Source organism: Dactylosporangium sp. CA-092794 (assembly GCF_050948465.1).
In the GTDB taxonomy this organism is placed as follows: Bacteria; Actinomycetota; Actinomycetes; order Mycobacteriales; family Micromonosporaceae; genus Dactylosporangium.
On sequence record NZ_CP192044.1, the window covers coordinates 10,678,564 to 10,791,885 of the forward strand.

Consider the following 113,322-nt stretch of genomic DNA (forward strand, 5'->3'; position numbering starts at 1 on the left):
GCTGGATGTCGAAGGGGTACCGCACCTCGCCCCCTTCCCGGGTGACGACGATCCGCGCCTGGGCGAGCCGGTCGTCGTGGTTGAACAGCGCCTTCCACCACTTGGTCCGGGGCGCCTCGACGACCACCTCGACCCCGTGGCCGTGCTCGCCGGGGTCCTTGGCCGCGGCGACCTGCCGCACGAGCTCGACCACCCGCTCGGGCCGCGACCGGCGGAACGCCACCCACTTTTCCACGGCGCCATCTTCGCAGCCTTTTCACAAATAGGCCGAGACCGGACCGAGGGTCAGCACGCCGCTACCCGCCGCGTGCTCGGTCGCGGCCGGGCGCAGCTCTTCGGCGATGCGGGCGGCGGTCTCCCGGTCGCCGAGCGTGCGGGCGGCCTTGGCGGCCAGGCACAGTCTCGCCTCCAGCAGCAGGTCGCGCGGGGAGGGCGGCAGCGCGCGCAGCGCCGCGGCGGCCTCCGGGCGGCGGTCCGCGCGGAGCAGCAGCAGGGGGCGCGCCCACGGCTCGTACGGACCCAGGTCGTCGCCCGGGGTGTACCGGTCGACGGAGAGCAGCGCGAGGCCGAGCAGGCCCTCCCGCACGCCGGGCATGGCGGCGGTGGCCAGGCGGGCGTCGGCGGCGCGGTAGGCGGACTCCGCGGCGTCGTGGCGGCCGTCGGCGGCGAGGCGCAGCGCGGAGTACCACTGCGTGAAGACGCCGACCATCGGCAGGGCGAAGCGCTCGGCCAGGCGGTCCGCGGCCTCGGCGTGGGCGTCGGCGGCCGGGCGGTCGTCGAGGGCGCACGCGGCCTGCAGGCCGATCAGGTGGCCCAGGACCTCGAACGTGACCAGGTCGTGCCGGGCGGCGAGGTCGACCAGCTCGGCGCCGAGCGCGGCCCGTCGCGGTGCCAGCCCGGCGCGCTCGAACGCGTGCAGGAACCGGGCGTTGAGGGCCAGGGCCAGCAGCGCCGGGTCCGCCTCGGCCCGGGCCAGGCGCTCGGCCTCGGCGGCGGCCCGCGCACCGCGGTCGTCCCGGGCGCCGCGCTGCTCCAGCGCGAGCACGGCCAGCAGCCGGGCGCGCAGGGCTGGCGGGGCACCGGGCAGGCGGTCCAGGGTGCGGGTCGCGGCGGCGGCGAGTTCGGCGGAGAGGCGCTCGTCGTCGTTTTTCGGCCAGATTGCGGGTACGTCGAACGCGCCCAGCACCTCCGCAACACTCTCCACGTCGCCGAGCCGCTCGGCGGCGGCCAGGCCTTGGGCGCGCAGTTCGCGGGCCTCGTCGAGCTTGCCGACCACGGCCAGCGCGCGGCCCAGCCCGATCATCGCCGCCAGTCGCTCCTGCGGCCTGTCGCCGCCTCGCGCGGCGGGACCGCGGACCGCGGCGCGGGTGAGAGCGGCGTTGGCCGCGCGGGTGGGGCTGGTGTTGGCGGTGGCGGTTGGGCTGGTGTTGGCGGCGCGGTCGAGGGCGGACAGGGCCTGGCGCCACAGCCGGGCGGCCTCGTGGGGGTTGGCGCGGCGCTCCGCGCGCTCGGCGGCGACGGCGGAGTAGTGGGCGGCCCGCGGCGCGGTGGCGCGGGTGGCGGCGGCGGTGAAGTGGTGGGCCAGGGCGTCGGCGTCGTCGGGCGACAGGCGTTGCAGCGCCTCGCCGGCCGCGGCGTGCCAGGCGGAGCGGCGCGGGGCGGAGAGGTCGCCGTACACCGTGTCGCGCACCAGCACGTGCGCGAACCTCCGCCCGTCCGGCAGGAAACCGGCGGCGATGGCCTCGTCGAGCTCTTCGAGGACCGGGCCGCCGTGCAGCTCCGCCAGCAGCTCCGGGTCGACGTCCCGGCCGAGGACCGACGCCCGGCGCAGCACGTCCCGCGCGGGCGCGGAGAGGCGGTCGAGGCGGTGCCGGATCACGTCGCGGACGCCGGGCGGGACGCTGCTCAGCGCCTCCTCCCCCTCGGCGGCGACCAGGCGGGCCAGCTCGCGGGTGAAGAACGGGTTGCCGCCGCCCCGGCGGTGGAGCGTCGCGAGCGCGGCCGGCCCGAGGTCGCGGCCGGCGGCGGCGCGGGCGAGTTCGGCGGTCGCCGTTTCGTTCAAGCCGCGGAGGTACACCCGGATCGGCTCCATCCGGGCCAGTCGCGCGAGCGCGGCGGTGAGCTGGGGAGTTGACTCGACGTCGCGGGCCGTGCCGAGCAGCAGCACCGGCCCGGCGACGGCCGAGACCACGTACGTCAGCAGCTCCAGCGTGTCCTCGTCGGCCCAGTGCAGGTCATCGGCGACGAGGGCGACCGGGCCCTGCGCGGCGACTTCGGCGACGAGCCGGGCGGCGGCGTGGTGCAGCCCGAACCGTCCGGCGGGCTCGACACCGCCCCGCAGCGCGGTGGCCATCTGCGTCCAGGGCCAGGCTCCCTCGTGTTCGGCGGCGCGTCCCCACGCCACGGTCCAGCCGGCCGCGCCCAGCTCGGCGGCGAGCGCCTCGGCCAGCGCCGTCTTCCCGGCCCCCGCCTCCCCCGTGACGAGCGCGACCACCGGCCGCCCCGATCGCCGCGCGCCGGCGGCCGCCCCGCGCAGCGCCGCCAGCTCGTCCTCCCGCCCGAACAACGCCGGCCGCTCCGCCCCGCCCGTCCATCCCTGCCCAGCCCCCCGCACCGCCTTCGCCGAGCCCGACATTTCCGACATTTCTGATATGTCGGAAATGTCGGCCAAACTGGCGATCGACGAGGGCGTCAGCGGTGAGCGGCCCGGCACGGGCGCCTCGGGGCCGCTGTCGGGCGAAGACGCGGACGACCGCGGGGAACGGGGCGGCGAGGCGCCGGGTCGGGGCACGGGCGCCTGGGCGGCGTCGAGCCGGGCGGCCTGGGTCAGGATGTCGGACTCCAGGGTGCGCAGGGTCGGGCTGAGGTCGAGGCCGAGTTCGGCGGCGAGCGTCGCGCGGGCCTCGCGGAGGGCGGCGAGGGCGTCGGCCTGGCGGTCGGCGCGGTACAGGGCCAGGGCGAGCAGGCGCCAGGCCGACTCCCGCAGCGGGTGCTCGGTCGCGTGGGCGCGCAGATCGGCGGCGGCCTCGGCGGCGCGGTCCAGGTCCAGCAGGGCCGCGGCACGGCGTTCGATCGTGAGGATGCGCAGGTCCTCCAGGCGGTCGATCTCGGATCGGGCCCAGCCCTCGTCGGTCCACTCCGCGTAGGCGGGGCCGCGCCACATGGCCAGCGCGGTCTCCATGGCGGCGAGGGACGGGGCGGCGGACGGAGTGGCGAGGGACTCGAAGCGCCACGCGTCGACCGCGGACGGGGTGGCCGCCAGGGCGTAGCCGGGCGGGGTGGTGATCAGGAGGCGGGACGGGGTGCGGGGCGGGCGGCCGGGCTCCAGGGCGCGGCGCAGGTCGGCGACGAACGTGCGGAGGGCGGCCACGGCGCCGGGCGGGGGTGCGCCCGACCACACGTCGTCGGCGAGCACGTCGATCGGGACGACGCGGCCGCGGGCGATCAGGAGGCGGGCGAGGACGGTGCGGTGGCGGGGGCCTCGTAGCGGTACCGGATCGGCATCTCGGAAAGCCTCCAGAGGGCCCAGGACGCCGAAGGAGGTCACCCGCCCGATTATTCGCCGCTGATCGGATGCTGATCGGGCGGGAGCAGGGTCCGCGGCATGGAAATCACGATTCCCGGGTTCGCTTATGACCGTGTCGGCGTCGCGGAGGGGGTCGCGCTCAGCGTGGCGGTCGGCGGGTCCGGGCCGCCGGTCGTGTTGCTGCACGGCTTTCCGCAGACGCATCTCATGTGGCGGCACGTCGCCGTCGAGCTGGCGAGCGACCACACGGTGATCTGCCCCGACCTGCGCGGCTACGGGGCGAGCGACAAGCCCGCCGACCCGGACGGTACCGCCTACGCCAAACGGACCATGGCGGCCGACGTCGTGGCGCTGGGGCGGGCGCTGGGCCACGAGCGGTTCGCGCTGGTGGGGCATGATCGCGGGGCGTTGGTGGCGATCCGGGCCGGGCTCGAGCACCCGGCGCGCATCACGCACCTGGCCTCGCTCGACGTGCTGCCGACGCTGGACTCGTGGGAGGTGCTGCGGGGCACGGCCGGCGTTGCCGGCTTCCACCTGTACCTCATGGCCGCCCCTCCCCCGCTGCCGGAAACGCTCATCGCCGGCGCGCCGGACGCGTTCTTCGGGCACTTCCTCGACGCCTGGGCCGGCGACCCGGCGGTGATTCCGGCGGAGGTCCGGGCCGAGTACCTGCGCGCGTCCCGGGCGGCGATCCCGAGCATCGTCGCGGACTACCGGGCCAGCGCCTTCGTCGACGTCGAGCACGACCGGGCCGACCGCGCCGCCGGCCGCCGGCTGTCGATGCCCGTCACGGTGCTGCAGCAGGACTGGGGCGCCGCCCTGGGCTTCGACGCGGCCGCGCGGTGGCGCGCCTGGGCGGACGACCTGGACCATCACACGGTCGCGATGGGTCACTTCATGGCCGAAGCAGAGCCCGCGGAAGTTGTACGTCACATTCGCGCCCTCCTCGGCCGCCCGATCAGCTGAAGCGGGCCCCCTCGTCGCGGCGGAAGGCCCACGCGGCCAGGACGGCCATGACCACGGTCCAGGCGGCGAGCGAGATCATCGAGGTCGGGGAGACGCGGAAGTCGCCGACCGCGGCCCAGACCAGCTCCACCGCGCCGCGGGTCGGCAGGTAGGGGGCGATGGTCTCGACGAATGACGGGGCCTGGTCGGGGGCGGAGAGCAGGCCGCCCCCGAAGGCCATCGGGAAGAAGATGATCTGGGCCACGGCCAGGGCCGCCTTCATCGGCAGGGCGTAGCCGATGGTCAGGCCCATGAACGTGAACGGCAGCGCGCCGGCCACCACGGCGACCAGGGCGAGCAGCAGGCCGAGCGGCGTGACGGTCGCCGCGGTGAAGAGCCAGCCGATGATCACCACCGGGAGCAGGGAGAGGGCCATGAAGGTCAGGCCGCACAGGATGCGGCCGGCGAACGCCGCGCCCGGGCCGGCCGGGAGGGTGCGGGTGTAGGGGTCCCAGGGCTGGGAGCGGTCCTCGGCCACGCCGACGCCGTAGGTGAACAGGGAGCTGGTCATGACCGCGAACATGACCATCGACGCGGTCGCGTAGGTGGCGCCGGCCGGGTCGTGGCCGGCGAACGGTACGACGAAGAAGAGCATCGACGCGGCCGGGAAGAAGGCGCCGCCGACCACGGCGATCGGGATGCGGACGGTCTCCAGGATTCTGAAGCGGGCGTGGGTCAGGGCCAGGGCGGGCATCGCGTCTACCGTCCCGTCAGGGTGAGGAATGCTTCTTCGAGCGTGGTGGGGCTGACCTGCAGACCCTGGAACGGGACTTCGGCCCGCACGAGGTCGCGCACCAGCTGGTCGGCGTCGGGGGTGAGCAGGGAGGTGCGGCCGTCGAGCTGCTCGATGCCGACGACGCCGGGCAGGTCGGGCAGGTCGGGGGCGGTCAGGGTGACCCGGTGGATGCCGACCATGGCGCGGATCGCCGCGACCGTGTCGTCGGCCAGGATGCGCCCGGCGCCGAGCACCACGACCCGGTCGGCGAGGGCCTCGATCTCCTCCAGGTAGTGGCTGGTCAGCACCACCGTGCCGCCCTCGGCGGCGAAGACGCGCACCGCGTCCCACAGGGCGCGGCGGGCCTCCACGTCGAGGCCGGTGGTCGGCTCGTCGAGGAAGACCAGGCGCGGGCGGCCGGCGAAGGCGAGGGCCACGGCGAGGCGGCGCTTCTGGCCCCCGGACAGGCCGCCGGTCTGGCGGCGGGCCACCTCGGTCAGGCCGAAGCGGTCGAGGAGTTCGGCCGGCGGTACCGGATCCGGGAAGTGCGCGGCGACGAACTCCAGGCACTCGCGCACGCGCAGGGTCGACGGCAGGCCCGTCTCCTGCGGCGTGACGCCGATCTGCCGGCGGCGGGCCGGGTCGCGGGGGTCGCCGCCGAAGAGCTCGACGGCGCCGCTCGTCGGGCGGCGCAGGCCGACGAGCAGGTTGAGCAGCGTGGACTTGCCGGCGCCGTTGGGGCCGAGCAGGCCGAGCACGCCGCCGGGCGGGATGTCGAGGGAGACGCGGTCCAGGGCGAGGGTGTCGCCGTAGCGGCGGGTGACCTCGACGGTGCGAGCCAGCATCAGGACTCCTTCGGGGGGTCGAGCAGGGCGCGGAGGGCGGCGGTGTAGTCGTCGAACGCGACCCGGCCGCGATGGGTCAGGCTGGCGGAGGTGGTCGGGGTGCGGCCGCGGAAGGACTTGGCCACCTCGACGTACCCGGCCTGCTCGAGCTTGGTGAGGTGCACCGAGAGGTTGCCGGCGGTCATGCCGAGCAGTTCCTGCAGCTTGGGAAAGGTCATCCGGTCACCGTCGCCGAGGCTCGACAGCGCGGCCATGATGCGCAGGCGGGCCTGGGCGTGGATCACCGGGTCGAGTTCGGTCATCTGCGGGTGCGCACCTGCAGGACGATGCCGAGCAGGCACAGCCCGCCGCCCCCGCCGAGCGAGATGAACAGCGAGTGCCAGCCGGGCCCGGCCAGCACCCCGGCGATGTTGATGACCGTCAGCAGGGCGCCGAAGATGAACATGTCCCGGGACAGCCAGATGGCGGCGCCGGCCATGTACATCGCGCCGACCAGCCCGACCGAGGCGCTCGCCCACAGCAGGCCGCGCTCGGGCTCGGGCAGCAGCCCGGCGAAGCGGTTGGTCGTGGTGCCGACGCCGGCGAACGCGAAGAACCAGGTGAAGCCGTAGGCGGTGCCCTGCCACGACGAGCGGCCCTCCAGGCCCCGCCCGCGCACCGCGGAGACCACCGCCGTGCTCGCCATGGCGACCGCCATCAGCAGGAAGAGGCTGGTCAGCGGCAGCCAGGCGGGCAGGTCGACCAGCACCCGCCCGCCGGGGCCGAACCGCAGGAACAGCAGCCCGAAGCCGATCAGCCAGGCGCCGCCCCAGGGCACGTAGTAGAGCAGCGGGTTGAGCGCGATCGTGCGCGCCGCGGCCGCCTGCTCCTTGCGGATGAGCTCGAGCGACTCGGCGGCCGAGGCCGGTGGGGCATCGTCATCGACGGGGGTCATGACAAACAACTTTACGCGACAAACCTCTTTGCCCGCCATTAGGGCGCGGCGCCGGCTCGGCTGTCATGCGGCGAGTGGTCGGCGTAGTCGACCGGCGGCCACCGTGTTCCGCCAGTTCGGCGTGACCGGCCGGCGCGCACCATGCTCCGCCTGCGCCGTGGGAGGCGGCACTGCCAGCCCGGGCGGCCGGTGCCCCTGTCGCGGCGCCGGCCAAGGACTCGGCCGCTATGCCAGGCCCGGCCTGCGCGGCCACGATCCGGGATCACGTTCCGCATGGCGGGCTCGGCCGTCGCCGCGACCGGAAGTCTCCGTGATCACGCGAAACCGGCGCGGACACCAACGGTTTTTCGTGATCGCGGAGTGCTGAGGTACGCCTGTGTACCGCAAGTCTCCGGGATCATGGCAAACCCGGACAACCGCCACCGCGAGCATCATGATCACGGAGACTTTCGGCGTAACTATTCAGGTTGGGGTGGGAGCCAGGCGTTGCCGGTGAGGGCGTCGCGCAGGGCGGTGAGGACGTGCAGGCCGTTTTTGCGCACGGTGGAGACGTAGCTGCGCACGGTCAGCCAGTGCTGGGCGCCGTGGGGGGTGCGCCAGCCGCCGGAGATCTTCTGCTGGATTTTGACCATGCGGATGTCGCGTTCGGCTTGGTTGTTGTCGAACGGGACGGTGAAGGTGTGGGCGAAGCGCCAGATCTCGCGCCGGAATCCGTGCATCCGGTCGATCAGCGCGAGGATCTTGCCGCGGCCGCCGCTGGTGGGGGTGGGTTGGCGGCGTAGCCGGCCTGGACGGCCTGGTCCCAGCGGTGCAGCAGATCGGTCAGGACGGTCTGGTCGAGACGGTCCCGGCCGGCGGCGACGGCCTGGTTGACCTGGTGTTTGCCCTCGCGGAGCAGCCCGGCCAGGGTCCCGGCCCAGGTGTGGGCCGGGTCGTGTTCGGCCCAGCCGTCCAGTTCCCGCAGGTGGTGAGCGTTGCACAAGGCATGCCCGGCGGTGTCGTAGGCGGGGTGCAGGTACGACTTGAAGCCGTCGTGGACCGCGGTCTGGCCCGCGCCCAGCGCGGTGAGCACACCGATGACGTCGATGGCGTCCCGGCCGCGTTTGTCGTCCAGGTGGTAGAAGGTGCCCAGCGGGGTGCAGGCCACGTGCAGCCACCGCAGCCGGCCGGCCACCCGCAGCCCGGTCTCGTCGAAATGCACCACCGCCGCGGTGCGCAGGACCTGCCGCAGCCGTTGCGTGAAGCCGGTCAGCCGGGTCGCGGCGCGCCCGGTCAGCCCGGCGATCCACCCCGCCGACGGCGCCGCACCGAACAGATCAGCCAGGATCTGCGCGGTACGGTCCACCGGCGTGTGATGGCCGACCAGCAGATAGACCGTCAGGGCCGCGATCGACGGCCCGTACTGCGCCGGCGCGTCCACCCCCACCGGCGCCGCGGCTGTGGTGTGCGTCCCGCACGCGCAGGCGCACCGCCACAGCCGGTGCTCGGTCACCGCCAAGCGCATCGGCGGCAGGTCGAACACCTGCCGCGCCTCGAACCCGACCGGCGCGACACCGGCCAGGACCTCACCGCACCCGGCGCACGCCACCGGCCGGTGATCCACCACCGCATCCGGCTCATCCACCTGTGTCAACGCCGCACCCGGCGCGCCGGGCTGCTTGCCCGCCCGGCGGCCCGCCGCCCGCCGCTGCGACCGCGGCGCCGGCTTCCCCAGCCCATCCGAGGACGGCGGCTTCGACGAGTTGTGCGAGTCCAGCCCCAACCGCCGCTCCAACTCCGCCACCCGCGCCCGCAACACCGCGATCTGCTCAGCCTGGACCACCACCAACGCCGCCAACTCGTCATAGCTGGGACGCGGACCGGCACTCACAACGGACACCGTGCCCTAAACCACCCAGACGATCAAGTCCCTGCCGCCAACCACCTGAATAGTTACCTTTCGGCCGCCCCGGGCCGCGCCGACAAGATGGGTGCGGCCAGCGGGTGCGACATGACGAGGCGGCCGCCCGGGTGGGCGGCCGCCTCGTGGTAGGCGATGGTTACAGGGATGGAGCGGGCGCCAGCGGGTCGACGCGGTGGCGGCCGTCGGGCTCGCCGCCGTCCGGCTCCGGGGCGGTCAGCGACGAGGCGTGCTTGCCCTCGCGGCGCTGCCGGCGGCGCTCCTTCGTGGTCTCGACCATCGAGTACAGGGTCGGGACCAGCACCAGGGTCAGCAGCGTCGAGGTGACCAGGCCGCCGATGACCACGATCGCGAGCGGCTGCGAGATGAAGCCGCCCTCGCCGGTGAGGCCGACCGCCATGGGCAGCAGGGCGCAGATCGTCGCCACGGCGGTCATGAGGATCGGGCGTAGCCGGCGCCGGCCGCCCTCGACGACCGCCTCGCGCACGCTCATGCCGCGCTCGCGATATTGGTTGATGAGGTCCATCAGGACGATCGCGTTGGTGACCACGATGCCGATGAGCATCAGCACGCCGATCATGGCCGGCAGGCCGAGGGGCGTGTTGGTGGCCAGCAGCAGGATGATCGCGCCGGTGGCCGCGAACGGGATGGAGACCAGCAGGATCAGCGGCTGGGCCAGGCTGCGGAACGTCGCCACCATGATGATGAAGACGATCGCGATCGCGGCCAGCATCGCCAGGCCCAGCTGGCCGAAGGCCTCCGACTGCTGCTGGCTGACGCCGCCGAGGGAGACCGACGCGCCGGCCGGGAGGCTGAGCGCGTCGAGCTGCTGCTGCAGCTTGGTGGAGACCGCGCCGAGGTTGTCGCCGGTCGCCCGGCCGGTGACCGAGGCGCTGCGGTTGCCGTCGATGCGCGTGATGCTCACCGGGCCGGCGCCCTGCGCGACGTCGGCGACCTGGTCGAGGCGCACGAACGGCGGGTTGCCCGGCACCGGGATCGGCAGTGCCTTGAGCTGGTCCAGCGAGGCGGGCGCCGGGCCGGAGCGCAGCACCAGGTCGCGCTGGGCGCCGTCGACGTTGAGCTGGGTGAGCGTCTGGCCGCGGTACGCCGCGGAGACGATCTGGCCCACCGCCGCGTCGGACAGCCCGTACTTCGCCGCCACGTCCCGCTTGACGTGCACGTCGATGCGCGGGTTGCTGGCCGCGAGGTTGCTCTCCACGTCGGCGACGCCGTCGATGCCCTTCATCGCGGCCTCGACCTGGCCGGAGGCCTTGCTGAGGTCGTCGGTGTTGTTGGCCTTGACGATGACCTCGAGCTGGTCGCTGGAGCCGCCGCCACCGCCACCGCCCGCGGTGACCTTCACCGTGCCGAGGCTCGAACCGGCCGCGGAGATCTGCGTGCGCAGCTCGTCGATGACCGTGTCGATCTTCGCGTCGTCCTTGGCGGTCACGGAGAAGTTCGCCGTGTTGACCGACTGGGCGCCGGCGAAGCCGAAGCCGGCCGACGCGCCGATGGTGGCCTGGAAGGTCTCGATGTCGCCGCGCGCGCCGAGCAGGTCCTCGATCTTCTTGGCCGCGGCGTCGGTCGTGGCCAGGCTGGAGCCGACCGGCAGCTCCTGGGAGATGGTGAACTCCTTCTGCCCCGACTGGTCGATGAAGCTGGTCTTCAGCGCGCTGGTCAGGCCCATCGTGACGACGAAGATGACGAGGCCGACCGCGATCGTGATCCAGCGGTGCCCGCGGCTGCCGGTCACCCACTTGATGATCGGCACGTAGGCGCGCTGCAGCGGGCTGCGCCGCTCCTTCTCCAGGGCGCGGGCCTCGATCGCGGCGCGCGCCTCGGCGCTGACCGCCTTCGGCGGGCGCAGGAACCAGTACGCCAGCACCGGCACGACGGTGAGCGCGACGAACAGCGAGGCGACCAGCGCGACGGCGATGGTGATCGCGAACGGGCGGAACAGCTCGCCGGCGAGCCCGCCGACCAGGCCGATGGGCAGGAACACGGCGACGGTGGTCAGCGTCGAGGCGACGACCGCGCCGGTCACCTCCTTCACGCCGGTGAGGATGGCGTCGACCTTGGCCTCGCCGTACTCCAGATGTCGCTTGATGTTCTCGAGCACCACGATCGAGTCGTCCACGACGCGGCCGACGGCGATGGTGAGGGCGCCCAGGGTGAGCAGGTTGAGCGAGTAGTCGCCGACCCACAGGCCGATCAGCGCGACGACCACCGACAGCGGGATCGACACCGCGGTGACCAGCGTCGAGCGCAGCGACACCAGGAACACGAGGATCACGATGACGGCGAAGAGCAGGCCCAGGCCGCCCTCGGTGGACAGGCCCTTGATGGACTTCTCCACCTCCGGCGCCTGGTCGAAGACCGGGGTGAGCTTGGTGTCGCCGCCGAGCTGCGACTGCAGGTCGGTGAGCTTGTCGCGGACCGCGTGGCTGATCTTCACGGCGTTGCCGTCGGGGGACGCGGTGACCGAGATGCCGAGGCTGGGCTTGCCGTCGGTGCGGGTGATCGAGGTGGCGTCGGCGGTCTTGAGCTCGACCGTCGCCACGTCACCGAGCTTGGCGGCCGGCGTGACGTTGAGATTCTTCAGATCGTCGATCGTGGCGAGGGTACCGCCGACCTGCACCGCCAGCGACTTGTCGCCCTCGGTCAGGGTGCCGGCCGGGAAGGACACGCCGTTGGACTTGAGCGCGGCGGTCAGCGTCTGCGCGTTGACCCCGGCCGGGCCGGCCTTGGCCGGGTTGAGGGTGATGAGCACGTTCTGCGTCTCGGCGCCGGTCACCTGGACCTGGCGCACGCCCTCGATGCCCTGCAGCGCCGGCACCACGATCGAGTTGAGCTGCTGCGCGAACGCGATCTGGTCGCCGGAGCGGGACGCGGCCAGCTGCACGGCGGGCAGGTCGTCAGTGGAGCCGGCGATGACCTGCGGCTCGACGCTCGACGGCAACTGCGTGCGGATGCGGGTGATGGCCGTGTTCATCTTGTTGGTGATGTCGTCGATCGAGGAGCCGAACTCGAACGAGACCTGCACCGTCGCCATGCCCTCGCGGCTGGTGGAGGTGATGTCGGTCAGGCCGGGCACACCCTGCAGCGCGCCCTCGATCGGCTTGGTCACCTGCTCCTCGACGATGTCCGGCGAGACGCCCGGGTAGGACGCGACCACGAATGCGGCCGGAAAGTCGATCGACGGGATCAGCTGTTGTTTCAGGGACGGGATGGCGACGGCGCCGAAGCCCAGCACGACGATCGCAATGATCGCGACGAGCCCCCGGTTCGCCAAACTGAGCCGGGCGAGAAACGACATGTCTGGAGTCTTCTTCCGGTCGGCTAAGACAGACGTTAGTTAGCGTGATGCTAACCGTTAGGGTCGCGCAAAATTTGTCCAGGCGGTAAAACCATGCTGTGAAGACTCACAGGGAAGCGCTCCTGGACCGCGTCACGACCGCCGGCGAGCGGATGCGCGCCCTGCTCGCCTACGACCACACCAACCCGATCTTCTCAGTAAACCTCACAATGCAGCAGCTCAAGGTGCTAATGCTGCTCTCCCGGCACGACGGGCTGTCGTCGCAGGAGCTGACCCGGCACCTCGGTGTGACACTGGCCACGCTGTCCGGGATCATCGATCGGATGGTCGCGCAGGGTCATGTCACGCGCACGGAGGACCCGCACGACCGCCGCGTGCGCCGCATCCACCTCTCCCCCGCCGGGCGGGAGTTGCTCGAGGAGATCACCGACAACGGCGCCCGCGCGCAGCGGCGCATGCTCAACCGCCTCGACGACGAGACGCTCGGCATGCTCGCCGTCGTGCTGGAGCGCATGACCGAGGCGGCCATCGCCGAGGCCGCCGAGCAGGGGGTCGACGTGACGGCCATCGACGCCCCGGCGGGCGGCGAGCGCCCCGCTCCCCGCTCCCCGCCCCCTGCCACTGCCGTAGCCGTCGCCGGCCCGCCGGTTCACCCCCGCCGCCGGGTACACCCGCCCGCCCCCGGGTAGCCGCCGCTGCCATGAGGAGCGTGCTGGCCCTGCTCGTAGCCGCCCTGGTCGCCGTCGCGGCCGCCGTCACCGCTCCCCCGGCGCCCGCGCGGGCCGCCGCGCCGGACAACGCGATCCGGGTGCGCGACGGCCGCCTGGTCGAGGCCAACGGCAGCGACCTGGTGCTGCGCGGGGTGAACCACGACGTCATCTGGTACCCGGACAAGAACGGCTCGTTCGCCGCGATCAAGTCGGCCGGGGCCAACGCCGTGCGGGTGCCGCTGGGCATGGGCCACCTGTTCCGCCGTACCACATCGGCAGAGGTGCGCACCATCGTGACGCTGTGCCGGCAGAACCGGCTCGTGTGCATCCTCGACGCGCACGACACCACCGGCTGGGGCCAGGACAAGAAAGCCCTCACCATCGCCGAGGCGGTGAAGTTCTGGATCGGGCTGCGCCCGGAGCTGGCCGGCCAGGAGGACCACATCATCATCAACGTGGCCAACGAGCCGTTCGGCGTCGGCCCGGACTGGCCGTGGGTGCAGCAGACCAGCGACGCGGTGCGCGCGCTGCGGGCCGCCGGCTTCCGGCACGCGCTCATGGTCGACGCGCCCGGCTGGGGCCAGGACGAGGCGTTCGTGATGCGGGACAACGCCGCGAAGGTCCAGGCCGCCGACCCGACCGGCAACACGCTCTTCGACATCCACATGTACGGCGAGTTCGACACCGCCGCCAAGGTGAACTCGTACCTGAGCTCGTTCACCCGCCGCCACCTGCCGATCCTCATCGGCGAGTTCTCCGGCCAGCACGAGTGGGGCGACCCGGACGAGGACGCCATCATGGCCTACGCCGAGGCGCACGACGTCGGCTACTTCGGCTGGTCGTGGAGCGGCAACGAGAAGGAGTACAGCTACCTCGACCTCGTGCAGAACTTCGACCCCACCAGCCGCACGGCCTGGGGCAACCGGTTCCTGACCGGCCCCAACGGCATCTCGACCGACACCCGCGAGGCAACGGTCTTCCGCAACGACACCGCCGCGACGACGGTCACCGGCCGGGGCACGCCGCAGCAGGTCCGGGTCACCGACGTCACGTCCGACAGCGCGCGGCTGACCTGGAAGCGCGGCGCCAGCGGCACGACCTACGTGGTGGTGGCGGTCAACGGCGCGAGCGAGACCCGGCTGCTGACCACCGCCCGCGGGGACGTGACGCTGCGCGGGCTGCACGGCTCCACGGAGTACACCTTCGCGGTCTACTCCCGCGGCCTGCTGGGCACCCGGTCGCCGCGCTCGGCGCCCGTCTACGCGGTGACCCCGCCCGCCGCCTGACCCCGCAGGCCCCCGGTGCTCAGCTGGTCTTCGCCTTCTCGTCGCTGAGCGCCTTTTCCACGGCCGCCCGCACGCGCTCCGCCTCGCGCGCCTTGCCCCGGGCGCGCAGCCGGCGCAGCAGCAGCACGCCGACGACGACCAGCGCGATCACCACGACCACGAGCAGCAGCCACAGCCACGGCAGGGCCCAGACGCTCGCCTCGGCCCGCACCTCCTTGAGCGACGTGGTGGAGCCGGACTCGTCGGTGAGCTTCGGGGTGATCGTCGTGGTCGCGGTGAGCCGGCCCGCGCTGTCGACGCCGTGCACCGGCACGGTGACCTTCCAGCGCTCGCCGGGCAGCAGCTCCGGCGGGGTCGGCACCTGGGCGGCGTCGGCGCGCAGCCAGCCGAACGGCCCGGCGATCGACACCTGCTGATCGCCCGAGAGGATCGCGTTTCCCGTGTTGTGGATGGTGTACGTCACGGTCGCGTCGCTGCCGGCGTGGTCCAGGTGGAGATCCTCGATCGCCAGGGCCGGCTTGAGGTCGCCGCCGACCCGCAGCTTGATCTTGATGCCGAGGCGCCGCTCGACGTTGATCGTCTGCGTCGCGTCGGGCGCGGTCAGCGAGGTGACGATGCCGCCGGCGTAGTCGCCGGGCGTCGCGTTCTTGGGCACGTCGAGGGTGAACGGGACGTCGACGGTCTGCCCGGGCGGCACCGCGACCGTCGCGTTCTCCGCGTGCAGCCAGGCGCCGATGCCGACCGACTTCTTGTCCTTGGTGAGCAGGTCGAGCTGGCCGGTGCCGGTGGTGTAGCCGTCGCCGGCGTAAACGGCCAGGGTGAGCGGGTCCTTGCCGCGGTTGGCGACGACCATCGCGTCCTTGATCTGGCCGCCGGGGTTGACGGCGTAGCTGTAGCTCGAGCGGTCGGCGCCGTAGCTGTTCGAGGCCGTCCGGACCGTCCAGGTCACCTCGCCCTCGTATGCCAGGGCCCGGCCGGCGCCCGGGCCGGCGACCGCGACGGCCGCGGCCAGCGCCACGACGGCGGAGTGGACGAATGTCTTCCGGAGCTGCATCTGGAGTCCTCTGATTGTCTGCGCGGAACGCCGGCGGGGCCGGGGCCCGAAGGCCCCCGCCCCGCCGGATGGAGCGGGTTCGATCAGCTGCTCAACGCGGTGATCGTAAGGGTGGCGCGGTAACCGCCCTTGGCGACGTCGCCCGGAATCTTCAGCTCCAGGTCGGCGCCGAGCCGGGCGTTGCCCTTCGGGTGACCCTGCTCGGCGAAGCCGAGACCGCGGGACACCGACAGGCCCTGACCCTGGTCGTCGTAGCCGGACGGCACCGCCGGGCTCGCCTCGGCACCGGCACCGTCCTGCAGGACGCGCGGCGTCCAGCCCAGGTAGCTCCCCGAGAACGTCTTGTCGGCGTCCTTGAAGTCGCTCACGCTGGCCGAGATCGCCCACGGCGCGCGGGAACGGCGGCTGTCCGCCACGACGATCGGGTTGATGCGCCCGCTCGCCTGGAAGTAGTCGCCGTTGTGGTCCTCGGCGGTGCCGAGGTCCACCAGGCCGTTGTAGCCGTCGATGGTCCAGCCGAACTCACCCGGGGCCGGCGTCGGCACACTGACCTGGAGGGCCTGGCCGGTGCCGTTGTACGGGTGGATCGTCACCTTGTCGACGATGGAGCCGACCGGCTGGTCCTGCGTGGTGTTGTTGCACCACGCGACCCGGCCGAGCTCGACCGCCGCGTTCGGCGCCGCGCAGGTGCCGCTGCGCACGTTCTGCACGACAAGCTTGTCGCTGCGCACCTGCACCTTGACGTAGGAGCGCACGTGCTCCTGGTTCTGGACCGAGTTGTACCAGTAGTTGCTCGGGTTCAGCGGGTCGGCGCCGTTGCCGGCACCACTGGTACCGCTGTTGTCCGGAGCGGTGATGTCGTAGTACTTCGAGCCCGAGGCGGAGTTGCCCGTCACGTAGATGACGCCGCCGGGACCCGGGAACACGTCGGCGGCGCCGGGCTGCTCGTCCGGGTTCGCCTTCTGGCCGTTCTTGATCTCGTAGCTGCGGGAGTAGCTGTGGTCGTGGCCCTGCAGCACCACGTCGACGCCCAGGTTGGAGAAGGTCGTCGGGAAGTCCACCCGGCGAACCTTGTTGTCCCCGTCCTTGGCGTGGTCGGCCGGCGAGTAGATCGAGTGGTGGTAGACGAGCACCGTCCACTTGGCCTCGGCGCCGTGCTGGTTGATGACGTCGGTGACGTAGGCGATGTGCGCCGGGTCGCCGCCGCCACCCGAGGTGGTGGTGTAGCTGTTGCTGTTCAGGTCGATGAACAGGACATCCTTGTAGATGTACCAGTAGTCACCGCCCGAGGTGTTGGACGCCGGCTGGCCGTTGGCGTAGAGCGGGGCCGACCGGTCCGTGTTCGGGGTGAACAGGTGCTGCTCGTAGGCCTTGCCGCCGACGTCGTGGTTACCGATCGTCGCCGCCCACGGGTACTGCCGGAGCTTGTCCGGGGCGAGGAACGCGGTCCACTGGGCCTCGGTGTTGGCCGTCTCGACCTGGTCGCCGCCCGACACCAGCAGCTCGGCGTTGGGGTTGGCCGCGAGCGAGACGTCGAGGGTGTCCTGCCAGCCGGCCTGGTCCTTGGCGACGTCGCCGGACGAACCGATCTGCGGGTCGCCGTAGAACAGGAAGTCGTAGTCTCCCTCGAAGGACTGGGTCTTGAAGGAGTACGCCGGCGACCAGTTCCCGTCGGTGCCGACCCGGTAGGAGTAGGTGGTCTGCTCCTGCAGGCCGGTCAGAGTCGCGTGGCGGTTGAACCCGCCACTGGTGGCGATGTTCGCCCCGCCGATGGCCGCGAAGGTGGCCGCCGACGCCGGAAAGTCGCCGTTGACCAACGCGGCGGTGGGGGCGAGCTGGACCTTCTGGGCGGTGTCGGCCGACGAGTACCAGGTCACGATGCGCTGGGTCTCGTTCGCGCCGACGCCGAGGATGATGCCCGAGAGCGTGGCCGGGTCCTCGGCGGCGGCCGGGGTGGCCAGCCCACTACCGAGGGCCACGGCCAGGCCCACGAACGCCGCGGTGGCCGCTGCGGCCACGCGGGAGGTGCGGAGATTCATCGGCTTTTTCCTTTTTCCGATGGAGTTACTTGTGAAGCTCGATCACGCTTTCGCCGCTCGGTGACGCAAGCGTGAATTCGGCCTGTCGGCCAGTTGCACTCTCAGGACCCGGTGATCCTTTGCACGAACCAGATCAGCCCCATTACGGACACTCCGGCCGCAAGCGTTCCGGTGGTCCACAGCCCGGCCCGCGGCGAGCGGCGGCGCAGCAGGATCAGCAGCGGGAAAACGATGGCGATAATCGTCAGCTGAACGATCTCGATACCGACGTTGAACACCAAAAGGGACCACAGCAGCGTCCACGACCAGGCGGCCTCGATGCCGAGCGCACCGGCGAAACCCAGCCCGTGCACGAGGCCGAAGCAGAACACGACGCCCAGCCGCACCCAGCCGGCGCGGTCCAGTCCTTCGGTTTTGAGCTCGCCGGCACCCGCGCCGCTGCGCCAGATCCGCCACAGGTGCCAGGCGGCCACCACCGCGATCGACAGCGCGATGATCGGCTCCACCACCCGCGCCGGCACGTCGACCAGCCCCAGCGCGGCCAGCATGAACGTCACCGAATGGGCCAGCGTGAAGCTGGTCGCGGCGAGCACGATCTCGCGCACGCGGCGCGACCCGGCGATCAGCGCGAGCAAAAAGAGAATATGGTCGATGCCGGTCAGCAAATGCTCCGCGCCGAGCCGGAAGAACTCCCAGAACCGGTCGTACCACGCCTGGGAAGTGGTGAACGACGGGTGCTGGTCGTCGAGCGCGGCGCTGCCCTGCCGGCCGTCGATGTCATACGTGACGATCGTCTTGGTGCCTTTGATGTACCCCTCACTCGCGGGGAACAGCCCGGCCCGCACCTCGTGGGCGTCGGCCTCGCCCGGGCAGGCCCAGTCCAGCAGCAGCGTCGTGTACGGCACGCCCTCCCGCTCGCCCATCGTGAAGCCGCCCACCCGGCTCGGCGCGCAGGCCCGGCCGTCGGCGGCGACCGTGAACCGCTCGGTGACGTAGCGCACCGCCGTCTCCGCGTGCGCGTCGAGCGCCGCCGCCTCCGCGCCGGCGTCGCGGTCGTCGAACGCCGTGGTGCCGGCCTGGAACAGCGGGTCGTCGTGCCCGGCGTCGGCCGCCGAGACGACGAAGAGGTCGTACTCCAGCTCGAGCTTCGTCCGCACACCACCGCCGTCACTCTTGGTGACGTCGATGTACACGGTGGAGGTGAACCCGTGGGCGGACGCCGCCCGCGGAACCAGCAGGAGGCCGAGCACCGCGGCCGCGACCGCGGTGATGGTGACGGCGATGGTCCGCGACATGCTGCTCCTTCGTTCGGCCCCAGCACGTTGCACGGCATTGGTGAACGCGAGCCGCCCCGCCGACGAACCGCTCAAGAACAACTTTCCGTTGCGGTACCCGGGGCGGCGTTCGCGGGCGCAAGATGCAATGCCGGTACCCCCTGTGAGAGGACGATCGCCTTGCGCTCCACGCTTCGGGCCGTCTTGGCGCTGGCCACGGCGGCCGCGCTGGCCAGCGGCTGCGGCCCCGCCGGCGACGACTGGTCACAGCCGCGCCCGGCGCCCACCGCGATGGGGAGCGTCGGCCCCGGCTTCGTCGACCCCGGGTCCTCCCCGACCCCGGAGGGGACGATCACGCCGGCGCCCGGCTCGTGGAACGGCGTGCATCCCGGCTCCGGCTACCGGGTGGTGCTGCTCACCGCGGGCACCGACGACCCGACCAGGGCCTTGGTCAAGGCGGTCCAGGACTGGGCCGCGGCGGAGCGGGTGGACCTGCGGACGGTGACCGCCCCCGCAAACGATCTGGTCTCCGGGATCACCGAGGCCATCGACCTGCACCCGGACCTGATCGTGAGCGCCGGCAACACCTTGGTCGACCCGCTAGCCGTGGTGACGGCCAGCCATCTGTCGCAGCAGTTCCTGGTGGTCGGCGCCGAACTGGCCGAACCCACCGCGAACGTCACGGCGGCCGACTGGTCCGGCGCCTCGTACCGCGGCGAGGGCCTGGGCATGTCCTCGACCTACGACGCCGCGTCCTTCACCCCGCAACGCTGCGAGGCCGCCATCCGCGCCGGCGCCGCCGCCGTGCTGACCGGCTGGACCGGCATCGTCCTCTGGCTCGACAAGGTGTAACCACGCGACTGGTGCTGCGGTATCGCAAGGCCGCCACCTACGGCTTCCACGTGCTGCTCGGTGCGCTCGAGGAGCACGACACGGCCACGTCGTACGAGGTGGTCTTCACGGAAACGGCCGAGGCGACGATCGCCGAGATCCAGGCCGGGCTGCGCCGGTCTCGTCGCGTGCTGGTGCTGTGGTCGTTCTACTCCCCGACGCCGAGGCCCTCGCCACGGAACTGGCGACAATCAAGGCGGTCGGAACCTTCGACGGGGAAGTATCCTCGGACGCCGGGCTATGGCGCGCGGTGACGGTAGCGCGACGGCTGCCCCGCCGGGGGCAGGTGGACAGGGCTCAAGATCGGGGTCGTGCCCGCTGGCAGCGACTGCTGCGTGGGTGCGACATGGGTGGCATACAGCCCGGCCAGGTCGATAGGGCCTGGCATGTCGGAGCGGGCGTGATGACGGTCCCACTGTCGGGGAAACTAGCTACAGGTTGCCCATGGGTGTGTAGAATTCCCTCCGTGGAGGCTCGGCGTGATTCTCGAAGCGAAATGATCCTCCTCGCGCTTCCCTCCACGTTCACGTACTCGGAGGCGCGCCGTAGCGGGTTGTCCGAGTACCGGCTGTATCGGCTGAGGGACGAGGGTGTCATCGAGGTCATCGGTCGTGGGCTGTTCCGTCGTACGGATGCGGACGCTCCTGTCGATATTGATCTGTTGACCGTCGCGCGGCGGGCGCCCATGGCCACGCTGTGCCTGACCAGCGCGTTGGCCCGTCATGGACTGACCGACGAGATTCCCACGACGATCGACGTGGCTCTTCCGCGAGGCGCGCACCGCCCAACCGTTCCTGCGCCCGTGACCTGGCATCTCTTTGATCCCGACACGTTCGGGATCGGACGGACCACCGTACCACTGGATGAACAGACATCTATAGGTCTCTATGATGCGCAGCGGAGCATCATCGACGCGGCCCGGCTGCGTCACCGTGAGGGCTCCGAGCTGGTCTACGGTGCGCTACGACGCTGGCTGCGGCGGCATGGGTCGTCGCCGTCGGAGTTGCTCGCGATGGCCCGCCAGTTCCCGCAGGCCGAACGGACGCTGCGTGAGGCATTGGAAATCTTGCTGTGAGTGATCGGCCAACCCGTGATACCGCCACCGCAGAGATCATCCGTGATCAGGACGAGTACAGCGGCGTCCGAGTCACGCTCACCGGTCGGCTGGCGGCGGCACAGCTGACGTTCCACGTCGACATCAACGTCGGAGATCCGATCTGGCCGGCACCCCAGCCGGTGACGCTGCCTCGCCTGCTTGACGGGACCATCCGGGTCGTCGGCTATCCGCTCGCCATGGTGCACGCCGAGAAACTGGTCACCGCGGTCCAACGCGGCGCGGCGCACACGCGTTGGCGCGACTTCGTGGACATCTACACCCTTTCGCGCCGTCACGACGTCGACGGGGACGAACTGACATCCGCGACAACGCAGGTTGCCGAACACCGCGGAGCGCGACTGACCCCACTGGGGGAGGCGCTGGGCGACTACGCGACGCAGTCCCAGCGGCGCTGGGCGACATGGCTTCGTAAGCAGCGTCTTGAGGACCAGTTCCCGCAGGAGTTCGACCTGCTCCTCACAGCGATCCGCGGGTTTGCTGATCCAGTGCTCCTGGGGGAAGCAACCGGTCGGACCTGGGACGCAGCGTGCCTCGGATGGGTACCGGCACCACCGCCTGCCGTCGCTGGTGCTCGTGGGTGAAGCCGTCACTGGCAAGATTGCGGATGAGCAGTCCCGACCTGGTCCTGATCCTGCGGACCTATGGCTTCCACGTGCTGCTCGCCGCGCTGGAGGAGCACGAGTCCTCGACGGCGTACGAGGCGATCTTCGCGGAGTCGGCGGCGGCCACGGTCGAGGCGATCCGCGCGGCCGAGGCGGCGAAGGTGTTGGTCCTGTGGTCGTTCTATTCGCCGGACGCGGCCGCGCTCGCCGGCATCAAGCAGGCCGCCCCAGGCGCGGCCCACGTTGCCGGCGTCGACCCCTGAATGATCGACTGGTTGCTCTCCGCATGGTTGTTAGCCAGACCGTCGTCGCCAGTCGCCCTCTGCCGTAGCCATGCCCCTGTGCTCTTATCCCGAAGTTGGGCGGATCGGCAATAGCGTCTTGCTTCGTCCGGGCCGCGGGTAAGCCTCCGCGGCGGCGGCGAGCCGGGCTGCGTGTTCGCGTTGGCGCTGCCAGTGCCCGTACAGGGCACCCTGCCGGGACAGGCGGTCCACCGCTCGGATGGTCTCCGGGTCGACATCGCCGGGTGGGGCGTCGCGCCACGGGGTGCCGGGCAGCGGCATGAAGGTGTGGGCGTGGATGCGGGCGCCAAGCTCGGCCAGCTCGCGAGCGAGGCTGAGGGACGCGTCGACGTCGGCCTGGTCTTCGCCGGGCATGCCGAAGATCATGTCGACGTTAATCCGGAAACCCTCCTCGACGCCGAGGCGGACGGCCCGCTTGACCTCCTCGACGCCGTGGCCGCGCTTGGCCGCCTCGAGGACGCGGTCCGAGCCGGACTGGGCGCCGACGATGATGTTGTTGTTCGAGCAGTACTGCTTGACGAGCCTCAGGGCCTCCCGGCTGACGTGCTCAGGCCGGATCTCGCTGGGGAACGAGCCGAAGAAGACCCGGCCGTCCGGCCCGATGCCCTCCTTGCACGTGGCCAGCAGTTCCTCGACGGCCTCCAGGTTCGGCGACTCGTCCTGGCTGCCGTACGACAACGCGGTCGGCGTGATGAAGCGGACGTCCCGCAGCCCGCGCTCGCGCATCTGGTCGACGTGCCAGCGGACGTTCTCCACGCTCCGGTGCCGGAACCGGGCCGAGAACATGAAGGGGGTTTGGCAGAATCTGCACGAAAACGCACATCCCCGCGTGATTTCGAGGGCGTTGAACCGGTGCCAGCGCAGCGAGAACCCGCGGAACGTGTCGAGCGGCAGGCGCTCCGGCCGCCCCGTCTTGACCACCTTGCCGGCCGCGTCGCGGTACGCCAGGCCGGTCACACCGGTCGGGTCGCCGCCGGCGTCGACCAGGTTGAGTAGCGTCGTCTCACCTTCGCCGATGGCCGCGACATCCCAGCCGGCGTCAAGCGTCTGCACCGGTTCTGCGGTGGCGTGCACACCACCTGCGACGTGCAGCGCGCCGGGGGCCGCCGCTTTGATGGTCGCCAACTCGACGGCGAGCGCCTCAGCGTCGGGGGAATAGAACGACCACAACACCAGCACCCGCTTTGCACGGCTCAGCCCGGCCTCGATCTCGGTGATGGTCGCCTCGGGCGTCTCGGCGAAGACCACCTCGTACGAGGTACCGGTGTCGTGCTCTTCGAGCGCGCCGAGCAACACGTGGAAGCCGTAGGTGACGGCCTTGCGGTAGCGCAGCACCAGGACGAGGTCGGGGTTACTCACAACGACATCCTGCCAGGACAACAGTTGGCCGACGGTCCGACGTCGGCCGGGTCAAGCTGCCCGCCCGGCCACGAACACGCCATCCGCGCCGTCGACCGCCTGTCCCGGCAGGGCGCCCTATATGGCCACTGGCAGCGCCAACGCGAACTGCCGCTGCGCCCGACCTCGGAATGACTCATCCGGATTGATTCGGTGGAGGGGCCGTTCGGGCGTACCCGGGCGGAAACGTCGTCGCTACTGTGCGGCAGATGTACGCCGTTGTCGATGTCGAGACGACCGGGCTTCGGACCGGTTGGCACGACCGGGTGGTCGAAATCGCAATTGTGCACGTCGATGCGGCCGGGCGCATCGAATCGGAATGGTGCACGCTGGTGAATCCGGAGCGGGATCTCGGGCCGCAGCACATCCACGGCATCACGGCCGCGGAGGCGCGGCGGGCGCCGCGGTTCGAGCAATTGGCGGGCCTGGTGGCCGGGCGGCTGCGCGGACGGATTCCGGCGGCGCACAACTGGGCCTTCGACGGGCAGTTTCTCGCCGCGGAGTTCGAGCGGCTCGGCGTCAAGGCGCCGGTCCAATACGAGGCCGGGCTCTGCACGATGCGGCTCGCCGGCCAGTTCTTCCCGGCCACGTCGCGCGGTCTCGCCGATTGCTGTGCGGCCGCGGGCATTCGTCTGACGCACGCCCACTCGGCGCTGCACGACGCCCGGGCGGCGGCGCAGCTGCTCTCGCACTTCCTGCGGGTGGCCGGCCAGCCGCCGCCGTGGGCACACCGATTCGCCGTGGATTCGGCGGCTTGGCCAGTGCTGCCGCGAACCGAGGCCGTCCTCGTCAACCGCCGGGCCGACGGTCAGGTGGACGAGCACTTCCTGTCCCGGCTTGTCGACCAGCTGCCGAGGTCTCATCGGCCCGACGCCGACGCCTACCTCGACGTGCTCGACCGTGCCCTGCTCGATCGTCACGTCTCCGCGACGGAGGCCGACGCGCTGATCGCGGTGGCGGCTCAACTGGGACTGGGCCGAGCGGAGGTCGTCGAGCTGCACCAGCATTACCTGCAGGCGCTCGCCGCAGTCGCCGCGGCGGACGGCGTCGTGACCCCGGATGAGCAGCGCGACCTGGAGACCGTCGCGGCGCTGCTCGGTCTCGACGGCGGACGGGTCGACCAGATGCTCCGCATGGCCCGCCATGCGGCCAGCTTGGTGGGCGTCCGCGCCGCCGGGACGGCCCGTCGGTTCTGCCTGGACCCGGGCGACATCGTCGTCTTCACCGGCGACATGGGCGAGCCACGCGACGTGTGGACGGCGCGGGCCGGCGACGCGGGGCTGGTGGTCGGGGACAACGTCACCCGGAAGACCCGCCTCCTGGTGGCGGCCGACCCGGACACGATGTCGGGCAAGGCTCAGAAGGCCGCCAGGTACGGCATCCCGGTCGTACACCCGGCGGCATTCCTGCAAATGCTCACCGGCTGAGCCGGCGTGCCTGGGACAACAAGACGTCGGCATGGTCCCGGCCGGCCGGAATGCGCTCCAGTTCGCCTCGCGCGATCATGCCGTCCAGAGGCGAGCGCAGCAGGGGCAGGAGCCGAGACCTAGCTTGCACATCCTGCGTATTACCTTGCATCAGGTGCAAGGAGCGCGGTGACGGCGAGGAGGCGCGCACCGCTCGCGTATCTGATCAACACCGTCGGTGTTGCAGAGCGGGCCGAGGATACGGCGCTGGCTCGCGGTTCGCGGGTCCCCCGCCCGCGATGCACGGCGCAGCGGCCGGAAGTCTCCGTGATCATGCGCTACCCGGCATCGACACCAACGGTTTTTCATGATCACGGAGTGGCGATGTACCCCCGTGTACCGCAAGTCTCCGGGATCATGGCAAACCCGTGGTGCGGCCACGGCGGGCAGCATGATCACGGAGACATACGGTGCGGCGGGCGGCAACGGGCGGGGGCGGAGGCGCCACGCGCGGGCGACGCCTCCGCCATTCGGTCGGCGCGGGAGGTGCGCCAGCCGTCGAGGTCAAGATCAGCTAGGCGTTGTTCCGTGGGTGGGTGACCGGGACGATGAGCCTCGTGGTCGACAGGTCGATTGTTCGACGTGACGGCTGCATGCCGGTTGAGGTGGCTGGGTCGTCGGGTGTTCCCAGGTTGCGTTCCCAGCGGGGATGCGATCCGCCGGCGATGATCAGCCGGATTCGGTTGCCCGGCGCGAAGCAGTGGGCAACGCCGTCGAGTTCCAGGCGGACCACGCCCGGGGGTTGTGCAGGGTCGAGGCGGACGAAGCCGTCGCTGATGTTGCGGGAGTGGCCGTTCGCGTCGACTTCCGAGAGGCGGGCGAACAGGTCGGCGAAGGGGTTGTCGGAGGCGTGTCCTACCTCCACGACCGGGCGGCCGATGACCTCGAGCCGGGTGGTCAACGGGTCCGACGTGAATGCCAGCACGTCGGAACGCGTGGCGAGCGGGCTGTCGTCCGTGTAGCCGGCGGTGATGCCCGGGGAAATCTGTGAGACGAAGGCGCCGCCGTAGGTGGGGGTCGGGTTCGCCGGGTCGTAGGTGAAGGTGCCGGCTTCGCCCGGGTCGGCCGGTAGCGCGGCCAGGGTCTTGCCGGAGCGTGGATAGAAGATCTGCTCCGCCGACGCCGGTGGCCAGGTCGGCAGGTCGCGCCAGCCCTCGTCGGGGCCGCTGACGAAGACCTTGACCGGCGTGGGGCGGCGCCCGGCGCTTGAGCCGGCCAGGTGCTGGTCGAACCAGGCCAGGGCTTCGGGCAGCAGGACGCGGGTGCCGACGGCGCCGCCCTGAGCGTGGGTCCATGGGCCGACGGTGAGTCCGGCCTCGACGCCGCGGTCGGCCAGCCGCGTGTAGCTGGCCAGGATCGGGCGGAGAAAGCCGTCCTGCCAGCCGCCCTGCAGCAGCACGGGGACGCGCACCCGTTCCAGCGCGTCGGTCAGATCGGCGCCCTTCCACCATGGGTCGCCCAGGTCCCGCCGGGTGACCCATTCGTGGTACCAGGGTGCCTTCCCGTCCATCAGCTGCTCGGCGGCGCCGGTCAGCGGCAGGGACGCCATGGCATTGCGGACCCGGGCCCGGGAAGACAGAACCCCGGCGATGCGAGGCAGGAGGGACTCCTCCTGCTTGGTCGTGACGAAGGACCATTCGACCATCGTGCTGAGCAGGAACGCCCCGCCGGTGTAGACAGACGTGCCCCAGTTGTACGGCGAGCACGCGATGACCGCGGTCACCAGCTCCGGAGGCGGATCCATCAGCAACGCCCACTGGGTGAAGCCGCAATACGAGTAGCCGTACGTGGCGAAGCGCCCGTCGAACCACGGCTGCTCACGCATCCAGGCGACGATGTCGGCCGCGTCGTCGGCCTCGCCCATGAACGGTTCGAAGGTTCCCCCCGACCCGAACGTCCCGCGGCACCGGACCAGCACGACCCGATAACCATGGCAGAAGAACACCCCTCCCGTCATCGCCGTGCCGATCAAGTTGTAGCCGTACGGCGACGTCACGAGAATCGTTCCCGACACCGGTCCCTTCGGCTCGTAGACATCGGCGAGCAGCTCGACGCCGTCCCGCATCGGGATCCGCACGTCTCGGGTCGCGGTGTAGCTGTTCGTCGGAGCAGGGAGCCGAACGTACTTCGACCACTGCTGGTCGGCGAGCCGTTGCCAGAACGTCCGATCTTTAGCTCGCTGGTTCATCGCTCCTCCAGGCGGGATGAACTTTCAGTGATTACTGAAAGTTCATGCTACAGGAGTAGGCTCGTAGGGACAGCCGAGGGGAGCTCCGTGCGCGCAGACGAGATCGATGAGATCGGCAGCTTCGTCGAACGGTTCGCCTCCACGCTCGCTGATGCCGGCTTTCCACGGCTCGCCGCCCGGGTGTTCGCGACCCTCCTGGTCAGCGAGACCGGGCGCATGACCGCGGCCGAGCTCGCGGAGCGGTTGCACGCCAGCACCGGCGGGGTCTCGGGCGCCGTCCGCTATCTGGTCCAGGTCCGGCTCATCCGCACCGAGCGGGATCCCGGAACCCGCCGGCACGCCTACGTCGTCGACGGTTCCTGGTATGAGGCCACCGTCACCGCGAACCCGTTCCTCGAACGGGGCGAGGCCGACCTCCGCGAGGGCATCGCCATCCTCGGCGACTCACCGGCGGCCGACCGGCTGCACGAGACGCTCGAGCTCATCCACTTCCTCAGGGACGAGACCCGCGCGATGATGCGCCGCTGGCACGAGCGCAAGGCGGAGCTGCGAGCTCGGCAAACGGCGCATCAGGCCTGACGAGCGGCGAGTTGCGGACCGGAACTGTCCGCCTGGCGTGACAGGGTGGCCCTATGAGTCGTCACTTCCAGGTCACGTTCGACGCCCACGACCCGCGGGCGCTGTCCTCCTTCTGGCGCGACGCGCTGGGCTACGTCCATCCGGGGCCGCCGGGCGTCGACGTGCCCGCGGGCGCCGATCCGCTCGCCGCGTGGGACGACTTCCTCGCGCGGGTCGGCGTGCCGCCGGAGCAGCGCAACACCCGATCGGCGATCGAGGACCCGGACGGGCCCGGGCCGCGGCTCTTCTTCCAGCGGGTACCGGAGGACAAGGTCGCCAAGAACCGCGTGCACCTCGACGTCCGGGCGGCGCCCGGACTGCAGGGCGAGGAACGCATGGCGGCGCTGGAGGCGGAGTGCGACCGGCTGGTCGGGCTGGGGGCGAAGCGAATCCGCCGCCACGAGCCCGCGCCCCCGATGAGCGCCGGCTTCATCGTGATGGCCGACCCCGAGGGCAACGAGTTCTGCCTCGACTGACCTACCGGCTCAGCGCCAGGCTGTCCAGCCGGCGGCCGACGAAAGCCTCGACGATGGCCGTGACGGCCGCGGTCTTCGTCGCCCTCCCCGGCACGGCCACGCCGAGCGCCTTGGCCAGCTCCCTCAGCTGCGGCAAGGTCAGGCGCAGGTCGTTGAGGTACTGCTCGGCGGCCGGCCGGGTGCCGAGCTGCCGCAGCGTGTCCTGGATCTCGTCCACCGGACGGGAGAGCGCGGCCGGAGCGGCCTTCGCCGGACGGCCGCCCTTGGGGACCAGCTCCAGCTTCGCGGCGCCGGAGGCGAGGTCGGCGAGCTGGTCGGCCGGGAGGGCCTTCACGAACGCGGCCACGCGCTGGAGCACCTCGTAGGCAAGGTCGGCCGGGTCGGACATCGGCAGGTCTCCTCAGATTCGGGTACGCGCCAGGAACTCGCTCGTCAGCTGCTGCAGCTCGTATCGTAGGGTCTCGACCGCGGGACTGCCCGGGGGTGCCAGCACGGCGGGGATCGCGCGCTGGCCGGCCTCGGTGATCGCCGACTTGTTGTCGCGGATCGTCTGGCGGAACACCGGCATCTCGATCTCGCTCGTCGTCTCGACCGAGGTGCGCTGGGTCAGCAGGGGCCCGGTCGAGGTGTACTGCACCATCGTGTAGACGACGCCGATGATCTCCGGGTTGATCGGCTGCTCCGCGACCGAGTTGTATTCGTCCACCAGGGTCGACAGGCGCGTGCGCAGCAGGTCGATGCCGAGCGTGGACAGGTAGTCGGGGCGGGCCGGGACGATCACGTGGTCGCTCGCGACCAGGGCGGTGCGGGTCACCAGGTTGAAGTTCGGGGCGCAGTCGATGAGCACCGCGTCGTAGCCGTTGAAGACCTGGTCTGTGAGGGCCTCGGCGAGCAGGCGATACACCCGCAGGTAGCGCGGGCTGTTGCGCTGGAAGCGCGAACCGCCGAGACCCGCGGCCAGGTCCAGGTCGACGTCGACCAGGCCCAGTTGGGAGGCGATCAGGTGGAGCTGGCCGCCGAGCGGCTGGACGATCCCGTTCACCGCGAGCGGGGCCAGGACGTACTTCCCCAGCGGCTCCGGCGCGTCGGCGGCGACGAAGGCCTCGAACCAGGAGCGGATCGTCGGCTGCTCGGTGAAGTCGGCCGGGCGGTAGAACGAGTACGTCAGGCTCGCCTGCGGGTCCAGGTCGATGAGCAGCACCTTGCGGCCGCGGGCGGCCAGGTCGGCGCCGAGGTTCGCGGTCACGGTGGTCTTGCCGACGCCGCCCTTGTAGTTGATCACGGAGACGACGCTCATGCGCAGCAGCATGCCATTCGGTGCCACCGTTTGTCGCGAGGCCGTACCCCCACTAGGGTGAATTTCCCATCGTGTCGATAGGGAAGGGGTACTCCGGGATGCTGCCCGACTTCCTGGTCGCCGGCGTGCCGAAGGCCGGCACGTCGGCGTTGCACGCCGCGCTGGTGCGCCATCCGCAGCTCTTCCTGCCCACGGTGAAGGAGCCGAAGTTCTTCCTCACCGACGGGCCGCCGCCGCGCGTCGGCGGGCCGGGCGACCGGCAGACCTACCAGGAGCACGTGTGGCGGCGGGAGGACTACGAGGCGCTGTTCGCGCCGGCCCCGCCCGGCGCGCTGCTCGGCGAGGCGACCCCGTTCTACCTGCACGACCTGGCCGCGCACGCGCGGATCGCGAAGCTGATCCCGCAGGTCAAACTGATCCTGCTGCTGCGCGACCCGGTCGACCGGGCCCACTCCAACTGGTCCCACCTGTGGGGCGCGGGCCTGGAGTCCGAGGCGGATTTCCTGCGCGCGGTCGAGCTGGAGCCGGTGCGCAAGGCCAAGGGCTGGGCGGCGTTCTGGCATTACACCGATCTTGGGCGGTACGGCAGCCAGCTGCGCCACCTGCTGGAGTACTTCCCGCGCGAGCGGATCCTGCTGCTGCGCTATCGCGATCTGCGCGACGATCCCCGGGGTACCGTCGACCGGGTTTGCGGGTTTTTAGGGGTTTCCACCGGGCACGTCGGCGAGATCCCGCCGGAGAACGTGCGGCACTATGTGGCCGACACGCCGGTGAACGCGGTGCTGCGGCTGCTGCTGCGCTCCGGTGGCAGGATCGGGCATCGGTTCCCCGTCCCGGCGCGCCGGGTCTTCAGCCGCCCGCTGCTGGCGCTGCTGCACCGCGAGCCCGGGCGGCGACCGAGAGTCACCCCGGAACAGCGGGCCGCGCTGCTGCCCCGGTTCGTCGAGGAGATCGAGCTGTTGCAGGAGCTTTCCGGGGAGTCGTACTCCGACTGGCTGAGCCTGCACCACGCGAGCAACTACCAATAGGAGGAAACGCGTTGCTGACGCTGCCGCGCTGGGATGACGCCCGCGTCGTCGTCGAACCGCCCGCCACCGGCCCCGGCACCTGGGCCGGCGCCCCGAGCGCGCTGCGCGCCGGCGACGAGGTCTACCTGGCGTACCGCCTCCGCAGACCGATCGGCGAGGGCCGCGGCTATGCCAACGTGGTGGCGCGCTCCCGCGACGGCGTCTCGTTCACCCCGGTCACCGAGGTCGGCAAGGAGCGCTTCGGCGGCGCCTCGCTGGAGCGTCCCGCGCTCGCCGTCACCCCGGACGGCCGCTGGCGGCTGTACGTCAGCGTCGCCACCCCCGGCACCAAGCACTGGCGGGTCGACGTGCTGGAGGCCGACGAGCCGGAGAAGCTCGGCGCCGCCCCGGCCCTGACCGTCCTGCCCGGCGACGCGACGGTGGGCGTCAAGGACCCGGTGCTGCACTTCGACGGCCGCGGCTGGCACCTGTGGGCCTCGGTGCATCCGCTCGAGTCCGCCGAGCACGCCGACCGGATGAGCACGTGGTACGCCACCAGTCCCGACGGCCTCGACTGGACCTGGCGCGGCGTGGCCCTGGCGCCGACCCCCGGCACCTGGGACGCCCGCGGGGTGCGGGTCAGCGCCGTCTTCCCGGCCGGCGACGGCCTGGTCGCCACCTACGACGGCCGCGCCACGGCGGAGGAGAACTGGGAGGAGCGCACCGGCACGGCCCGCGCCGAACTGCTCCCCGACGGCACGTTCGGCCCCTTCACCGCCTCCGCCGCCCCGCCGGCCCAGTCGCCGCACGCCCCGCACGGGCTGCGCTACCTGACGGCGGTGCCGGGCCGCATCTACTACGAGGCCACCCGCCCCGACGGCGCCCACGAGCTGCGCACGGAGCAGGCATGAGCGAGGTCATCACCGCGGTGTACGAGATCACCGCGGACGACCCGGCCGCCCGCGCGGCGCTGGTCGCGGTCGAGCAGAGCCACGAGCTGCCCACCGAGCTCGCCCCGGACAACGCCGTCCGCGACTCGCTGGCCCGCGTCCGCACCGTCGAGGCGCGGCCGGGCCGGCCGGCGCTGGTCACCGTGGACTACCCGGCCGACCTGGCCGGGGCCGAGCTCGGCCAGCTGCTGGTGCTGCTGCTCGGCAATGTCTCGCTCCAAGATGGGGTACGCCTGGTCGACCTCGAACTGCCGGCCGACCTCGCCGCGGCGCTGCCCGGCCCGCGGCTCGGCGTGGCCGGCGTCCGGGCGCTGGTCGGCGAGCCCGAGCGCGCCCTGCTCGCCACCGCCCTCAAGCCGGTGGGCATGACGATCGAGCAATTCGCCGCCCTCGCCTACGACCTCGCGGCCGGCGGCCTGCACGTGCTCAAGGAGGACCAGGGCGTGGCCGACCAGCGCTGGGCGCCGTTCGCCGAGCGGGTGCCGAGGATCGCCGAGGCGGTACGCCGGGCGAACGAGGACACCGGCGGCCGCGGCGTCTACCTGCCGGCCGTCAACGGCGCCGCCGCCCGCTTCGACGAGCAGGTCCGCTTCGCCCGCGACCACGGCGCGCACGGCGTCCTGGTGATGCCCGGCATCGCGGGCTTCGCCGCCCTGGCCCGCGCCGCCGAGTGCTTCCCCGGCGGCGTCGTGCTCGCCCACCCCTCGTTCCTGGGCGGCTTCACCGCTTCGGCGAGCCACGGCATCGCTCCCGACGTGCTCTTCGGCACTCTGCTGCGGCTGGCCGGCGCGGACGTGTCGGTCTTCCCGAGCTGGGGCGGCCGGTTCAGCCTCTCCCGCGACCAGTGCCTGGCCATCGCCGAGGCGGCCCGCCGCCCGCTGCACGCCCTGCCGCCGATGCTGCCGGCGCCCGGCGGCGGCATGTCGATCGACCGCGCCCCCGAGCTCCTGGCCGCCTACGGCCCCGACACCGTGTTCCTCATCGGCGCCGACCTGCAGCGCGGCGGCAACCCCCGGCGCGCCGCCGAACGCCTGCTCGCGGTCACACGCGGATGAACGCCGCGATCGCCGGATCGCGGCGCAGCTCCCCGAGGTCCTCCTCGGTGGGCAGCACCGGCCGGTCCCGCTCGACGGTGACCGCGCACAGGAACCCGAGCGGCTCGTCGTCGGCCGCCCGGAACTGGTGCCACCCCCAGCTCGGCACGAACACCACGTCGTGCAGCGCCAGCGGCACGATCCGGTCCACGACCAGCGCGCTGCCCCGCCCCCGGATGGGCACGACCACGTGCGTGTGCTCGTGGTGCTCGAGCGTCGTGTGCCCGCCGGGCCCGACCTCGAAGTACCGCAGCGATGTGCCCTGCCCGTGCTCGGCGTCGCTCAGCACCTGCCGGGTGACCGACCGGAACGTGCCGTCACTCTCCTTGTAGGCGAGCACCTCACCGCCCTCCCACACGAACGGCTCACGCTGCCCGCGATGCATCGGCACGCTCACGACCGGCTCCTCACGCAGTCTCGGGATCGGGTCCACGTCTATTGTGTTGGAACTTCGCGCTTCCGCAGTGCGGCTCCCAGAACGATGAAGCCGATCAGGAACGGGTAGATGACGCCGCGTTCGAAGAAGCCGATGAGGACGCCGGCGGCCGACCCGAGAACGGCCATGAAGGCCACCAGCGAGACGAAGCCGAGGATCCCGAGCACCACCAGGGCCCTGCCCAGCCCGCGGGAGACGCCGAGGAGCCGGTGCGCCCGGCCGATGAGGATCGCGAGCACGTTGCCGCCGATGAACGCCGTGAAAGCGCCCAGCCCGTGGTAGGCGGCCGTGCCGTTGTCGAACGCTTCGCCGGAGCCCGGGAACAGCGCCACCAGGATGCTGCCGACCGCCAGCAGCGCGGCCGTCGTGACCAGCGCCCAGCGACGTCCCCTCGGCAGTCCCCGCAGCATGAGAACGCCGGCCAGCACGGCGAGCCCGAACAGGAAGAATCCGGTGTTCATCACCCATGCGAGCGGCGAGTACATGAACTGCTCGAACGCGGTTGAGGGGCCGTGCACCCCGAGATCGCTGATGAAGTGGTACGTGTAGCTGTAGGGCGGATCCGTCCACGCCGCCGCGGCGATGAACTCGGCGACGAAGTAGACGACCCCGCTGGCGATGAGCGCCGCCCCGGCCGCGCGGCGCTGCGGGACCGAGGACCGTTCAAGCGGCTTGATGTCGTTCAAGGTCTCCTCCTGTGCTTCGAATCGTCTGGGGGGGGTTCGGCAGGCAAAGACTGCGGCGGGTCGCTGGCACGCGGCAGACACGGCGCTGACACGGCCGCCCTGATGTGGGGGCTCGTGGCTGAGCGCGCGAAAATCGGGGAATGGATGGGCGTGCACGGCTTCGCGTCACGCTGCTCGGCGCGTTGCGGGTGGCTCGCGGTGACGCCGTCCTGCCCGTTGCGGGCGCGCGGTTGCAGGGCCTGCTCGTCCGGCTGGCGCTGGCCGGTGGCCGCGCGGTCGAGCCGGGCGTGCTGGTCGAGGCGATCTGGGCGGAGGAGCCGCCGGCCGGCCCCGCCTCCGCCCTGCACGCCCTCGTCTCCCGGCTGCGCCGCGCCCTCGGCCCGGCCGGCCCGGTGCCTGACGTGGTCGCGCAGGTCGCGGGCGGCTACCGGCTGGCGGTGGACGCGGCCGACGTGGACGCGCTGCGCTTCGAGCGGCTCGCCGCCGCCGGCCGGGAGCGGCTGCGGGCGGGTGACCCGGCGGCCGCGGGCGCCGCGCTCGCCGAGGCCGTGGCGCTGTGGGGTGATCATCCCGGCGCCGAGCCCGCGGTCATCGCCGCGGTCGCGCCCACGGTCGCGACCCGGTTGGCGCAGGTGTCGATCGACGCGGTCGCCGACCTCGCCGACGCCGAGTTGTCGCTCGGGCGGCCCGACGCGGCCGCGGCCCGGCTGACCGGGTTGCTGGCCGGGTTGCCGGGCGGGCAGACGGTCCACGAGCGCGCGGCCGCGCTGCTGATGGACGCGCTCGCCGCGCAGGGGCATCAGGCCGAGGCGCTGGCCGTCTACGAGCGGGTCCGCGAGACCCTGGCCGACGTCCTCGGCGCCGACCCGGGCACCGCCCTGCGGGAACGCCACCTGCGCCTGCTGCGCCCCGACCCGCCCGTCCTGGCGCCGGACGCCTCGGCCGGAGGCGCCCGGACCAACCTGCCCGCGCCGCTGACCAGCTTCATCGGCCGCGACGACGAGCTGGCCCGGATCGGCACCCTGCTCACCGCCGGACGCCTGGTCACCGTCCTCGGCCCCGGCGGCGCCGGGAAGACCCGGCTCGCGCTGGAGGCCGCCCGCCGCCACCGCGACGAATACCGCGACGGCGCCTGGCTCATCGACCTCGCGTCCGTCACCGAGCCGGCGAAGATCGCCACGGCCGTGCTCGCCGGGATCGGGCTGCGCGGCCGCGCGATGCTCGACGCCCGCAAGCGGGTCGAGGGCGACGAGCTGGACGTCCTCGTCGGCGAGCTCGGCGGCCGGGAGAGCCTGCTGCTGGTCGACAACTGCGAGCACCTGATCGACGCCGTGGCCCACCTGGTCGCGGCGCTGCTGCCCCGCTGCCCCGGGCTGCGCGTGCTCGCCACCAGCCGCGAACCCCTCGCGGTCGACGGCGAGGCGCTCGTGCCGCTGGCCCCGCTCGCGCTGCCCGGCCCGGACGACGGCGTCGAACAGGCCCGAAGGGCGGCCTCGGTGCGGCTGTTCACCGAGCGGGCCGCCGCCGTGCGACCCGGTTTCGACGTCGATGGGACCACGCTGCCCGACATCGTGCGCGTGGTGCGCGGCCTGGACGGCATGCCGCTGGCCCTGGAGCTGGCCGCCGCCCGGCTGCGGACCCTGTCACTGCCCGACCTGGCCGACGGGCTCTCCGACCGGTTCCGGCTGCTCACCACCGGCAGCCGCACCGCACCGCCCCGGCATCGCACCCTGAGCGCGGTCATCGCCTGGAGCTGGGAGCTGCTCAACGAGCACGAACGCACCGTCGCGGAACGGATCTCCATCCTCCCCGGCGGCGTCACCCCCGCCTCGGCCGCGGCCGTCTGCGCCGGCACCGCCGTGCCCGCCGCCGAGGTCCCCGAGCTGCTCGCCGCCCTCGTCGACCGGTCGCTGCTGCAGCTCGCGGCCGGCACCGGCCGCTACCGCATGCTCGAAACCATCCGTGAGTACGGCACCGACCGCCTGACCGGCACCGGCGACCTCGGCACGGCCCGCGACCTGGCCGCGGCCCACTTCACCGAGCTGATGGCCCGCCACGACCCCCGGCTGCGCGGGCCCGGCCAGCTGTCCGCGATGAAGGTCATCGGCGCCGAGTACGACAACACGCTCGCCGCCCTGCGCCACCGGTGCGCCACCCACGACTCCCCCGGCGCGATCGCGCTCGCCCTGAGCCTGACCTGGTACTGGCAGATGTCCGGCCGCCAGCCCGACGGTGCCTACTGGCTGGGCGAGGCCCTGGCGGTGCCCGGCGGCGGGCCGACGCCCGAGCGCGACTGCGCCCGCGCCGTCTACCTGCTCAACCGGGCGGACATCCGGTCGGGGATCACCGCCGGGGAAGCCGCGGACGACCGGGCGGAGATGCGCGAGCTGGCCGGCCGGCTGCTCGATCATCCGGAGCTGCCGAGCCACTACCGCGTGTTCGGCCCGGTCCTGCTCTTCCTGCTGGAGCCCGACGCCGCGCTCACGACCTTCCGGCGGCTGGCCGACGGCGACGACGTGTGGCTGTCCGGGCTGGCCCACATGTTCCAGGCCGAGATCGCCGAGAACGCCGGCGCCCTCGACCGGATGCGGGTCCACGTGGAGGCGTCCCTGGCCCGCTTCCGGCAGGCCGGGGACCGCTGGGGCCAGGCCGCCACGCTGCCGATGCGTGCCCAGCTGCGGCGGTACGACGACCTCGACGGCGCGCTGGCCGACCTGCGCGAGGCCCGGGCGCTGGCCGGCGAGTTCGGCGCGCTCAGCCTCGGCGACCAGCTCTACAGCGACCTGCGCTGGATCGACGTGTACCTGCGGCGCGGCGACACCGAGCGGGCGGCGGCGATGATCGACTCCGCCCGGGAGCGGGCGCTGCACGCGTCCGCGGCGGACATGCTGGTCCTGATCGACGCGCGGGAGGCCGGCTTCCGGGTGCGGGCCGGCGACCTGGACCGGGCGGCCGGCCTGCTCGACGACGCCGAACGGGGCCTGCTCGGCGACACCGCGTTCCCCGCGGACCAGGCCCGGACGCTGGTCGGCAGCGCACGGGCCGCGCTCTGCCTGGCGCTGGGCGACCTGCCCGGCGCGGACAAGGCGCTGCGGGAGGCGTACTCGGCCGCGCTGGCCACCCGGGAACTGCCGATCCTGTCCCTGGTGACGGTGCACGCGGCCGCGCTCGCCGAGCGACGCGGACGGCAGCACGAGTCGGCCGTGCTGCTCGGGGCCGCCGCCCGGCTGCGGGGCGCGCACGACCGCACCGATCCGCAGGTGCGCGAGCTCACCCGCCGGGGTCAGGCCGCGCTGGGCCCCGAGGAGTTCGCCGCGGCGTACGCGGAAGGCTGGGAGCTGGACCCGGAGACGGCCGTGACCGCGGCCACCGTCGAGTGGTAGCCGATCAGCCGGGGCGGGCCTCGCCGTGGATCCAGTCCTCGCCGTCGCGGTGGATGGCGCAGGTCCAGCCCAGGCGCTGCAGTCGCGACCGCAGCTCGGCCGGGTCGACGAAGTTCTTGACCACGCGGAACGTGGTGCCGTCGCGCAAGGTGCGTTCGACGACGTCGTCGCGGCCCGCCAGGTACGACTCCTTGGCGCGGACGTCGACGTGCTCGTCGAGGAACAGCACCCGGCCGTGCTCGCTCAGGCGGTCGCGCAGCGCGTGCCAGAACTCGGCGAAGCGGCTCGCCGGCACGTGGGAGAGCCAGGCGGAGAAGAAGATCACGTCGAAGCGGGCGGCCGGGAGGCCGGTGAAGGCGTCGGCGACCTCGAACGTGACGTTTGCCGCGGGTACCCGATGGCGGGCAATGGCTATCGTCTCGGGAGCCGCGTCGGTCGCCGTCAGCGTGTCGGCGAACGGGGCGAGGGCCTCCGTCCACAGGCCGGTGCCGCAGGCGATCTCCAGGACGCGGCCGGTCGGGTGCATCCGCGCGACCAGGCGGGCGATGCGGGCCCGGGCGGCCGTGACGTCGCCGTACGCCGTCTCGTCGTACTCGGCGGCGCGGCGGCGGTAGTAGTCGAGTTGGCCCGCCAGCAGCTCGTCGGTCATCCCACGATCATCACACGGCATAGAGGCACCGCCACGGGGTAGCTGCGCGCCATGACGGCGCAGTTGGAGCGCAGCGCGCAGCGGGTGGTCGAGGTCGTCGGGGCCGAGGGTGTGCCGTACATCTTCGGGGTGCCCGGCGCCAAGATCGACGCGGTGTACGACGCCCTGCTCGACGAGGGCCCGCGGCTGGTGGTCTGCCGCCACGAGCAGAACGCCGCGTTCATGGCCGCCGCGGTCGGGCGGCTGACCGGGATCCCCGGCGTCGTGCTGGTGACCTCGGGGCCGGGCACCGCCAACCTCGCGACCGGCCTGCTGACCGCCACGACGGAGCAGGACCCGGTGGTCGCTCTATGTGGCGCGGTACCGCGGGAAGACCGGCTGAAGCGCACGCACCAGTCGATGGACGCCACCGCACTGCTGCGCGGCGTCACCAAGGCGAGCGGCGAGGTCAGCGACCCGGCCAACGCGCAGGAGGCGGTCGCGGCGGCCTTCCGCACCGCGATGACCGAGCCGCGCGGCGCGGCCGCCGTCGTGCTGCCGACCGACGTGCTCGCCGCGCCGGCCGTCGCCGCGTTCACCCGCGTGCCGCCCGTGACACGGCTCGGCCCGGCGCCGGCCGACGGCATCCGCGCGGCGGTGGAGGCCATCCGCGCGGCCCAGCGCCCGGCGCTGCTGGTCGGGGTCCGCGGCGCGGGCGAGCAGGCCTGCGCCGCGCTGCGCGGGCTGCTCGCCGGCACCGAACTGCCGGTGGTCGAGACGTTCCAGGGCGCCGGGGTCGTCTCCCGGGCGCTGGAGGAGCACTACGTGGGCCGGGTCGGGCTGTTTCGCAACCAGCCCGGCGACACCGTGCTGGCCGGCGCCGACCTGGTCCTGACCGTCGGGTACGACCCGGTCGAATACGACCCGGCGCTGTGGAACGGCGGCGGGTCGCGCCGGATCGTGCACGTCGACGCGATCCCGGCCACCCTCGACCGGCACTACCAGCCCGCGCTCGAGCTGCGCGGCGACGTGGCCGCGACCCTCGCCGCGCTGGCCGGCCCGCTGTCGGGCCTGCGCCTGGCCGAGCCCTTCCGGTCCGAGATCGACCGGCAGCGGCGCCGGCTGCGGGAGCTCGACGAGCGGGCGATGAGCACCCCGCACACGGCGGCCGGCCTCAACCCGGCGGTCGTGGTGCTCACGCTGCGGGAGCTGCTCACCGACGACGCCACCGTCGCCTGCGACGTCGGCTCGATGTACATCTACATGGCCCGGCACTTCCGCACCTACGAGCCGCGCCATCTGCTCTTCTCCGACGGCCAGCAGACCCTCGGGGTGGGCCTGCCGTGGGCGATGGCCGCCTGCCTGGTCCGCCCGGGCCGCCCGGTGGTGTCCGTCTCCGGCGACGGCGGTTTCCTCTACTCCGCGCAGGAGCTGGAGACCGCGACCCGGCTGGGCCTGACCTTCACGCACGTCATCCTGCGCGACAACAGTTACGACATGGTCGGCTTCCAGGAGCTGCTGAAGTACGGCCGGAAGTCCGGCGTGGAGCTCGGCGACTACGACATCGTCAAGTACGCCGAGGCATTCGGCGCCCACGGTTACCGGGTGTCGACGGAGGAGGAGTACGTCGCCGCGCTGCGCCAGGCGCTCGCCGAGCCGGGCCCGTCCGTCGTGGACGTGCCGGTCGACTACAGCCACAACGTCGACCTGGCCGCCCAGCTGCACCAGGACGCGTTCGTATGACCGACCCGGCGGCGGAGCGGATCGGCCGGTTCGCCCGCGAGGTCTACCAGTCCTCGACGATGGGCGCGCTGCTCGGCGGCGTCTACGACGGCATCGTGACGATCGACGAGCTGCTGCGGCACGGCGACTTCGGCCTCGGCACCTTCAACCGCCTGGACGGCGAGATGGTCATCCTCGACGGCATCTGCCACCACCTGCGCGCCGACGGCAGCGCGGCCATCGCCGACGGCGACGACCGGACACCGTTCGCGGCGGTGACCCGCTTCCGCCCCGACCTCGCCTTCGCGGCCCCGGCCCGCGCCGACCGAGCCGCCCTTACCGGCGCCATCGACGCGCGGCTGCCCACCGAGAACCTGATCTACGCGATCCGGGTCGACGGGGTGTTCGACGCCGTGCACACGCGGACGGTGGCGGCGCAGACTCCGCCGTACCCCCCGCTGGTCGAAGCGACCAGGCGACAGGCGGAGGCGACCCTGACCGGCGTCGCGGGCACGCTTGCCGGGTTCCGGATGCCGCGGTACGAGCAGGGCATCTCGGTCGCCGGCTACCACCTGCACTTCCTCGCCGCCGACCGCAGGCACGGCGGCCACGCCCTGGACTTCCGCCTGTCCCACGGCGACGTCCAGGTCAGCGAGTCGACCGACCTGCACCTGAGCCTGCAGGCCTCGCCGGAGTTCCTGCGGGCCGACCTCTCCCCCGCCGGCATGGCCGAACAAATCCGCACCGCCGAAGGCTCCTGACCGCACGGCAACCAGCACCACCGAGCGCCGAGCGCCGAGCGCCGAGCGCCGAACGCCGAACGCCGAACGCCGAACGCCGAACGCCGAGCGCCGAACGGCGCGCGGCGCGCGGCGCGCGGCGGACCGATTTGCACGAAAAATCCAGCCGCTTCGCGACCGGATTTTTCGGATTTATACCCTGACGGCGTAAATAACCGAAGCCACGTTGCCAACCCTGCCACCGCGTCCAGCGGACCCAGCGAACCGAGCAGCTCGGACCGACCGAAAGTCTCCGTGATCATGCAGTGCGCGCTGCGGTATGGCCGGTTTGCCATGATCACGGAGACTTATGGTACCTATGGGTACATTCTTACTCCGCGATCATGGAAAAGGCTTGGTGTGCACGGCGGATCGAGCATGATCGCGGAGACTTCTTGTCGCGAAGAGGTCGGAAGCGGCGCGGGTCGGCTTAGAATCCGGCGTATCGGATTTATGCCCCGTCAGGCGAAAAATCCGATAAGTCGTGGCGCGGAGCGCCCGACTTATCGGAGCGCGGCGGGCGGGGCGGGGCTCCCGCGTGCCGCGGGCTGGGCTTATCCGCCGGGTGGGGTGGGCGTGAGGGGACGGGGCGGAGTCAGGAGCGGTGGTGGCGGCCTGTGGGGCGGTCGCGGCCTGAGCGCTCGTCGAGCAGGGCCGCGGTGCGCTGCAGGACCTCGTCCCAGACCGCGGGCGGGGCGCTGCCGGCGATCATCGCGGTCAGGTTCTCGGCCAGGCGGTCCAGCAGGGACAGCTCGACGGTCGGGTCCGGGTCGGGCTCGATCACCGCGCGCTGGCGGGGGATGCGGTCGGTGACGTCGCGCGCGGGCTCCAGCGGGAGCGTGTCGCCGCAGCTGACGATGTCCAGGTAGCGGATCGTGCGGGTCAGGGCCACGAACAGCAGGCGGTGGCCGCGTGGGTCCTCGGCGACGATCTCCTCGGGCTCGACCACGATGACCGCGTCGAACTCCAGGCCCTTGGCCTCCTGCGGGGAGACCAGGTTGAGGGAGCGCTCGATCTCGCCCTGGTCGACGCGGCCCCACGGCAGGTCGTTGGCGTGCAGGGCGAACTCGAGCTCGGCCCGGCAGGCGGCGGGGCACACGATGCCGACGAAGCGCTGGGCCTCCAGGTGGTCGCGGGCGATCTGGGCGACCCGGCCGGCCCGCTCCCCCGGCTCCACGACGTGGACGCCGGGGTCGGCGGGGCCGTCGCGGACGACCCGGGTGGGCTCGATGCCGGGGGCGGCGATCGGGAGCAGCTCGGCGGCGAGCTCGTAGACCTGGCGCGGCACGCGGTAGCCGTACCGCAGCCTGGCCACCGCGCGGGTGAAGGTCTGCGGCAGGTGCTGCGTGACCTCGTCCCAGTGGTCGCGGGCCCAGGCTCCGGTGGACTGGGCCAGGTCGCCGACCACGGTGAGTGAGCCGGTCGCCGAGCGGCGGGCGATCGCGCGCAGCTGCATCGGCGAGAGGTCCTGGGCCTCGTCGACGACGATGTGGCGGTACCGCCCCTGGGTGCCGTTGAGCAGGTCGTCGATCTCGTCGAGCAGCGGCACGTCGGCGGCGCTCCAGACCTGCTCGGAGAGCCGGTCGGCGCCCCGGCGGTACAACCGGGAAAGCTCCTCGTCGGTGAACTCGCCGGCGGCCGCCGCGCTCAGGCGGGGGCGGGAGCCGAACAGGGCGCGCAGGAACGCCGCGGCGCTCTGCAGGGGCCACAGCCGCTCCAGGAGGTTCTCCACCGGGCCGAGGCGCTCGGCCTCGATCGGGCCGCCGCGCTCGCGGACCAGGTCGGCGAGGCGGGCGCGCAGCCGCTGGCGGCGCACGGCGTAGGGGCCGGGGGTCTGGCGGGCTTCCTCGACGGCGGTGGTGATCTCGGGGGCGGCCAAGGTGATGAAGCGGCCGTCGAAGAGCATCCGCTCGGCGGGCTCGGGGCTGCCGATGCGGGCCTCGAGGGCGCGGGCGAGCAAGGCGGCCATCCGGGCCTCGCCCTTGAGCCGGTGGGTGGCGGGCTCCTCGGGGCGGCCGCGCTGCACCGGCGGGCCGAGCTGGTCGATGTCGACCTGCTCGACCTCGCTGTCGCCCAGGCTCGGCAGCACCGAGCGGATGTAGCGGGTGAAGGCGGGGTGGGGGCCGACGACGAGCACGTCGCGCGGGCGCAGCCGGTCGCGGTGGTTGTAGAGCAGCCAGGAGACCCGGTGCAGGGCGACCGCGGTCTTGCCGGTGCCGGGGCCGCCCTCGATGATCAGCAGCTGGTCGAGCGGGGCGCGGATGAGCTCGTGCTGGGCGGCCTGGATGGTGGCGACGATGTCCTGCATGGCGCCGGTGCGGCCGCGGTCGAGCTCGGCCAGCAGCGCCGAGTCGGGGCCTTCCAGCTCCGCGATCGCCTCGGCGAGCTGGGCGAAGACCACGTCCTCGAAGTCGAGGATCTGGTTGCCCTCGCAGCTGAACGTGCGCTTGCGGGACAGCCCGCGCGGGTCGTCGGGGGTGGCCTGGTAATACAGGTCGCCGACCGGGGTCTGCCAGTTGACGACGAGCACCTGGTGCTGGTCGTCGACGATCATCTGGCGGCCGATGTAGAAACGCTCGTTGCCCTCGGCGTCGATGCGGCCGAAGGCGACCTCCTGCTCCGGCGGGGCGAGGGCGTCCTTGCGGTTGCGGCGGAAGCCGGCCAGCCAGCGGCCGGCGCCGGGGTTGGCGGCGGCGTCGGGATGCTCGCCGAGCTCCGCGCGCAGCCGCTCGCGGTGCTTGCGGGCGTGGTCGAAGTGCTGTTGCTCCGCGGCGATCTCGGCTGCCTTCGACTCCACGGTCCTCCCCTCCAGCCGGCACGCTGGACTCGAACCACGCTACCTTGCGGGCCGAAGCGTGGTCGATCCCGGCACGGCCGAATCACCCTCGGACAACGGGTGAATGGCGGGGGCACGGGTAGCGGCTCACCCGTGGTCAAACGGACGGTCGTCAGGATGGCGTTTCCGGCGTTGCTGCTGTCGTTGCTCGGTGCGGCGTACGTCTCACCGGCGCGGGCGGGCGGGACGGAGGGCATCCGGGTGGCGGACGGCCGGCTGGTCGAGTCCGACGGCGAGCCGCTGGTGCTGCGCGGGGTCAATCACGGGTACGCCTTCGGTCACGGACCGGCGTCGGTCTTCGACGACATCCAGGCCGGCGGGGCGAACGCGGTGCGGGTGGCGCTGTCCAGCGGGCACGAGTGGCCGGCCACCCGGCCGTCGGAGGTCGCCTCGATCGTGGCGCGGTGCAAGGCGGCCCGGCTGATCTGCGTGCTCGACGTGCACGACACGATGGGGTACGGCACGCAGCCCGGCGCCGCCACGATCGGCGAGGCGGTCGACTACTGGCTCACGCTGCGCGACGTGCTGCGCCACCAGGAGGCCTACGTGGTGATCGACATCGCCAACGAGCCGTCCGGGCACGCGGTCGACGCCGACTGGCTGGGCACCACGAAGGCGGCGATCGCCCGGCTGCGCGCGGCCGGCTTCCCGCACGCGCTCATGGTCGACGCGCCGAACTGGGGCAACGACGCGTTCCGGGTGATGTACGACCACGCCGCCGAGGTCTTCGCGAGCGACCCGCAGCGCGACGTGGTGTTCGACGTACACATGTACGGGCCGTTCGACACCGCGGAGAAGGTGGCCGGCTATCTGGGCCGCTTCGTGCGCCAGCGGCTGCCGATCGTGGTCGGCGAATTTTCCTCGCTGCACGAGTACGGCGACCCGGACGAGGACGCGATCATGGCCTACTGCCAGGAGTACGGCCTGGGCTATCTGGGCTGGTCGTGGAGCGGCAACAGCCCGGAGTACCACTATCTGGACGTAGTCTCCGGTTACCGTCCGGGGCGGTTGACGCCCTGGGGACGGCGGCTGGTCGACGGGCCCGACGGGCTGCGGGCGACGGCGCGGCCGGCGAGCGTGTACGGACGGCTGTGGCTGGCGGCAGCCCGGTGACGGAAAGCATGAAAAGCTGTAGGTGTGACTGCGGCGGACTTCGACCGGTTCCCGGAGCTACTGGCGGGCGCGGAGCAGCCCCCGGCGGCGCCGGTCTCGCTGGAGGCGAGCGTGCGCTCGATCGAGCGGGCGGCCGGCGCGCTGGCCACCGCCAGCGTCGCGCGTATGGACGAGACGCTGCCGTGGTTCCGGGAGCTGCCGGCCGACCAGCGGGCGTGGGTCATGCTGGTCGCCCAGGCCGGCGTGCGCTCGCTGGTGGAGTGGCTGCGCAAGCGCGAGAAGGACGGCCCGGCGCCGCCGGACAACTCCGACGAGTTCTTCGACGCGGCCCCGCGCGCCCTGGCCCGCTCGATCAACCTCGGCCAGACGGTCCAGCTGATCCGGGTCACCATCGAGGTCGTCGAGGAGCAGCTGCCGCTGCTCGCCGCGCCCGGCGAGGAGACCGGCATCCGGGAGGCGGTGCTGTATTACAGCCGGGAGGTCGCCTTCGGCGCGGCGCGGGTGTACGCCCGGGCGGCCGAGACCCGCGGCGCGTGGGACGCCCGGCTGCAGGCCCTGCTGGTCGACGCGCTGCTGCGCGGGGACTCCTCCGACGTGCTGGCCAGCCGGGCGGCCGCGCTGGGCTGGGCCGACGCGCCGCCGGTGGCGGTGGCGGTGGGCCGCTCGCCGGGCGGGGAGGCCGCGGCCGTGCTGCACACCGTCTACCGGGCGGCGCGGCGTATCGGGGTGGAGATCCTCGGCGGGGTGCACGGCGACCGGCTGGTGGTGGTGCTCGGCGGGGCGGCGGACCCGATGGCCGCGACCGAGCGGCTGCTGGTCGGCTTCGGCGACGGCCCGGTGGTGGTCGGTCCGGCGGTACCGTCGCTGGACGAGGCGACCGAGTCGGCCCGCGCCGCCCTGGCCGGGTTTCGGGCCGCGCCCGCCTGGCCGGCCGCGCCCCGCCCGGTGGCCGCCGCCGACTTGCTGCCGGAGCGGGCCCTCGCCGGCGACGCGGAGGCGCGGCGGATCCTGCGGCAGGAGGTGTACGGCGCGCTGGTGCGGGCGGGCGGGGAGCTGCTGGAGACGCTGGACGCGTTCTTCGCCGGCGGCGGGGTGCTGGAGAGCGCCGCCCGGGGACTCTTCGTGCATCCCAACACGGTGCGGTACCGTCTGCGCCGCATCGGCGAAGTGACCGGCTTCGCGCCGCTGGTGCCGCGGGACGGGTTCGCGCTGCGGATCGCGCTCACCATCGGCCGGCTGGACCCGTTCGCGCCGGCCACGCCCCCGGCGCCGCTCGGCTGATTTCCCATTTCCGCCGCTTTGCTCCGTTTGGGCGATTATTCTGCTTGCGCCACCCCGCGTGAACAACGGTCCTCGGCGCATAACAGACTGGATCTGTTGGCACAACACCACGCGATCTTTTGTAGGGTTTCTACAAACGAGGTGGTTCACTTTGGTGTGTCGCGCTACCCGCGTGACAGTCGGGAATCCGGAAACTCATAGACGTGCTCGCCGTTCTCGCTCCTGGCCAAGGCTCACAGAAGCCCGGCTTCCTGACGCCATGGCTCGCGCTGCCCGGCGCCGAGGCCCGTCTGCGCTGGTGGTCGGCCCTGTCTGGGGTTGACCTGGTGCACCTGGGCACCGCGGCCGGCGCCGAAGAGATCAAGGACACCGCCAAGACCCAGCCGCTGCTCGTGGCGGCGGCGCTGCTGACCGCCGAGCACCTGCCGATGCACGACGCCACCGTCGTCGCCGGCCACAGCGTCGGCGAGCTGGCCGCGGCCGCCCTGGCCGGCGTGCTCAGCCCCGAGGCCGCGATCACCCTCGCCGGGGTGCGCGGCCGGGAGATGGCCGCCGCCTGCGCGATCGAGCCGACCGGCATGAGCGCGGTGCTCGGCGGCGACCAGGACGAGGTGCTCGCCGCGCTCGATGCCACCGGGCTGTACCCGGCCAACCGCAACGGTGCCGGCCAGATCGTTGCCGCGGGCTCGCTCGCCGGGCTGGAGAAGCTGGCCGCCGCGCCGCCGGCCAGGTCCCGGATCATCGGGCTGAAGGTGGCCGGAGCGTTCCACACCCCCTACATGACCCCCGCCGAGGAGGCGCTGGGCCGGATCGCGGCCGGCATCACCCCCGGCCGCGCCGCGAAGATCCTGCTCTCCAACCTTGACGGCACCGCGGTCGATCACGGCCACACGATGCTGCTGCGCCTGGTCCGCCAGGTCACCGCCCCGGTGCGCTGGGACCTGTGCATGGAAACCCTCGCCGGCCTCGGCGTCACCGCGATCGTCGAGCTGGCCCCGGCCGGCACGCTGGCCGGGCTGGCCAAGCGCACCTTCAAGGGCGTCGAGATCGTGACCGTCAACACACCCGCAGACCTGCCCGCCGCCCGCGACGCGATCGCCCGCCACGGCACCGCACCCACCCACGAGCCGCACCCCGAGTTCCGCGTCGTGGTCGCCGCCACCGCCGGCACGTTCACGCCCGCCGACCTGACCGAGGGCGACCGGATCAGCACCGGTCAGGCGATCGGGGCCATCCAGACCCGGCAGGGCCCGGTCGAGGTGGCCGCGCACGCCGCGGGGGTGCTCACCGAGTGGCTCGCCCACCCAGACGACCCGGTCGCCCCGGGCCAGCCGCTCGCCCGCATAGGAGGCCAGATATGAGCCCGGCTGCAGGATCGAGGATCCTCGCGTTCGGCCACTACCAGCCGTCGCAGGTCATCACCAACGACGACCTGTCGAAGGTCATCGACACCAACGACGCGTGGATCCGCGACCGGGTCGGCATCGCCGAGCGGCGCGTGGCCGTCACCGAGACGGTCGCCGACATGGCGATCGCCGCGGCCGGCAAGGCGCTGGCCGCCTCCGGGCTGACCGCCGCCGACATCGACACGGTGGTCGTGGCCACCTGCAGCTCCGTCGACCGGTGCCCGAACGTGTCCACCCGGGTGGCGGCGAAGCTCGGCATCAACGCGCCGGCCGCCTACGACCTCAACACCGCCTGTTCCGGCTTCTGCTACGGCCTGGCCAGCGCCGACCACGCGATCCGCGCCGGGGCGGCGCGCAACGCGCTGGTGATCGGCGCCGAGAAGCTCTCCGACCTCACCGACTGGACCGACCGCTCCACCGCCGTGCTCTTCGGCGACGGCGCGGGCGCGGCCGTGGTGACCGGCGTCGCCGAGGGCGAGCAGCCCGGCATCGGCCCGGTCGTCTGGGGCTCGGCGCCCGAGCGGGGCGACGTGCTCAAGATCGAGGGGTGGCGGCCGTACATCCGGCAGGAAGGCCAGGCGGTGTTCCGCTGGGCCACCACCGCGATCGCCCCCTACGCGCAGGCCGCCCTGGACCGGGCGGGCGTGGCGGGCAAGGACATCGCCGCCTTCGTCGCCCACCAGGCCAACGCCCGGATCATCGACGGGGTGGTCAAGCGCCTCGACCTGCCCAACGCGATCATCGTCAAGGACCTGGTCGAGTCCGGCAACACCTCGGCGGCGAGCATCCCGCTGGCCCTGTCCAAGGCGATCGAGCGGCGCGAGATCCCCTCCGGTGCGCCCGTGCTGCTCTTCGGCTTCGGTGGCGGCCTCACGTACGCGGGCCAGGTCATCCACTGCCCGTAGCGGTCTCTGTTCATCCTGTATCGACGTGCGTCAACCGTAGGAAGGAAAGCTCTATGTCCACCCGTGAAGAGATCGCCGGAGGCCTCGCCGAGATCCTCGAAGAGGTCGCCGGAGTCAACCCGGGCGACGTCTCCGAGGAGAAGTCGTTCACCGACGATCTGGACGTCGACTCGCTGTCCATGGTCGAGGTCGTCGTGGCGGCCGAGGAGAAGTTCGGCGTGAAGATTCCGGATGACGAGGTCCCCAACCTCAAGACCGTTGGCGACGCCGTTTCGTACATCGAGAAGTCGCAGGCCTGAAGTCCGCCAACGGGGTCCTGGGCAGGCACGGCCACCCCGCGAAGCGGCCCAGGACCCCGCCGCTAGGTCCGCCATGAGGAGTGTTGTGCAGTGAGTGTTGAGGTTGTCGTCACCGGCATGGGTGCAACCACCCCGCTCGGCGGGGATGCTATGTCCACCTGGGAGGCCATGCTCGCCGGCAAGTCCGGGGTATCGGCGCTGACCCAGGAGTGGGCCGCACAGCTCACCGTGCGGATCGCCGCGCAGCTCGCCGTCGAGCCGACGGAGAAGATCGACCGGATCCAGGCGCGCCGCCTGGACCGCAGCGAGATGACCGCCATCCTGGCCGCCCGCGAGGCCTGGGCCGACGCCGGCACGCCCGACGTGGACAAGGACCGCCTCGCCGTGAGCATCGGCACCGGCATCGGCGGCGCGACCACCCTGCTCAACCAGGACGACATCCTGGAGGCCAGCGGCCCCCGCAAGGTCTCCCCGCACACCGTGCCGATGCTCATGCCCAACGGCCCGGCCGCCTGGGTCGGCCTCGAGGTCGGCGCGCGCGCCGGCGTGCACTGCGTGGCCAGCGCCTGCGCCACCGGCGCCGAGGCGATCGCGCACGCTCTCGACCTGATCCGGCTCGGCCGCGCCGACGTCGTGCTGGCCGGCGGTACCGAGGCGGTCGTCCACCCGCTGCCGATCGCCGGCTTCGCCTCGATGCGCGCCATGTCCGTGCGCAACGACGACCCGGAGCGCGCCTCGCGCCCCTGGGACAAGGGCCGCGACGGCTTCGTCCTCGGCGAGGGCGCCGGCGTCATCGTCCTGGAGCGGGCCGACCACGCCCGAGCCCGCGGCGCGCGCATCTACGCCCGGATCGCCGGCGCCGGCATCAGCTCCGACGGGTACGACATCGTCCAGCCCCACCCCGAGGGCAACGGCGCGGTGCGGGCCATCGAGCTCGCGCTCCGCGACGCGGGCGTGGCCAAAGCCGACATCCTGCACGTCAACGCGCACGCCACCTCGACACCGGTCGGCGACCTGGCCGAGATCAAGGCGCTGCACCGGGCGCTGGGCGAGCACGCCGTGATCACCTCGACCAAGTCGATGACCGGGCACCTGCTCGGCGCGGCCGGCGCGGTGGAGTCGATCGCGACGATCCTCGCCGTGCACCACGGCGTCGTACCGCCCACCATCAACCTCGACGACCCCGACGACGAGCTCGACCTGGACGTGGCCGCGCACAAGGCCCGCCACCTGGAGATCCCGGCGGCGCTGAACAACTCGTTCGGCTTCGGCGGGCACAACGCCGCACTGGTGTTCACCCGCGTCTGACGGTGTGGTCGCGGGCGGACGAATGTCTCCGTGGTCATGATGCTCGCGGTCGCCGCGCGGCGGGTTTTTCATGATCCCGGAGACTTGTGGTACACGGGGGTACATCAGCGCTCCGTGATCATGAAAAACCGTTGGTGTCGCGGCGGGTTCTGCATGATCACGGAGACTTACGGCTGCTAGACCGGACATATGCCCTGTCGGGCGAAAAATCCGTTAAGTCGTGGCGCGGAGCGCCCGACTTAACGGAACAGCGGCGACGGCCCGGCGTTGTGCGTGGCCGGTGCGGGGCTAGGTGCAGGCGGTCGGGGGCAGGCCCTGGACCGGGACGGGGGTGCGGCCCGGCGCCTTGGCCTTGCCGAGCAGCACGTCGGCCAGGGCCGACATCGAGGCGCGGGTCGCGCTGTAGGTCGCGACCAGGGTGCCCTTGGCCTGGCCGAGGACATAGGGCGTGTCCAGGGCCACGGTGACGCCCGCCGACGGGGACAGGTCGGCCGAGCCGTGGTCGTAGCCCATGAGGCGGACCTCGGTGCCGCCCTCCGTTACCACCTCGGCGCCGGCCGCGCGCAGGGACTCCGCCAGCCAGCCGCGGGCCGTGTCCGCGCCGGCGGCGGTGAGGCGGATCTTGCCGGTGACCAGCGGGGCGTTGCACGGGCCGCGCAGCACGGTCACCGCCGCGGCGGCCGCGGTGCGGGCGGCCGCGCGGCCCGCGTCGCCGTCGACGACGCTCAGCTCGGGGCGGGGTACCGCGGCCAGCCGCAGCTTCAGCGTCAGGATGCGGGTCGCCGACTCGACCAGGCGCGACCGGGTGAGGCGGCCGTCGTGCAGGGCGTCGAGGAGCGCGTTATAGGCCACCGCCAGGTTCGGCGGCATGAGCAGGATGTCGTTGCCGGCCAGGATGGCGCGCACCGCCGCCTCCCCCGCGCTCCACCGCTCGGCCGGCGCCATGTTCAGCGCGTCGGTGACGACGACGCCGGTGTATCCCAGCTTCGTCCGCAGCAGATCCACCAGTACCTTCGCGGAGAACGACGCCGGCGTGCCCGGGTCCACCGCCTTCACGTCGAGGTGCCCGGACATGATCAGGCCCACGCCGGCGTCCCGGGCGGCGGTGAACGGCGGGAGGTCGCCGGACTCCAGGGCGCCCAGGTTCTGGTTCAGCACGGGCAGGCTGCTGTGGCTGTCGGTGATGGTGTGGCCGTGGCCCGGGAAGTGCTTGACTGTCGCCCCCACCCCGGCCGCCTGCAGGCCCCGCACGGCGGCCGCGACCTGGGCCTTGACCTTGTTCGGGTCGCTGCCGAAGGAGCGGGAGCCGATCACGCCGCCCGGCTGGGTGCCCAGCACGTCGGCGTCCGGGGCGAAGTCGACGTTGAGGCCGAGCGCGGCCAGTTCGGTGCCGGCCGCCCGCCACGCGGCCTCGGTCACCGAGGGGTCGCCGGCCGCGCCGAACGCGAGCGCGGACGGCAGCTGGAGCATGCCGTCGCGGATCCGGGTCACCTGCCCGTACTCCTGGTCGGTGCCGATCAGCAGCGGCAGCCGGGCGGGCAGGCTCAGCGCCGCCTGCTGCAGGCCGGCCGTGAGCTTCGCCACCTGGGCCGGGGACTCGATGTTGGTGGTCTTGTTGGTGCCGGCGGTGGGATCGTCGGCGCTGAAGGAGACGAGGATGATGCCGCCCAGGTGGTACTTCTTGACGATCTCGGCCGGCGTGGGCGCCCCCGCGTAGGTGCGGTTGGCCGACGCCGAGCCGGAGGAGACCTTGTCCGCGGTGTTGCCGTAGGCGTACGGCATCAGCAGCTGCCCGACGAGCTCCTCATCCGACAGCCGTCCGGCCAGCTCGGCCGCCTGCGCCGCCGGGTCGGCGCCCGGCACCAGCGCGGACACGGGCCCGGCCGAGCGCGGGTCGTCCGGCCGCGGGCCGCCGTCGGTGCAGGCGGCGAGCAGCGTGGCGAGCGCGGCCAGGCAGGCCAGCGAGCGGCGGCGGGAACGGAGCACCCCGCCACTCAATCATGCAGGCGCAACGCCCGCCGGTCAGCCGACGCGGGTGAGGAGGGTCAGCGGCACCCCGTCGGCGGCGTGACGGTACGGCTCGAGCTCGGCGTCCCAGGGGGCGCCGAGGGCCTTCTCCAGCGTGTGCGCGAGCGCGTCGTAGCCGCGGGCGCTCGCCACCAAGGAGCGCAGCCGGTCCTCGGACAGCACGATGTCGCCGTTGGCGCTGGTCGAGCCGCGGAACAGCCCGCGGCCGGGCACGTGCATGAAGCGCTCGCCGTCGACGCCGGGGCTGGGCTCCTCGGTGACCTCGAAACGGATCATGGGCCACTGCCGCAGCGCCGCCGCGAGCTCGCCTCCCGTGCCGGTCGCGCCGGTCCACGAGCACTGGGCCCGGCGGGCCGAGGGCTCGACAGGCTGCACCGACCACTCGAGGCGGACCGGCGTGCCGAGGACGCGCGCGATCGCCCACTCCACGTGCGACGACACGGCGAGCGGAGTCGAGTGAACGTATATGACGCCACGCGTTGGCACGTAAGACCTCCAGGAGACCGAGGTGCGTCTTCCCCTACGACCTCGTGCTCTGTGGGTCATGCCGGCGCGTCGGCGGTGACTGTTGGGACCAATGATGACGATGTTGTGCCAGGTGCGCCAGTGAAACGGTCACACCCGTCCTGCGATTTGTCCAACGGTAGGAGCTTCCACCAGGAAACGGCTTTTTACGAGGTGGCACACCGGGCTGTTACACTTTCTTGTCCGTCAGTACGAGCCTCGACAAGGAGTTCCCGCCGTGGCGAGCAACACCTCAAAGACCGCGCGGGCTTCAGTCCGCGCCGGTCAGGCCGGAGCATCCGGCGCCCTCAGCGTGCTGGGTGAGTTCAAGTACCTCATCCCGCTCAACAAGGGCAAGCACGTCTACGTGCGCAACCTGACCAACGGCAAGACCCTCCACCTCAGCACCACCTCCGACGCCTTCGTCGAGGAGATCCGGGTGCTGGCCAACGCCGGTCACGCCGCCAAGATTCGCGCGGAGCTGCAGGCCTTCGCCGCCGCGACCCCGACCGACGGCTGGGACGCCACCGAGAAGCGCCTCATCGAAGCGGGCGTGTTCGAGGCCGCCTGAGCCGGACACACAGCCACAAAGGACGCCGCCGGGACTCACCCCGGCGGCGTCCCTCGCATTGCAACCGGATTACTCCTCACGTACTGGGGGGTACTTCCGCGTAATTCCGGGGTAACAATTGACCATGGGTACCGTCGTCTCCCCGCCCGTGAGGCTCAAGGACGGCGCCCGCCTGTACAGCGTGCTCCACCCCGCCGCGCCCGCCGCCTCCGGCAAGCGCCCCGTCACGGTGGTCCTCCTGCACGGCTGGACGCTGGACAACCGCCTCTGGCGGCAGCAGATCGCCGACCTCCCCGCCCGGCTCGGCGCGCCCGTGCAACTGCTCGCCTTCGACCTGCGCGGCCACGGCCGCTCATCGGCCACCCACGGCGCCGACGCCACGCTCGAGCAGCTCGGCGACGACCTCGCCGAGGTGATCGAGCAGCTGGTCCCGCGCGGCCCCGTCGTGCTGGTGGGCCACTCGTTAGGCGGGATGGCCATCATGGAGTACGCCCACCGCTACCCGGCCTCGTTCGCCCGCCGCGTGGTCGGCGTCGTGCTGGTCTCCACCTCCGCCGAGGGCTCCTCCCGCACCAGCTACGGCCTCAGCCCCAGGCTGGCCCGGGTGATGCGCGTGCTCGAGGTCCAGGGCGCGGGCCTGCTGGCCCGCTCCGGCGCCTGGCGGCCACACCGGCGCCTGATGCCGCTGCTCGCCCCCGGCGTGCGCTGGCTGGTCTTCGGCCACCGGGTGGACACCAGCTGGGTGGCGCTGACCGCTTCCATGGTCGGCAACGCCCCGCTGTGCGCGATCGGCGGCTTCCGGCCGTCGGTCGATCTGCACCACCGGGTGGAGACGCTGGCCTCGATGCGGGGGCTGCCGGTGGCGGTGCTCGTGGGGTCGCTCGACCGGCTCACCCCGCCGGCCTGCGCGGAGACGATCGCCCAGGAGCTGCCGGACGCGGAGCTCGCCGTCTACGAGGGCGCGGGGCACATGCTGCCGATCGAGCGCCCGGACGCGGTGACCGACGCGATCGTCTCGGTCATCCGCCGCGCCCGCAAGACCCGCCGCCGCATCCCGAAGCAGCTCGCCCCGCCTTCCCTCGCGGCCTGACCCACCCTCCTCAGCCAGCGCACATTCCTCGCCACGCCCGCCGCGCCACGCCCGCCGCGCCACGCCCGCCGCGCCACGCCCGCACCCTCGCGGCCGCGGGCTCGCGGGCAGCTACCCCTCACGACGACACCCCTCACGCCCGCCCTGCACGGCCGCCACCCATCGCCGCACGGTGAGCCGACAAAACGGATATTTACGATATGTCCGCGCTGGGCTGGCGAATGAGCATGGCGACACCGGAAGTGGGGGCCGCCGAGGCCGGGTGGGGCACAAGCGGTCATCGGCGCCGACGTCTCGGGCGGCGCGGCGCGGCGCACCGGTGCGGAGGTCGCACCCGCCGGGCGCGACATCCGATCTGCTCGGCCAGGGGCGGATGAAAGTCTCCGTGATCATGATGCCTGCGGTGGCCGCACACCGGGTTTGCCATGATCGCGGAACCTTTTGGTACACAGGGGTACATCAGCACTCCGTGATCATGAAAAACCGTTGGTGTCGGTGCCGGTTGCGCATGATCGCGGAGAGTTCCGGTCGCTGCGCTGTGCGCGCCCGGGGCGGGCGGAGCACGGTGGCTGCGGGCCGGCCGCCCTCGGACCGCACGCGGTGCGGCACGGCCGGGCCGGCGCCGGGGCGGGGCGGAAACGCCTGGTCATGCGCCATGCCGGCGGACGTGAGCTCGGGTGAGCACGGCCACGGCAGGAGTGCGGGCGGCGGGGGCGGAGCGCACGTAGGCTCGGAGGCTGACGGGGCCGGCGTGCGACGGGTATCCGTCGGTGACGTTGCGTATCAGCCGGCGCTCAGCCAACTTATGAGACCCTGGGCAGGCACGGAAGACTCGCTGGGGAGGGAGCCCGCAGGTGCACGACATCGAGGCGTGGATCGGCACGCTCTCCCCGGTGTGGGTCTATCTGCTGGTCGGCGCCGTGATCGGGGTCGAGAGCATGGGGATTCCGCTGCCGGGTGAGGTCGCCCTCGTCACCGCCTCGCTGCTGTCGGTGACCACCTCGGTCAGCCCGTGGCTGGTGGCCACGGCGGCGTCGGTCGGGGCGATCGGCGGCGACAGCCTCGGGTACCTCATCGGTCGCCGCGGCGGGCGGCACCTGCTCGAGCGGGTCGGCCGGCGTTTCCCCAAGCACTTCGGGCCGCCCCACCTGGCCAAGGCCGAGCGGGCGTTCCAGCGCTGGGGCGTGTGGGCGGTGTTCTTCGGCCGGTTCATCGCCCTGCTGCGGATCCTCGCCGGGCCGCTCGCGGGAGCGCTCCGGGTGCCGTACCCGAGGTTCCTCGCCGCCAACGCGCTGGGCGGGATAACGTGGTCGTTCGGCACCGTGTTCGCGATCTACTCGCTGGGCCAGGTCGCCGAGAAGTGGTTGAAGGACTTCTCGTGGGTGGCGCTGGTCATCGCCGTCGTCGCCGGCCTGGTCACCACCGTGCTGCTGCGCCGCCGGGCGGTGGCTGAGGCCCGGGCGCTGCGGGCCGAGGCCGAAAAGGAGCCCGCCGCCACGCCGTAGACGGTGCCGCCCCGCGAGTAAGCTTTCGGGGTTGTTCTGAGCCGGGCGGCAGGAGAGAAGCAGTTGAGCGACGCGGTTCGCGACTCGGAGATAGCCGCCGAGCAGGCGTATCTCGACCGGGTGTACGTGCGCCTGGACCAGTTGCGGGTCTCTGCCGCCGAGGTGGAGAAGGCCGGCTACAACATGGCCCGGGTCGGCAACTTCGGCGCCCTCGTCGAGCGCGACGCGATGGTGTACCACGCGGCGCGGCGCCGCCGGGCCCTGGAGAGCGAGCACGACGGGCTGGTCTTCGGCCGGCTCGACCTCGGCCCGGACGGGGTCTCCGGCGCGGACGCGGCCGCCGTCGAGCCCGCGGTGCCGGGCGGCGAGGCGCGATACATCGGGCGGCTGGGGCTGCGCGACGAGGAGTACGAGTCGCTGGTCGTCGACTGGCGGGCGCCCGCCGCGGCGCCGTTCTACCGGGCCACGCCCGCCGACCGGATGGGCGTTGTGCGGCGGCGGAGCATCCGCAGTACCGGCGAAAAAATCATCAGCATCGAGGACGACCTGCTCGACCCGGCGGCCGCGCCGTCCACGATGGCCGTGGTCGGCGACGGGGCGCTGCTGGCCAACCTGTCCCGGGCCACCGGCCGGGGCATGAAGGACATCGTCGCCACCATCCAGCGCGAGCAGGACGACGCGATCCGCTCCCCCGCCTCGGGCATCACGATCGTGCGGGGCGGCCCCGGCACCGGCAAGACGGCCGTCGCCCTGCACCGGGCGGCGTATCTGCTCTATGCCGATCGCAACCGCTACGAGTCCGGCGGCGTGCTCGTGGTGGGGCCGTCGGACGTCTTCGTGGGGTACGTCTCCCGCGTGCTGCCCTCGCTGGGTGAGGACACGGCGACGCTGCGCTCGCTGGGCCAGCTGGTCGAGGGCGCGCAGGCCACCCGCCACGAGCCGCCGGAGGTCGCCGGCGTCAAGGGCTCCCTGCGCATGCAGCGCGTGCTCGGGCGGGCCGCCCGCAGCCCGGTGCCCGATTCCCCCGAGCGATTCCGGCTGTTGTACCGCGGGGAGCTGCTCAGCCTGGACAAGCCCGCCCTCGACGAGCTGCGCCGCACGGTGCTCGGCCTCGGCGTGCGGCGCAACGCCGCGCGGGCCAAGGCGGCCGGCTACGTGCTCGACGCGCTGTGGCGGCAGAGCGTGGAGCTGCTGCCCGCCGGTCGGCAGCAGAAGCGCGAGGAGTTCGCCCCCGACATCGCCGAGCGCCCGGAGTTCATCCAGTTCATGCGCGGCTGGTGGCCGGTGCTGCGCCCGATCGAGGTGCTCGGCTGGCTCGCCGACCGCCAGCGGCTGTCGCGCTGGGCCAACGGCGTGCTGAGCAACCGGGAGATCGCCACCCTGGCCGCCTCCATCGACCCGGACACGCTGCCCGGCAGCCTCTCGGTCGAGGACGTGGCCCTGCTCGACGAGCTGCACGAGCTGCTCGGCGAGCCGCCGGTCCGCAAGCGCCCGCAGCGCGACCCGTTCCAGGTCGCCGAGGGCGTGCGCGAGGTGACCACCTACGCCGACCGCATGGCCGCCGCCCGGGCCCAGGCCGTGGAGCGCCCGGACGACTACCGCGACTACGCGCACATCATCGTCGACGAGTCGCAGGACGTCTCCCCGATGCAGTGGCGCATGATCGGCCGCCGTGGCCCGCACGCCACCTGGACCATCGTCGGCGACCCGGCCCAGGCCGCCTGGGCCGACGCCGCCGAGGCGGGCCGGGCGATGGAGGCCGCGGTCGGCACCCGGCGCCGCTCCCAGTTCACCCTGACCACCAACTACCGCAACTCGGCCGAGATCTTCGCGGTCGCCGCCCGGGTGATCCGCGCGGCGCAGCCCGACATCGAGCTGCCCACCGCGGTCCGCTCCTCCGGCGTCGACCCGGTCGAGACCGTCACCGACGACCTGGAGACGGCGGTGCGGCAGGCCGCGAAGACGCTGCTGGACCAGGTCGAGGGCACGGTCGGCGTGATCACCCCGACGGACCGCCGGGCCGAGGTCGCGGCCTGGGTCGAGGGCCTGGACCCGCAGCGCCTGCAGACGGTCGGCGCGCTGGACTCGAAGGGCATGGAGTACGACGGCGTCCTGGTCGTCGAGCCGGCCGACATCCGCGCCGAATCGCCGACCGGCTTCCGCACGCTGTATGTCGCCCTGTCCCGCGCCACCCAGCGCCTGAGCACGGTCGGCACCAGCCCGTTCTGATCCTGCCTCACCCGCATCGGAAGAGCGTTTCGAAGTCCGGAACCGTGGCGCAGGTGGAACGCACCCAGTCGGCGATGGCGGTCGTCGTGCCGCCGGCGCGCTCCCGGCCGAAGCCTCCACCGCCGGCCGGGGACAGCATGAAGTAGTGCAGTTCGCCCCGCGCGACCAGCGCCTGCGCGGCGGCGAGGGTGGGCTGCGGCACGTCGCCGCTGAAGCCGCCCATCGGCAGGTACGGCCGGCCGGTCGCCATGATGTACGGGCCGGCGGTGTTCCACGAGGTCATCGCGGCCAGGTACCGGGCGCCGCCGCGGTGCGCGACCAGGTAGTCGTCGAGCCGGCGCTCCTCGGCGGTGAGCGTGCCGGTCATCTCCCCGAACGGTCCGCCGCCGCCCGGACCGCCGAGGCGCTCCGCCACCGGCATCGGCGCGCCACCGCCCGGGAAGCCCGGGAAGCCCGGACCGGCCCCACCGCCCGGCGCACGGCCTGCCGCCGGCCCGAAGCCGCCGGCGAAATCCTCGCGCGACGCCGGGCCGGCGGAGGCGTCGAAGGCGCTGCCGCCGTAGCGGGCGTCGAGCACCGACGCGGCCCAGGCGCTCGGTACCGCCACCATCGCCGCGACCGCGAGCGCCATCGCGGTGCCGAGCGCGGCCCGGCGGGGCGAGGGTCCCCGTGGTACCGCGGCGGCCACAAGCACCGGCAGGGCCACCACCGCGGCGGCCACGGCCACCCACGGCAGCCAGGGCAGGAAGTCGCCGAAGCCGCGGCTGAGGTACACCGTCCAGGCCAGCTCGGCCACGACGAGCGCCGGCAGCAGCCACGGCGCGGTCCGGTCCCGCAGGCCGCGCCAGCCCTGCACCACCGCGGCCGCCGACAGCGCGGCGAGCGGCGGCGCGAGCGACGCCATGTATGCGGTGTGCGGGATCATGATCGCGCTGAACACGCCCGCGACCGTGACCAGCCACAGCCCCCAGAACAGGTAGTTGGCCCGCCCGGGATCGGTGCGCGGCGCGCGGCCCCGGGCGACCAGCCCGAAGACCAGGCCGAGCAGCGCCAGCGGGTAGAGCCAGCCGATCTGGGAGCCGTACCGCGAGCCGATGAGCTTCGTGATGCCCTCGCCGCCACCGCCCGGCCCACCGCGCTGGGGCTGGCCGCCACCCGTGAACATCGACTCGACCGCGCCGGGGACGTGCAGGCCGAAGCGGTCGAAGCCGTTGTACCCGAACACCATGGCGATCGCGCTGTTGTTCGTGCTGCCGTCGATGTACGGCCGGTACGCGGCCGGGGTGACCGCGTAGAGCGCGATCCAGGACACCGACACGGCGAGCGTCACCGCCCCCGCGGCGCCGAGGTGCCCCAGCCGGCGCCGCACCGGCCCGGGCGCCGCGACCAGGTACGTCACCGCCATCGCCGGCAGCACCATCCAGGCCTGCATCATCTTGGCCTGGAAGCCCACGCCGATCCACACGCCGGCGAACACCAGCGAGCGCAGCCGCCCTTCCAGCACCGCGCGCTGGAAGGCGTCGGCGGCGAGGACCAGGCACATGGTGAGCAGCCCGTCCTCCATGGGATGGCCGAACATCGAGGCGACCACCGGGGTGAGCCCGAACAGTCCGGCCGCCAGCAGCCCGGCGGCCGGCCCGGCGAAGCGGCGGCCGATGCGGTACATCACGAGCACCGCGACGACGCCCTCGATCACCTGCGGCAGCGTCAGCGACCAGGCGTGGTAGCCGAAGATCCGGGCGGAGATCGCCTGCGGCGCGAACGAGCCGGCCAGCTTGTCGATCGTGATCGTGGCGCCGGGGTCCAGCGCGCCGTAGAAGAACGCCTTCCAGCTCACCGACATGCTCTTGGCCGCGACCGAGTAGAAGGTGGCGAAGCCGCTGTCGCGGATCCGCCAGCCGTAGAGCACCGCCGCTACGCCGGCCACCGCCAGCAGGGCCGGCCGGGCCCAGGCCGGCTGCCCCTCGGGCGAGCGCCAGAACACGAACCGTCCAGGGACACGAAAAGCGCGCACAACATCCACTCCACGACATTTGCCCGATTAGTGCCGAGGCGCAGTGTTCCCAATTGACCTCATACCGACCTCCCACAGGCCTCAACAAACCCTGAGAGTCGCTGTTCCGTTAAGTCGGGCGCTCCGCGCCACGACTTAACGGATTTTTCGCCTGACGGGGCATATATCCGTTTCGGCGACCATAAGTCTCCGCGATCATGCGACTCCGGCCGGCGGCGCACCGGGTTTCTCATGATCGCGGAGACATACGGTACCTATGTGTACATAATTCTTCCGTGATCACGAAAAACTCGTGGTGCACAGGGCCGTTGAGCATGATCGCGGAGAGTTCTGGTCGCGACGCCCGGCGCGCGCTGGGATCAGGCCGTCGCGCGTGACTGGACGGCCGGAACGGGCCGTGGCCACCGACGTCCGCGGCGCTCGCGCAGGTCGACGAGCCCGCGGCGCCGGCGTGCGCGGCGGTCGGGGGCATGCCGGCGTGGCGGCATGACCGAGGTCACCCAGGCCGCCGGCAGCACTCACGACGGCGACGGCCCGCTCGGCGTGGCCGCCGCCGGCGTCGACTGGCACGACGGACCTGGCGGCGCTGGATCGGACATAAGGCCCGTCGGGCGAAAAATCCGTTAAGTCGTGGCGCGGAGCGCCCGACTTAACGGAAAAACGGCAGGTGGGAGGGAGGTCAGCCCTTGGCGGCGCCCAGGGTCAGGCCCGCTACGAACTGACGTTGCAGGGCGAAGAAGACGATCAACGTGGGGAGGGCGACCAGGAGGGAGCCGGCGGCCAGGAGGTTGTAGTCGGTGAAGAACTGGCCGCGGAGGTTGTTCAGGGCGCTGGTCACCGGGAGCTTGTCGCCCGTCGAGATCAGGACCAGGGCGTAGAGGAAGTCGTTGTAGATCCAGGTGAACAGCAGCGTCGCCAGGGCGGCCAGGGCCGGGCGGCACAGGGGCAGCGTCACCTTCCAGTACTGCAGCCACACGCCCGCGCCGTCGACGACGGCGGCCTCGGTGATCTCCTGGGGCAAGGTTCGCATGAAGTTGGACAGGACGAAGACGCAGAAGCCGACCTGGAAGGCCACGTGAATCGCGATCAGGCCGGCGTAGGAGTCGTAGAGGGTGCCCGACTCCGAGACGAAGGCGGGTACCGGGATCTGCTTGTACATCTCGTACAGCGGCGTCACCAGCACCTGCGGGGGCAGCAGGTTGCCGGCGGTGAACACGATCAGCAAGGGCAGCGCGAAGCGGATGCGCAGCCGGGCGATGCAGAAAGCCACGAACGAGGCCAGGAACAGCGTCAGCACCACTCCGGGCACGGCCACGATCAGCGAGTTGGTGAAGTACTTCGGCAGCTCCGCGGTGTCCCACACCTGCGCGTAGTAGTGCAGCGTGAGCTTGTCGGGCCAGGAGAAGTACCCCTTGCGGGAAGTCTCCTCGTAGGGGCGCAGCGAGGCGTACAAGGCCAGGGCGAGCGGCGCCAGCCAGCCCAGCGAGACGAGGATCAGGAAGGCGTTGAGAACGTAGCGCGCCGGCCTCACTGTTCCTCCCGCAGGATGCGCACCAGGTACGTGACGATGAAGCCGAGCGAGATGAGCAGCAGGATGACGGCGATCGCCGAGCCGAAGCCGATCCGGCTGGCCTCGCCGATGATGTTGTCGGTCACGAGCACGGACAGCAGCTCCAGGCCGTTGCGGCCGCGGTTGATGGCGTAGACGATGTCGAACGCGCGCAGGCCCTCGATGACGGTGATGACCAGGACGATGATGTTGACCGGGCGCAGCGTGGGGAAGGTGACCCGGAAGAACGTCTGGGCCTCGTTGGCGCCGTCCAGGGCCGCGGACTCCTTGAGCGAGGGGTCGACCGCCTTGAGGCCGGCCAGGTAGAGGATCATGACGTAGCCGACGTGCCGCCAGCCGACGGCGACCAGGACGGCCCAGATGTTGATCGACGGGTCGCCGAGGAAGTCGATCGGATTCGACGTGCGGCCCAGGATGTTGTTCAGGGCGCCGTAGTCGCGCGAGTAGACCAGCTGCGCGATGAACCCGACGATCGCCAGGGACAGCACGACCGGCATGTACAGCGCGCTCTGGTAGAAGCGGCCCAGGCGCAGCCGCTTGTCCAGCAGTACCGCGAAGAACAAACCTAACGGCGTGGCGACGAAACCCAGGAACGCCAGCCACAGCAGGTTGTGGCGCATCGCCGGCCAGAACGGCGGGTAGACGTTGACGATCGTGTCGTAGTTGCGGCCGCCGACCCAGACCGGGTCGGTGACGCCGTTCCAGGACGTGAAGGACAGCCCGACCGAGGCAATCGTGGGACCCCAGATGAGCCCGAGGTCCAGCACGATCGCCACGCCGAGCACGACCGCGATGACGGCGCGGTCGCCGATACCGAAACGGCGGATCTTCACGGCGTGAAGATGGTCTTCTTCTGGGCCTCGATGTTCTTCAGCAGGCCGTCGACGTCGTCGGGCTTGTTGATGAACGTCTGCAGGGCGGGGATCATCACCTGGGAGGCGAAGTCGGGGCGGGTGTCGCGGTCGAGGAACTGCGAGATGTGCTTGGCGCTGCTGACCAGCTGAGCGGACTTCTTCTGCAGCGCGTTGTAGCCGCTGGTGTCGGCGGTCTTGTTGGCGGCGATGTTGGTCGGGTTGGTCTTGAGGTAGGCCAGCTCGGCGGGGCCGGTGGACAGGTACTTGAGCAGGTCCTTCGCCCCGGCGGCATTCTTGGGCTTGGCGGCGAGCATGAAGCCGTCGATCGGCGCCTCGACGGAGTCCTGGCCGAACTCGGAGTTGATCTCCGGGAAGGCGAAGAAGTCGAGGTCGGCGAGGTCGGCACCGGTGAACTGCTCGCCGACGAAGGTGCCGCCGACGTACATGCCGGTCTGCTTGTTCAGCAGCGACTGGGCCGCCTCCTGCCAGGTGCGGCCGTTGGCGCCCGGCTGGTGGTAGGGCAGCAGCCCGCGCCAGGTGTCGAAGACCGTCTTGAGCTTGGCGTCGGTCCACGACTGCTTGCCGGCCATCAGGTCGACGTGGAACTGGTAGCCGTTGATGCGCATGTTGAGGTAGTCGAAGGTGCCCATCGCCGGCCAGCCGTCCTTGTCGGCGAAGGCGACCGGCACCAGGCCGTCCTTCTTCATCTGCTCGCACAGGGCCTTGAACTCGTCCAGCGTCTTGGGCTCGGCGTAGCCCTTGGACTGGAAGACGCTCTTGCGGTAGAAGACGCCCCACGGATAGTTGTAGAACGGCAGGAAGTACTGCTTGCCGTCCGGCCCCGTCGAGGCCGCCTTGAGCGCGTCGGAGAAGTTGGACACGACGTCCTGCCACAGGTCGGACAGGTCGCCGGCCAGGCCCTGCTGGGCGAAGAACTGCATCCGGTAGCCGGCGAACCAGCAGAACACGTCGTCCGGATTGCCCTGCAGGTATCGGTTGATGTTCTCCTGGAACGAGTTGTGGTCAACGGTGTTGATCTTGACGGTTTTGCCCGCATCGGTGCCGGGATACCCCTGCAGCACCGCGGCCATCGCGCTCTTCGGCACATTGTCGGAGTAGTTGGACCCGAAGGTGACGTCCGTGGTGGTGCTCCCACCGCCCCCGGAGTCGCCGCACGCCGCCAGCAACGACGACGCCGCGACCCCTCCGAAACCGGCGAGCGCACCGCCCAGCACGGTACGACGGGAGAAGTTCATCGCTTCCTCCTCAGCAAGCCACAGAACCAAACGAGAACCTCCAGTAGGGCGACGGTCCCCGGATAAACGGACATTGTCAATGGATCTCGGGCCCTGATCGGCCGCGATTTGTGGGCATCGATGCAGTTTGTCCGGAAACTTTATTGACACATGTCGGTAACAGCGGGCAGTGGAGGGGCCGGAGTGCCCGGCAGTTGACTGTTCGAGTTTGTTGACTTCTGGTCGTCTAGGTTCGAAGCTGTACGCCATGCGAGCGGCCGAAGACTTCGACCGGACCGACGGGGCGCAGCGGCGTGCGGGAGACGTAACGTCTGCGTTGGAACCCGTTGTGGGTTCGGCCACTTGCGCAGCCGTGAACACCCCAGCTGCGCCTGCGAAGGGAACGGCGTGATGCTCGCACAGCAACGTCAGGCGGCCATCCTCGATCTGGTCCGCCGGCACGGCGGCGTGCGCGTGAGCCAGCTGGTGCGCCAGTTCGGCGTCTCCGACATGACCATCCGGCGCGACCTCGAGGCGCTCGCGGACCGGGGGCTGGTCGACAAGGTGCACGGCGGCGCGACCATCGCGGGGCCCGGCTCGACCGAGGAGCCCGGCTTCGACGCCAAGTCGGTGCGCCAGCGCAACGAGAAGGCGGCCATCGCCGAGCGGGCGGCGAAGCTGATCGAGCCGCACACCGCGGTCGCGCTGTCGGCCGGCACCACCACGGCGGCGCTCGCCGCGCACCTGGTCGACGTGCCCGGGCTGACCATCGTCACCAACTCGATCCCGGTCGCCGACACGCTCTACCACGCCGGACGGCCGGACCAGACGGTCGTGCTGACGGGCGGGATCCGCACGCCCTCGGACGCCCTCGCCGGGCCGGTGGCCGAGGCGGCGATCGGCTCGCTCAACGTCGACGTGCTGTTCCTCGGCGTCCACGGCATGAGCCCGCGCACCGGCTTCACCACGCCCAACCTCATGGAGGCGGGCACGAACCGGCTGCTGGTCGCCGCCGCGCGCCGGCTGGTCGTGCTCGCCGACCACACCAAGTGGGAGATGGTCGGCATCGCCACCATCACGCCGCTGGACGAGGCGGACATCCTCATCACCGACGTCGGGCTGGCCGCGGAGGCGCGCGTGCAGCTCGCCGAGCGCGTCGGCGAGCTCATCGTCGTCGATCCGAACGGCTAACCTGGAGAACGAGTGAAGCGCACGGTCACCCACCTCGCCGACGGCCGCGAACTCATCTACTTCGACGAGCGCGACGACGCGTCCCGGGACGCGGTCGACCAGCGGGACCTTCCCGCACCGCCGCCCGCGTCGGAGATGCGGCACGACCCGATCCTCGACGAGTGGGTGGCGATCGCCGCGCACCGGCAGTCGCGCACCTTCCTGCCGCCGACGGACCAGTGCCCGCTGTGCCCGTCGACGCCGGAGTGGCAGAGCGAGATCCCCGCCGCCGAGTACGACGTGGCCGTCTTCGAGAACCGCTTCCCCTCGTTCAGCCACCGGGTCGGCCCGGCCCAGGGCGACATCCTGCCCGGCCTGGTGCCCACCCGCCCGGGCGCCGGGCGCTGCGAGGTCGTCTGCTTCACCTCCGACCACCAGGCCTCGTTCGCCTCGCTGTCGCCGCAGCGGGTGCGCACCGTGCTGGAGGCGTGGGCCGACCGGACCGCCGACCTGTCCACCCGTGACGACGTCGAGCAGGTGTTCTGCTTCGAGAACCGGGGCCAGGAGATCGGCGTCACGCTGACCCACCCGCACGGGCAGATCTACGCGTACCCTTTCGTCACCCCGCGAACCCGGCGCATGCTGCAGTCCGCCCGGGAGCACCGCGGCCCCGGCAACCTCTTCGCCGACGTGCTGGCCGCCGAGCGGGCCGACGGCACCCGGATCGTGGCGGAGAACGCCTGCTGGACCGCGTTCGTGCCGGCCACCGCGCGCTGGCCGTTCGAGATCCACCTGTACCCCAACCGCCAGGTCCCGGACATCCCGGCGCTCAACGCCGCCGAGCGCGACACGTTCGGCCCGCTCTACCTGGAGGTCCTGCGCCGCCTGGACGGGATGTTCGGGCTGGCCATGCCCTACATCGCGGCCTGGCACCAGGCACCGGTCCGGGTCGCCCGCGACCTGGCCTACCTGCACCTGCAGCTGTTCAGCACCCGGCGGGCGCCGGGCAAGCTCAAGTACCTCGCCGGCTCGGAGTCGGGCATGGGCGTGTTCGTCAACGACGTGCGGCCCGAGCAGGCCGCCTCGATGCTGCGGGAGGTGAGCCTGTGAGCACCGCCGAGCACCGGCTGCCGGACGGGCCCTACGACGCGGTCTGGGCGAGCCCCGGCCGGGTCAACCTGATCGGCGAGCACACCGACTACAACGACGGCTACGTGCTGCCCTTCGCGCTGCCGCACAGCACGATCGTGGGGGCCCGCCGGCTCGAGCGTCCCGAGTGGACGGTGACGTCGGAGCAGATGGGCGAGACGGTCACGTTCGGCCCCGGCGAGAAGGTGACCGGCTGGGCCGCCTACGTGGCCGGGGTCGTGTGGGTGCTCGGCGAGGCCGGCCACGACGTGCCGGGCGCGGCCCTGACGATCGCCTCCGACGTGCCGTTCGGCGCCGGGCTGTCCAGCTCCGCGGCGCTGGAGTGCGCGGCGATGGCGGCCCTGCTCGACCTCGCCGGCGACGACGTGCCGCTGCCGTTGCGGCCGCGGCTGGCGCAGCGGGCGGAGAACGAGTACGTCGGCGCCCCGACCGGGATCATGGACCAGTCCGCGTCGACGCTGTGCCGCGCGGGCCACGCGCTGTTCCTGGACTGCCGGTCGCTGGCCACCGAGCAGGTGCCCTTCGACCTGTCCGCCCAGGGGCTGGCCGTGCTCGTCATCGACAGCAAGGCGCCGCACGCGCACGTCAGCGGCGAGTACGCGGCCCGCCGGCGCAACTGCGAGGAGGCGGCCAAGATCCTCGATGTGCCGGCGCTGCGCGACGTGGAGCCGGACGGGCTGGAGGCGGCCCTCGCCCGGCTGGACGACCCGGTGATGCGCCGGCGGGTCCGGCACGTCGTCACCGAGGACCAGCGGGTGCTCGACACGGTGACGGCGCTGCGGGCCGGTGACGCCCGCGCGATCGGGCCGCTGATGACCGCCTCGCACGCCTCGATGCGCGACGACTACGAGATCACCGTGCCGCAGGTCGACACGGCGGTGTCGGCGGCCCTGGCGGCCGGGGCGTACGGCGCCCGGATGACCGGCGGCGGGTTCGGCGGGTGCGTGCTGGCCCTGGTCGACGCCGACCGCTGCGCGGCGGCGGAGGCGGCGGTGCGGGAGGCGTTCGCCGCGAGCGGCTTCACGCCTCCCGACGCCTTTGTCGTGACTCCGGCGGAGGGAACCCGGATGGTCAGCAGATAAGCCGCGCGTCGGCCCAGTCGGCATGGTCGTAGTCGATGCTGCCGGCGCCGCCCACAACCAGGTGCAGGTCGCTGCGCCCGGCCACGCTCACGTCCACGGCCACCGGGGCGCCGGCCGTGACGGTCGGGCTGGTGTAGAGCGTGACGCCGTCGGCGACGACGCTGAACGTCACGCCGGTCGACTGCGTGCCGACCTCGGCGTCCAGCCCGGCCACGGCGGTGAACCGGCTGCACGCGCCGGCGAGCGGCACGGCGACGTCGCTCGCCGCGTGGGCGCCGACGCCCTTGGGGTAGAACACCCCGCCGGCGGTGAGCACGCTGCCGTCCGCGGCCGGCTGCTCCCCGTTGGACATGTCGCGCTCGGCCGGGCCCCAGCCGTTGCTCACCGCGCCCCAGGTCCGGTCGCTCACCGCCGAACCGGCGCCGGCGGTGCCGCAGACCAGGGTCGGCGCGCCCCAGTCGGCGTGGTCGAAGTCGATGCCGTTGGTGCGCGCGTCGGTGACCCGCAGCTCGAGGTCGAGGTAGCCGCCGGTCGACGCGGTGATCCGGGTCGGCGCCTGCCCGCCGGTCTTGACGCCGGTGTAGGCCAGCAGCCTGCCGTCGCCGTAGACGGCGAAGCGCACCGAGCCGTTGGCGCCCACCTCGTTGTCGACGCCGACCTGCGCGGTGAAGGTCCGGCAGGCCCGGCCGAGGTAGACGTGCACGGCGGAGTCGGCGTGCACCCCGATGCCCTTGGCGAACGTGGTACCGCCGACGTTGAGCGTGGTGCCGTCGCCGGTCCCCTGCTCGCCGTTGGAGCGGTCCTTCTCCACCGGGCCCCAGCCGTTGCTGGTCGCCGTCCAGGCCAGGTCGCTGACCTGCGGTGTGCCGGCGGCGGGCGGCGCGCCCAGGCTCCCCGCGCGGGTCACCCGGAACATGGCCACCCCGTGGGCCGGGACGGAGGCGCTCAGCGCGCCCGTGGTCGTGCCGGTCGCGCCCGTCCACAGGTTCTTGGTGGTGTACGAGCTCGAGCCGGCCAGCCCGAGCGCCGCGGCGGTCGTGGACACCGTGGCGGTACCCCCGCCGCGGTTGAACAGCACGACGGCGACCGACCCGTCGCTCATCGGCTTGGCCCACACCTCCTGGTCGCCCGAGTCGGCGATGCGCCGGCCCTGGGAGCCGCCCCAGTCGCGGTTGACCGCGATCACGTCGGCGTTGCGCAGGATGCTCAGCGTGCCGGCGCTCACCGAGCGCAGATCGTTGCCGAGCAGCAGCGGCGCGGAGAGCAGCGCCCAGAGCGAGAAGTGGGCGACGTTCTCGTCCTGGGTCAGCGAGCCGTTGCCGACCTCGAGCATGTCGGGGTCGTTGTAGTAACCCTTGCGGGCGAACGGCTCGAGCCCGGCCTGCTGGTCCAGGATCGACGTGATGCTCCCCCAGCTGGCCTCGATGTCGCCGGTGCTACGCCAGGAGCTGCCGCCCACGTTCGGGCCGAACACCCAGGGCTCGTCGAAGCCCCAGTTGCACAGGCTGTAGACGATCTGGCGCCCGGTGGCCTTGAGCGCGTCGCCCATCGCCTTGTAGCGGTCGTAGGCGGGCCGGCCCTGGTTGTTGCAGTTGTCGTACTTGAGCAGGTCGACGCCCCAGGAGGCCCAGGTCTGCGCGTCGGTGGTCTCGTGGTCGAGGCTGGCGGGCAGCCCCTGGCAGGTGGCGGTGCCCGCCGAGGAGTAGATGCCGAGCTTGAGGCCGCGGGCGTGCACGTAGGTGGCGATCGCGGCGATGCCGCCCGGGAAGCGGACCGGGTCGGGCTGCAGGCGGCCCTGGGCGTCGCGGGTGGGCGCCATCCAGCAGTCGTCGATGTCGACGTAGGTGTAGCCGGAGTCGCGCAGGCCGGTGCTGACCATGGCGTCGGCGGTCGCCTTGATCAGATTTTCGTCGATGTTGCAGCCGAACCGGTTCCAGCTGTTCCAGCCCATGACCGGGGCGGTGAGCGGGCCCGGCTGCGGCGTGGCGGCGGCCGCGGCGGGCGAGGCGGGGGGTACAACGATCAGGATGGATGCGGCCACGGCCGCGCCGAGCGAGACGGCGGCGGCGAGCAGGGCGCGCGGGAGCGCGCCGGGAGGTCGGGTCATCCCAGCTCCTAGATGGGTTTAGATCGAACCTGTTGAATATTGTTGTACGCCGCTCCCCAGGACCGCACAAGCTCGCGCATGGATGTCGGTACGGCATCGCCCAGGTCTCGACCGTGTGACAGTTGGTGTTTGGTTTTGGGCGGGTCGGTGGAAAGTCTTGACAGAAAAAGTTGGAGGATGAGTGAATGCGATACACCTCGATGGAGGTGCCCGCACAGACACCCCAGTCCCACCCCTCGCACAAGGGAGTGACCCAATGATCACCACGCGTGGCCGCTGGCGGCCCGCTCTGGCCGTGCTCAGCGCCGCGGCCCTGCTGATGTCGGCCTGCGCGAAGTCCGAGGACGACAACGCCGGTTCGTCCTCGACGGCGAACGCGTCCGCCGCCGCGCAGGCCACGAAGTCCGCCGACGCCGGCGGCGCGTCCTGCACCCTCCAGCAGTACGGTGGTACCAAGATCGACCTGAAGACGGCCACGATCGGCTTCTCGCAGTCGGAGAAGGAAGCCAACCCGTTCCGCATCGCCGAGACCCAGTCCATCAAGGACGAGGCGGCGAAGCTGGGCATCCCCGCCGATCACCTCAAGACCACCAACGCCGACTCGAAGTTCGACAAGCAGATCACCGACGTCAGCACCCTGATCGACCAGGGCGTGCAGCTGCTCATCGTCGCCCCGCTCAACTCCGACGGCTGGGACTCGGTGTTCGCCAAGGCGTCGGCCAAGAAGATCCCGATCATCACCATTGACCGGAAGATCAACGCGAAGAGCTGCACCGACTACCTGACCTTCATCGGGTCGGACTTCGCCGAGCAGGGCAAGCGGGCCGCCGACAAGATGGCCAAGGCGCTGAACAACACCGGCACCGTGGCGATCCTGCTGGGCGCGCCGGGCAACAACGTGACCACGCTGCGCACGAGCGGCTTCAAGGACGAGATCGCGAAGGTCGCGCCCGGCATCAAGATCGTGTTCGAGCAGACCGGCCAGTTCTCCCGCGAGGAGGGCCAGAAGACCGCCGAGCAGCTGCTGCAGGCCAACCCGAGCATCAACGGCATCTACGCCGAGAACGACGAGATGGCCCTCGGCGCGGTCACCGCGCTCAAGGGCGCCAGCAAGAAGGCCGGCGACGTCAAGATCGTGACCGTCGACGGCACCAAGGGTGCCGTGCAGGGCATCGTCGACGGCTGGATCTACGCGGTGATCGAGTCCAACCCGCGCTTCGGCCCGCTCTCCTTCTCCACCGCACAGAAGTTCTTCGACGGTGGGTCGATCCCGGAGAACATCATCATCTCCGACCGCGAGTACGACTCCACCAACGCGCAGTCGGACCTGGGCCTCGCGTACTGAACCCTTTACAGCGACAGGCCCAGGCCGGACACTCCCGGCCTGGGCCTTCATCGCGGAAAGAGGCAACATGTCCGACTCGTTGCTCGAGGTCGCCGGGGTCAGCAAACAGTTCCCGGGCGTGCGGGCGCTCGACGACGTCTCGTTCACGCTGCGCGCGGGCGAAGTACACGCGCTCGTCGGCGAGAACGGCGCCGGCAAGTCCACCCTGATCAAGGTCATCACCGGCGTCTACCGGCCCGACGCGGGCGAGGTGCGCTTCCTGGGCGCGCCGGTGAGCTTCGGCGGCCCGCTCGACGCGCAGGCGGCCGGGATCTCCACCATCTACCAGGAGGTCAACCTCGTCCCGCTGATGAGCGTGGCGCGCAACCTGTTCCTGGGCCGCGAGCCGCGCACCCGGATCGGCCTGGTCGACGTCGCCCGGATGAACCGCGAGGCGGCCGAGATCCTGGCGGGCTACGGCATCACGTCGGACGTGCGCCGCCCGCTGGGCCTGATGCCGCTCGGCGCGCAGCAGATGGTGGCGCTGGCCCGGGCGGTGATGGTCGACGCCAAGGTCGTGGTGATGGACGAGCCGACCTCCTCGCTGGAGCCGCGCGAGGTGGAGACCCTCTTCGGGGTCATCCACCGGCTGCACGAGCGCGGCGTCGGCATCGTCTACGTGAGCCACCGCCTCGACGAGCTGTACCGCATCTGCGACAGCGTCACGATCCTGCGCGACGGCCGGCTGGTGCACGCCGGTCGCCTGGCCGACCTGGACCGGGTCGAGCTGGTCTCGCACATGCTCGGCCGGCCGGTGTCGGCGGGGCAATCAGGGCACTCGTTCACCAGCTTCGCCGGCGAGCACGAGGCGGCCGGCGGCACCCCGATCCTGCGGGCCACCGGCCTCACCAGCCGGCACCGGCTCACCGGCGTGAGCTTCGAGGTGCAGCCCGGCGAGGTGGTCGGGCTCGGCGGCCTGCTCGGCGCCGGGCGCAGCGAGACCATCAAGGCGGTGGCCGGCGCCCTGCCGCTGGACGGCGGCAGCGTCGAGGTCGACGGCCGGGTGCTGCGCCGCCCCACGCCGGTCAGCGCGCTGCGGGCGGGCATCGCGGTGCAGCCCGAGGACCGCAAGGCCGAGGGCATCGCGCTGGGACTGTCGGTGCGGGAGAACATCGCCCTGGCGATGCTGCCCCGGCTGTCCACCGCCGGCGTGGTGTCGGAGCGGCGCATCGACGAGATCGTCGAGAAGTTCATGACCCGGCTGCGGATCAAGGCGTCCGGGCCCAACCAGCGCGTCGGCGACCTCTCCGGCGGCAACCAGCAGAAGGTGCTGCTGGCCCGGCTGCTGGCCACGGGGCCGAAGGTGCTGCTGCTGGACGAGCCGACCCGGGGCATTGACGTGGGGGCGAAGGCCGAAGTGCAGGCCCTCATCGACGAGCTGGCCGCCGAGGGCCTCGGGGTGGTGCTGGTGTCCTCCGACGCCGAGGAGCTCATCGAGGGTTCCGATCGTGTGGTGGTACTGCGGGATGGCGCCGTCGTGGGCATGCTGCGCGGCGACGAGGTCACGACGGAGCATCTGATGAACGTGATCGCCGTGGCGGCGTCATGAGTGAAGCGACGACCCAGCCCCGGGCGGCCGCCCCGGCCGCGGCGGCCCGCTGGCGGCAGCTGCTGCCGGCCTACGGCGTCTACGTGGCGCTGCTGGTGCTGGTGCTGTTCAACATCGTCTACACCGACAACTTCCTCGAGTGGTCCAACCTGCGCATCCAGCTGGTCCAGGTCACCCCCGTGGTGATCGTGGCACTGGGCATGGCGCTGGTGATCGGCACCGAGGGCATCGACCTCTCGGTCGGCTCGGTGATGGCCCTCGGCGCGGCGATCATCCCGCTGTACCTGGGCTACGGCACCGTGCCGGCGATCCTGCTCGCCCTCGTCGGCGGCCTGGTGATCGGGCTGGTCAACGGCGGCCTGGTGGCGTTCGTCGGGCTGCAGCCGATCGTGGCCACGCTGGCCATGCTGGTCGCCGGGCGGGGCATCGCGCTGGTGCTCTCCAGCGGCCGCTACAAGGACATCCACGACAAGACCTTCCTGGCCATCGGCACCGACCAGGCGCTGGGCGTGCCGTACACGGTCTGGATCGCCGCCGTGCTCGCCCTCGTCATCGGGTTCGTGGTGCGCCGGACCGTCTTCGGCCGGCGGCTGCTGGCCATCGGCGACAACCGGCCCGCCGCCGTGCTGGCCGGCGTGCCGGTCCGCCGGGTCCTGGTGACCGTCTACATCATCAGCGCCGTGCTCGCCTCGATCGCCGGCATCATCCAGGTCTCCCGGATCGGCTCCGCCGACGCCTCCCGGATCGGGCTGCTCATCGAGCTGTCCGCGATCACCGCCGTGGTCGTCGGGGGCACGCCGCTGACCGGCGGCCGGGTCCGCGTGCTCGGCACCGTCGCCGGCGCGCTGCTGATGCAGCTGCTCACCGCCACCATGATCGCCAACAACCTGCGGGACTCGACCGCGCAGATGGTCCAGGCCGTGATCATCCTGGTCGCCGTCTACGCGGCCCGGGAACGGAGGACCCGATGAGCCAGACCGTGGCAACGCCCCCGGCGCATGTGGAGCGGTCGGAGTCCTCGGCGCAGCGGACCGAACGGATCATCGAGCTGGTCCAGCGGCAGGGTGCGCTCGCCGTGCTCGCGCTGGTGATCATCGTCGGAGTGGTGTCGTTCGACACCTTCCGCACCTGGGGCAATGCCGGCACGGTGCTCATCTCGGCCGCGCCGCCGGCGCTGATCGCACTGGGCATGACGTTCGTGATCATCAGCGGGGGCATCGACCTGTCGGTCGGCTCGCTGTACGTGCTCGGCGGGGTCCTCTCGGCGTGGGCGTCGCAATACGGCACCTGGGCCGCGTTCGCCCTGCCGCTGCTCGTGTGCGGGGTGTTCGGCCTCGCGCAGGGCCTGATCATCGCCTACGCCCGGCTGGCGCCGTTCATCGTCACGCTGGCCGGCCTGCTCGGGGCCCGCGGCCTGATGCTGGCCCTGTCCGACGAGGGCGGGACGACGTACCTGGTCAAGACCGCCAGCTTCAAGCACTTCGGCACGGGCGAGCTGTTCGGCATCGGCTACCCGGTCTACCTGGTGCTGGTGCTGTTCGCGGCCGGGATGCTGCTGCTGTACCGCAGCCGCTTCGGCCAGTCCGTCTACGCCATCGGCGGCAGCGAGGACGCGGCCCGGCTGATGGGCGTGCGGATCCGCAGCACGCAGGTGCGGGTGTACGTGCTCTCCGGCATGCTGGCCGGGCTGGCCGGCGCGATCAACGCGGCCCGCCTCGGCTCCGGCGTCACGGTGCTGGGCACCGGCATGGAGCTCGACGCGATCGCCGCGGTCGTCATCGGCGGCACGCTGCTGACCGGCGGCGCCGGCACGCTCGGCGGCACCATCGCCGGCGTGCTGCTGCTGCAGGTGATCCAGAACCTGATCAACCAGATCGGCACGGTCACCTCGAACTGGCAGACGGTCATCAGCGGGGCGTTCATCGCGGTCGTCGTGGTCGCCCAGACGTACCTCGCCCGGCTGCGCAGGGTCTCGTCGGGCTGACCGTCTGCAACTTGCACAGTGCGGTGTCACCCGCACACGGTGTGCGATCTCGCCGCCCCTCCCACCGACACCATGGGGACCTTGCCCCACCGGAGCCGTTGGGAGGTAGGCGGTGTGAGTGTGCCCGGATACCGCAACACGCCAGGGCCGCAGTGGGATCCCCATGCGGCCGTGGACCCCGCCGAGGCCGAGGAGTTCCTCGATCTCTTCCACCACGAACAGCAGCAGCGCGGCGACGGCCGCGAACGATTAGCCCGGGTGCGCGACGAGATCGCCGCGACCGGTACGTATGTGCACACCTACGCCGAGCTGGTCTTCGGCGCCCGGGTGGCGTGGCGCAACGCCAGCCGCTGCATCGGCCGGCTGTACTGGCGCAGCCTGGTCGTGCGCGACCTGCGCAAGGTGGTCGCGCCCGACGCGATGTTCGAGGAGCTGGTCCGCCACCTGCGCCTGTCCGGCCAGCGCGAGCGCAGCGTGATCCGCCCGGTGATCTCGATCTTCGCGCCGCACCTGCCCGGCCGCCCGGCCCCGCGGCTGTGGAACGAGCAGCTGATCCGCTACGCCGGGCACCGCCACCCGGACGGCACGGTGGTCGGCGACCCGCGGTACGTCGCGTTCACCGAGACGCTGCAGCAGTACGGCTGGCGTGGCAAGCCCGACAACCCGTTCGACGTGCTGCCGCTGGCCATCGAGTCGCCGGACGGCACGGTGCGCCTCTACGAACTGCCCGAGGACGCGGTCTGGGAGGTGCCGATCGTCCACCCGGAGCTGCGCTGGTTCGCCGAACTCGGCCTGCGCTGGCACGCGATCCCGGCGATCTCCAACATGCGCCTGACGATCGGCGGGGTGGACTACCCGCTCGCCCCGTTCAACGGCTGGTATTTGGGGACCGAGATCGGCGCCCGCAACCTCGCCGACCCGGACCGCTACAACCTGCTGCCGCTGGTCGCCGCGCGGATGGGCCTGGATACCGCCACGGAGCGCTCGCTGTGGAAGGACCAGGCGCTGGTCGAGCTGAACCGGGCGGTGCTCTACTCCTTCGACCAGGCCGGCGCCCGGATCAGCGACCATCACACCGAGTCGGAGCGCTTCCTGGCCCACGTGGCCAGCGAGGAGCGGGCCGGGCGCACCGCCCCGGCCGACTGGTCGTGGATCGTGCCGCCGCTGAGCGGGGCGACGACCGGCGTGTTCCACCGGTACTACACCGAGGCCGACCAGCGCCCGAACTTCTACCTGGACCCGGACGCCCGCGAGCTGGGCCACCGCGGCCGCTCCCCGATCGCCCCCGCCGCCGCCCGCTGCCCCGTCGCCCACGCCGAGCCCCCACCATCACAGCCACAGTCACCACAGCCGCAGCCGCGGACGGTGGCCATTCCGCCGGTGCGCCCGCCGGCACCCTTGCCGCCCGCGATCCCGGAGCAGCGCACGAGCGGCTGGCTGACCCGGCTGCTCAAGCGATGAACGCGAAGATCCGGCCGGCCGCGGGCAGCGGCCTCGGCCGGCCGTCGAACCGGTGCACGCCGACGCTGAAGGGGCTGTCGCCGGGCGCGTGGAAGGCCCGCTCGGCGAAGCCGGCCGCGGCCAGCCACGCCCGCAGCGCCGGGGTCACGTCCCGGCCGGCGCGGCCGCGGGTCCAGATCACCGTGGCGCCCTCGGCGCACAGGGCCGGCAGCGCGGCGATCGTCGCGCGGGCGTCGTCGTCGGTGATGTTGCCCAGGACGCCGGCCAGGAGTACCAGATCGGCGGGAACGGCACCCGCGTAGGACGCCAGGTCGCCGGCGTCCGCGCACGCCACCTCCACGCCGGCCAGCCCGGCCGCGGCGGCGCGGGCGGCCGCGGCGATGCCCGGATCGAACTCGATCAGCCGGGCGCGGACCCGGCCGGCGTCGGCCCGCCGCTCGAGCACGCCGAGCAGGTCGCGGCCCTCGCCGGCGCACGCGCTGACCACGCGCAGCAGCGGCTCCGGGCGCTCGTCCAGCCAGTCGTCGAGGCAGGCCTGGACGCGCCGGAGCCGCCGGGCCAGGTCCGAGGTGTCGTCGTCGTAGGCCGCGTGCCACGCGACCCAGTCCCGAGCCGTCACCCGGTCAATGCTTGAGCACCTCGGCCAGGGCGTCAACGGCGACGTCGATGTCGGCCCGGGTGACGAACAGCGGCGGGGCCAGGCGCAGCGTCGAGCCGTGGGTGTCCTTGGCCAGCACGCCGCGGGTCATCAGGCGCTCGCACGCCTCGCGGCCGGTCATCAGAGCGGGGTCGATGTCGATGCCGGCCCACAGGCCGCGGCCGCGGACCGCGGTCAGGCCGTGACCGACCAGCGCGCCGAGGCGGCGGTGCAGGTGCTCGCCGGCCTCGCGGGCGCTGCGCTGCGGCTCGCCGGTCTCCAGCAGGGCGATGACCGCGCGGGCCACGGCGCAGGCCAGCGGATTGCCGCCGAAGGTGGAGCCGTGCTCGCCGGGGCGCAGCACGCCGAGGACGTCACGGTTCGCCGCGACCGCGGAGACCGGGACGATGCCGCCGCCGAGGGCCTTGCCCAGCACGTACATGTCGGGCACGACGCCCTCGTCGTCGCAGGCGAAGGTGGTGCCGGTGCGGCCGAGGCCGGACTGGATCTCGTCGGCGACGAACAGCACGCCGCGCTCGGTGCACAGCCGGCGCACGCCGGGCAGGTAGCCGCGGGGCGGGACGAGCACGCCGGCCTCGCCCTGGATCGGCTCCAGCAGTACCGCCACCGTGGTTTCGTCGATCGCGGCGGCGAGCGCGTCGAGGTCGCCGTAGGGCACGATCCGGAAGCCGGGGGTGTAGGGGCCGTAGTCGGCGCGGGCCTCCGGGTCGGTGGAGAAGCTGACGATCGTCGTGGTGCGGCCGTGGAAGTTGTGCTCGGCCACGACGATCGTGGCCCGGCCGTCCGGGACGCCCTTGACGCGGTACCCCCACTTGCGCGACACCTTGATCGCGGTCTCCACCGCCTCGGCGCCGCTGTTCATCGGCAGGATCAGGTCCTTGCCGGTCAGCCTGGCCAGGTCGGCGCAGAACGGGCCGAACTGGTCGTGCAGGAACGCGCGGCTGGTCAGCGTGACCCGGTCGAGTTGCTCGCGCGCGGCGGCGATCAGGGCCGGGTGGCGGTGGCCGAAGTTGAGCGCCGAGTAGCCGGCCAGGCAGTCGAGATACCGCCGGCCGTCGACGTCGGTGACCCAGGCGCCCTCCGCCTCGGCGATGACGACCGGCAGCGGGTGGTAGTTGTGGGCGGTGTGGCGCTCCGCCTCCTCGACGGCCGGGCCCGTGCGGTTTGCGACGCTGGTCATGAACGGACCTCCAAGGTGCAGCACTTCGGACCGCCGCCGGCCTTGTGCAACTCGGACACGTCGACCGGCACCGGCTGGAACCCCTTCGACGCTAGCCGCCGGGCCAGGCCGGTGGCGGCGGACGGCAGGACCACCCGGTGGCCGTCGCTGACGGCGTTGAGGCCCAGCGCGGCGGCGTCCTCGGCGGTGGCGAGCACGGCGTCCGGATACAGCCGGCGCAGCACCTCCTGGCTGCCCGGGGAGAAGGCCCCCGGGTAGTAGGCGACGTTGCCGAGCGTGCCGGTGTGCGTCAGGACGGTCAGCGCGGTGTCGAGGTGGTAGTACCGCGGATCGACCAATTGCAGCGTGATCACCGGACGGCCGAAGAGCTCCTGCGCCTCGGCGTGCGCGGCGTGCTCGGTGCGCAGCCCGGTGCCGGCGAGCAGGACCTCGCCGGCGAGCAGCAGGTCGCCCTCGCCCTCGTTGACCGCCTTCGCGGGATGCACCTCGAAGCCGTTGCGGGCGAACCACGCAAGATACGCCGGGCCCTCGTCGGCGCGCTCCGGGTGGCGGAACTGCGCGCCGTAGACCCGCCCGTCGATGACCGTGGCGCCGTTGGCGGCGAAGACCATGTCGGGCAGGCCCGGCACCGGGTCGATGAGGTCGACGGTGTGGCCCAGGGAGCGGTACAGCTCGTGGAGCGCCGTCCACTGCGCCACGGCCCGCTCGGTGTCGACCGGCGCGGCCGGGTCCATCCACGGGTTGATCGCGTAGTCCACCGCGAAGTACGTCGGGCGGCACATGAGGTAGCGACGGCTCATCCTCCCAAACTAGGGTCCCTTTGAACGGCGAACCATTGCGATTCGGTGCTTCTTGGCGCGTGTTTCTTGTCTTGTACGGCGAATGGGCGGCGATCCGTTGCGCTCAGGTGATCTCCCGCCAGTTGCCCGGCTGGGCGAGCAGGCCCGAGACGCAGTCCATGGCGGTGTACTCGTCGGAGAACTCGTAGCGGCGGCTGCGCCCCTCCGCGCCGCCCTCCCGGGACTCGACCCACCAGGTGCCGGCGTCCTCGAACAGATATATGTCGCGGCGGGCGAGCCGCCCCCAGGTGCCGTTCCACCAGTGCTTTCTGCGCTCCATGAGGGATCATTCGAACACACGTGCGAGCGATTGGGGAAGGCTTCGGTTAACGCGTGCCCGGTTTGGGTACGCCTGCTCCATGCCGGCGGATCTCATCGACCTCCTCACCGCCGCGCACCGCCGGCTGGAGTCGCTCATCGCCGAGGTCGAGACCGCGCCGACGGAGGAGGCCCGGCGCGCCGCCCTGGACGCGGCCCGGGCCGCCCTGGACCGCCATGCCGGGGCCGAGCGGCGCTTCCTGCACCCGGCGCTGCGGCAGTACCTGCCGGCCGGGCCGGACATCGCGGCGTACCAGGCGGCGGAGCACGCGTCCTTCGCCGCGCTGGCGCCGCCGGCGCTCTTCGACGCGGTGCGGCTGCACCTGCAGGAGGAGGAGACCGAGCTGTTCCCGCGGCTGCGCTCGGCCTGCCCGCCGCCCGAGCTGGCGCGGCTCGGCGCGCTGCTCGAATCGGCGCGTGTGACGGATTGACTGCGCGGGTAAGCCGCTATTCATGGCAGTTTCCGAGGACAGGCAGCCGCTGATCGCCACGCTCAAGAAGGCCGCGTTCCACCTCAAGGACGCGGGCATCCCCTTCTGCCTGGCGGGCAGCTTCGCGGTGTACGCGCGCGGCGGCGAGTCCGTCGACCACGACATCGACTTCCTCATCAAGCAGGAAGACTCCGAGCGGGTGCTCAGCGCGCTGTCCGAGGTCGGCTTCCGCGGCGAGGTGCCGCCGGAGGGCTGGCTGGTGAAGGCCTGGGACGCCACCGAGCAGGGCGACCTGCTCATCGACTTCATCTTCTGCCCGGTACAGCGCCCGGTGACCGACGCGACCCTGCGCGACACCGACGTCATCGCGGTCAACGCCTGCCACATGCCGGTCCTCTCCGCCACCGAGCTGATGATCCACAAGGTCCTCACGTGGTCGGCGCACTACTGCGACTTCGCGCGCGGCCTGCCGGTGGCCCGCTCACTGCGGGAGCAGATCGACTGGCCACGCGTCTACCGGGAAACGGCCCACTCGCCGTACGCCCATGCTTTCCTGTTCCTGATCGACCGGCTCGGCGTCATGTCGCTCGCCGAGGCCAGCGCCCTGTCGGCCGCAGTCTGAGGGGGGACCTGTCATGGCCGTGGACCAGTACTTGGAGGGCGAGCTGCAGCATCTGCTCGCCGAGGACGAGCGCATCGCCGAGCAGGGAATCCGGTTCGTGCGCACCGAGTCGGGCGTCAGCCTGGTCGGCGAGGTGGAGAGCACCGAGCGGCGCGACCTGATCTGCCAGGTCGTCACCGAGGCCTTCCCTGACCTGCCCATACACTGCAACATCGGGCTCACGCGCGTGCACGAGCCCGAGGAGGTGGAGGAGCTGTGAGCCCCTGCGTCCGGGTCGCCGCCGTCGGCGACGTGCACCTCGACCAGGATGTGGTGGGCCGTTACCGCCCGGCACTGGAACACTTGGCGGACAAGGCCGACCTGCTCCTGCTGGCCGGCGACCTGACCCGGCACGGCACGGCCGAGGAGGCACGCTGCGTGGCGCGCGAGTTCGGCGCCCTGCCCGTGCCGGTGGTGGCGATCCTCGGCAACCACGACTATCACGCCGACGCGCAGGAGGAGGTTTCGGCGGTACTCCAGGACGCCGGCCTCACCGTCCTGGAGTGCACCGGCACCGTCCTGGACTGCGCGGGCGTCCGGATCGGCATCGCCGGCACGAAGGGCTTCGGCGGCGGCTTCGCGGGCGCCTGCGCCAGCGAGTTCGGCGAGCCGGAGATGAAGGCCTTCACCCGCCACGGCCGCGAGCTGGCCGCCCGCTTCGGCAGCACTTTGGCGAAACTGGACTGCGACGTGCGGATCTCGCTGACCCACTATTCTCCGGTCCCCGAGACCTTGCTGGGCGAGCCGCTGGAGATCTATCCGTTTCTCGGCTCGTACCACTTGGCCCAGGCCATCGACGCCGCCCCCGACGTGGCCTTGGCGGTCCACGGCCACGCCCACGCCGGCTCGGAGCGCGGCACCACCCCGGGCGGCGTCCCGGTCCGCAACGTGGCCCACCCGGTGATCAAGCAGGCCTACAACGTCTACCAGCTCTCCGTCTCCCCCGCCCTGACCCCCGCCTGACCCGCCATTGCCACACGACCGCGGCGCCAGCGCCCGGTCGGGAGCCCGAGCCGCACGGACCCGGACGCGGAGGGCTGAGCCGCACGGACACGGGACAGCACGGATGCGGCGCGCGGACGCGGAGGCGGCGCGCGGACGCGGAGGCGGCGCGCGGACGCGGAGGCGGCGCGCGGACGCGGCGCGGGTCCCGCTCGGCGGGCGCTGCACGCCGCGGAGCACAGCGCAGCGACCGGAAGTCTCCGTGATCATGCCGCACCCACCGCTGACACCAACGGTTTTTCATGATCGTGGAGCGAACATGTACCCCTGTGTACCAAATGTCTCCACGATCATGGCAAACCCATGGTGCGGCCGCGGCGTCATGCATGATCACGGAGACATCTGTTCGGCCGGCCGCCCGCCCGCCCGCATCGAGGTTCCTGTCCGCAGGCGAGCCTTCCGGCGCTACATCGAAAAGTCGGGCGCTCCGCGCCGCGACTTTTCGGACTTATGCCCTGTCGGGAGAAAAATCCGTTAAGTCGGGGCGCGGAGCGCCCGACTTAACGGAACAGCGGGGGCCGTCGCGGACCGGCACCCGGCCACGCGCCGTAGGCGCCGGGTTCTCGAGCGGCCACCTGCCGGGCAGCGCGGGCTCGGACGCGGGGCGCGGAGCCGTGGAGGGCGGACGCGGAGGCGCGGACACCGGCGGCGCGCGGCGCGCGGGCTAGGACGCGGGGCGCGCGGGGCGCGCGGGCGCGGGGCGCGCGGGCGCGGGCTCGGACGCGGGGCGCGCACGGGCTCGGACGCGGACGCGGACGCGGCGCGCGGAGGCGGCGCAGGCGCGTGGGGCATGGGCGGCGCGCAGGGCGCGGGCGCAGAGGCCCGCGGGGCGCGGACGCGCGGGGCGGGGGCGCGGGGCGGGGGCGCGGGGCGGAGTTGGGAGGGGGGTCAGAGGTGGTCGGTGAGTTCGCCGCGGAGGAAGGTCAAGGCGCGGGCCAGCAAGCGGGACACGTGCATCTGGGAGATGCCCAGGCGCTCCGCGATCTGGGTCTGGGAGAGGTTGCCGAAGAAGCGGAGGGCGATGATCCGCTGCTCGCGGACCGGAAGGCGGGCCAGCAGCGGGCGCAGGGACTCGCGGTCGTCGACGGCCTCCAAGGCGCGGTCGGCGGTGCCGAGCAGGTCGGCCAGTTCGGCGCCTGAGTCTTCGGTGCCGGCGGGGGCGTTGATGGACAAGGCGCGGTACGCGTGGCTGGACTCGAGGCCCTCGATGATCTCCTCCTCGCCGACGTCCAGGCGGGTGGCGAGGTCGGCGATCGTCGGGGAGCGGCCCAGTTCCTGGGCGAGGTCGCCGGAGATCTTGCTGATCTCCAGGCGCAACTCCTGCAGGCGGCGCGGCACGCGCACGTCCCAGCCCTTGTCGCGGAAGTGGCGCTTGAGCTCGCCGACGATCATCGGGATCGCGTAGCTGGTGAACGCGGCGCCGCGGGTCGGGTCGTAGCCGTCCACGGACTTGATCAGGCCCACGCCGGCGACCTGGTTGAGGTCGTCGATCGGCTCGCCGCGGTTGCGGAAGCGGCGGGCCAGATACTCGGCCAGCGGCAGGTACAGCTCGATGATCCGACCGCGGATCCGGGCGCGGTCGGGGCTGCCGGCCGGCAGGTCGGCCAGCAGCGTGAGCAGTGCCTGCGCGGCGGCGTCGGTCTGCTTGGTGGTCGTGCGGGAGTGAGCGGTGGCGGTCATGAGGGGATCCCCCTGCCTGCCCAGGCGTGCAGCATTGGACCGATCGGGCGCCCTGGTCTCGAACGCCTGCCATCCGTAACCTTTTAGCCGATCTATAATCAGCCGTTCGGATGATGCGGTCTGCTCAACGTACCGCTCCAACACACCAAGGGCAAGGTGGGCACCCGAATGGGCCTAAGAGCTGACCTCGCTGAGATCGTCCTCGTCGGACTCCTCCAGGACGGGGGGTTCGGCGTCGGCGCCGGTCACCGAGCGGTACACCCGTTCGAGGTCGCTCGCCGTGCGTTCCCATGTATAGCGGGACCGGACCCGGTCGATCGCGGCGCTGGCGAAGCTCATCCGGCGTACCTCGTCACCGAGCAAACCGCGCAGGGCGGCGGCCAGGGCGGTCGTGTCGCGGGGCGGGACCAGGACCCCGGTGACGTTGTCGATGACGCTCTCCGCGATCCCGCCGACCTCGTAGGCGACCACCGGCACGCCGCAGGCCATCGCCTCCAGCGGGGTGAGGCCGAACGGCTCGTACGCGGGGGCGCAGGCCAGCACGTCGGCGGAGCGGTACCAGGCGGGCAGCTCGTCCTGGGTGACCGCGCCGATGATGCGCAGGCGGTCGGCGACGCCGTGGCGGTCGGCCAGTTGCAGCAGCCGTCGCGCCTCGGGGTCGCGCTCGAGCTCCACGCCGCGCTCGGGGTGGGCCGGGTCCGGGCCGCCGATCAGCACCAGCTCGGCGCCGGGCACCCGGCGCAGCGCCTCGATCAGGTCGGCGAAGCCCTTGCGCGCGACCAGCGAGCCGACGCTGAGGATGCGGCGCAGGCCGCTGCGGCGGTGGTCGGCGGACGGGCCGCCGGGCGTGAAGCGGTCCACGTCCACGCCGGACGGGACGATGACGGTACCGGAGCGGCGGACACCCATCTTGCCCAGCTCGGCGACCTCGTCCTCGCTCTGCGCGACCACCCGGTCGGCGAGCGAGCCCAGGGTGCGCTCCAGCCCCGCCCGCGGGCCGGCGCGGCCGTTGCCGTCGGCGGGCAGGTGGCGGCGCTCGGCGGTGGCCAGGCCGTGGTACGTCACGATGACCGGCCGCCGGTCCTCGGCGGTGGCGGTGAGCGCGGCGAGGCCGGAGAGCCAGTAGTGCGCGTGCAGGACGTCGGGGGCGTCGCCGCCGGCCCAGCGGGCGGCCAGGGCGCGGCCGAAGTCGCCCATCAGCGGCAGCTGCGCGTCGGGGGCGATCGGCCTGATCGGACCGGCGGGCACGTGCTCGACTGTGACGCCGGGCGCGAGCTCCACCGCGTCGGGGCCGCCGGAGCTTTCCCGCCGCACGTACACGACGACCTCGTGCCCGAGCCGCCCCAGTGCCCCGGACAGGGCCGCCACGTGGGTGTGCCGGCCGCTGGTGCCCGGGCCGCCGAGCGCGAGCGGGCTGGCCTGGGCGGAGACCAGGGCGATCCTCAAGACACCGACCTCCACCCAGCAGACTGCGCTTACCTGCCTCCGCCCCTACCCGGGCCGGTAGGTGGTAAACATCAACGGGCGAGCCGTGAGCGGCGCGCACCGACGAGAGAGGCAGGACATGGTCGACAGGGCCCCCGCGGAGGGCGCGAGCGCCGAGCCGGCCGAGGCGCTCGCCGCGCTGGTCGCGAAGCTGCGCGCCGAGCTGACCGGGGTGCGCACCGCGATGCGGAACCGCGCCGTCATCGAGCAGGCCAAGGGTGTGCTCGTCGAGCGGCTCGGGATCACCCCCGACCAGGGCTTCGACCATCTCGTGCGGCTCTCCCAGCGCACCAACATCAAGCTGATCGAGGTCGCCGCGGCGATCGTGGGCACCACCTCGCCGGACCCGAACGCGCCCGATGTGGTGAACCTCATCGACGACGAGCTGCGCCAGCACGTGGCGCGCAGCCGGGCCGTGGTTCAAAAACCCGAAAAGCCCGATGTGGTACCGCCCAGTGCCCGCAAACGGGCCAGCCGCCCGCCCGAGGTGGAGGCGCTGCAGTCGCAGCACCAGCTGCTCGGCGCCCGGATCGCGGCCTCCCGCGGCTACGACGAGATCTGCGAGGTGCTCGGCACCGCGCCGACCGCCTGGCCGGCCCCGACCTCGGCGCTGCTGACCCGGCTCGACGCCGACGGCGCGCAGCGCGTGGTCGGCGCCTACGGGGTGCCCGGCGAGGTGCGCAGCCGCTGGTCCCGCATCCCCCCGGACCCGGGCCTGCCGCTGGTGGTGGCGGTCCAGGACGTGGAGACCCTGTGGCTGTCCACCGGCGATGAGCTCGCCCGGCGGTTTCCCGTCATGGGTCAGGTACCGTTCGCCGGCGAGACCCTGCTCGCCTCGCCGCTGATCTCGGGCGAGCGGGTCATCGGCGGCATCCTGCTGACCTGGGCCGACGGGCTGCCCGACGGCGAGGAGCTGCGCCGCTACGTCACCGCCCTGCTGGAGCCGGTGGCCCGGCAGGTCGACGCGCTCATCGGCGACGAGATCGCCAGCGCCTGGTTCGACGTGCCCGGCGAGGAGACCGGCCAGGCGGCGCCGGCCCAGGTGTGGCTGCCGACCGTCGTGGACGCGCTGCACACCCCCGGCGCGCTGCTCTCCCCCGTGTACGACGACGGGCAGCTGGTCGACTTCCGGGTGGAGTACGCCAACGGCCTGGCCCGGCAGATCTTCTCGATCGCCCGGGTGGACCCGGACGAGGCGACGCTGCTGGCCGCGTACCCGGCGCTGGGCAGTGCCACGCTGCTGCCCGAGTTCGCCCGGGTACTGCAGGACGGCCAGCCCCGCCGGCTCGAGGGCCTGCGCGCCGACCCGCGCACCGACGGCGTGCCCACCCCGCAGGCCCTCACCGTGCACGCGGTGCGGCTGTGGGACCGGGTCTTCGCCGTCTGGCGGGTCGCCACCGAGGCCGATCTGCTGTACGACCAGCTGCTGCAGGCCGAGCGCATCGCCGGCATCGGCTCGTTCTGCTGGGAGCTGCGCGACCCGGAGCCGCGCTGCTCGCCCGAGCTGGTCCGGCTCTTCACCGCCGGCCAGGCCGCCCGCGGCCGCGACGCGGGCCGGATCCCGGTCGAGGAACTGCCCGCCAGCGTCCACCCCGACGACCTGCTCGCCGTGCAGGACGCCGTGCGCCGCACCATCGTCGAGGGCAAGCAGCTGCTCGCCGAGGTCCGCGGCGCCGGCCGGGTCAACGGCCGCCGGCTCCGGCTGACCGCCGAGCCCATCTTCGACGAGACCGGCAAGGTCACCGCCATCCGCGGTACCGTCCAGGACGTCACCGAGGAGCGCGCGGTCGAGGCCCGCCTGCGCCGCGCCGAGGAGGCCCTGGCCGCCCAGCGCCACCGCCTGGCCGACGAGCGCCGCGCCGCGGAGGCCCTGCAGCAGGCGCTCCTGCCCACCGACCCGGAGCTGGGCCACCTGGAGGGCGTCGAGATCTGCGGCCGCTGCCGCTCCCCCGAGCGCGTCGGCACGGTCGACGGCGACTGGTACGACGCCACCCCCATCCCCGGCGGCGGGACCATCCTGGTGCTGGGCGACGTCGACGACCGCGGCCTGTCCTCGATGACGACCGCGGCCCGCCTGCGGTATGCGGTGCGCGCGTACTCCACCCTGGACCTGCCTCCCGGCGACATCCTGACCGCGGTGAACGCGATGCTCTGCGCGATGGAGGTCGAGCACACCGCGTGCCTGGTCGTGGCCCGCTACTCCCCCGCGACCCGCGAGCTGCGCTGGGCCGCCGCCGGGCAGGTGGCCCCGATCCGCTACAACGCCGACGGCCAGGGCCAGGTCCTGTCCGGCCCGCTGGGCCTGCCGCTGGGCGAGGTCACCGAGATGCGGTACACCGACGCCACCCTCACCCTGGCCCCCGGCGACCGCGTCCTGTTCTACACCGGCGGCCAGTACACCGGCTCCCGCCCCCGCGGCGACCGCCGCCGCAGCGGCGGCCTGGACCTGGTCCGCCGCGCCGCCGAGCACATCGACCTGACCGACTTCGACGCTGTCGTGACCCACCTGACCACCAGCCTGAACGTCCCCGACGACGAGGACGTCTGCGCCATGCTCGTCCACCTGCCCTGACGCCCCGCACCGGCCGGGTCCGCAGGCCGCTCACGTGCGCAGGCCGCTCACGTGCGCGAGCCACTCAGGCGCGCGAGCCACTCAGGGGGTGCGAGCCACTCAGGCGCGCGAGCCACTCAGGCGCGCGAGCCACTCAGGGGGTGCGAGCCGGTCAGAGGGTGCGGGTGTCCCAGTCCCAGGGCACCCCGAGCCCGTCGAAGCGCCCGAGCGCGTCGCGGTGGCGACCGGCGATCACGATCCGATCCGGCCCGAGGTGGGCGAGCAGGTCGTCGTCGCCGAAGTACCGGGTGCCGGGGTCCGGCCACTGCCAGAGCCCGTCGTCGAGCTCCCGGAGCCGCACCTTGACCCCCCGCAGCTGACCGGCCGGCGGGTTCATGAACACGAGCCCGTGCAGCGGCGCGTACGTGGCCTCGTACACAGCGGCGTACACCAGGAAACGCGACAACGTCAGCCCGGTCGGCAGCTCACCGTTCTCGACGACCTCCGGGTCCGCCTCCCCGGCCCGAAACCCGTACCAGTCGTCGGCACCTTCCCAGAACCGGACCAGGCCACCGTCCCGCCCGGGGTCGAGCGGCAGCATGACATGATCGCGGCTGAGCGGGTACGAATACCGCGCCGCGATGCGGTGCCACTCCACCAGCGCCGCGGGAACACCCGGCACCTCAACCTCGACGGCGGCCCGGTCCGGCGCCCCGTACCAGCGGTACACGAACCGCCCGAGACTATCCGGCGCCACAACGTCCAACTCGTACACGCGCTCATCATGCCGCACCCCTGTCGACCATTACGAATATCGATGAAATCGCGTATTGTCCGCCATTGCCGGATGAGTCGGATGCGCCAAACGGGGCCGCAGGCGGCCCGGTCCTCGGCGGGGGCCCGACCGCCGGGGACCGGGCCCTGACACCACACGGATGCCCCCCGCGGCCCGGCACACGCAATGCCGACCCGCGCGGCCCACACGGCCCAACGTCCACGGCGAGCACGATCCGCGACCACGTCCCACAGTGCGGACGCCGCACCCGCGGAGCACGGCGCAGCGACCATAAGTCTCCGTGATCATGCGCACCCGCCAGCGACACCAACGGTTTTTCATGATCACGGAGTGTTGATGTACACCCGTGTACCAAATGTCTCCAGGATCATGAAAAACCCGCGGTGCGGCGAGGACGGACATCATGATCACGGAGACATTCGTCCGCCCCGCACCGGCGGGCAGGTCGGATAGTTCGCCCGTTGGGCGATATATCCGGAAAATTCGCCCTGTCGCGCCGCCCCCCGGGTCGGCGCCGATGACTGTCGTTCCCCACCGACGACCATCGACGCCCAGCTGCGGTGGCTACCCGCCCCGCCCGCCGGGGCAACCCTCGGGCCGTGGCGCATGCCGGCGGACGGCACGCGGGCCGCGCCTCATGAAGCGGACCAGACGCGGGCTCGGCGCCACCGCGGAGCGCGGACGGCAGCGAGAGACGCTTCATGGAGGCCAACGGGCCGCGAGCTCAGCGCTGCCACGAGCTCAGCCCTGCCGCGAACTCGGCCCGCCCCACGCTCGGCCCGCCGCGAACTCAGCGCCGCCCCAAGCCCGGCCCCGCCGCGAACTCGGCCCCGCTGCGGGCGGGCAGCGGGCAGCGGGGCACGGGAGGAGGCTACGGGGCGCGGGGGCTGCGGAGGAGGCGGAGCAGGCGGGCACGGGGCGCGGGGGCGCGGCGCGGGGCGCGGCGGCGCGGCGCGGGACGCGGCGCGGGGCGCGGGCGCGGGCGCGGGGCGCGGGCGCGGGCGCGGGGCGCGGGGCGCGGGCGCGGGCGCGGGCGCGGGCGCGGGGCGCGGGCGCGGGGCGCGGGCGCGGGCGCGGGGCGCGGGCGCGGGCGCGGGCGCGGGGCGCGGGGCGCGGGCGCGGGGCGCGGGCGCGGGGCGCGGGCGCGGGGCGCGGGCGCGGGCGCGGGGCGCGGGCGCGGGCGCGGGCGCGGGGCGCGGGCGCGGGGCGCGGGCGCGGGGCGCGGGCGCGGGCGCGGGCGCGGGGCGCGGGCGCGGGCGCGGGGCGCGGGCGCGGGGCGCGGGCGCGGGCGCGGGCGCGGGGCGCGGGCGCGGGGCGCGGGCGCGGGCGCGGGGCGCGGGGCGCGGGGCGCGGGCGCGGGGCGCGGGGCGCCGGGCGCGGGCGGAGGTTACGGGGCTCGGGGGCTGCGGAGGAGGCCGAGCAGGTGGGCGTGGACGGCGCGGGCGGCGGACTGGGCGGCGCGGATTGCGGCCACGTCGGCCGGGTCGTGGGGGAAGAAGGTCAGGCGGCCGTCGTCGCGGAGCACGACGGGGACCTCGGTGCGCTCCAGGATGGCGCTCAGGGCTCGTTGCGCGTCCAGTGCCGCGCGGCCGGCTCGGCGGGCCACCGCGGCTGGGACTCTCCACAGATCGTCGACGGTGAACGCCGACGGCTTCGCCACATCGACTGTCATGTGTTGAGCCTAAGGAGGCTCTGGGCGGTACCACCACCAAGATTTTTTTCTTGTGGATAACTTTGCAAAGAGGCTGCCGGTCTATCGGATGCGACCGCACCCGTCAAGGGCGGAAAGCGGACCCATTGAGCCGATCGCTGGGCCGTGAGCTGTCCGTATATTGGCGCTGTGGATGCGCGAGAGTACCGGCTCGGGGTCGACTTCGGTACCTCGAACACCGTGGCGATGCTGGCCTGGCCCGACGGACACGTCCGGCCGCTGCTCTTCGACGGCTCGCCGACGCTGCCCTCGGCGGTGTACGCCGACCCGCAGTCGGGGCTGCTCGTCGGGCGCGACGCGATGCACGCGGCGCGGATCAGCCCGGAGCGGTACGAGCCGAATCCCAAGCGGCGCATCGACGAACCCGTGGTCCTGCTCGGTGACCGCGAGGTCGCCACGGTCGACCTCATCGCCTCGGTGCTCGCCCGGGTCGCCGGCGAGGCGCGGCGGGTCACGGGCGGGCTGCTCGGGCCGGTCACCGTCACCTGTCCGGCCGCGTGGGCGCACACCCGCCGCGGGGTCCTGCAGGCGGCCGCCGAGCGCGCCGGTCTCGGCGCCGTGACCCTGGTGCCGGAGCCGGTCGCCGCCGCGCAGGTCTTCCTGACCCTGTCCGGCTCCGAGGCACCGAGCTCGCTGCCCGGTTCTTCCTTCGTGGTGTACGACCTGGGCGCCGGCACCTTCGACGCGTCCGTGGTCCGCCACGGCGGCGGGACGTTCGAGGTGCTCGCGGCGGAGGGGCTGAGCACCAGCGGAGGGCTGGACATCGACGCGGCGATCGTGGGGTACCTCGGCGCGGCGCACGCCGCCGGCAACCCCGACGCCTGGCGCCGGCTCACCCATCCGGGCACCAGCGCCGAACGCCGCGCGCACCGCCTGCTGTGGGACGACGTCCGCGCGTCCAAGGAGATGCTCTCCCGTACCGCCGCCACCATGATCCACCTGCCGGCCCTCGAAACCGACGTGCCGCTCGGCCGCGACCAGTTCGAGCAGCTCGCCCGCCCCATCCTCACCGCCACGGTGACCGCCACCCGCGCCGCGATCGCCGCCTCCGGCGTCGGCGTCGCCGGCATCGACGGCGTGTTCCTGGTCGGCGGCGGCAGCCGGATTCCGCTGGTCGCCACGCTGCTGCACCAGGCCCTCGGCAAGGCCCCGACCGTCGTGGAACAGCCGGAACTGGTGGTGGCGCAGGGAGCCGTCGGGGCTTCGCTGCAGTTCACGCTCCCGCAGTCAACGGGAAGCGCGGCCCCACCGGCCCCAGGGTTCGCGGCCACCACCGCACCCACATACACCTCCGGGGCCTACACCGCCGGCACCTACGCCGGCGGGGGTCAGACCGCCGGCATGGCGCCGCCGAGCTACGGGCCGGCGCCCGTCTCCGGCCCGCCCGGCATGCCGATATCCGCGGTGCCCTCGTCGGGTGGGGGTTCGCCGGCGGCGCCCGTGTCGCCCGCGTTCGCCTCGATGCCCGTGACGGGCTACCCGGCGCCGCCGCCCACCGGCGTTCCACCGACCGGGCCGGCCAATCCCCCGGGTCCGGCCGTCCCGCCCCCGGGCCCCGGTCCCGTGCCCGGTGTCCAGATCGGCGCGGCGGCGATGCCACCTCCGGGTGCCGCGCCCACCACGGCGACCGGCAGCGGCAAGGGACGGCGCGCCGGCCTGCTCGTCGCCGCCATCGTGGTGGTCGTCGCCGTGATTGGCCTGGGCGTATGGGGCGTGACGAAGCTGGGCGGCGGCGGCAGCGGCGACTCGGGCGACGACGGCTCGTCCGTCACCGCCGAGGTCGTGCACGACAGCGTCGACTGGACGACGACCGCCGCGGACTACGACGGCCACGCCGGCACCACGGTCGCCTACGACTGCCCGTCCGACGGCGCGATCGGCACGGTGTGGGGCACCGGCACATACACCACCGACTCCTCGGTCTGCACCGCCGCCGTGCACGACGGCCGGATCACCCTCAAGGACGGCGGCCGCGTCATCATCAAGATCATGGAGGGGCAGGACTCCTACGAGGGCTCGACCCAGCACGACATCGTGACCACCGGGTACGACGCCTACCCCTGGGCATTCCAGATCGTCGGCTGACCGCACCGCCATCGGCCCGCCGCGCAGCGTGATGTACCCCGAACGGAGTGCTCCGGGTCATGAACGGGTGCCGGTCGGTTGTTGCCGACCAAATCGGGCCGCGGACTGCCTAGCGTCATCGTCCATGAGCAACGAACTCACCCCCGCCGCGCCCGCCGACGCGCGGTTCGACGCCGGCTACCTGGCGACCGCCGAGCTCGACGCCCGTTTCTACCTCGACCAGGTCATGGCCATGGTCGGCGTCGACGGGCTGGTCGCCGCCCTGGCACAGCCGTTCCTGCTCGCGCAGGTCGACCAGCACGCCGCGGCGGTGCGGGAGAGCCTGGTCGCGGCCGGGAAGGCGATCGACTCGATCTCGCTGGCCGGCTACGCCCGGTCGGTCATCGCCGTGCACCAGCGCCACGGGCGCCCGCTGCCGACCCCGGACAGCGTGGACTGGAAGAACGCGGACTGGACGGTGCTGCGGCTGGTCGCGGTCTGCCACCTGGCGGACGCCGCCGATGCCTTCTAGCGCGGGTCAGCGCCGGCGGCCGGGGGACTCGTTCCAGCGGAAGTGGACGAACAGGCGGCCGAAGTTGTCGGAGTCCTTCTCGACCCGGTGGTAGAGCGCCTTGATCTCGCGCTGGTCGAGGAAGCGCAGCACGCGCTTCTTGAGCGCGCCCGACCCCTTGCCGGGAATGATCTCGACGAGGGTGGCCCGCTTGGCCACCGCCTCGTCGATGATCCCGCGCAGCGCGCGCTCGATGTCGCCGCTGCGGTTGAAGATGTCGTGGAGGTCGAGCTTGAGCTTCACCCTGCCAGCGTAGTCGCGGCCTCCGTCACGGGGTGCCCGGCCGCCTTCCAGGCGTGGAAGCCGCCGGCCAGGTCGGTCGCCCGGTGCAGCCCGAGGTCCTGCAGGGCGGCGGCGGCCAGCGACGAGGTGTACCCCTCCGAGCAGAACACCACGACCGGCAGGTCGAAGCGGTCGGCGATGTCCAGCCGGGCGTCGCTGCGCGGGTCGAAGCGCCACTCCAGCACGTTGCGCTCGATGATCAGCGCGCCCGGGATCTCGCCCTCGGTGGCGCGCTGGGCGGCCGGGCGGATGTCGACCAGCACGGCGCCCTCCGCGGCGGCCAGGCGGGCCTGGTCGGCGTCGAGGCGGGCGAGGCGGGTCCGGGCCTCCGCGAGGATGTCGTCGATGCTGCGGCCGGGGAGCGTGCCGGTGGCCGCGGTCACCAGTCCGCCCCCGCCTTCGTGATCGACTCGACGGTGAGCCGGCCGTCGTGCAGCCGGTACCGGGTCATGGCGGTCAGCGCCGGGCCGTAGGCGTGCACGGTGACCGCCGGGCGGGTGCCGGTGTTGACGACGCGGTGCACGTGGTGGGCGCCGAAGCGGCGGCCCTCCCCCTCGGTGTAGGCGGTGTTGACCAGCTCCCCGGCGCGGACGGTCTGCTCGACGATCTCGCCGGAGTAGACGGTGAAGGCGCCGCCGGAGCCGCCGTGGTCGTGCAGGTCGGTGCCCTGGCCGGGTAGCCAGGTGAGCAGCCAGACCTCGTGGTCGTCGGCCACGGCGAGGCGGCCGTACCAGCGGCGCTGCGGGTCGAAGCGGGGCGCGAACGGCCAGTCGTCGGGTGACGCGGCGTATGCGCGGGCCGTGGACAGCATGTCCGCGGCGCGGGTGACGGTTGTGGCGATGACCATGCCATTTCTCCAGTTTTCGCACGTACTAGATAGGAATTAAAGCAGGCGAGAGGCACTGCTGTGAAGGAATTGCCCGGCGCGCCGCGAGCGAAGGCTCTAGCGGCAACAGCATTGAGTCAGCGGCGCCATGGCACCGATGTTCCCGATCCGGGCGCACGCCCGTCAACTCGCGTCCAGGATGCGGGAATCGGGTGATGACAGGGTGCTGTGCGCGGTTTGACAGCGGCGTGGCGCATGCTGCATGCGCAGGACTGGACATCACAGGGGGAACACGCCATGAGCTTCGCTTTCCAGGCCACCGGCCTGGTCAAGCGCTTCGGCAAGACCATCGCGCTGGACGGGGTGGACCTGGCCGCCGAGCCCGGCACGGTGCTCGGCGTCCTGGGGCCGAACGGCGCCGGCAAGACCACCGCCGTGCGCATCCTGGCCACGCTGCTGCGCCCCGACGCGGGGCAGGCGGTCGTCGGGGGGTACGACGTGGTGCGCCACCCGGCCGCGGTCCGCCGCATCAGCGGGCTGACCGGCCAGTTCGCCTCGGTCGACGAGGACCTGACCGGCACCGAGAACCTGGTGCTCATCGGGCAGCTGCTCGACCTGAAGGCGCGCGACGCCAAGACGCGGGCGGCGCACCTGCTCGCGGAGTTCGACCTGACCGAGGCGGCGAACCGCCCGGCGAAGACCTATTCGGGCGGCATGCGGCGCCGCCTCGACCTGGCCGCGAGCCTGGTCGGCCGGCCCGCCGTGGTCTACCTCGACGAGCCGACCACCGGCCTGGACCCGGCCAAGCGCGAGGACGTGTGGAACATGGTCCGCGCCCAGGTGCAGGAGGGCACGACCGTGCTGCTGACCACGCAGTACCTGGAAGAGGCCGACGCCCTGGCCGACAACATCTCGGTGTTCAACCATGGCAAGGTCATCGCCCACGGCACGCCCGCCCAGCTCAAGCACATCGTCGGCGGGCAGACGATCAGCGTGCGCCCGACCGACCCGGCGCACCTGGACACGGTCGCGACGATCCTGTCCGCCGTGTCGGGCAACCAGCCGGAGTCGCACGGGCGCGGGGTGCTGTCGGTGCCGGTCACCGACGACAGCGCGATGACCGCGGTGGTGCGCCGGCTGGACGAGGCCGGCATCGGGGTGATGGAGCTGTCGCTGCACCTGCCCAGCCTCGACGAGGTGTTCTTCACGCTGACCCGCGAGCGCCAGGAGGTGGCGGCATGACGACCACGCCCACGACGACGCGCACCGCGGCCACGGACGGCGCGCCGTTCATCCCCGCCATTCCGGCCCGGCCGTTAGGCCTGGTCCGGCACAGCCTGGTGATGGCCCGGCGCAGCCTGATCAAGACGATGCGCACGCCGGAGCAGCTGCTCGACGTCACGCTGCAGCCGATCATCTTCATCGTGCTGTTCGTGTACCTGCTCGGCGGTGCCATCGCCGGCTCGCGCCACGACTACATGCAGTTCCTGCTGCCGGCGCTGATGGTGCAGAACGTGCTGTTCGCGTCGGCGCCGACCGGGGTCAGCCTCAACACCGACATCAAGACGGGGGTCTTCGACCGGTTCCGCAGCCTGCCCATCGGGCGGTCGGCGCCGCTGATCGGCGGGGTGCTCGGCGACATGATCCGGTTCGTCGTGTCGATCGTGGTGATGATCGGCTTCGGCTACCTGCTCGGCTTCCGCGTCGAGACCTCGCTGGCCGAGACGGTCGCCGCCTGCCTGCTGGTGATGTTCCTGGCGTTCTGCTTCAGCTGGATGTTCGTGCTGCTCGGCATGGTCGTCCGGGAGCCCGGAGCGGTGCAGGGCCTCGGCTTCGTGATCATGTTCCCGCTGACCTTCGGCACCAATGTGCTCGTGCCGACCGACACCCTGCCCGGCTGGCTGCAGGCGTGGGTGAAGGTCAACCCGGTCGCCGACGCGATGCAGGCCGCCCGCGGCCTGATGGTCGGCCAGGGCGCGGTCGCCGAACCGGTGATCAAGACGCTGATCTGGTCGGTGGTGATCCTGGCGGTGTTCGCGCCGCTCGCGGTGCGCGCCTACCGCCGCAAGACCTGAGCCGGCCGGTCAGGGCCCATCAGAGGCCGATCAGAGGCCGACCAGCTCCAGCGCCTCGGCCCGCGGCAGGCTCCTGCCGCGGGCCAGCGCCGCGTCGAAGGCCGCGTCGCCCAGCTCGGCCCGCAGCGCCGCCAGCCGGGCCGTCCAGTCGGTGTTGGCCGCGTCGCGGGTGCCGGCCAGCCGCTCCGCCGCGCCGAGGATCGCCGCGGCCCGCTCCGGGTCGCCGAGGGCCCGGGTCAGGCCGGCGACGGCGACCGCGAGCCGACCGGCCACCGGCATGTCCCGCGCCCCCAGCGTCAGCGCCATCGCCTCGGCGAGCCCGGCGCGGCCCCGGTCGTGCTCGCCCCGGGCCACGTCCACCTCGGCCCGCCCGGCCAGCACGACCGCCTTGTACTGCGGCGCGACCGGCGCCGAGCGCTCCTGCAGCCGCCACGCCTCCGCGTAGCACCGCTCGGCCTCGTCGAGGTCGCCGTCCGCCCGGGCCAGGTGGCCGAGCTCCAGCATCACCTGCGAGACGTCGCGGGCGGCGCACCCGCGGTCGTCGGCGAGCGCGCGCAGCTGCGCCCGGGCGACCTCCGGGCCCTCGGTGTGCCGGCGCAGGACGGCCATGCTGATGCGCAGATATGCCTCGCTGGAGCGGATGCCGAGCTGCCGGTGCAGCGCGATCGACTCGTCGAGCATCGCCATCGCGGTCGCGAAGCCGCCGCGGCGGGCGTGGGCGTCGGCCAGGGACGCGAGCGTCATCGCCAGCCCCCATCGCTCGCCCACCCGGCGGAACTCGGCCACCGCCGCGCCGAGCTCGCGCATCATGCCGTCGATGTCGCCGTCGTTCTCGTGGAAGTGGCCGAGGATCGAGTGCAGCATGGCCCCGGACCAGCCGTCGACCCCGGCGGCAAGGCGGCCGCGGATGACCTCCGCACCGCGCTCGTTGTCGTCGCGGAACAGCAGCGCGACCGGCTCGACGAGCGGCACGAACGGGTGGCCCCCGGGCGGCGCGGTGGCGGCGATCTCGACCAGCTCCTGCAGCCGGTCGCCGGGCACCTGGAAGTCGCCGGCGATCCCGCTGGTGACCACGTGCATCGCGGTCACGACCAGCCGCAGGTCGGCCGGCACGCCGGGGTCGCGGCCGGCGCCGGTGGCGAGAACCCGCCGCAGCCACTGCGCCGCCTCGGCGTGGTTGTCGTCGAGCGTCCAGAACCAGCCGCCGGCCGCGCCGAGCCGGAACGCGGTGCGGGCGTCGCCGGTGTCGCACGCGTGAGCCACCGCGGCGTGCAGGTTGTCCTGCTCGAGGCGCAGCCGGTCGAGCCACTCCAGCTGCGCCCCGGTGCGCAGGTGCGGCTCGGCCCGCTCCAGCAGGGCCAGGAAGTGGGCCGTGTGCGCGGCCCGGGCCGGCCCCGCTCCCCCGCGCCGCACCAGCTCCTCCAGGGCGAACTCGCGGATCGTCTCCAGCATGCGGTAGCGGACCCGGCGGCCGTCGCCGGCCACCTGCAGCAGCGAGCGGTCGACGAGGGCGTCGAGCCGCTCCTCGGCGTCGGCCGCGCCGCTGACCGCCGCGGCCGCATCCGCGTCGAACGTGCCCGGGAACACCGCCAGCGCCTCGGCGAACGCCCGCTCGGCGGGCCCGAGCAGGCCCCAGCTCCAGGCCACCACCGCATGCAGCGTGCGGTGCCGCGGCAGGGCGGTGCGGCTGCCGCCGGTGAGCAGCCGGAACCGGTCGTCGAGGCGGGCCGCGACCTGCTGCGGGGTGAACGAGCGCAGCCGGGCCGCGGCCAGCTCGATGGCCAGCGGCAGCCCGTCGAGGCGGCGGCAGATCTCCACGACCGCCGCGGCGTTGTCGCCGGTCACCGCGAAGCCGGGGCGCACGGCCGCCGCCCGGTCGCGCAGGAGCTGCACCGCCGGCGAGTCGGCCGCGGCGCCCCCGGCGCCGGGCAGGGGCAGCGGGCCGACCGGGAACAGCGTCTCGCCGAGGATGCCCAGCGGCTCGCGGCTGGTGGCCAGGATGTGCAGCTTGGGGCACCGCCCGAGCAGCTCCTCGCCGAGCCGCGCGGCGGCCTCCACGACGTGCTCGCAGTTGTCGAGCAGGAGCAGCAGGCCGGGCCGCGCCAGCGCCTCGGCCAGCCGGTCGAGCATGTCGCCGCGGCGGGGCCGCATCGCGCCCTCGGCCGGGACGAGGCCGCCGGCGGCGAGGGTGCGCAGGACCACCGCGGGAACATCCGCCGCCTCGGTCACCGGCGCGAGCTCGACCAGCCACGCCCCCTCGGCCAGCCGGCCGCCCAGCGCCGCGGCGACCGTGGTGGCCAGCCGGGTCTTGCCCGCGCCGCCCGGGCCCACCAGCGTGACGAGCCGGCAGTCGCCGACCTGCGCGGCGAGCCGCTCGACGTCGCCGGCCCGCCCCACGAAGCTGGTCAGCGGCGCGCGCAGGTTGCCGGCCCGGGCCGGGCCGGCCTCGGCCCGCAGGACCGCCAGGTGCGCCGCGCGCAGCTCCGCCGACGGGTCGACGCCGAACTCGTCGGCCAGGCGCCGCCGGCACTCCTCGAACACGGCCAGCGCCTCGGCCGGCCGGCCGTCGGCGTGCAGTGCCCGCACGAGCAGGGCGACCAGCCGCTCCCGCAGCGGATGGGCGACGACGAGCTCCTGCAGCTCGGCGACGGCGCCGTGGCCGGGACCGGACGCCTCGATCAGGTCCTCGGTCGCGCTCAGGCGCAGCTCCTCCCAGCGAGCGAAGACGGCCTCGTCGACGGCGGGCGGCCCCCGCCAGAGATCGAGGGCCGCGCGCAAGGACCGGACCGCGCCGGGCGGGTCGCCGGAGCGCAGCGCGCGCCGCCCCTCGGCGACGAGCCGCTCGAACCGGCCGGCGTCCACGTCGTCGGGGCGGAGGTCGAGCCGATAGCCGCCGGGGCCGGACTCCAGGGCCGGATGCCCGCCCAGCGCCTTGCGCAGCCGGGACACCAGCGACTGCACCGCGTTGGCCGGGTCGGCCGGAGCCGCCGGCCCGCCCGGCGGCCACAGCGCGTCGGCGAGCCGGTCGACCGGGACGAACCGGCCGGGCTCGAGCGCGAGGCGGACGAGCAGGGCGCGCAGCCGGGCGCCGCCGACCTCGACCGGCCGGCCGCCGACTTCGACCGTGAGCGGTCCGAGCAGCCCGATGCGCATGCCTCCACTCTGCCATCGGGGTACGACAAAAAACGGGGGCCGGGCGCAGCGGCGCCGCCCGGCCCCCGCTCACCGCGCGCTTAGTAGATGCTCACGCCGTAGACGCTCAACGGCTCGGTGACCGGCTGGAAGTAGGTCACGCCGCCGCTGCTGCAGTTGCCGCTGCCGCCCGAGGTGAGGCCGATGGCCGCGGTACCGTCGAACAACGAGCCGCCGCTGTCGCCCGGCTCGGCGCAGACAGTGGTGCGGATGAGGCCGCTGACCCGGCCCTCAGCGTAGGTCACGGTCGCGTTGACCTGGGTGACGCTGCCGCTGTGCACGCCGGTGGTGCTGCCGCTGCGGCGCACGCTCTCGCCGACGTAGGCGTTGGCCGCGCTGGTGATCTCCTGGTAGGAGCTGCCGCTGAGGAACACGTTGCCGGCGTGCGTGACGCCCGAGGCGTAGCGCACGATGCCGTAGTCGTTGCCCGGAAAGCTGGTGCCCGCCCGGGTGCCCAGGACCGAGCCGCTGCTCGTGGTCCAGGTCGAGCCGATGTTCGTGCAGTGCCCGGCGGTCAGGAAGTAGTAGGTGCTGCCGCTGACCACGTTGAACCCGAGCGAGCAGCGCGCGCTGCTGGTGTAGATCGCCTGGCCGCCCGAGATCGTCGGACGCAGGGCGCTGCCCAGCCGCTCGACGCGGGCGCCGCTGCCGAGGCTCGCCACGAGGGTCTCGAGCGTCTTGACATGCTCGGCCGGCACGGTGCTGTCGATGGAGACGACGACCTGGTTGGCGACCGGGTCGACGGCAAACGCCGTGCCGGGGACCGCGGCCTTGCTGTCCAGCGTCGCGGTGATCTTCGCCAGCTCCGCGCCGCTGTGCTCGACCTTGCGCGCGACGGCGCCGCTTGCCTCCACGCTCGCGGCGGTGCTCGCATCGGTCACGGTGACGACCATCTTGCCCAGCTGCTGGTCGTAGTAGGACCCCGCGGTACGGGTGCCCAACTGGGTGACAAGGGCATCCACGGACCGGGCGGTCAGGGCGGGTGCGTCCTGGGCGGCCAGCGCGGCGGAGGGTGCCGCCACGGCGCCGGCGGCCAGGCCGGCGGCGATGGCCGCGATCAGCCTGGACGAGCTCCTGGTGGGTCTCACATGAGCCTCCCCTATATCGTTGCCGATAGATATCGGCAACGTCCGATGTTTCCATCGGGAAGGAGACCCACACAAGATTCTCGGGCGAATTACCCCATAGCACCCGTGTCATATCGTTACCGGCCGATCGCGACGCCCTCCAGCAGGAAGTCGTTGACCGGCCAGTACAGGTGCGGCTGGACGTTGTCGTCGATCGGCACCGTCACCGACACCCGGCCCTCGGCCTCGCCGATGAACAGCGCCGGATCGTTGCTGTCGGCGAAGGACACCACGTCGAGCCCGGCCGCCGCGGCCGCACCGGCGAACCCGTGGTCGGCGACGACCAGGTCGGGCGGCGCCTCGCCGCGCGCCTCCAGGTCGGCCAGCATGGCCCGCATGCCGTCCGGCGAGTGGGTATGCCACAGCGCGATCGCCCGCTCCGCCGCGACCGCCACGCCGCCGATGTAGCGCACCGCCAGGGGGAACTCGCGGTGGTCGTAGCGCCCCGGCCCGGCGAACACCGCGCCGGCCGCCGGCTGCAGCAACTCGCACCCGGCCGCGCGCAGCGCCGCGGCGATCGCCAGGTGCACCTCGATGATCCCGGCCGGGTGGCCGGTCGCCACGATGACCCGCTCGCGCCGCTCGGCGGCCAGGCGCAGCCGGTCGCGCATGCGCTCCAGCGCGCGGACCGTCTTGTCCGGGTCGATCACGTCGGTGCCGGTGGAGCGGGCCGGGTCGGGGTCGATGCCGACCCGCTCGGCCATCACCGCCAGCACTTCGGGCAGCGTCCAGGTCTTGAGTGGTACCAGACCGAAGACGTAACCCTCGCGCCCTTCGGCGAAGGCGGCGGCGTTGCCGTGATTCGAGGCCCGGGTGGTCTCGACATCGCCGGCGAGCAGGGCTTCGCGAAGATGACTCACAAGCTGGCGCATATGACCCATGGTAGGGACGGGGCCCGGCGCGGCCGAGGAAAGCGGCTTAAGGTCACAGTATGGCGGACATCTACCTCGAGACGGGTAAGAAGAAGGTCTTCGCCGGCAGCCTCGACTGGCCCGGCTGGGGCCGGTTCGGCAAGAGCGAGGAGGACGCGATCGAGGCGCTGGCCGCCTACGGCGCCCGCTACGCGCCGATCGCGGCGGCCGCCGGCTACTCCTTCCCGGCCGCGCCCCGGCTTGCCGTCGCCGAGCGGGTGCCCGGCACGGCGACCACCGAGTTCGGCGCGCCGGACGGGCGGCCCGAAGCCGACGGCACCGCGGTCACCGCCGCCATCGCCGGCCGGCACACGAAGCTGCTACGGGCCGCGTGGGCCGCCTTCGACGCCTACTCCGCCACCGCGCCCGAGTCGCTGCGCAAGGGCCCGCGCGGCGGCGGCCGGGACCGCGACAAGATGATCGACCACGTCATCGAGGCCGAGGGCGCCTACGCCCGCAAGATCGGCGTCAAGCTTCGGCAGCCGGCGATCGACACGCTGCGCGAGGAGGTCATCGCCGTGCTGGGCCAGCCGAGCGACGGCGGGCCGCTCACCCCGAACGGCTGGACCGCACGCTACGCCGCCCGCCGCTTCACCTGGCACGTCCTGGACCACCTGTGGGAGATGCAGGACCGCTCCGAGCCGGAGTAGGAAAGGTCAGGCCGCGTTGCGCAGGGCGGTCAGCACGAGGTCCACGGTGCGCTCGTAGGTCATGCCCTGCTCGCGCAGCAGCCGCCCGCCGGCGCCCCGCTCCTCCTTGAGGACGCCCAGCAGGAGGTGCTCGGTGCCGATGTAGTTGTGCTTCATCGACAGCGCGACCCGCAGCGACAGCTCGAGGGCCTTCTTGGCGGCGTTGTTGAATCTGGTCGGCGCTTTGGAACGGCGGAAGAGGAATCCCCCGCGCTCGGCCGGCTCGGCCCGCTCCAGCGCGCCGGGCCCGAAGGTCTGCTCGACGCTGGCCCGCACCGCGTCGAGGTCGATGCCGATCGAGCGCAGCGCCGCCGCGTCGTCACCGGCGGCAACCGTGGCGCGCACCGCTTCGTACTCGATCCCGGACGCACGCAGCACCGTGTGCCCGACGCCGCCGTCGGCGCGCAGCAGCGCGAGGAGCATGTGCTCGGTGCCGATCATCGGGTGGCCGAGCGCGTCGGCCTCCTCCTTGGCGCCCTTGACCACGGCCCGGGCCCGGTCGGTGAACCGCTCGAACATCAGTCTTCCCCCTTCGGCGCCGGCGCCCGGCCGGCGTGCTTCTTGTGGACGGCCTGCCGCGACACGTCGAGCGCGTCGGCGATCTCCTGCCAGGACCAGCCCTGCCGGCGTGCGTTGTCGACCTGGAGCGCCTCCAGCGCGTCGGCCAGCCGGCGCAGGGCGACCGCGGCCCGCAGCCCGACGCGCGGGTCCGCTCCGGCCGCCGCCGTGGCGAGGTCGTTTGCCTCCGTCATGCGTCAACCTTAGTTGACAACTCCGGGACTCGTCAACCTCGGTTGACAGGCCTACGCTTCGGGGCATGACCGATCTCCCCGTCATCGACATCGCCCAGCTGGTCCGCCAGGGCTCCGACGAGCGCGCCGCGCGCGAGATCGAGGCGGCCTGCCGGGCCAGCGGGTTCTTCTACGTCAGCGGCCACGGCGTCGACCCGGCGCTGATCGCCCGCCTGGACCGCCTGGCCCGCGAGTTCTTCGCCCTGCCCGAGGCCGAGAAGCTGGAGATCGCCATGGCCCGCGCCGGCCGGGCGTGGCGGGGGTTCTTCCCGGTGGGCGGCGAGCTCACCTCCGGCGTGCCCGACCAGAAGGAGGGGCTGTACTTCGGCACCGAGCTGGGCCCGGACGCCCCGCAGGTGCGCGCCGGCCTGCCGCTGCACGGCGCGAACCTCTTCCCCCGCCAGGTGCCCGAGCTGGGGGGCACCGTTTTGGAGTACCTCCAAGTGATGACGACGACGGCGCAGGCCGTGCTGCGCGGGATCGCGCAGAGCCTGGACCTGCCGGCCGACTACTTCGAGGCCGGGTACACCGCCGACCCGACCGTGCTGTTCCGGATCTTCCACTACCCGCCGACGCCGCCGGACAGCACCGCCTGGGGCGTCGGCGAGCACACCGACTACGGCCTGCTCACGCTGCTGCTGCAGGACGACAACGGCGGCCTGCAGGTGCGCACCCGCCCCGAGACCTGGGTCGACGCCCCGCCGGTCCCCGGCACGTTCGTGTGCAACATCGGCGACATGCTCGACCGGATGACCGGCGGCTGGTACCGCTCGACCCCCCACCGGGTCCGCAACGTCAGCGGCAACGAACGGCTCTCGTTCCCGTTCTTCTTCGACCCCGACTTCGCCGCCGAGGTCCCGCCGCTGCCGGGCCGGGCCGGCACGGGCGGCGACGGTGTCCGGCGGTGGGACGGCGCGGATCTTCGGGCATTCACCGGTACCTACGGCGAATATCTCGTGCGGAAGGTGGGCAAGGTCTTTCCAGAACTTGCGGCAGCACCCGTTACCCGGCAGCAGTCCGGCTCGTAAAACCCACGAAGGGTCCCGCGAGCCCTGGCACGATGGCGGGAGCAAACCTGTCCGCGGTGTTCGTAGCGTAGAAGTCACCACACCGCACCAGGAGGCGACGATGACCACCCCGACGTCCACCACCACGACCCGCAAGCTCACCAAGCTCGACAGCGAGCAGGGCATGCTGCTGTTCCTGGCGGCCGTCGTCCTGATCAGCGTCATCGCCGTGATCGCCGTCGGCGGCTGAGCCGCCCGACCCCGACAGGAGCCACCGGACGTGTTACGCCGCAGCCGCCGCGACCCGCGGTGGGCAAGCACGCTGGTGGTGCTCGGCGCACTGCTGATGATGCTGGCCGGCGGCGCCTTCGTCGCCAAGGACGTCTTCGCCGGCTACGTCACGAGCAACCTCCAGCAGGACGACCTGATCGTCCCGGCCGCGGAGCAGCAGGGCCGCCACGCGACCATCAGCGGCGCGAAGACGATCCTGCTCGTCGGCATCGACCCGCGGCCGGACCAGGACCCGGCGGAGGCGATCCGGTCCGACTCGATCATCGTCGTACACATCCCGGAAGACCATCGGTCGGCCTACCTGATCTCCATCCCGCGCGACACCTGGGTCACGATCCCGCCCTTCGACAACGGCCGCGCCAGGTACCTCGGCGGCCACGACAAGCTCAATGCCGCCTTCGCCGAGGGCGGCATGAAGCTCACCGGCAAGGACCAGCGCCGCCACGGCATGTCACTGCTGGCCGCCACGCTCCGCGAGAACTGGGACCTGACCTTCGACGCCGCCGCGATCGTCGACTTCGCCGGCTTCACCAAGGTCGTCGAGGTGCTCGGCGGCGTCGACATGTACGTCGACCAGGAGACCCGGTCGGTCCACATCGGCCACGACGCCAAGGGCGAGACGAAGGTACCGTACGAGCAGCGTTTCAACGCCTCCGGCGGCACCGACCTGATCCCCGTCCCGGGCGTCACGCCGCAGACCTACCATGTGGGCTACCAGCACCTGGAGGCGTGGCAGGCGTTGGACTACGTCCGCCAGCGCGACACCCTGCCCAACAGCGACTACGACCGCCAGCGCCACCAGCAGCAGTTCATCAAGGCCGTGTTCCGCGAGATCGCCGGCCGCGACGTGCTGACCGACCCGGCCAAGCTGAAGCAGGTGCTGGACGTGGTCGGCCAGTCGATGACCATCGACTCCGGCGGCATCGCCCTGGAGGACTGGATCTTCGCCATGCGGGGGATCCGCGGCGAGAACCTGCTCACGGTGAAGTCGAACAACGGCACCTTCCACGGTTCGGCGGAGCAGCCCGGCGCCGAGTCCCTGGACGACAAAACCCTGGCCTTGCTCGCCGCCGTGCGCACCAACACCCTGGAGACCTTCCTGGCCGCCCACGTCGACATGGTCAGCACCAGCTGAGCCATACGGGCGGCCGACCCCTGCTCGGTCCGCGGCGCCAAGAGCGAAACGAAAAGTCGGGCGCTCCGCGCCGCGACTTTTCGGACTTATACCCCGACAGGAGAAATATCCGTTACGGGGGCTATTGCCCCAGCCTGGGCGGGCCGGAGCGAACGGATCTCTCCGCGATCATGCACGTTGCCGCAGTCGCACCACGGGTTTGCCATGATCGCGGAGACATTTGGTACACGGGGGTACATGTTCACTCCGTGATCACGAAAAACCGATGGTGTCGGTGGCGGGTCCGGCATGATCGCGGAGACTTCCGGTCGCAGCGGGCGCCCGGGGTGGCACTCGCCACGATCGGTAGCAGCGCGACGGTTCCGCCGGCGAAAGGCAACCCACGGGCGGGCCGGTACCCCGAGGCGGGCCGACCCGCAAGCGCACGACGCGAGGCGCGCCGGGGTGGAGCGGAGCCGCGACGGCGCGACGGCGAAGGCGGCAGGGCGACGGCGGTAGGGCGGCGACGGCGCGACGGCGGTGGGGCGGGGCCGACGCGCAGACCGGCACGGGCACGGGCGGGCCGGCAGCGTGAGGCGGACGGCGCGCAGGCGGGTGGGATTGGGTCGGTGAAAGTGGGGCAGGGGCGGAGTTGCTCGCCGGTCGGGGGATCAGGCGGGTTGTTCGCGGAGGTGGGCGAGCACCGTGTCGGTCAGGTCGCCCAGGATGCGGAGTTGGTCCTCGGTCAGCAGGTCGATGAAGTGCTCGCGGACGGCGGCCACGTGGTCGGGGGCGGCGGCGTGCAAGGTGGCCATGCCGTGGTTGGTGAGCACGATGAAGGCGCCGCGGCCGTCGGAAGCGCACTCCTGGCGGGTCACCAGGCCGCGCTGTTGCATGCGGGTCACGTGGTGGGACAGGCGGCTCTTGGACCACAGCATGCGGTCGGCCAGCTCGCTCAGCCGGATGCGGTGGTCCTCGGCGTCGGACAGGCTCGTCAGCACGTCGTAGTCGGGTTCGGACAGGCCCTGGTCGGCGGCCAGGCGGCGGGCCAGCTGCAGGTCGAGCAGGGCGCGCATGCGGCGGTAGCCGAGCCAGGCGCGCATCTCGTGGTCGTTCAGCCAGCGCGGGGGGCGGGTGGTGGTTGGGGTGTCGTCCACCTCTCAATGGTAGTTGTTGACGCATCACCAATCCAGTGTCACTATCGTGACATGTCAACGATCACCGGCGAAGCCGAGACCACCGACCTGACCGCGACGCTGCCGCGGCTGGAGATCATCGTTGCCAGCACCCGGCCGGGGCGGGTCGGGCGGGTCGTGGCGGACTGGTTCACCGCGGAGGCGGAGCAGCACGGCGGGTTCGACGTCCACGTGACCGACCTGGCCGAGCTCAACCTGCCGCTGTTCGACGAGCCGCACCACCCGGCGCTGCGCCGCTACACGCACCAGCACACGCTCGACTGGAGCGCGACCATCGATGCGGCCGACGCGATCGTGTTCGTGACACCCGAGTACAACCACAGCTTCACCGCGCCGCTGAAGAACGCGCTCGACTATCTCTCGCAGGAGTGGCGCGACAAGCCCGCGGCGTTCGTCAGCTACGGCGGGCTCTCGGCCGGCACCCGCGCGGTCTACGCGCTGCGGCCCGTGGTCAGCATGCTCGGCATGATGGCGATCAACCCCGCCGTCGCGGTGCCCACCCGGGCCCACATCACCCCCGAGCGGCAGTTCCAGTCCGACGCCGCGCTCGAGGCCTCCGCGAAGCTGGTCCTGGACGACCTCGCCCGGCTCGCGCCCGCCTTCGCCGGCCTGCGGGCGGCCAAATAGACAGCCGGCCCTGCGGGCGGCCAAATAGACACCGGCCTGACACCACCGGCATGACAGGATTCTGGACATGTCGCGGATCGTGGTCACCGGAGCGTTTGGCAAGACCGGGCGGGTGGTCGTCGCCGACCTGCTCGCCCACGGATATGACGTCGTCGCCACCGACGCCGTCGGGCCGGCCGGGCACCGCAGCGTCGGCGACCTGGGCACCCCGCTGCTGGTCGCCGACCTGACCGACTACGGCCAGGCGGTCGAGGTGCTGCAGGGCGCCGACGCGGTGGTGCACCTCGCCAACATCCCGGCGCCGGGCATGTTCACCCCGGCGGTGACGTTCAACCGCAACTCCGCCATGAATGCCAACGTGTTCCTGGCCGCGCAGGCGCTCGGGCTCGGCCGGGTGGTGTGGTCCTCGAGCGAGACCACGCTCGGGCTGCCGTTCGAGATCCCGCCGAGGTATGCGCCGATCGACGAGGACCACTTCCCGTTCCCGACCACGACGTATGCGCTGTCCAAGGTCGTCGGCGAGACCCTCGCCCGGGAGATCTCCGGCTGGAGCGCCATCCCGTTCGTCGCGCTGCGGCTGTCCAACGTGCACACCGAGGACGACTACGCGGCCGTGCCCGGCTACTGGGCCGACGCGCACGCGCGCAAGTGGAACCTGTGGGGCTACGTCGACGCCCGGGACGTGGCCGCGGCCTGCCGGCTGGCGCTGGACGCACCGATAACCGGCGCGCAGTCGTTCGTCATCGCCGCCGCCGACACGATCATGAACCGCTCGTCGGCCGGGCTGCTGGCCGAGGTCTTCCCGGACGTGCCGGTGCGCAAGGACCTGGGCGAGTTCGAGACCCTGCTGTCCGTCGACCGGGCCCGCGAAGTGCTCGGTTACTCCCCGGCCCACTCGTGGCGGGATCATGTGCAGCGCTGACCCAACGACTCACGTCCACGCGGCATCACGGCTCACGGGACAGCAGCTCCAGCAGCACGGCCAGCGCGGCGGGCGAGTCGAGCGAGGCGCGGGCCAGCAGCGTCAGGTTGTGCTGCTCGCCGTCCGGACCGACCAGCACGCCCGCCGCGGCCGGGTGGACCCGGCGCCAGCCGCGGGCGATGAGGGCCGCCTCCGCGACCACCACGACCGACGGCGTGCCGTCGAGTTCCTCGCGCTCGACCGGTGGCTCCGGCTGCGCCGGCCAGTTCGCCGCCACCAGCTCGTCGAGGCGGGTCAGCAGCACCTCCACGACCTCGGCCGGGCCGATCGGCGGGCGGCGCAGCAGCGTCGCCACCTGATCGCTCACCATCCGGGCCTGGCGGGCCAGCCAGCTCGGCCACTCCTCGTCGGGCACCGCGGCGAAGGTGACCCACTGGCCGGGGTCGCGCTTGAGGACCTGGCGGGCCAGCTCGCGCTCGACGTCGGGCGGCAGCGGCACCATGGGTACCGAATCGGCGGCCCGTAAAGCCACGTGCGCCGGGGACAGCGACGAGATCGCCCCGGCGAGGCTGGGGTGGCGGGCCATCAGCGCGGTCCGGGTGTCGTCGTCCAGGGTCGCGATCACCGAGCCGGCCCGGATCGCCTCCCGCCACCCGGTGTGCAGGTCCTGGACCGCGGCGCTGGTGCGCTGCCACACCTGCTCCTCCACGTCGAAGGCCAGGTCGGCGAACTCGAACGCGGCCAGGTCGGCCTTGGCCACGGCCCGGGCCGCGGTGTGCAGGCCGGAGGCGCTGCTGGCGGCCTGGTCGGCCTTGCGCTCCAGCGCCGCGGCGAAGTCACGGGTGGCCCGGGCGATCGCCTCGGTGCGGGCGGTCGGCGCGATCGACAGCGGGTCGACCGCCTCCTCGAACAGCGCCCGCAGCCGCACCACCAGGTGGGCCCGGCGGTGGTCGACGATCGCGAGCTCGTGCGCGACCAGCGCGCGAACCTCGTCGACGGCCAGGCACTGCAGCAGCGGCAGCCCGATGAGCAGCAGGCGCCGCCGGCGGCTGGCCCACGACCGGATGGTGCCGTAGCCGGTCAGCAGGATCGCGTCGGGCTGGGCCACGCCCACCCGGGCGGCCACCTCGGCGACCAGCGCGTGCAGCTCGGCCTGGATCGCGGATGGCACGCCGGGATACGGCGGCTCGCCCGGAGCGCGGCCACCGTACCGCATCAGCAACCACCGCGCCCGCCAAATGCTGATATTGCCGGGCAATCCGCTTCTGGGTTCGTCCACAACGGCAACCGACACAGCGAAGCATCCTCACGACGACGCCGCGAACCGTCAACGAGTGCGGCACCCGCGCCCGGGGTGAAACCCGAAAGTCACCCGGATAGCGGCCGATAAGTCCTCCGGTGACACGGGGGTGAGATGTACCAGACGTTCAGGCCGTTACTGGACGCGCTGAAACAACGCGGTGCGGACGCGCAGGCCGTCGACCGGGCGGCCGATGAGGCCGAGCGCACCGGCCGGTCGATCCGCGCCGTGCTCATCAACGACCACATCGTCACCGAGGAGCAGCTGACCGAGGCGTCCGCCGACGCCTACGGCATCGCCACCCTCGACCTGGTCGGGTATCCGATCGATCCGGCCGCGGTCACCAAGATCCCGATGGCGCTGGTGCTGAAGCACCGGGTGCTGGGCATCGCCCTCAGCGAGCACGAGATCACCGTCGGCATCACCGACCCGGGTGACGTGGTCGCCCTGGATGACGTGCGGGCGGCGACGGGTCTCACGGTGCGGCCGGTGGTGGTCGCCCGCTCCGAGCTGCGCAAGATCATCGACCGGCTCAAGCGCGAGGAGAACGACCTCGGCGAGGTCGCCGAGAGCCTGCGGGCCGAGGCGGTGCCGGCGGTGTCCAACCTGACCGCGGTCAACGAGGACGCGCCGATCGTGCGGTACGTCAACTCGCTGCTCGAGCAGGCGATCGTCAACCGCGCCTCGGACCTGCACCTGGAGCCCGGCGAACACAGCATGCGGGTTCGGTACCGCATCGACGGCGTCCTGCACGAGGTCGACACCGTGCCCAAGCACGTCCAGTCGGCGCTCATCTCGCGACTCAAGATCATGTCGAACGTCGACATCACCGAGCGGCGGGTGCCGCAGAACGGCCGGATCACCGTCGAGATCAACCAGCGGGTCGTCGACCTGCGCACCGCGACCCTGCCCACGGTGTGGGGCGAGAAGATCGTGCTGCGCGTGCTGGACACCGGCGGCATGGACCTCAAGCTGGCCAAGCTCGGCTTCAGCAAGGCCAACTACGAGCGGTTCTCCACCTCGTTCAGCAAGCCGCACGGCATGCTGCTGGTCACCGGCCCGACCGGCTCGGGCAAGTCGACCACGTTGTACGCGACGCTGGCCGAGATCAGCAAGCCGACCGTCAACATCATCACCGTCGAGGACCCGGTCGAGTACCGGCTGCCCGGCGTCAACCAGGTCCAGGTCGACAGCAAGGCCGGGCTGACCTTCGCCGCCGTGCTGCCGGCGATCCTGCGCTCCGACCCCGACGTGGTGCTCATCGGCGAGGTCCGCGACCGGACCACCGCGCAGCTGGCCGTCGAGGCGGCGCTCACCGGCCACCTGGTGCTCTCCACGCTGCACACCAACGACGCCCCCAGCGCCGTCACCCGCCTGGTCGAGATGGGCATCGAGCCGTTCCTGGTCGGCTCCTCGGTCGACTGCGTGCTCGCCCAGCGCCTCGCGCGCCGGCTGTGCGACTGGTGCCGGACCGAGTACGCCCCCTCGGAGGCGGAGCTGATCGGCGCCCGCTGGCCCTACGACCTGCTCGGCACGCCGCCGACGCTGTGGCGGCCGGTCGGCTGCCGGTCCTGCGCCAACACCGGCTACCGGGGCCGCATCGCGCTGCACGAGGTCATGCCGGTCTCGCCGGACATCGAGAAGCTCGCCATCGAGCGGGCCTCCGCGCACGAGATCCAGGCGGTGGCGTACCGCGAAGGCCTGCAGGACCTGCGCATCGACGGGCTGGCCAAGGCGGCGGAGGGGCAGACCTCGATCGCCGAGGTGGTCCGGGTCGCGGTGTGAACCGGCTCAGATCGCGCCCACCGCTGCCGATACGTCTGGCGTGACCACTGCGCTCGCCTCCAAAGTGCCCACCAGCGACGAGCGGGCCTCGCTGGACGCGATGCTCGTGTCCCTGGTCCGGGTCGGCGGATCCGACCTGCACCTGACCGTCGGCGCGCCGCCCACCGTGCGCATCAACGGCGACCTGCGGTACCTGCCGGGCTATGACGACCTCACGCCCGAGGACACCGAGATGCTGGTGCGCGCGGCCGTGCTCAATGAGGCGCAGTGGCAGCAGTTCCTGCAGGTGCAGGAGCTCGACTTCGCCTACGCCATCGAGGGCGTCTCCCGCTTCCGGGTCAACCTCTACAACCAGCGCGGCTCCTACGGCGCCGCGTTCCGGGCGATCCCGCACACCATCAAGCCCCTGGACCAGCTCGGCGTGCCCGAGCAGGTGGCCCGCTTCGCGCACCTGCACCGCGGGCTGGTGCTGGTCACCGGCCCGACCGGCTCGGGCAAGACGACCACCCTGGCCGCCGTGCTGGACCTGGCCAACCGCACCCGCTCGTCGCACATCGTCACCATCGAGGACCCGATCGAGTTCCTCCACGAACACAAGCGGTGCCTGGTCAACCAGCGCGAGGTCGGCGCCGACACGCAGTCGTTCGCGCTGGCGCTCAAGCACGCCCTGCGCCAGGACCCGGACATCATCCTGGTCGGCGAGCTGCGCGACCTGGAGACCACGTCCACGGCGCTGACCGCGGCCGAGACCGGCCACCTGGTGCTGGCCACGCTGCACACGCAGAGCGCGGCGCAGACCGTGGACCGGGTCATCGACATCTTCCCGCCGCACCAGCAGCAGCAGATCCGCGCGCAGCTGTCCAACGCGCTGCAGGGCGTGGTGACGCAGGCGCTCGCGCCGCGCGCCGACGGGCAGGGCCGCGCGATCGTCACCGAGATCATGTTCGCCACCCCGGCCATCCGCAACCTGATCCGGGAGGGCAAGAACCACCAGATCCCGTCGTTCATGCAGTCCAGCGGCAACGAAGGGATGCTCTCGTTCGACCAGCACCTGGCCGAGCGGGTCCGCCAGCAGCTCATCACCTACGAGACGGCACTGGAGCTGTGCCACTCGGCGGAGGAGTTCCGCCGGCTCGCCGGCCGCCAGTGAGGCAGTGACCATGGCTGATACCAAGACGTTCGAGTACCAGACGATCGGCCACGACGGGAAGCGCACCAAGGGCCGGATCGAGGCCTCCAGCGAGCTCACCGCCGCGCAGCAGCTGCGCCAGCAGGGCCTGACGCCGCTGTCCATCACCAGCGCCGACACGCTGATGCGCCGCGACATCCGCATCCCCGGCCTGGGCGAGCGGACCTCGCTCAAGGACCTGGCGGTGTTCGCCCGGCAGTTCGCCACCATGACCCAGTCCGGCATGTCGCTGCTGCGCTCCCTCGCCGTGCTGGAGGACCAGGCACCCAAGGCGCCGATGAAGAAGGCGCTCGGCGAGGTGCGCTCCGACATCGAGGGCGGCACATCGCTGTCCGGCGCGCTGGGCAAGCACCCCAAGGTCTTCCCGGCGCTGATGGTCGCGATGATCCGGGCCGGCGAGACGGGCGGTTTCCTCGACAACGCCCTGGACCGCATCGCGACCAACTTCGAGAAGGACGCGTCCCTGCGGGGCAAGATCAAGAGCGCGCTGACCTATCCCGTGATCGTCCTCGCCTTCACCGTCATCATGATCAGCGCGGTACTGATCTTCATCGTGCCGATCTTCGAGAAGATGTTCAAGCAGCTGGGCGGCGAGCTGCCGCTGCCCACCCGGATCATCGTGAACATCAGCCACACGCTGTTCTGGCTCGGCCCGGTGCTCATCGTCGCCGCGATCGTCATCACCACCGGCTTCCGCCGGCTCATGGCCGCCAATCCGGCCGTGCGGCTGTGGTTCGACAAGGTGAAGCTGCGACTACCGGTCTTCGGGCCACTGTTCACGAAGATCGCGCTGAGCCGCTTCTCGCGCAACCTGGGCACCCTGCTCGGTGTCGGCGTGCCGGTCCTGCAGGCCCTCGACGTCGTCGGCGCCACCACCGGCAACACCGTCATCACCGCGGCCATGACCGACCTGCAGCAGGCCGTGCGCGAGGGCCGCCCCATGTCCAGCCAACTGGGACGGCACAAGGTTTTCCCGCCCATGGTGGTGCAGATGGTCGAAGTCGGCGAAGAGAGCGGCCAAATCAGTCAGATGCTCGAAAAGGTCGCCGATTTCTACGACCGGGAGGTCGACAGCGCGGCCGAGGCGCTCACCGCGTCCATCGAGCCGATCATGGTGCTCGTCATGGGCGGCGTGGTCGGCGGCATGATCGTCTGCCTGTACCTGCCGATGTTCTCGATCTACCAGAACATCCAGAGCAACTGAACGGCACCGCGAGCGGCAACGGCGACGAACCCGGCGATGCGGTTACTGAGAACAGCACACACCTGGCGCCAGGCAGCGCGGCCCCGCCACTTTCCCGAACACCCCCAGGAGGCTCTCCATGACCCAGACGCTGCGCAGGATGCAGAAGAAGCGCGCCGCCGGCGACGGCGGGTTCACCCTCGTCGAGCTGCTCGTGGTCGTCGTCATCATCGGCGTGCTCGTCGCGATCGCGGTGCCGATGTACCTCAACTACCGCAAGGGTGCGGCCAACAAGTCGGCGGAGTCCGACGTGCGCGCCGCGGTCAGCGCCGTCGAGCAGTTCTACACCGAGAACGGCAACAAATACCCGGCCGACGCCCACGCCGAGGACGGCGCGAATGTCACCTTCGCCGCCCTCGCCACCGGCGCGAGTCCCCAGACGGCCACCCTCTCGCCCGGCAACAGCATGCAGTACAAGAACAAGGGCGACGGCAGCTACCGGATCTGCGCCCAGAACGCGGACGGCAAGGACGTCTACATCTACGATTCCGCGACCGGCGGCTCGGTGAAGAAGGCCGCGCACCAGGACCTCCAGGGCTGCATCGACAACGGCTGACCAGGTGAATGAGGAAGGAGCCGGCAATGATGTTCGTCCTCGTCGTCGTGGGCGTGGTCGGGCTGGCCGTCGGCTCCTTCCTCAACGTCGTCATCCACCGCGTTCCCCGGGGCGAGTCGCTGCTGCGGCCCGCCTCGCACTGTCCACAGTGCACGGCGCCGGTCCGGCCCTGGCACAACGTCCCCGTCCTAGGCTGGCTGCTGCTGCGCGGCCGGTGCGCCGACTGCGCCGCGCCGATCTCCGTGCGGTACCCCCTGGTGGAGCTCGGCACCGCCGCGCTGTTCGTGGCGGTCGCCGCCCGGGCCGGCGGGCTGGGCTGGTGGTCGCTGCCGGCCTGGCTCTACCTCGCCGCGATCGCCGTCGCCCTGGCCCTGATCGACCTCGACGTGCTGCGCCTGCCCAACGCGATCGTGCTGCCCTCATACGCGGTGGCCCCGCTGCTGCTCCTGCCGGCCGTCATCGCCGAGCGGGACTGGGCGGCGGCGCTGCGGGGCGTGCTCGCGATGGCCGTGCTGTGGACCTTCTATTTCCTGCTTTCCGTGGTGTACCCCGGGGGAATGGGCTTCGGCGACGTCAAGCTCGCCGGCCTGCTGGGTCTCTACCTCGGCTGGCTGGGCTGGTCCTCGGTCGCCGTCGGCACGCTCGCCGCGTTCGTCCTGGGCGGGATCGCCGGCCTCGCGCTCATGGCCGCCGGCCGGGCCGGCCGGCGCACCGCGCTGCCCTTCGGCCCGGCGATGCTGGCCGGCGCGCTGCTCGCGCTGTTCGCCGCCGCGCCGATCACCCACTGGTACTCGTCCCTGCTGGTCCCCGCGTAGGTTGTGAAGGAGCACGATGGCCGCTGTCAACCTGATCGGCCTGGACATCGGGACGGTGTCCATCCGCGCGGCGGAGACCGGCGACGGCAAGGACGGCCCGATCATCAGCAACTTCGGGCACATCCTGCTGCCGCCCGGCGCCGTGCAGAACGGCGCGGTCCAGGACGAGCCCGCCGTCACCGCGGCGCTCAAGCAGCTGTGGGCGACGTTCAAGTTCCGCAGCCGCAAGGTCGCGCTCGGCGTCACCCACCCGCAGGTCGTGGTGCGCGAGACGACGGTGGCGAACCTGCCCGCGCGGGAGATGCGCAAGGCGCTGCCGTTCCAGGTTCGCGACGCGCTGCCGCTGCCGCCGGAGCGCTCGCTCATCGACTTCTACCCGCTGGAGGCGCCCGGCGCGGCGGACACCGTGCGCGGGCTGCTCATCGCCGCGCCGAAGGAGCCGGTGCTGGCCGCCATCCGGGCCGTGGAGGCGGCCAAGCTGCACGTGCAGCGGGTGGACCTGGCCTCCTTCGCGCTGCTGCGCGCCGCGTCCCGGCTCGACGATCAGGTCGAGGCCCTGGTCGACATCGGCGCCCACGCGACCAGCGTCGTGGTGCACCACGACGGCGAGCCGCTCATCGTGCGCACCATTCCCCGCGGTGGTACCGAGATCACCAAGACGGTCGCCGACCGCCTCGCCATCGGCCTGCCGGAGGCCGAGGAGCTCAAGTGCCGGGTCGGCCTCGGCCCGGGCGCCGACCCGGCGAGCGCGGCGGTGCTGCGCGACGCGGTACGCCCGCTGATCAACGAGATCGGCAACTCCTTCGCCTACCTCACCGCGGGCGGCCGGCAGGCCCGGGTGAGCCGGCTGGCCCTGTCCGGCGGCGGCTCCATGCTGCCCGGCCTGCTCGCCGCCCTGCACGCCCAGCTCGGCGTCGAGGTCATCGCGGTCGACCCGGTGATGCGCCTGCGCGGCCTGCGCCGGGTGCGCCGGCGCAGCCTGGAGCAGGTCCGCGCCTCCGCCGCGATCTCGGTCGGGCTGACCCTGGGGGTACGGGCATGAGCGCGCCGGCCGGGTGGGAGGAGCCGGAGCGGCGGCTCACGGGCATCGTCCTGCCCTCGTTCGACGACCCCGACCTGGAGCACCTGGACGAGGTGGAGCGCGACCGCCGCGCCCGCG

At 72.4% G+C, this 113,322-nt stretch carries 102 protein-coding genes (2 of these 102 cut by a window edge); 57 read left to right on the forward strand and 45 right to left on the reverse strand.

Translation table 11 applies throughout. From position 1 onward, the window contains the following. Positions 1–235: the 5' portion of a hypothetical protein gene (locus tag ACQPXD_RS46055; protein ID WP_432829742.1), read on the reverse strand. It extends 230 nt beyond the left edge of the window; 235 of the gene's 465 nt are visible here — the first part of the coding sequence; the start codon lies at positions 233–235; its stop codon lies off the left edge, out of view. Positions 236–256: 21 nt separating this feature from the next. Next, positions 257–3,547: a BTAD domain-containing putative transcriptional regulator gene (locus ACQPXD_RS46060; protein WP_432829744.1), complete on the reverse strand. Its 3,291-nt coding sequence runs from the start codon at positions 3,545–3,547 to the stop codon at positions 257–259. A 57-nt stretch (positions 3,548–3,604) separates the two neighbouring features. Between ACQPXD_RS46060 and ACQPXD_RS46065 the strand changes: the two genes are divergently transcribed. Beyond that, complete coding sequence (locus ACQPXD_RS46065) at positions 3,605–4,492, forward strand: alpha/beta fold hydrolase (RefSeq protein ID WP_432829746.1); 888 nt, start codon at positions 3,605–3,607, stop codon at positions 4,490–4,492. Here the strand turns inward: ACQPXD_RS46065 and ACQPXD_RS46070 are convergent. From ACQPXD_RS46070 to ACQPXD_RS46100, 7 genes are all read right to left on the reverse strand, one after another. Then, the gene (locus tag ACQPXD_RS46070; protein WP_432829748.1) at positions 4,485–5,225 is read right to left on the reverse strand and encodes an ABC transporter permease; all 741 of its coding nucleotides are present in this window, start codon (positions 5,223–5,225) and stop codon (positions 4,485–4,487) included. The genes ACQPXD_RS46065 and ACQPXD_RS46070 overlap by 8 nt on opposite strands. A 5-nt stretch (positions 5,226–5,230) precedes the next feature. Beyond that, positions 5,231–6,091 (reverse strand): ABC transporter ATP-binding protein, encoded by an 861-nt coding sequence (locus tag ACQPXD_RS46075; protein ID WP_432829750.1) that lies wholly within the window; start codon positions 6,089–6,091, stop codon positions 5,231–5,233. Next, entirely contained in the window at positions 6,091–6,393 is a 303-nt protein-coding gene (locus tag ACQPXD_RS46080) for a winged helix-turn-helix domain-containing protein (protein ID WP_432829752.1), read from the reverse strand. Before ACQPXD_RS46080 ends, ACQPXD_RS46075 begins: the two co-directional genes overlap by 1 nt. Continuing rightward, positions 6,390–7,025, reverse strand: a complete 636-nt coding sequence (locus tag ACQPXD_RS46085; RefSeq protein ID WP_432829754.1) for a transporter — start codon at positions 7,023–7,025, stop codon at positions 6,390–6,392. The genes ACQPXD_RS46080 and ACQPXD_RS46085 overlap by 4 nt, the downstream gene beginning before the upstream one ends. A 458-nt stretch (positions 7,026–7,483) precedes the next feature. Further along, positions 7,484–7,744, reverse strand: coding sequence for an IS66 family transposase (locus ACQPXD_RS46090; protein WP_432827772.1), 261 nt, complete (start codon positions 7,742–7,744; stop codon positions 7,484–7,486). Between the two features lie 8 nt (positions 7,745–7,752). After that, positions 7,753–8,895 (reverse strand): IS66 family transposase, encoded by a 1,143-nt coding sequence (gene tnpC / locus ACQPXD_RS46095; RefSeq protein WP_432824394.1) that lies wholly within the window; start codon positions 8,893–8,895, stop codon positions 7,753–7,755. A 169-nt stretch (positions 8,896–9,064) separates the two neighbouring features. Then, positions 9,065–12,241, reverse strand: a complete 3,177-nt coding sequence (locus tag ACQPXD_RS46100) for an efflux RND transporter permease subunit (RefSeq protein WP_432829756.1) — start codon at positions 12,239–12,241, stop codon at positions 9,065–9,067. A gap of 98 nt (positions 12,242–12,339) precedes the next feature. On the opposite strand from ACQPXD_RS46100, the gene ACQPXD_RS46105 reads away from it, so the two are divergent. Together ACQPXD_RS46105 and ACQPXD_RS46110 are read left to right on the forward strand one after the other, a co-directional pair. Then, the gene (locus ACQPXD_RS46105) at positions 12,340–12,930 is read left to right on the forward strand and encodes a MarR family winged helix-turn-helix transcriptional regulator (RefSeq protein WP_432829758.1); all 591 of its coding nucleotides are present in this window, start codon (positions 12,340–12,342) and stop codon (positions 12,928–12,930) included. 11 nt (positions 12,931–12,941) lie between these two features. Continuing rightward, positions 12,942–14,237 carry a cellulase family glycosylhydrolase gene (locus tag ACQPXD_RS46110; RefSeq protein WP_432829760.1) on the forward strand — a complete coding sequence of 432 codons (1,296 nt, stop codon included), beginning with the start codon at positions 12,942–12,944 and terminating at the stop codon, positions 14,235–14,237. 19 nt (positions 14,238–14,256) lie between these two features. On the opposite strand, the gene ACQPXD_RS46115 is transcribed toward ACQPXD_RS46110, so the two are convergent. The 3 genes from ACQPXD_RS46115 to ACQPXD_RS46125 form a co-directional block, all read right to left on the reverse strand. Continuing rightward, a complete protein-coding gene (locus ACQPXD_RS46115) occupies positions 14,257–15,291 on the reverse strand; it encodes a COG1470 family protein (RefSeq protein WP_432829762.1) in 1,035 nt (344 codons plus the stop codon). An 83-nt stretch (positions 15,292–15,374) separates the two neighbouring features. Then, positions 15,375–17,330, reverse strand: a complete 1,956-nt coding sequence (locus ACQPXD_RS46120) for a fibronectin type III domain-containing protein (RefSeq protein ID WP_432829764.1) — start codon at positions 17,328–17,330, stop codon at positions 15,375–15,377. 101 nt (positions 17,331–17,431) lie between these two features. After that, entirely contained in the window at positions 17,432–18,625 is a 1,194-nt protein-coding gene (locus ACQPXD_RS46125; protein WP_432829766.1) for a HupE/UreJ family protein, read from the reverse strand. Positions 18,626–18,784: 159 nt separating this feature from the next. Between ACQPXD_RS46125 and ACQPXD_RS46130 the strand changes: the two genes are divergently transcribed. The 5 genes from ACQPXD_RS46130 to ACQPXD_RS46150 all read left to right on the forward strand — a co-directional run bounded on the left by ACQPXD_RS46130 (position 18,785) and on the right by ACQPXD_RS46150 (position 21,477). After that, positions 18,785–19,456 (forward strand): hypothetical protein, encoded by a 672-nt coding sequence (locus tag ACQPXD_RS46130; protein WP_432829768.1) that lies wholly within the window; start codon positions 18,785–18,787, stop codon positions 19,454–19,456. Between the two features lie 11 nt (positions 19,457–19,467). Next, positions 19,468–19,749, forward strand: coding sequence for a hypothetical protein (locus ACQPXD_RS46135; RefSeq protein ID WP_432829770.1), 282 nt, complete (start codon positions 19,468–19,470; stop codon positions 19,747–19,749). 212 nt (positions 19,750–19,961) lie between these two features. Then, positions 19,962–20,570, forward strand: a complete 609-nt coding sequence (locus tag ACQPXD_RS46140) for a type IV toxin-antitoxin system AbiEi family antitoxin domain-containing protein (RefSeq protein WP_432829772.1) — start codon at positions 19,962–19,964, stop codon at positions 20,568–20,570. Next, the gene (locus ACQPXD_RS46145) at positions 20,567–21,193 is read left to right on the forward strand and encodes a nucleotidyl transferase AbiEii/AbiGii toxin family protein (protein ID WP_432829774.1); all 627 of its coding nucleotides are present in this window, start codon (positions 20,567–20,569) and stop codon (positions 21,191–21,193) included. The genes ACQPXD_RS46140 and ACQPXD_RS46145 overlap by 4 nt, the downstream gene beginning before the upstream one ends. A 23-nt stretch (positions 21,194–21,216) precedes the next feature. After that, a complete protein-coding gene (locus ACQPXD_RS46150; protein WP_432829776.1) occupies positions 21,217–21,477 on the forward strand; it encodes a hypothetical protein in 261 nt (86 codons plus the stop codon). A gap of 84 nt (positions 21,478–21,561) precedes the next feature. On the opposite strand, the gene ACQPXD_RS46155 is transcribed toward ACQPXD_RS46150, so the two are convergent. Continuing rightward, positions 21,562–22,875 (reverse strand): TIGR04013 family B12-binding domain/radical SAM domain-containing protein, encoded by a 1,314-nt coding sequence (locus ACQPXD_RS46155; protein WP_432829778.1) that lies wholly within the window; start codon positions 22,873–22,875, stop codon positions 21,562–21,564. Positions 22,876–23,123: 248 nt separating this feature from the next. Here ACQPXD_RS46155 and ACQPXD_RS46160 point away from each other — a divergent pair, with 248 nt between their 5' ends. After that, positions 23,124–24,341 carry an exonuclease domain-containing protein gene (locus tag ACQPXD_RS46160; RefSeq protein WP_432829780.1) on the forward strand — a complete coding sequence of 406 codons (1,218 nt, stop codon included), beginning with the start codon at positions 23,124–23,126 and terminating at the stop codon, positions 24,339–24,341. Positions 24,342–24,894: 553 nt separating this feature from the next. On the opposite strand, the gene ACQPXD_RS46165 is transcribed toward ACQPXD_RS46160, so the two are convergent. After that, positions 24,895–26,568, reverse strand: a complete 1,674-nt coding sequence (locus ACQPXD_RS46165; RefSeq protein WP_432829782.1) for a CocE/NonD family hydrolase — start codon at positions 26,566–26,568, stop codon at positions 24,895–24,897. Positions 26,569–26,655: 87 nt separating this feature from the next. Here ACQPXD_RS46165 and ACQPXD_RS46170 point away from each other — a divergent pair, with 87 nt between their 5' ends. After that, positions 26,656–27,147, forward strand: coding sequence for a GbsR/MarR family transcriptional regulator (locus ACQPXD_RS46170; RefSeq protein WP_432829784.1), 492 nt, complete (start codon positions 26,656–26,658; stop codon positions 27,145–27,147). 53 nt (positions 27,148–27,200) lie between these two features. Beyond that, positions 27,201–27,662 carry a VOC family protein gene (locus tag ACQPXD_RS46175; RefSeq protein ID WP_432829786.1) on the forward strand — a complete coding sequence of 154 codons (462 nt, stop codon included), beginning with the start codon at positions 27,201–27,203 and terminating at the stop codon, positions 27,660–27,662. Position 27,663: 1 nt separating this feature from the next. On the opposite strand, the gene ACQPXD_RS46180 is transcribed toward ACQPXD_RS46175, so the two are convergent. Together ACQPXD_RS46180 and ACQPXD_RS46185 are read right to left on the reverse strand one after the other, a co-directional pair. Beyond that, the gene (locus ACQPXD_RS46180; RefSeq protein ID WP_432829788.1) at positions 27,664–28,050 is read right to left on the reverse strand and encodes a hypothetical protein; all 387 of its coding nucleotides are present in this window, start codon (positions 28,048–28,050) and stop codon (positions 27,664–27,666) included. Positions 28,051–28,062: 12 nt separating this feature from the next. Further along, a complete protein-coding gene (locus tag ACQPXD_RS46185) occupies positions 28,063–28,959 on the reverse strand; it encodes a ParA family protein (RefSeq protein ID WP_432829790.1) in 897 nt (298 codons plus the stop codon). Positions 28,960–29,057: 98 nt separating this feature from the next. Between ACQPXD_RS46185 and ACQPXD_RS46190 the strand changes: the two genes are divergently transcribed. From ACQPXD_RS46190 to ACQPXD_RS46200, 3 genes are read left to right on the forward strand one after another with little or no spacing between them, the layout of a single operon-like run. Beyond that, a complete protein-coding gene (locus ACQPXD_RS46190; RefSeq protein ID WP_432829792.1) occupies positions 29,058–29,987 on the forward strand; it encodes a sulfotransferase family protein in 930 nt (309 codons plus the stop codon). Between the two features lie 11 nt (positions 29,988–29,998). Further along, on the forward strand, positions 29,999–30,877 hold the full coding sequence (locus ACQPXD_RS46195; protein WP_432829794.1) for a hypothetical protein: 879 nt from the start codon (positions 29,999–30,001) through the stop codon (positions 30,875–30,877). Beyond that, positions 30,874–31,971 carry a RuBisCO large subunit C-terminal-like domain-containing protein gene (locus tag ACQPXD_RS46200; RefSeq protein WP_432829796.1) on the forward strand — a complete coding sequence of 366 codons (1,098 nt, stop codon included), beginning with the start codon at positions 30,874–30,876 and terminating at the stop codon, positions 31,969–31,971. Before ACQPXD_RS46195 ends, ACQPXD_RS46200 begins: the two co-directional genes overlap by 4 nt. Here the strand turns inward: ACQPXD_RS46200 and ACQPXD_RS46205 are convergent. Together ACQPXD_RS46205 and ACQPXD_RS46210 are read right to left on the reverse strand one after the other, a co-directional pair. Next, positions 31,958–32,407, reverse strand: coding sequence for a cupin domain-containing protein (locus tag ACQPXD_RS46205; RefSeq protein ID WP_432829798.1), 450 nt, complete (start codon positions 32,405–32,407; stop codon positions 31,958–31,960). The two genes, ACQPXD_RS46200 and ACQPXD_RS46205, sit on opposite strands and share 14 nt — an antisense overlap. A 38-nt stretch (positions 32,408–32,445) precedes the next feature. Further along, complete coding sequence (locus tag ACQPXD_RS46210) at positions 32,446–33,132, reverse strand: DUF998 domain-containing protein (RefSeq protein ID WP_432829800.1); 687 nt, start codon at positions 33,130–33,132, stop codon at positions 32,446–32,448. Positions 33,133–33,272: 140 nt separating this feature from the next. On the opposite strand from ACQPXD_RS46210, the gene ACQPXD_RS46215 reads away from it, so the two are divergent. Further along, positions 33,273–36,515, forward strand: a complete 3,243-nt coding sequence (locus ACQPXD_RS46215) for an AfsR/SARP family transcriptional regulator (protein ID WP_432829802.1) — start codon at positions 33,273–33,275, stop codon at positions 36,513–36,515. 4 nt (positions 36,516–36,519) lie between these two features. Here the strand turns inward: ACQPXD_RS46215 and ACQPXD_RS46220 are convergent, their stop codons facing one another. Continuing rightward, on the reverse strand, positions 36,520–37,164 hold the full coding sequence (locus tag ACQPXD_RS46220) for a class I SAM-dependent methyltransferase (RefSeq protein ID WP_432829804.1): 645 nt from the start codon (positions 37,162–37,164) through the stop codon (positions 36,520–36,522). 51 nt (positions 37,165–37,215) lie between these two features. Here ACQPXD_RS46220 and alsS point away from each other — a divergent pair, with 51 nt between their 5' ends. Next, complete coding sequence (gene alsS, locus ACQPXD_RS46225) at positions 37,216–38,886, forward strand: acetolactate synthase AlsS (RefSeq protein ID WP_432829806.1); 1,671 nt, start codon at positions 37,216–37,218, stop codon at positions 38,884–38,886. Beyond that, positions 38,883–39,626, forward strand: coding sequence for an acetolactate decarboxylase (gene budA, locus ACQPXD_RS46230; RefSeq protein WP_432829808.1), 744 nt, complete (start codon positions 38,883–38,885; stop codon positions 39,624–39,626). Before alsS ends, budA begins: the two co-directional genes overlap by 4 nt. A 613-nt stretch (positions 39,627–40,239) precedes the next feature. On the opposite strand, the gene ACQPXD_RS46235 is transcribed toward budA, so the two are convergent. Further along, positions 40,240–42,441 carry a HelD family protein gene (locus tag ACQPXD_RS46235; protein ID WP_432829810.1) on the reverse strand — a complete coding sequence of 734 codons (2,202 nt, stop codon included), beginning with the start codon at positions 42,439–42,441 and terminating at the stop codon, positions 40,240–40,242. A gap of 156 nt (positions 42,442–42,597) precedes the next feature. Between ACQPXD_RS46235 and ACQPXD_RS46240 the strand changes: the two genes are divergently transcribed. The 6 genes from ACQPXD_RS46240 to fabF all read left to right on the forward strand — a co-directional run bounded on the left by ACQPXD_RS46240 (position 42,598) and on the right by fabF (position 48,792). Further along, positions 42,598–43,593 carry a glycoside hydrolase family 5 protein gene (locus ACQPXD_RS46240; protein WP_432829812.1) on the forward strand — a complete coding sequence of 332 codons (996 nt, stop codon included), beginning with the start codon at positions 42,598–42,600 and terminating at the stop codon, positions 43,591–43,593. 60 nt (positions 43,594–43,653) lie between these two features. Then, positions 43,654–44,874: a PucR family transcriptional regulator gene (locus ACQPXD_RS46245; protein ID WP_432844208.1), complete on the forward strand. Its 1,221-nt coding sequence runs from the start codon at positions 43,654–43,656 to the stop codon at positions 44,872–44,874. A 203-nt stretch (positions 44,875–45,077) separates the two neighbouring features. Then, a complete protein-coding gene (locus ACQPXD_RS46250; RefSeq protein WP_432829814.1) occupies positions 45,078–46,235 on the forward strand; it encodes an acyltransferase domain-containing protein in 1,158 nt (385 codons plus the stop codon). Next, positions 46,232–47,185, forward strand: a complete 954-nt coding sequence (locus ACQPXD_RS46255) for a beta-ketoacyl-ACP synthase III (RefSeq protein ID WP_432829816.1) — start codon at positions 46,232–46,234, stop codon at positions 47,183–47,185. Before ACQPXD_RS46250 ends, ACQPXD_RS46255 begins: the two co-directional genes overlap by 4 nt. A gap of 53 nt (positions 47,186–47,238) precedes the next feature. Beyond that, complete coding sequence (locus ACQPXD_RS46260; protein ID WP_432829818.1) at positions 47,239–47,484, forward strand: acyl carrier protein; 246 nt, start codon at positions 47,239–47,241, stop codon at positions 47,482–47,484. Between the two features lie 90 nt (positions 47,485–47,574). Further along, positions 47,575–48,792, forward strand: coding sequence for a beta-ketoacyl-ACP synthase II (gene fabF, locus ACQPXD_RS46265; RefSeq protein ID WP_432829820.1), 1,218 nt, complete (start codon positions 47,575–47,577; stop codon positions 48,790–48,792). 288 nt (positions 48,793–49,080) lie between these two features. Here fabF and ACQPXD_RS46270 read toward each other — a convergent pair whose 3' ends face one another. Continuing rightward, the gene (locus tag ACQPXD_RS46270; RefSeq protein WP_432829822.1) at positions 49,081–50,778 is read right to left on the reverse strand and encodes a glycoside hydrolase family 3 protein; all 1,698 of its coding nucleotides are present in this window, start codon (positions 50,776–50,778) and stop codon (positions 49,081–49,083) included. 36 nt (positions 50,779–50,814) lie between these two features. Then, positions 50,815–51,306 carry a DUF3145 domain-containing protein gene (locus tag ACQPXD_RS46275; RefSeq protein WP_432829824.1) on the reverse strand — a complete coding sequence of 164 codons (492 nt, stop codon included), beginning with the start codon at positions 51,304–51,306 and terminating at the stop codon, positions 50,815–50,817. 256 nt (positions 51,307–51,562) lie between these two features. Here ACQPXD_RS46275 and ACQPXD_RS46280 point away from each other — a divergent pair, with 256 nt between their 5' ends. The 4 genes from ACQPXD_RS46280 (at position 51,563) to ACQPXD_RS46295 (ending at position 56,719) form a co-directional block, all read left to right on the forward strand. After that, the gene (locus ACQPXD_RS46280) at positions 51,563–51,895 is read left to right on the forward strand and encodes a hypothetical protein (protein ID WP_432829826.1); all 333 of its coding nucleotides are present in this window, start codon (positions 51,563–51,565) and stop codon (positions 51,893–51,895) included. A 124-nt stretch (positions 51,896–52,019) separates the two neighbouring features. Next, the gene (locus ACQPXD_RS46285; protein WP_432829828.1) at positions 52,020–52,985 is read left to right on the forward strand and encodes an alpha/beta fold hydrolase; all 966 of its coding nucleotides are present in this window, start codon (positions 52,020–52,022) and stop codon (positions 52,983–52,985) included. A gap of 854 nt (positions 52,986–53,839) precedes the next feature. After that, positions 53,840–54,490, forward strand: coding sequence for a DedA family protein (locus ACQPXD_RS46290; protein ID WP_432829830.1), 651 nt, complete (start codon positions 53,840–53,842; stop codon positions 54,488–54,490). 63 nt (positions 54,491–54,553) lie between these two features. After that, a complete protein-coding gene (locus tag ACQPXD_RS46295; protein WP_432829832.1) occupies positions 54,554–56,719 on the forward strand; it encodes a HelD family protein in 2,166 nt (721 codons plus the stop codon). 7 nt (positions 56,720–56,726) lie between these two features. Here the strand turns inward: ACQPXD_RS46295 and ACQPXD_RS46300 are convergent, their stop codons facing one another. The 4 genes from ACQPXD_RS46300 to ACQPXD_RS46315 all read right to left on the reverse strand — a co-directional run bounded on the left by ACQPXD_RS46300 (position 56,727) and on the right by ACQPXD_RS46315 (position 62,413). Continuing rightward, positions 56,727–58,703 (reverse strand): ArnT family glycosyltransferase, encoded by a 1,977-nt coding sequence (locus ACQPXD_RS46300; protein ID WP_432829834.1) that lies wholly within the window; start codon positions 58,701–58,703, stop codon positions 56,727–56,729. 709 nt (positions 58,704–59,412) lie between these two features. Beyond that, on the reverse strand, positions 59,413–60,264 hold the full coding sequence (locus ACQPXD_RS46305; RefSeq protein ID WP_432829836.1) for a carbohydrate ABC transporter permease: 852 nt from the start codon (positions 60,262–60,264) through the stop codon (positions 59,413–59,415). Continuing rightward, entirely contained in the window at positions 60,261–61,136 is an 876-nt protein-coding gene (locus tag ACQPXD_RS46310; protein WP_432829838.1) for a carbohydrate ABC transporter permease, read from the reverse strand. The genes ACQPXD_RS46305 and ACQPXD_RS46310 overlap by 4 nt, the downstream gene beginning before the upstream one ends. Continuing rightward, the gene (locus ACQPXD_RS46315) at positions 61,133–62,413 is read right to left on the reverse strand and encodes an ABC transporter substrate-binding protein (RefSeq protein WP_432829840.1); all 1,281 of its coding nucleotides are present in this window, start codon (positions 62,411–62,413) and stop codon (positions 61,133–61,135) included. The genes ACQPXD_RS46310 and ACQPXD_RS46315 overlap by 4 nt, the downstream gene beginning before the upstream one ends. A 390-nt stretch (positions 62,414–62,803) precedes the next feature. On the opposite strand from ACQPXD_RS46315, the gene ACQPXD_RS46320 reads away from it, so the two are divergent. The 3 genes from ACQPXD_RS46320 to galK are packed head-to-tail and all read left to right on the forward strand — an operon-like array spanning position 62,804 to position 65,793. Further along, positions 62,804–63,583, forward strand: coding sequence for a DeoR/GlpR family DNA-binding transcription regulator (locus tag ACQPXD_RS46320; RefSeq protein WP_259859061.1), 780 nt, complete (start codon positions 62,804–62,806; stop codon positions 63,581–63,583). A 12-nt stretch (positions 63,584–63,595) separates the two neighbouring features. After that, positions 63,596–64,672 carry a galactose-1-phosphate uridylyltransferase gene (gene galT / locus ACQPXD_RS46325; RefSeq protein WP_432829843.1) on the forward strand — a complete coding sequence of 359 codons (1,077 nt, stop codon included), beginning with the start codon at positions 63,596–63,598 and terminating at the stop codon, positions 64,670–64,672. Continuing rightward, positions 64,669–65,793, forward strand: a complete 1,125-nt coding sequence (gene galK, locus ACQPXD_RS46330) for a galactokinase (RefSeq protein ID WP_432829845.1) — start codon at positions 64,669–64,671, stop codon at positions 65,791–65,793. Before galT ends, galK begins: the two co-directional genes overlap by 4 nt. Here the strand turns inward: galK and ACQPXD_RS46335 are convergent. Continuing rightward, entirely contained in the window at positions 65,783–67,900 is a 2,118-nt protein-coding gene (locus ACQPXD_RS46335) for an NPCBM/NEW2 domain-containing protein (RefSeq protein WP_432829847.1), read from the reverse strand. The genes galK and ACQPXD_RS46335 overlap by 11 nt on opposite strands. A gap of 256 nt (positions 67,901–68,156) precedes the next feature. Here ACQPXD_RS46335 and ACQPXD_RS46340 point away from each other — a divergent pair, with 256 nt between their 5' ends. The 5 genes from ACQPXD_RS46340 to ACQPXD_RS46360 all read left to right on the forward strand — a co-directional run bounded on the left by ACQPXD_RS46340 (position 68,157) and on the right by ACQPXD_RS46360 (position 74,278). Continuing rightward, positions 68,157–69,245: an ABC transporter substrate-binding protein gene (locus ACQPXD_RS46340; RefSeq protein WP_432829849.1), complete on the forward strand. Its 1,089-nt coding sequence runs from the start codon at positions 68,157–68,159 to the stop codon at positions 69,243–69,245. A 67-nt stretch (positions 69,246–69,312) separates the two neighbouring features. Then, complete coding sequence (locus tag ACQPXD_RS46345) at positions 69,313–70,833, forward strand: sugar ABC transporter ATP-binding protein (protein WP_432829851.1); 1,521 nt, start codon at positions 69,313–69,315, stop codon at positions 70,831–70,833. Next, entirely contained in the window at positions 70,830–71,804 is a 975-nt protein-coding gene (locus ACQPXD_RS46350; RefSeq protein WP_432829853.1) for an ABC transporter permease, read from the forward strand. The genes ACQPXD_RS46345 and ACQPXD_RS46350 overlap by 4 nt, the downstream gene beginning before the upstream one ends. After that, entirely contained in the window at positions 71,801–72,817 is a 1,017-nt protein-coding gene (locus tag ACQPXD_RS46355) for an ABC transporter permease (protein WP_432829855.1), read from the forward strand. The genes ACQPXD_RS46350 and ACQPXD_RS46355 overlap by 4 nt, the downstream gene beginning before the upstream one ends. A gap of 114 nt (positions 72,818–72,931) precedes the next feature. Then, complete coding sequence (locus ACQPXD_RS46360) at positions 72,932–74,278, forward strand: nitric oxide synthase oxygenase (protein WP_432829857.1); 1,347 nt, start codon at positions 72,932–72,934, stop codon at positions 74,276–74,278. On the opposite strand, the gene ACQPXD_RS46365 is transcribed toward ACQPXD_RS46360, so the two are convergent. From ACQPXD_RS46365 to ACQPXD_RS46380, 4 genes are all read right to left on the reverse strand, one after another. After that, the gene (locus ACQPXD_RS46365) at positions 74,268–74,897 is read right to left on the reverse strand and encodes an SAM-dependent methyltransferase (protein ID WP_432829859.1); all 630 of its coding nucleotides are present in this window, start codon (positions 74,895–74,897) and stop codon (positions 74,268–74,270) included. The two genes, ACQPXD_RS46360 and ACQPXD_RS46365, sit on opposite strands and share 11 nt — an antisense overlap. 4 nt (positions 74,898–74,901) lie before the next feature. Then, on the reverse strand, positions 74,902–76,116 hold the full coding sequence (rocD, locus tag ACQPXD_RS46370; RefSeq protein ID WP_432829861.1) for an ornithine--oxo-acid transaminase: 1,215 nt from the start codon (positions 76,114–76,116) through the stop codon (positions 74,902–74,904). Continuing rightward, positions 76,113–76,916: a dimethylargininase gene (gene ddaH / locus ACQPXD_RS46375; protein WP_432829863.1), complete on the reverse strand. Its 804-nt coding sequence runs from the start codon at positions 76,914–76,916 to the stop codon at positions 76,113–76,115. Before ddaH ends, rocD begins: the two co-directional genes overlap by 4 nt. Before the next feature lie 103 nt (positions 76,917–77,019). Then, positions 77,020–77,235, reverse strand: coding sequence for a hypothetical protein (locus tag ACQPXD_RS46380; RefSeq protein WP_432829864.1), 216 nt, complete (start codon positions 77,233–77,235; stop codon positions 77,020–77,022). A 79-nt stretch (positions 77,236–77,314) separates the two neighbouring features. Between ACQPXD_RS46380 and ACQPXD_RS46385 the strand changes: the two genes are divergently transcribed. From ACQPXD_RS46385 to ACQPXD_RS46400, 4 genes are read left to right on the forward strand one after another with little or no spacing between them, the layout of a single operon-like run. Further along, positions 77,315–77,704: a hemerythrin domain-containing protein gene (locus tag ACQPXD_RS46385; RefSeq protein ID WP_432829866.1), complete on the forward strand. Its 390-nt coding sequence runs from the start codon at positions 77,315–77,317 to the stop codon at positions 77,702–77,704. A gap of 22 nt (positions 77,705–77,726) precedes the next feature. Further along, the gene (locus ACQPXD_RS46390; RefSeq protein WP_432829868.1) at positions 77,727–78,326 is read left to right on the forward strand and encodes a nucleotidyltransferase family protein; all 600 of its coding nucleotides are present in this window, start codon (positions 77,727–77,729) and stop codon (positions 78,324–78,326) included. Positions 78,327–78,339: 13 nt separating this feature from the next. Continuing rightward, positions 78,340–78,585, forward strand: a complete 246-nt coding sequence (locus ACQPXD_RS46395) for a hypothetical protein (protein WP_432829870.1) — start codon at positions 78,340–78,342, stop codon at positions 78,583–78,585. Then, complete coding sequence (locus tag ACQPXD_RS46400; protein WP_432829872.1) at positions 78,582–79,328, forward strand: metallophosphoesterase family protein; 747 nt, start codon at positions 78,582–78,584, stop codon at positions 79,326–79,328. Before ACQPXD_RS46395 ends, ACQPXD_RS46400 begins: the two co-directional genes overlap by 4 nt. A 927-nt stretch (positions 79,329–80,255) precedes the next feature. Here the strand turns inward: ACQPXD_RS46400 and ACQPXD_RS46405 are convergent. Both ACQPXD_RS46405 and ACQPXD_RS46410 read right to left on the reverse strand, forming a co-directional pair. Further along, positions 80,256–81,047: a SigB/SigF/SigG family RNA polymerase sigma factor gene (locus ACQPXD_RS46405; protein WP_432829874.1), complete on the reverse strand. Its 792-nt coding sequence runs from the start codon at positions 81,045–81,047 to the stop codon at positions 80,256–80,258. 174 nt (positions 81,048–81,221) lie between these two features. Then, the gene (locus ACQPXD_RS46410) at positions 81,222–82,493 is read right to left on the reverse strand and encodes a glycosyltransferase (RefSeq protein WP_432829876.1); all 1,272 of its coding nucleotides are present in this window, start codon (positions 82,491–82,493) and stop codon (positions 81,222–81,224) included. A 118-nt stretch (positions 82,494–82,611) separates the two neighbouring features. Here ACQPXD_RS46410 and ACQPXD_RS46415 point away from each other — a divergent pair, with 118 nt between their 5' ends. Next, positions 82,612–85,104 carry a SpoIIE family protein phosphatase gene (locus tag ACQPXD_RS46415; protein ID WP_432829878.1) on the forward strand — a complete coding sequence of 831 codons (2,493 nt, stop codon included), beginning with the start codon at positions 82,612–82,614 and terminating at the stop codon, positions 85,102–85,104. Between the two features lie 151 nt (positions 85,105–85,255). On the opposite strand, the gene ACQPXD_RS46420 is transcribed toward ACQPXD_RS46415, so the two are convergent. Then, positions 85,256–85,858, reverse strand: a complete 603-nt coding sequence (locus ACQPXD_RS46420) for a hypothetical protein (protein ID WP_432829880.1) — start codon at positions 85,856–85,858, stop codon at positions 85,256–85,258. Positions 85,859–87,266: 1,408 nt separating this feature from the next. Continuing rightward, positions 87,267–87,551, reverse strand: coding sequence for a hypothetical protein (locus ACQPXD_RS46425; RefSeq protein ID WP_432829882.1), 285 nt, complete (start codon positions 87,549–87,551; stop codon positions 87,267–87,269). 168 nt (positions 87,552–87,719) lie between these two features. Here ACQPXD_RS46425 and ACQPXD_RS46430 point away from each other — a divergent pair, with 168 nt between their 5' ends. Both ACQPXD_RS46430 and ACQPXD_RS46435 read left to right on the forward strand, forming a co-directional pair. Beyond that, positions 87,720–89,675, forward strand: a complete 1,956-nt coding sequence (locus tag ACQPXD_RS46430) for an Hsp70 family protein (protein WP_432829884.1) — start codon at positions 87,720–87,722, stop codon at positions 89,673–89,675. 124 nt (positions 89,676–89,799) lie between these two features. After that, on the forward strand, positions 89,800–90,186 hold the full coding sequence (locus tag ACQPXD_RS46435; protein ID WP_432829886.1) for a DUF6401 family natural product biosynthesis protein: 387 nt from the start codon (positions 89,800–89,802) through the stop codon (positions 90,184–90,186). 6 nt (positions 90,187–90,192) lie between these two features. On the opposite strand, the gene ACQPXD_RS46440 is transcribed toward ACQPXD_RS46435, so the two are convergent. The 3 genes from ACQPXD_RS46440 to ACQPXD_RS46450 are packed head-to-tail and all read right to left on the reverse strand — an operon-like array spanning position 90,193 to position 91,354. Then, a complete protein-coding gene (locus tag ACQPXD_RS46440) occupies positions 90,193–90,468 on the reverse strand; it encodes a Smr/MutS family protein (protein ID WP_432829888.1) in 276 nt (91 codons plus the stop codon). Next, positions 90,465–90,890: a rhodanese-like domain-containing protein gene (locus tag ACQPXD_RS46445; protein ID WP_432829890.1), complete on the reverse strand. Its 426-nt coding sequence runs from the start codon at positions 90,888–90,890 to the stop codon at positions 90,465–90,467. The genes ACQPXD_RS46440 and ACQPXD_RS46445 overlap by 4 nt, the downstream gene beginning before the upstream one ends. Continuing rightward, the gene (locus ACQPXD_RS46450) at positions 90,887–91,354 is read right to left on the reverse strand and encodes a cysteine dioxygenase (protein ID WP_432829892.1); all 468 of its coding nucleotides are present in this window, start codon (positions 91,352–91,354) and stop codon (positions 90,887–90,889) included. The genes ACQPXD_RS46445 and ACQPXD_RS46450 overlap by 4 nt, the downstream gene beginning before the upstream one ends. 276 nt (positions 91,355–91,630) lie before the next feature. Between ACQPXD_RS46450 and ACQPXD_RS46455 the strand changes: the two genes are divergently transcribed. Both ACQPXD_RS46455 and ACQPXD_RS46460 read left to right on the forward strand, forming a co-directional pair. Next, positions 91,631–92,575 (forward strand): ATP-binding cassette domain-containing protein, encoded by a 945-nt coding sequence (locus ACQPXD_RS46455; RefSeq protein WP_432829894.1) that lies wholly within the window; start codon positions 91,631–91,633, stop codon positions 92,573–92,575. After that, positions 92,572–93,408: an ABC transporter permease gene (locus tag ACQPXD_RS46460; protein ID WP_432829896.1), complete on the forward strand. Its 837-nt coding sequence runs from the start codon at positions 92,572–92,574 to the stop codon at positions 93,406–93,408. Before ACQPXD_RS46455 ends, ACQPXD_RS46460 begins: the two co-directional genes overlap by 4 nt. A gap of 30 nt (positions 93,409–93,438) precedes the next feature. Here ACQPXD_RS46460 and ACQPXD_RS46465 read toward each other — a convergent pair whose 3' ends face one another. The 3 genes from ACQPXD_RS46465 to ACQPXD_RS46475 all read right to left on the reverse strand — a co-directional run bounded on the left by ACQPXD_RS46465 (position 93,439) and on the right by ACQPXD_RS46475 (position 98,599). Then, the gene (locus tag ACQPXD_RS46465; protein ID WP_432829898.1) at positions 93,439–96,561 is read right to left on the reverse strand and encodes an ATP-binding protein; all 3,123 of its coding nucleotides are present in this window, start codon (positions 96,559–96,561) and stop codon (positions 93,439–93,441) included. 80 nt (positions 96,562–96,641) lie between these two features. Continuing rightward, positions 96,642–97,688 carry a S1 family peptidase gene (locus ACQPXD_RS46470; protein ID WP_432829900.1) on the reverse strand — a complete coding sequence of 349 codons (1,047 nt, stop codon included), beginning with the start codon at positions 97,686–97,688 and terminating at the stop codon, positions 96,642–96,644. Positions 97,689–97,804: 116 nt separating this feature from the next. Then, on the reverse strand, positions 97,805–98,599 hold the full coding sequence (locus ACQPXD_RS46475) for a phosphatase (protein WP_432829902.1): 795 nt from the start codon (positions 98,597–98,599) through the stop codon (positions 97,805–97,807). 59 nt (positions 98,600–98,658) lie between these two features. On the opposite strand from ACQPXD_RS46475, the gene ACQPXD_RS46480 reads away from it, so the two are divergent. After that, entirely contained in the window at positions 98,659–99,288 is a 630-nt protein-coding gene (locus tag ACQPXD_RS46480) for a hypothetical protein (RefSeq protein ID WP_432829904.1), read from the forward strand. Positions 99,289–99,294: 6 nt separating this feature from the next. Here ACQPXD_RS46480 and ACQPXD_RS46485 read toward each other — a convergent pair whose 3' ends face one another. Both ACQPXD_RS46485 and ACQPXD_RS46490 read right to left on the reverse strand, forming a co-directional pair. Beyond that, positions 99,295–99,846, reverse strand: coding sequence for a Clp protease N-terminal domain-containing protein (locus ACQPXD_RS46485; protein WP_432829906.1), 552 nt, complete (start codon positions 99,844–99,846; stop codon positions 99,295–99,297). Further along, complete coding sequence (locus tag ACQPXD_RS46490; protein WP_432829908.1) at positions 99,846–100,079, reverse strand: helix-turn-helix domain-containing protein; 234 nt, start codon at positions 100,077–100,079, stop codon at positions 99,846–99,848. The genes ACQPXD_RS46485 and ACQPXD_RS46490 overlap by 1 nt, the downstream gene beginning before the upstream one ends. Before the next feature lie 65 nt (positions 100,080–100,144). Between ACQPXD_RS46490 and ACQPXD_RS46495 the strand changes: the two genes are divergently transcribed. The 3 genes from ACQPXD_RS46495 (at position 100,145) to ACQPXD_RS46505 (ending at position 102,551) form a co-directional block, all read left to right on the forward strand. Next, positions 100,145–101,146 (forward strand): isopenicillin N synthase family dioxygenase, encoded by a 1,002-nt coding sequence (locus tag ACQPXD_RS46495; protein ID WP_432829910.1) that lies wholly within the window; start codon positions 100,145–100,147, stop codon positions 101,144–101,146. 100 nt (positions 101,147–101,246) lie between these two features. Next, positions 101,247–101,375 carry a hypothetical protein gene (locus ACQPXD_RS46500; RefSeq protein ID WP_432829912.1) on the forward strand — a complete coding sequence of 43 codons (129 nt, stop codon included), beginning with the start codon at positions 101,247–101,249 and terminating at the stop codon, positions 101,373–101,375. Between the two features lie 30 nt (positions 101,376–101,405). Further along, the gene (locus ACQPXD_RS46505; RefSeq protein WP_432829914.1) at positions 101,406–102,551 is read left to right on the forward strand and encodes an LCP family protein; all 1,146 of its coding nucleotides are present in this window, start codon (positions 101,406–101,408) and stop codon (positions 102,549–102,551) included. 650 nt (positions 102,552–103,201) lie between these two features. Here the strand turns inward: ACQPXD_RS46505 and ACQPXD_RS46510 are convergent. Further along, a complete protein-coding gene (locus tag ACQPXD_RS46510) occupies positions 103,202–103,687 on the reverse strand; it encodes a MarR family winged helix-turn-helix transcriptional regulator (protein WP_432829916.1) in 486 nt (161 codons plus the stop codon). A 51-nt stretch (positions 103,688–103,738) separates the two neighbouring features. On the opposite strand from ACQPXD_RS46510, the gene ACQPXD_RS46515 reads away from it, so the two are divergent. Both ACQPXD_RS46515 and ACQPXD_RS46520 read left to right on the forward strand, forming a co-directional pair. Then, positions 103,739–104,353 (forward strand): NADPH-dependent FMN reductase, encoded by a 615-nt coding sequence (locus tag ACQPXD_RS46515; RefSeq protein WP_432829918.1) that lies wholly within the window; start codon positions 103,739–103,741, stop codon positions 104,351–104,353. 67 nt (positions 104,354–104,420) lie between these two features. After that, positions 104,421–105,275 (forward strand): NAD-dependent epimerase/dehydratase family protein, encoded by an 855-nt coding sequence (locus ACQPXD_RS46520; protein WP_432829920.1) that lies wholly within the window; start codon positions 104,421–104,423, stop codon positions 105,273–105,275. A gap of 25 nt (positions 105,276–105,300) precedes the next feature. Here ACQPXD_RS46520 and ACQPXD_RS46525 read toward each other — a convergent pair whose 3' ends face one another. Continuing rightward, the gene (locus ACQPXD_RS46525) at positions 105,301–106,491 is read right to left on the reverse strand and encodes a hypothetical protein (RefSeq protein ID WP_432829922.1); all 1,191 of its coding nucleotides are present in this window, start codon (positions 106,489–106,491) and stop codon (positions 105,301–105,303) included. A 198-nt stretch (positions 106,492–106,689) separates the two neighbouring features. Between ACQPXD_RS46525 and ACQPXD_RS46530 the strand changes: the two genes are divergently transcribed. The 7 genes from ACQPXD_RS46530 to ACQPXD_RS46560 all read left to right on the forward strand — a co-directional run. Continuing rightward, positions 106,690–108,360, forward strand: coding sequence for a GspE/PulE family protein (locus tag ACQPXD_RS46530; RefSeq protein ID WP_432829923.1), 1,671 nt, complete (start codon positions 106,690–106,692; stop codon positions 108,358–108,360). A gap of 40 nt (positions 108,361–108,400) precedes the next feature. Continuing rightward, a complete protein-coding gene (locus ACQPXD_RS46535; RefSeq protein ID WP_432829925.1) occupies positions 108,401–109,510 on the forward strand; it encodes a type IV pilus twitching motility protein PilT in 1,110 nt (369 codons plus the stop codon). Between the two features lie 10 nt (positions 109,511–109,520). Continuing rightward, the gene (locus ACQPXD_RS46540; RefSeq protein WP_432829927.1) at positions 109,521–110,753 is read left to right on the forward strand and encodes a type II secretion system F family protein; all 1,233 of its coding nucleotides are present in this window, start codon (positions 109,521–109,523) and stop codon (positions 110,751–110,753) included. Positions 110,754–110,871: 118 nt separating this feature from the next. Next, positions 110,872–111,348 carry a prepilin-type N-terminal cleavage/methylation domain-containing protein gene (locus tag ACQPXD_RS46545; protein WP_432829929.1) on the forward strand — a complete coding sequence of 159 codons (477 nt, stop codon included), beginning with the start codon at positions 110,872–110,874 and terminating at the stop codon, positions 111,346–111,348. A 26-nt stretch (positions 111,349–111,374) separates the two neighbouring features. Next, positions 111,375–112,163 carry a prepilin peptidase gene (locus ACQPXD_RS46550; RefSeq protein WP_432829931.1) on the forward strand — a complete coding sequence of 263 codons (789 nt, stop codon included), beginning with the start codon at positions 111,375–111,377 and terminating at the stop codon, positions 112,161–112,163. A gap of 16 nt (positions 112,164–112,179) precedes the next feature. Further along, positions 112,180–113,205: a type IV pilus assembly protein PilM gene (gene pilM / locus ACQPXD_RS46555; RefSeq protein WP_432829933.1), complete on the forward strand. Its 1,026-nt coding sequence runs from the start codon at positions 112,180–112,182 to the stop codon at positions 113,203–113,205. Beyond that, positions 113,202–113,322, forward strand: partial view of a PilN domain-containing protein gene (locus ACQPXD_RS46560; protein WP_432829935.1) — the 5' end (the start) only. The gene runs 1,196 nt beyond the window's last position; the window shows 121 of its 1,317 coding nt (coding positions 1–121); its start codon is at positions 113,202–113,204; its stop codon lies off the right edge, out of view. Before pilM ends, ACQPXD_RS46560 begins: the two co-directional genes overlap by 4 nt.

Excerpts from the sequence above, each read along its gene's own strand:
- ACQPXD_RS46065 (WP_432829746.1), top strand. The coding sequence starts at position 3,605 with ATGGAAATCACGATTCCCGGGTTCGCTTATGACCGTGTCGGCGTCGCG.
- ACQPXD_RS46070 (WP_432829748.1), bottom strand. The coding sequence starts at position 5,225 with ATGCCCGCCCTGGCCCTGACCCACGCCCGCTTCAGAATCCTGGAGACC.
- ACQPXD_RS46075 (WP_432829750.1), bottom strand. The coding sequence starts at position 6,091 with ATGCTGGCTCGCACCGTCGAGGTCACCCGCCGCTACGGCGACACCCTC.
- ACQPXD_RS46080 (WP_432829752.1), bottom strand. The coding sequence starts at position 6,393 with ATGACCGAACTCGACCCGGTGATCCACGCCCAGGCCCGCCTGCGCATC.
- ACQPXD_RS46085 (WP_432829754.1), bottom strand. The coding sequence starts at position 7,025 with ATGACCCCCGTCGATGACGATGCCCCACCGGCCTCGGCCGCCGAGTCG.
- ACQPXD_RS46090 (WP_432827772.1), bottom strand. The coding sequence starts at position 7,744 with ATGCACGGATTCCGGCGCGAGATCTGGCGCTTCGCCCACACCTTCACC.
- ACQPXD_RS46100 (WP_432829756.1), bottom strand. The coding sequence starts at position 12,241 with ATGTCGTTTCTCGCCCGGCTCAGTTTGGCGAACCGGGGGCTCGTCGCG.
- ACQPXD_RS46110 (WP_432829760.1), top strand. The coding sequence starts at position 12,942 with ATGAGGAGCGTGCTGGCCCTGCTCGTAGCCGCCCTGGTCGCCGTCGCG.
- ACQPXD_RS46115 (WP_432829762.1), bottom strand. The coding sequence starts at position 15,291 with ATGCAGCTCCGGAAGACATTCGTCCACTCCGCCGTCGTGGCGCTGGCC.
- ACQPXD_RS46120 (WP_432829764.1), bottom strand. The coding sequence starts at position 17,330 with ATGAATCTCCGCACCTCCCGCGTGGCCGCAGCGGCCACCGCGGCGTTC.
- ACQPXD_RS46125 (WP_432829766.1), bottom strand. The coding sequence starts at position 18,625 with ATGTCGCGGACCATCGCCGTCACCATCACCGCGGTCGCGGCCGCGGTG.
- ACQPXD_RS46150 (WP_432829776.1), top strand. The coding sequence starts at position 21,217 with ATGAGCAGTCCCGACCTGGTCCTGATCCTGCGGACCTATGGCTTCCAC.
- ACQPXD_RS46160 (WP_432829780.1), top strand. The coding sequence starts at position 23,124 with ATGTACGCCGTTGTCGATGTCGAGACGACCGGGCTTCGGACCGGTTGG.
- ACQPXD_RS46165 (WP_432829782.1), bottom strand. The coding sequence starts at position 26,568 with ATGAACCAGCGAGCTAAAGATCGGACGTTCTGGCAACGGCTCGCCGAC.
- ACQPXD_RS46175 (WP_432829786.1), top strand. The coding sequence starts at position 27,201 with ATGAGTCGTCACTTCCAGGTCACGTTCGACGCCCACGACCCGCGGGCG.
- ACQPXD_RS46180 (WP_432829788.1), bottom strand. The coding sequence starts at position 28,050 with ATGTCCGACCCGGCCGACCTTGCCTACGAGGTGCTCCAGCGCGTGGCC.
- ACQPXD_RS46185 (WP_432829790.1), bottom strand. The coding sequence starts at position 28,959 with ATGAGCGTCGTCTCCGTGATCAACTACAAGGGCGGCGTCGGCAAGACC.
- ACQPXD_RS46190 (WP_432829792.1), top strand. The coding sequence starts at position 29,058 with ATGCTGCCCGACTTCCTGGTCGCCGGCGTGCCGAAGGCCGGCACGTCG.
- ACQPXD_RS46200 (WP_432829796.1), top strand. The coding sequence starts at position 30,874 with ATGAGCGAGGTCATCACCGCGGTGTACGAGATCACCGCGGACGACCCG.
- ACQPXD_RS46215 (WP_432829802.1), top strand. The coding sequence starts at position 33,273 with ATGGATGGGCGTGCACGGCTTCGCGTCACGCTGCTCGGCGCGTTGCGG.
- ACQPXD_RS46220 (WP_432829804.1), bottom strand. The coding sequence starts at position 37,164 with ATGACCGACGAGCTGCTGGCGGGCCAACTCGACTACTACCGCCGCCGC.
- alsS (WP_432829806.1), top strand. The coding sequence starts at position 37,216 with ATGACGGCGCAGTTGGAGCGCAGCGCGCAGCGGGTGGTCGAGGTCGTC.
- budA (WP_432829808.1), top strand. The coding sequence starts at position 38,883 with ATGACCGACCCGGCGGCGGAGCGGATCGGCCGGTTCGCCCGCGAGGTC.
- ACQPXD_RS46240 (WP_432829812.1), top strand. The coding sequence starts at position 42,598 with ATGGCGTTTCCGGCGTTGCTGCTGTCGTTGCTCGGTGCGGCGTACGTC.
- ACQPXD_RS46255 (WP_432829816.1), top strand. The coding sequence starts at position 46,232 with ATGAGCCCGGCTGCAGGATCGAGGATCCTCGCGTTCGGCCACTACCAG.
- ACQPXD_RS46260 (WP_432829818.1), top strand. The coding sequence starts at position 47,239 with ATGTCCACCCGTGAAGAGATCGCCGGAGGCCTCGCCGAGATCCTCGAA.
- ACQPXD_RS46285 (WP_432829828.1), top strand. The coding sequence starts at position 52,020 with ATGGGTACCGTCGTCTCCCCGCCCGTGAGGCTCAAGGACGGCGCCCGC.
- ACQPXD_RS46315 (WP_432829840.1), bottom strand. The coding sequence starts at position 62,413 with ATGAACTTCTCCCGTCGTACCGTGCTGGGCGGTGCGCTCGCCGGTTTC.
- ACQPXD_RS46320 (WP_259859061.1), top strand. The coding sequence starts at position 62,804 with ATGCTCGCACAGCAACGTCAGGCGGCCATCCTCGATCTGGTCCGCCGG.
- ACQPXD_RS46335 (WP_432829847.1), bottom strand. The coding sequence starts at position 67,900 with ATGACCCGACCTCCCGGCGCGCTCCCGCGCGCCCTGCTCGCCGCCGCC.
- ACQPXD_RS46340 (WP_432829849.1), top strand. The coding sequence starts at position 68,157 with ATGATCACCACGCGTGGCCGCTGGCGGCCCGCTCTGGCCGTGCTCAGC.
- ACQPXD_RS46345 (WP_432829851.1), top strand. The coding sequence starts at position 69,313 with ATGTCCGACTCGTTGCTCGAGGTCGCCGGGGTCAGCAAACAGTTCCCG.
- ACQPXD_RS46350 (WP_432829853.1), top strand. The coding sequence starts at position 70,830 with ATGAGTGAAGCGACGACCCAGCCCCGGGCGGCCGCCCCGGCCGCGGCG.
- ACQPXD_RS46355 (WP_432829855.1), top strand. The coding sequence starts at position 71,801 with ATGAGCCAGACCGTGGCAACGCCCCCGGCGCATGTGGAGCGGTCGGAG.
- rocD (WP_432829861.1), bottom strand. The coding sequence starts at position 76,116 with ATGACCAGCGTCGCAAACCGCACGGGCCCGGCCGTCGAGGAGGCGGAG.
- ddaH (WP_432829863.1), bottom strand. The coding sequence starts at position 76,916 with ATGAGCCGTCGCTACCTCATGTGCCGCCCGACGTACTTCGCGGTGGAC.
- ACQPXD_RS46380 (WP_432829864.1), bottom strand. The coding sequence starts at position 77,235 with ATGGAGCGCAGAAAGCACTGGTGGAACGGCACCTGGGGGCGGCTCGCC.
- ACQPXD_RS46385 (WP_432829866.1), top strand. The coding sequence starts at position 77,315 with ATGCCGGCGGATCTCATCGACCTCCTCACCGCCGCGCACCGCCGGCTG.
- ACQPXD_RS46390 (WP_432829868.1), top strand. The coding sequence starts at position 77,727 with ATGGCAGTTTCCGAGGACAGGCAGCCGCTGATCGCCACGCTCAAGAAG.
- ACQPXD_RS46395 (WP_432829870.1), top strand. The coding sequence starts at position 78,340 with ATGGCCGTGGACCAGTACTTGGAGGGCGAGCTGCAGCATCTGCTCGCC.
- ACQPXD_RS46405 (WP_432829874.1), bottom strand. The coding sequence starts at position 81,047 with ATGACCGCCACCGCTCACTCCCGCACGACCACCAAGCAGACCGACGCC.
- ACQPXD_RS46415 (WP_432829878.1), top strand. The coding sequence starts at position 82,612 with ATGGTCGACAGGGCCCCCGCGGAGGGCGCGAGCGCCGAGCCGGCCGAG.
- ACQPXD_RS46425 (WP_432829882.1), bottom strand. The coding sequence starts at position 87,551 with ATGACAGTCGATGTGGCGAAGCCGTCGGCGTTCACCGTCGACGATCTG.
- ACQPXD_RS46435 (WP_432829886.1), top strand. The coding sequence starts at position 89,800 with ATGAGCAACGAACTCACCCCCGCCGCGCCCGCCGACGCGCGGTTCGAC.
- ACQPXD_RS46450 (WP_432829892.1), bottom strand. The coding sequence starts at position 91,354 with ATGGTCATCGCCACAACCGTCACCCGCGCCGCGGACATGCTGTCCACG.
- ACQPXD_RS46455 (WP_432829894.1), top strand. The coding sequence starts at position 91,631 with ATGAGCTTCGCTTTCCAGGCCACCGGCCTGGTCAAGCGCTTCGGCAAG.
- ACQPXD_RS46460 (WP_432829896.1), top strand. The coding sequence starts at position 92,572 with ATGACGACCACGCCCACGACGACGCGCACCGCGGCCACGGACGGCGCG.
- ACQPXD_RS46465 (WP_432829898.1), bottom strand. The coding sequence starts at position 96,561 with ATGCGCATCGGGCTGCTCGGACCGCTCACGGTCGAAGTCGGCGGCCGG.
- ACQPXD_RS46475 (WP_432829902.1), bottom strand. The coding sequence starts at position 98,599 with ATGCGCCAGCTTGTGAGTCATCTTCGCGAAGCCCTGCTCGCCGGCGAT.
- ACQPXD_RS46480 (WP_432829904.1), top strand. The coding sequence starts at position 98,659 with ATGGCGGACATCTACCTCGAGACGGGTAAGAAGAAGGTCTTCGCCGGC.
- ACQPXD_RS46485 (WP_432829906.1), bottom strand. The coding sequence starts at position 99,846 with ATGTTCGAGCGGTTCACCGACCGGGCCCGGGCCGTGGTCAAGGGCGCC.
- ACQPXD_RS46490 (WP_432829908.1), bottom strand. The coding sequence starts at position 100,079 with ATGACGGAGGCAAACGACCTCGCCACGGCGGCGGCCGGAGCGGACCCG.
- ACQPXD_RS46495 (WP_432829910.1), top strand. The coding sequence starts at position 100,145 with ATGACCGATCTCCCCGTCATCGACATCGCCCAGCTGGTCCGCCAGGGC.
- ACQPXD_RS46500 (WP_432829912.1), top strand. The coding sequence starts at position 101,247 with ATGACCACCCCGACGTCCACCACCACGACCCGCAAGCTCACCAAGCTC.
- ACQPXD_RS46515 (WP_432829918.1), top strand. The coding sequence starts at position 103,739 with ATGTCAACGATCACCGGCGAAGCCGAGACCACCGACCTGACCGCGACG.
- ACQPXD_RS46520 (WP_432829920.1), top strand. The coding sequence starts at position 104,421 with ATGTCGCGGATCGTGGTCACCGGAGCGTTTGGCAAGACCGGGCGGGTG.
- ACQPXD_RS46525 (WP_432829922.1), bottom strand. The coding sequence starts at position 106,491 with ATGCGGTACGGTGGCCGCGCTCCGGGCGAGCCGCCGTATCCCGGCGTG.
- ACQPXD_RS46530 (WP_432829923.1), top strand. The coding sequence starts at position 106,690 with ATGTACCAGACGTTCAGGCCGTTACTGGACGCGCTGAAACAACGCGGT.
- ACQPXD_RS46540 (WP_432829927.1), top strand. The coding sequence starts at position 109,521 with ATGGCTGATACCAAGACGTTCGAGTACCAGACGATCGGCCACGACGGG.
- ACQPXD_RS46545 (WP_432829929.1), top strand. The coding sequence starts at position 110,872 with ATGACCCAGACGCTGCGCAGGATGCAGAAGAAGCGCGCCGCCGGCGAC.
- ACQPXD_RS46550 (WP_432829931.1), top strand. The coding sequence starts at position 111,375 with ATGATGTTCGTCCTCGTCGTCGTGGGCGTGGTCGGGCTGGCCGTCGGC.
- pilM (WP_432829933.1), top strand. The coding sequence starts at position 112,180 with ATGGCCGCTGTCAACCTGATCGGCCTGGACATCGGGACGGTGTCCATC.